Raw genomic sequence first — 114403 nt, forward strand, 5'->3', positions numbered from 1 at the left:
ACTGATCAAACAAATCAGTCCGCAAGGCCAAGGATGGGATGGAACCTACAACGGAAGTTTATTACCTTCTACTGATTATTGGTTCACTGTAGATTATACCGAAGCAGCAGCTTACAAACAATTTAAAGCGCATTTTACATTAAAAAGATAACATTCAATGAAGATTAAACATTTAATTTTAGTACTAGTTGCGTTAGTTACTAAACAAGCATTTTCGCAAGAAATATTACCAGTATATTCAGATTATTTATCTGATAATTATTTCTTACTACATCCTTCTATGGCTGGAGCTGCAAATTGCGGTAAAGTTCGATTAACTGGAAGACAACAATGGTTTGGTCAGCAAGATGCTCCTGCATTACAAACATTAAGTTTTAATACAAGTGTATCAGATAAAGATGGATTGGGAATTATATTAATTAATGACAAAAATGGATACCATTCTCAAAAAGGTTTTCGATTGGCCTATGCACACCATATTATGTTTTCGAGAGATAATGTGGATTTAAATCAATTATCATTTGGTATTAATGTTGGATTTGCCCAAAGTCAACTTGACGAAAGCACTTTTTACACGAATGACCCATCTTATGACCCAATTGTTTTTGGTCAAATTCAAAACACTACTTATTTTAATACGGATATTGGAGCTTCCTATAATTTCTTAGATTTTTATGCTCATTTTACAGTTAAAAATGCATTGGCTTCACAAAGAAAATTATACACGGATAAAGAACCAGTTGATTTAAAAAGATTAGTTTACAATATGGGTTATACATTTGGAGATTCTGAAGGGCTTTTATTTGAACCTTCGATGATGTATCAATATGTATTTCAAACAAAAGAATCTTTTGTTGATTTCAACTTAAAAGCCTACAAACAAATGGAATTTGGAAAATTATGGGCTGTAGCTTCTTATAGAAGAAGTTTGGATGGCGCTCAATATATTGAAGGAAATGCAGTTGCAACTCAAAATCTTCAATATATCACACCTATTTTAGGAATAAATTATAAAAATTATATGTTTTCTTATACCTATTCAGCAATCTTAGGAAATGTAAAATTTGACAATGCCGGGTTTCATCAATTTACTTTAGGGGTTAATCTTTTCTGTAAACCAGAAAAATACCACTGTAATTGTCCTGCAGTTAATTAAAATAAAACACTATCCCGGTATGAAAATATCGGGATAATTTTTACCTACTAATTATGATTATTAAAACTATTCAAGGAAAGTCACCTAAAATCCCAAAGGATTGTTACATAGCTGAAAATGCAACAATTATTGGAGAGGTAGAGTTTGGATCAGAATGCAGTATTTGGTTCAATGCAGTCGTTCGAGGTGATGTAAACTACATTAAAATTGGCAACAAAGTCAATATACAAGATGGCGCTATAGTGCATGCTACTTATCAAAAACATCCAACAAATATTGGCAATAATGTTTCTATAGGGCATAATGCAATTGTTCATGGATGTACCTTAGAAGATAACGTATTAATTGGAATGGGAGCTATTGTGATGGACAATTGTATAGTGCAATGTAATGCAATAGTCGCTGCTGGTTCTGTAGTTACTCAAAATACAATTGTAGAATCGGGGACAATATATGCTGGTATTCCAGCTAGGAAAGTAAAAGATATTGATGCATCTGAATTTGCGGGCGAAATACAGCGTATATCAAATAATTATGTGATGTATTCTAGTTGGTATAAGGAAGAAGAATAATTATTTATTTATTTAAAGCTTTATTAAAGATCTCCCGTGAATTAGCACATCAGGATCTATTAACACAATGCAAAATACTCCTGAAACAATAAGTAGCTTTAATATTACATGAAGTTGAATGTATTGTATTTTAGAATTTGATTTCCATAAAAAGTATAGAAAAAAGATTAATACCATTAAGCTTAAATAAAAATAAATGTCCATGTAGCCAACATCATATTTATCTACCAAAAGATAAATCGGTAAAATGGTAATAATAGTGAGAGTTGTAATGATTTTTTTTGCTGTAATTTCTCCAAATAATACAGGGATTGTTCTATAATCATTTGCAATATCTCCTTTAATATTTTCTAAATCTTTGATGATTTCTCGAATTAAAATCAGCAAAAACAAGAAAGTTGCATGTGCAAAAATTTGAGGATACAAATTTTTATAATACAGTAATATGGCAAAAAATGGCAAAATCGCAAGAAGTGCAGCGGTTAAATTTCCAATTATTGGATGCTTTTTTAGTTTGTGTGAATAAAACCAAATCAGAAAAATATAAACTGAAAAATATACTGCGGCTCTAAACGAAACTAAATAAGCTAATAACGCAACAACTGAATTTATGGTAAAGTAAACTTGAAGCTTGGTTCGTTGACTTACTAATCGATCTATTTTTGATTTATTAGGGCGATTAATTAAGTCTTTCTTGCTGTCATAAAAGTTATTAATAATATAACCTGAAGCTATCGTTAAACCTGAAGCTAGCACAATAATAAATAGATTAAAATCTAATAATACACTTAAAGCTCTTTTTTCGGGAGCCAAAATAAATATTGCTGAAAGATATTGCGCAAGTGCAATAATCGGAATGTTATAGCCACGAACCACAGAAAACATACTCAATATTTTCTTAATAGTATGTTTGGTTTTTCTGCTTAACATTGTATTTAGTTTGTTAAAATTGGTAAACCACTTCTAACGGATAGTCTTTTAATGATTCTTTTGCTTTTTCTATGTCCTTTGTGAACCCAAGAATGTATCCGCCGCCGCCCGAACCACAAAGTTTTAAGTAGTAATCGTTGGTGTCAATTCCTTTTTGCCATACTCCGTGAAATTCTTCAGGAATCATTGGTTTAAAGTTATCTAAAACCACAGCAGATAGTTTTTTTGTATTTGAAAACAGCGATTTTTGGTCGCCGCCAAGAAAATTCTCAACACACAAATCGGTGTATTTTACAAATTGATTTTTCAACATAGTACGGAAACCTTGGTCTTTAAGGTTTTCCATAAAAATATTCACCATTGGAGCAGTTTCTCCAACTATTCCAGAATCAATTAAAAATACCGCTCCTTTTCCTTCTGTACTTTGAGAAGGGATTCCGGTAGCTTCAATATTGTCTTTTGAATTAATTAATATCGGAATGCTTAAATAGCTATTAAGTGGATCTAAACCTGAACTTTTACCATGGAAGAAAGACTCCATTTCGGCAAAAATTGTTTTTAATTGAAGTAATTTTTCTCGAGTTAAATTTTCAAGAACCGTGATTTTAGCGTTAGCATATTTATCATAAATTGCGGCAACTAAGGCACCACTACTTCCAACTCCGTATCCTTGTGGAATACTTGAATCAAAGAACATTCCTCTTGCTAAATCAGCATTTAATAATTCTAAATTGAAACTTACTAATGAAGGTTTTTCTTGCTGTAATTGATTAAGATAATCAGCAAATTTCAGTAAACTTTGATTAGATTTTAGCGCTTCAGCCGATTGATTTTCTGATACTTTTAAAGCACCGTTGTAGAAATTATAAGGGATAGATAAACCTTTAGAATCTTTGATAATTCCGTATTCTCCGAAGAGCAATATTTTGGAGTAAAATAAGGGTCCTTTCATATCTTAATTTTCAAGTATTAATTGACTTCCAAAACCAATTTCATCACAAATATACTGACCATTTTGACAATAGCCAACTAATTCGTCTTTAATAAATTGCAAAGTCTCTATTTTATTATTTTCTGGATATAATACATGCACATTTGCACCCGCATCTAGAGTAAAACAAACCGGAATTTTAGTTTCATTTCTAAAACTCCAAATTCTATTAATAATCTCCAATGTATTTGGTTTCATCAATATGAAATAAGGCATTGAGGTCATCATCATGGCGTGTAATGTCAAGGCTTCACTTTCTACAATTTTAATGAATTCTTCAAGGTTTCCATTTTCTAAAATCGATTTTAATTTGGATAGATTTTCTGGTGCTTGTAAAAAGCGTTGCGTTGCAAATGGATGATTGTGCATTAAATCATGTCCAACGGTGCTGGATACTTGTTTTTCTCCTTTGTCAACCAATAAAATGGTGTCTTGATAATTATTAAAATTTGAATGAATTTCTGATGAAAATGCAACTCCATATAAATCTGAACTCTCTTCTATTTCTTGATGTTTACCCCATACCACAATGCTCCCTCTTATACTTCTGCAAGCACTACCTGAACCAAGTCTAGCTAAAAATGAAGCTTTTTTGTAAAAGTATTCTTCCGTCATTGAAGGATTTAATTCCTTTTCCAAACTCATAATATTCATTGCTAAAGCCGCAATTCCAGATGCAGAAGAGGCAATACCAGAGCTATGTGGAAACGTATTTTGTGTATCAATTGTAAAATGATAGTTTTTCAAATAAGGACAATACTTTTCAATTCGTTCCAAAAACTTTTGAATTTTAGGCTTGAAATCTTCTTTTGGTTGTCCTTCAAATAGTAAATCAAAAGAGAAAGTTGAATTTGTCTCACTGGGCTTGTCGAAGTGTTTTTTTTCAAACCCTAATTTGGTGATTGTTTTGCATTTATTTAATGTAAAACTTATAGATGGATTTGCCGGAATTTGATCTTGTTTTTTACCCCAATATTTTACAAGCGCAATATTACTAGGAGCACTCCAGATGAAGCTTCCTTGATTTAATTCTGTAGAATATTGCTGGGCAATAAAATCCGTTTCGGATATCATAGTTACTATTTTTCACAAAGATACTTATTTTACAAAAACTAGAACCTTTTGTTTACTATATTTGTATAAAATATAAACAAAAATGCAAAAGATTATTCGAATCGCAGTGGTATTAACAACCTGTTTGTTGGTTGGATATTTGTCCGGTATGGTTACCCGAGATAGCATTTCAACTTGGTATCGAACATTAGTGAAGCCTTCTTTCAATCCACCAAACTGGGTTTTTGCTCCCGTATGGACTATTCTTTACATCATGATGGGAGTTGCTGGTGGTATGGTTTGGAACCGATTAGAAAAAGACCCTGAAAATGTGAAGAAGGCCTTCACCTTTTTTATTATTCAATTGGCTTTAAATGCTGCTTGGTCTGTAATTTTCTTTTATTTACATAATCCTTTTTTAGCATTACTTGAAATAATTCTTTTTTGGCTTATTATTTTTGAAACCTACACCCAATTCAAGAAAATTGATAAAACTGCTGGTTTATTGCTAATCCCCTATTTAGCATGGGTTAGTTTTGCTACAGTATTAAATGCTAGTATTTGGTGGTTGAATAGATAATTATATCGCCTCAGCCACAATATATCCACCTGTCCAAGCATTCTGAAAATTGAAACCACCGGTTATGGCATCAATGTTTACAATTTCTCCCGAAAAATAAAGGTTGGTGTGAATTTTACTTTCCATGGTTTTGAAATTAACTTCTTTTAAATCGATACCTCCAGCAGTTACAAACTCTTCTTTAAAAGTACTTTTTCCATTTACTTGAAATTCACCTTGTGTTAATTGCTGTGCTAAATTTTGAAGTTGTTTTTTTGTTAAATCTGCCCATTTTATTTCTTCCGATATTTCGGTAGCAATAACCAAGCTTTCCCAAAGTCGGTTAGGGAAGTCAAAAGGTGATTTCTTGCAAACAACTTTCTTCGAATGTTCTAGTTTAAGTTCTTTAAGTTTTTCTTCAGCTTCTTCAAGAGTTAAATCGTTCAACCAATTTACCTGAATGGCAAATAGATATTTTTTTTCTGCTAATTCTCTTGCTCCCCATGCAGAAAGTCTTAATATTCCGGGGCCACTCATTCCCCAATGGGTAATTAGCAAAGGTCCGGAAGCTTCCAATTTGGAATTTTTAACTTTTACAGACGCTACAGCCGAAACGCCCATTAAATCTTTAATTCGTTTGTCTTTAATATTAAAAGTGAATAGGGAAGGAACCGGCGGAATAATAGCATGTCCAATTTCAGTAAGTAAATCCCATATTTTTGGATTACTTCCCGTTGCCATCACTAATTTTTGACAAGAAAAAGTCTCCTGATTGGTTTCTACTTTCCAATACTCGGTAGCTTTAAAAATTGACTGCACACTCTGGCCTGTAAGAATATCAATGCCCAGTTTTTTGGTTGCTTGAGTAAAACAATCTATAATGGTTTGTGAGGAATTCGAAACAGGAAACATTCTGCCGTCCTCTTCAATTTTTAATTCTACTCCATGTTTTTCAAACCATTCAATAGTATCTCCAGAACAAAATTGATGAAATGGACCGCGAAGTTCTTTTTCGCCACGCGGATAATATTTGACTAAATCATTAGGAACAAAACAAGCATGGGTAACATTGCATCTCCCGCCACCAGAAACTTTTACTTTGGTCAACACTTCTTTTCCTCGCTCTAAAATGGCAACTTTATAACTCGGATTTTTTTCCACAATATTAATTGCAGTAAAAAACCCTGCAGCACCACCACCAACAATTACTATGTCGTATTTAGAATTCATATTCGATCCGGAAAATCAGAAATTATGCCATCAACAGGCAATGATTTTACAAATATAAGGTCTTCTGGAGTATTTACTGTCCAAGTATAGATTTTAAATCCGCTGTTTTTTATGATTTCGCAGCTCTCTTGATATATTAATTTATGATACGGATTTATAGAAAAAGCTTTTATTTTTTTGGCGAAAGCCAAAGCATTTTCAATGGAATCTTCGGTTAATACACCAAGTAATATAGTTGAATTTATTTTCGAAATGGTTTCTAAGGTTTCCCAAATAAAACTTGAAATTTGAAATTGGGCATAAGTCCAATTATGCTCATTAACAAATTCTTCAATGATTTCAATTACTTTTTCAGTTGCAGCAGTCTCTTTAATTTCAATATTGAGGATGCATTTTTTTGCAACCAATTGAATAATCTCGCGCAAAGTAGGAACTCCTAATTGTTTTAATTCGAACGCTGTAAATTCCGTTACCAATCCCGTTTTGTTTGTCGTTCGATCTATTGTTTCATCATGGATCACGACTACTTCGCCATCCCGACTTAAATGTACATCCAATTCAATTGCATCCACATTAAGTTCCAATGCTTTTGCAAATGAGGCCAAAGTATTTTCGGCAACATGACCTTTAGCACCGCGATGTCCAATTTTTAGCATGGGGTGGTTTTACATTTTTTCTAATAATAGAATTGAAAATGGGGTTTTAAATGTTACTTTTCCCTCTTTAACTGTAGTAGTTGAACCTGAATATGCATCTTTAATAGGGTCCCCATTAGAAAAAATAGTTCCAACAGAAATACTTTTTTCTCCAACTGGCAAGTCTAATCCAACTACAACATTATCAGAATTTTTGCCTTTAGTATACGTTCTGCTAAAAACATACGGTTTACTAGATATTTGGTTATGAATTCCGGCGCCAATTGCAAAATGATTTTTTCTGAAGGTACTTAGTTTCTGCCAATGTAAAGCAATTTCTTTAGTTTTTGAATTTGATTGTAAGTCTTCCCAATTCATAAAAGAACGCAATGTTGCATCACCTTTTGTACCTTCAATAACTAATGAACGCGCACTTTCGTCACCATAATAAGTTTGTGAAATACCAGGAGCTAAAAGCAGTTTTGTTGCGCTTTCAAAAGTTAGCTCTCTTTTTTTATCAAACGGATTTCCATCATCGTGTGAAGAAACATAATTCATCACAGTATTCTCTTTTAAATCAGAATTCAAAATAGTAGCATATCTAGAAAACAATTCTTCGTAACTCATTTTGGCATCATAAGGAAATCCAAAATTGATTAAACCGGTAAATCCATTTTCAAAATAATTGACTTTTTTGTCACCAAAATCATATATTTTTTTCCCGCTAATGTTGTATCCATAAACTTCTCCAATCATAAAAAATGGGTTGGCATCCAAAATCTTATTTGGATTACTAGCTTTGAATTCGGCGAAAGCCATATCACATACTTTTTTAAAATCTGCCCAAACATCTTCTTTTGTATGCTTTGCCGTATCTACTCGATAGCCATCAATTCCGAAGTAAGTTATGTAATCGGAAAGCCATTTCATGATGTAATATTTTGGCGCTCTTGGATAGCCCGTTTTCTCAAAAAACGCATTTAATTGCGTCACCTCTTGATCGTAACGTCCTTCTTTTTTCCATTTTTCAATTAAGAAAGGAGGCAATTCCACATTTTCATTACTTTCAGTTTTTACATCGGGAAGGTTTTCTACAAGCGTGCAATTGATGTAAGTATCATAAGATTGATACGTACATTTTGGCGAAGTTCGCACCCAGTCACTTGGATAAACCGAGTCTTCATCTGTAACAGGGCCAGTATGATTGATTACCGCATCCAGCATAATTCGGATTCCTTTAGCATGTGCTTTTTCAACTAATTCTGCCAAATCTTTTTTGGTTCCAAAACTTGGATCGATAGCACTCCAATCACGTGTCCAATAACCGTGAAATCCATAAGAATATCCAGTTCCTTCATCTACACCTTCATGAATTTGCTCCACAATTGGAGTCATCCAAATTACGGTGGTTCCTAATTTATCAAAATAACCTTCGTCTAGTTTTTGAATCACTCCACGAAGATCACCACCTTCAAATCCTCTTAATTTTCCTGTTTCTTTAGTTCTGTTAAAAGTATGGTCGTTGGTTTTATCTCCATTATTAAAACGATCCGTTAATAGGAAATATACATTTGCATTTTCCCAAATAAAAGGTGTTTTTGAAACTGTCTGATTCGTTTCTTGGGCACCAATTGAATTACAAATAAATAATGCAACGAGAAGTGAGGCAATTGTGTTTTTTGTCATGATTTAGTATTCTATTTTTATTTCTGGTTTCGTTCCTTTTTCCCAAGAAATCGAAATTTCAGCCTGATTTTTGTTTGTTGTGAAGTTAGTTTCTTTTCCGTTGATAAAAACTTTTTTCAGGTTGATGTTATGTAATATAAGCGTAACATTTTTACCTTTTGAATTAAAGTTCTTGCCAATTTCTGCTGTACAATTGATTTTTAAAACGTTGTTAGATAAATTACTGCCAAATTTTAAAATCTCGTAATTCCCTTTTTCAAATGCATTAGGAGTTACTCCGTCATCATTGTATAAACTTCCCGTTGAAGTAGTTGCTTTTTCATCAAAATAATAATGCAAATCAAAATTATCTAATGAATAATCACTGGTATTTGTAATTGTTTTAATTCTCGGTATAAAGCTTCCACCAGCTACAAAAACCGGAATATGGTCTTCAGAAACTGTAATTTTACTTGTTGTATTGCTAGCATATTCTTTATCGGAATAAAAATCAAACCAGTTGAAAACCGTATTTGGAAATTGCACTTCTGTTTCGGTGGTATTTGCCTTTGTTATTGGTTTGATTAACAAATTAGCACCCCAATAATATTGATCCGATTTAATGTCGGAAGAATTACTTTCCATATAAAATGGACGCATCAGCGGCGCTCCTTTTTGATTATTTTCAAATGCCAAAGTGTAATTGTAAGGCAGTAATTGGTAGCGTAATTCAACTTGTTTTTTTGCTTTTTCTTTGGTTACGATATCTTTGTAAGCCACTTCAGAAGCCACTTGCTCTTGAGCGTGTGGACGAAATATTGGTGTGAAAACACCATATTGCAACCAGCGTAAATACAATTCGTTATCAAAATAATCGCCAGCAAATCCACCTAAATCCGAATGCATATAAGCCATTCCTTGCATGCCCATTTGAACCGCAATTCCAACTTGACTTTGCAATCCGCCCCAACTTCTACTAACATCACCACTCCACGGAATCATTCCAAATCTTTGGCTTCCCGAATAACCAGCACGCATTAAAATGAAAGGACGCTGATTTGGGAAGTCTTTTTGATAGCCTTCAGAAATTAATTTTGCCCAATTGTGTCCGTAAACGTTATGAATCACATCTGCTTTTCCACCTGCAGTGATTGCAGAACTTGGAAAAACTTCGGGTTCACCCAAATCGCCCCAAAATCCGCCGACACCTTGATTGATTAATCTTTTGTAAACATTCCAAAACCATTCTTTTCCTTGCGGGTTGAAAACATCTACAATTCCGGTATTTCCAAAATAAAAATCCCAGGTAGCTGGCGTTCCATCGGCATTGGTAGCCAAAATTTTGTTAGCTGCAGCCTCTTTCCATTTGGAAGAAGTGGTAAGAATAAACGGCTCGGTAATAAGTATCGTTTTGATATTCTTTTTATTCAAATCGGCTATCATTTTCTCCGGATTTGGAAAATTATCTTTATCCCAATCAAGATTTCCCATGGTGCCTTTGATCTCTTTTCCAAACCAATATAAGTCTAAAATTATGGCATCAACTGGAATCTTGTTTTCTTCAAATTTTTGGATTGTTCTTTCAACTTCTTCTTGCGTGTGGTAGCCAAATCGGCTCGAGAAATTACCAAATGCCCATCTTGGAGGTAACGGTTGTTTTCCGGTAAGGGAAGTATAATTGGATGTAATTTCATCCCAAGTATCCCCAACAATTACCTGATATGTTTTTCTACCCGAAATAGTTTCATAAACTAAAGTATTGTCTTTTTTGCTGTCTAAATCTAAATAACCTATAGCTGCATTATCAAAATGAACGGCATACATTTTTGATGATAAAACCATCGGAATGCAAAAATTCATCAAATCGGCATGGGTTTCATAGCCATAACTAGCGCGATTGTATAACTGCAATCTTTTGCCACGACGATTCATGGTTTCAAAGGCTCTCGCACCGCCACCATATAATTTTTCTTCTGTAGTAATGTTAAATTCAAGTGTTTCTGCCTCCTCTTTTTTTACATAACCGTTTTTTTCAGATAAAATAAACCCACCATTTTTCAAATACGAAATTTTAAAAGGAGCTTTATCAATTAAAATTGTAAGGTCCTTAGAATACAACATTAATGCATTAACACCATCCGTTAATTTCACTTTGCTTTTTTGATTAGTATTAATAACCGCCTCAGAAATTGGATTGAATATTTCTCCGTTTGGGATAAATGAAGTTTCTACAATTTTATCCGACAGGTATTTTATTTGGTACGAACCATCATTAGTTTTTATCTCTAAACTATTCTTTTTCCAAGTATGCGAAAGGTAACTTCTATTTGCATTTTGGGCAAATGAAAGGGCTGTAACTAAAAGTAAGCAAAGTATTTTTTTCATTGCAGGATTGTTATTTTAATTCCAAAATCAGGGCTGATTTACTTTCAATTTGTATATCTTCTTTTAGATTGATTTGTTTTTCAGAAAACACTTCGGTTGCAGACAGATGTGCCTTAATATTTTCTTTAAATCGATCTAAATTTAAGGTTTGTTTTTCTGCATTATTATTGATGACTACCATTACAGTTTCTGTATCAGTATATCTAAAATACACATATACATTATTTTCTGGAGCATAGTGGGTTGTTTTTCCTGTATGAATTACCGCTTTGTTTTTTCTCCAATTGAATAATTTGGCTGAGAAATCATGAAATTTTTCTTGCTCTTGGTTTCTACCAGATGCTGTAAATGCATTTTTAGCATCGCCATTCCAACCACCAGGAAAATCTCTTCTTAGGTCGCCGTCACCAACTGATTTACTTCCGGACATTCCAATTTCTGAACCATAATAAATTTGTGGAATTCCACGAATAGTCGAAATTAAAGTCATGGCCATTTTGTATTTCTCAAAATCATTTTTATACACTTCATTGAATCGATCGGTATCATGATTTTCAACAAAAACCAACAAATTATTAATGTCGGGATACATAAAATCACTAGTAAAATTGGAATAGACTTTAACCATTCCTTTGTCCCAAATGTTTTCGTTTTCATTGAAAACGCCACCATTAATAATTTCTTGTAAAGTGAAATCCATTACGCTTGGTAGATAAGAATTAAAACTTTCAATAGCGCCTATCTTACTGTCTTTTTGCCAATATGCATTCTGTGCAGGGTTGTGGTACCAAACTTCGCCAACAATATTAAAATTAGGATATTCATCCATCACAGCTTTAGTCCATTTTGCAACTCCATTTTTATCTCCATACGGATAGGTGTCTACTCTAAACCCATCTAAATCGGCATATTCTACCCACCAAATGGCGTTTTGAATTAGATAATTTAAAACTAATGGATTGGATTGATTTAAATCGGGCATCGATTTTACAAACCAACCGTCAGCATATAATTTTGTATCACCTTCAGAAGCATTTGTATCAAATTGCGTATTCATTCGGTAATTGGTTTGTTTGAAACCTGGAAATTGATGAATCCAATTATACGTTGGCAGGTCGTTAATCATCCAATGTTGATAACCCCAGTGGTTGGTTACATAATCCATGATATTTTTCATTCCTCGTTTATGCAATTCCGAACTCATTCGAAGATAGTCTTCGTTAGTTCCAAATCGAGAGTCAATTTTATACACATCCGATTGTCCATAACCGTGGTATGAACCCCTTTCATCGTTGTCTTCACAAAGCGGAGTTGGCCATACTGCGGTTACACCAAGATTTTTAATGTAATCTAAATTAGAAATGATCCCTTCAATATCACCTCCATGGCGTCCATCAATTTTAGATCGGTTTAATTTATCATTTGTTTCTTTCGTGTTGTCATTGTTTGGATTGCCATTTGCAAAACGATCCGGCATGATTAAATAAATTAAATCAGAACTGTCAAAGCCTTTGCGGAAGCGCGAATTTTCTTTTCTCGCTTTAAGCGAATAGTTTTGAGTGAAAGATTTATTTTTGTTTTTGAAAGTAAAAACCAATTCTTGAGCAGCAACATTTTTGGTTTCAATAGTTACAAAAACATAATTTGGATTTTCTGTTTTTTGAATGGTTTTAATTCCAATTCCACCCGAAACAGAAACTTCATTTTGGGCAATATTTTTTCCGTAGAACATAATTTCTACTTCAGATAGGTTCATATCGCTCCACCAAAAAGGCGGTTCAACTCGGTCTATTTGAGCAAAAGATATTGATGTAATAAACAATAAAAAAAAGACTTTTTTCATGACATGAACTTTAAAATGAAATACTAATTAAAAAACAAAGTCGCAAAGAATTCTTTGCGACTTAAAATATCGGATAAAATTAAACTTTGACTAAGCTGTTTGGCTCTACAAGAATTTCTTTTCCTTTTACATAGACCTTAATATTTTGAGATCCATCTAATGAAAAAGAAGTTTCTTTATGATTAACAACAACTTTTAAAATTTGATTTCTGAAATTTATTTTAAACGAATAGCCTTCCCATTCTTTAGGGATTTTTGGCTCAAAATGTAATGCATTATTTTTAACACGCATTCCACCAAAACCTTCTACAATACTCATCCAAGTTCCGGCCATTGAGGTAATGTGACATCCTTCTTCAACTTCTTTATTGTAATCATCTAGATCCAATCGCGAAGTTCTTAAATAGAAGGTATACGCCATTTCCATTTTATCTAATAAAGCAGCTTGAATAGAGTGAACGCAAGGCGAAAGTGAACTTTCGTGAACGGTAAACGGCTCATAAAAATCAAAATGCTTTTCTAATTGTTCTTTGCTGAAATGATCTTCAAAGAAGTAAAAACCTTGTAAAGTATCTGCTTGTTTGATATATGGTGAGCGTAAAATTCGATCCCAAGACCATTTTTGGTTAATTGGTCGTTGAGTTCGATCTAAATCATGCACTTTTACTAACTCTTTGTCTAAGAAACCATCTTGTTGTAAATACACTCCAAGTTCTTCTGAATACGGGAAATACATATTGTCTGCAACAGCTTTCCAATGTGCAATTTCGGCAGCATCTAAATTCACTTTACTCATAATTCGAGTAAAATCAGAAGTGTATTCTTTTTCTACTTTATTAATTTGTTCAACAGCATAATCAATACACCATTTCGCTAAATAATTGGTATAGAAATTGTTATTTACGTTGTTTTCATATTCGTTTGGACCAGTTACTCCAAGAATCACATATTGATTTCTGAAATTAGAGTAGGTAGCTCTTTGCTGCCAAAAACGAGCAATAGCAATAAGTACTTCCAATCCTTTTTCAGGAATGTAAGAATAGTCTCCTGTGTATCTGTAGTAATTGAAAATTGCAAAAGCAATAGCGCCGTTTCTATGAATTTCCTCAAATGTAATTTCCCATTCGTTATGACATTCTTCTCCATTCATGGTAACCATTGGATACAATGCAGCGCCGTTTGAAAAACCTAATTTGGCTGCGTTTTCAATGGCTTTATCCAATTGATTGTAACGGTAAGTCAACAAGTTTCTTGCCACCTGTTGGTCTTTGGTAGCCATGTAAAACGGAATGCAATATGCTTCAGTATCCCAATAAGTAGATCCACCATATTTTTCTCCAGTAAAACCTTTTGGACCAATATTTAATCGAGAATCTTTTCCTAAATAAGTTTGATTCAATTGGAAAATATTAAAGCGAATTCCTTGTTGTGCTTTTACATCACCATCAATGGTAATGTCACTCATTTCCCAAATTTTTGCCCAAGCAAGTTTTTGGTCTTCCGCCAATTTTGAATAACCAATTTCAAGACCCTTAGCTATTACTTTTTTAGCAGCAGCGTTAGTATCTTGGTGGTTTAGCGAAACGGTATATCCACCTAGTTTTTGAATTGCACTAGTTTGTCCTTTAGCAACCGCAACTTCATAAGTAAATTCAATGCGATCGTTAGTTTTTACCACATTTGATGGAGCGCAATTTAGATTATTGCTTTCTAACAAAATGGTATTGTGCATATAGGTTGTAGCCGTAAAATGCGTTTTAAATGTCCTAGCCGAAACAAAAGCTTCGTTCCCAGTATGAGAAACTTCTAGAGGCTCCCAAAATTTTTCTTCCCAGTTGGCATCTTCATTTTGAACTCCAGCATCAACATAGGGTTTATATACAATTTTTGCATCACCATTTAATGGAGTAATTTCAAAATTAATAACTCCCAATTCGTCAATATCTAAAGAAAGAAAACGAGTAATTTTTGCTGCAATTTGAGTTCCGTTTTGCAAAGTAGCTTCGAAAGAACGGTAGTAAATACCTTCTTTCATATTTAATTCTCTACGAAAATTTGCTACGGATTTGCATTTGGCCAAATCCAAACTTTCGCCATTGATTTCGATATTGATACCGATCCAATTTGGAGCATTCAACACTTTTGCAAAATATTCTGGATAGCCATTTTTCCACCAACCCACTTTAGTTTTGTCAGGATAGTAAATTCCGGCAATATAGCTTCCTTGAAAAGTTTCACCTGTATAAGTTTCTTCAAAATTGGCGCGTTGTCCCATAGCACCATTACCAATACTGAATAAACTCTCTGAAGATTTTACTCTTTCTTTATCAAAACTTTCTTCAATTATTGACCAATTATCTGGTTTTATATAATCTTGATTCATTATTTATTATTTTATAAAAAGGTTTTCAAACTTAATTTAGTTTGAAAATTGAACTAATTTTAATTTATTAAAGTATCTAAAAAGGCTTCATCAATAAATGTGAAGTCTTTAAAAAGATATTTCGCTTCGTGTAAAGTTGCTGCATCTCCAATACCGATACTAATCATATGGGCTGTATTTGCAGCTTGAACACCCGCAACAGAATCTTCAAAAACGATTGAATTTTCGTTAGTTGCATTCAATTTTTTTGCGGCTTGAAGAAATACTTCTGGATCTGGTTTTGCATTGGATACATCATTACCATCAACAATAGCATCAAAAAGAGGCATTACCCCAGTTTTTTCTAATATTGGTCTAGCATTTTTACTTGCCGAACCTAAAGCTATAAGTTGGTTTTTGTTTTTTAAATAATGCAAAACAGGTAATACCCCAGGAAGAATTTCACTCTCATCAATATTTACTAAATACGACAAGTACTCTTCATTTTTTTGAATAAGCCATTTGTCTTTTTCTTCTTGAGAAGCTTTTACACCCCCAAGTTCTAAGATAATATCTAAAGAACGAACTCGGCTCACGCCTTTAAGTTGTTCATTATGTTCATGTGTAAATTCGATCCCGAGTTCTTGCGCTAATTTTTGCCAAGCTAAAAAATGATATCTAGCCGTGTCAACAATTACTCCATCTAAATCGAATATAAATGCTTTAATGTTTGTCATTTTAATCTAATTATTCTGCTTTTTCTTTTACAGAAAATACAGCTAAACCAGCAATTGCCATAGAAATTCCAGCAATTACTATAATCATTATTGGAGACCCTCCAAAAAGGGCAATTAAGGTGCTACCTAATAATCCGGCAGCAATTTGAGGAATGGTAATGGTGGCGTTAAATAGCCCCATGTATACTCCCATTTTTTCTGCAGGTAAAGAGCTTGATAACATTGCGTAAGGGATTGCTAATATAGCAGCCCATGCAAATCCAACTCCAATCATAGAAAGTAATAACAGGTTTTTATCATGGATTAAGATCATCGAAATTAATCCGATTCCACCTAAAATAAGAGAAAAACTGTAGGTTTTTTTTCTGCCTATTGCTTTTGCAATACTTGGAATTAGTAATGCAAATATTGCTGCTATTGCACTGTAAAATGCAAACATTACTCCGGTCCAATCTCCAGCTTCATTAAAGCCAAGTGATTTTGCATCTACTGCATCAGGACCCCAAACTTGATTTGCAATAGCTCTTGTTGTGTAAACCCACATTAAGAAAAGAGAAAACCAAGAAAAGAATTGCACTACACCCAATTGCCAAAATATTTTTGGCGCATTTGAAATTAGTGTAAACATATTTGATTTTACTTTATTTTCTGGAGCATCAAGATCGATATTGTTGTATTCGGCATGTTCTTTTGGGGCATATTCTTTGGTTCTGAAAACAGTCCAAAGTACGCTTAGTAATAAAATACCTCCACCGATATAAAAAGACCAAATTACAGAATCGGCAACTTTTTGACCTTCAGCTGGAACATTAGCAACATTGGCTTTAGTTAAAATCCAAGGCAGTAAAGAACCAAAAACCGCACCAAAATTAATTAGCGCGCTTTGAAGTGAATAGCCTAGATTTTTTTGCTCATCATTTACCATATCTCCAACCAAAGCTCTGAAGGGTTGCATGGTAATATTGAAAGAAGTATCCATCAATAATAACATAACAGCACCAAAAACTAAAGGAGGCAATAGGTTGGTAAAGTTTCCTGCATTTGGCATAAAAAACATAGCCAAAGCGGAGATTATTGCGCCAACTAAAATAAAGGGAATTCTTCGGCCTAATCGAGTCCAAGTTTTATCACTTGATAGACCAATAATTGGTTGTACAATTAAACCTGCCAATGGAGCAGCAAGCCAAAAGTAACCGATGCTATGTACATCAGCTCCTAATGCTTCTAAAATTCTACTTGTATTACCGTTTTGTAGAGAATAGCCTATTTGTACTCCTAGGAATCCAAAGCTTAAATTCAAAATTTGCCAAAAACTTAATTTGGGTTTTTTCATTATCGTAAATTTTTAAAAATTACGATAAGCAAAATGCTTATCAAAACTCATTTTTTATTTTCGAAGTAAAAAGTATAAGTTTTGATTTGGTAAAGATATTAAAAGATTTTAGATTTAAAAATTTAGGACAAAAAAAATAAAGAAATAGCTATCGAAAACGTTTTTTGTTGATAAAATAGTTATTTTAAATGGTAGATTCTCTTTCAATCAACTCTGTTTCAATAACTTCAGTCTTGTATTGTTCTTCGTAATCTTCTTCTTCAATTTCTAATTTTTCAATTAACATTACAGCTGCTTTTTCTCCCATTTTCACACCGTTTTGCCCAACAGTTGTAATTGATGGTGACGAATATTTAGAGATAATTCCGTCTGTAAATCCAATTATTGATAGGTCATTTGGCACTTTTTTTCCTAGTCGAGTTGCGGTTTTAATCGCTGTAACAGCAAAAATTTCGTTTACTGCAAAAATGGCGTCTATTTCATTATTTAAAATTAATGCTTCGATGTGAGATTCAAAATTATCGGTATCCTCGATTTTTAAAATTAAATTTTCATCAACAGCAATATCATTATTTTTTAGGGCTTTACTATATCCTTCGGTTCTTAATTTTCCTACGCTAACATAATCAACTGTGGTGATTAGGGCAATTTTTTTATGCCCTTTGTCGATAAGAAATTGAGTAGCATTAAAAGCGGCTAAGTTGTCGTCTATGATAACTTTATCGCAAAGAATGTCGTTTGTAACTCGATCAAACATAACTACGGGCATCCCTTGATTGATGACTTCGGTAATATGGTGAAAATCTCTTTTTTGTTGGGTTTCTTTGGATAATGACATGATGAAACCATCAATACTTCCGTTTGCAAGCATTTCCATGTTAATTACTTCTTTGTCGAATGATTCATCAGAAAGACAGACGATTACGTTATACCCTTTTTTATTTGCTACATGTTCTACTCCGCTGATGACAGTGGCAAAAAAATGGTGAATGATTTCTGGTATAATTATGCAAATTGTTTTTGATTTTCTATTTTTTAAACTAAGTGCAATGTTGTTGGGTTTGTAGTTATATAATTTCGCAAAAGCTTGCACTTTTTGGCGGGTATCTTCGCTAATTTCTGAACTGTCTCTAAGGGATTTTGAAACGGTAGAAATGGAGACGTCTAATTCTTTTGCAATTTGCTTTAAAGTTACTTTTCTTTTCATGTTGCGAAAATGATAAATATTAAAAAAAAAATAAAGATATATTTATTTTCGTAATCATTGAATTTTTAAGCATAAAACTTGTAAAATTCGGAAAGTTTTCAACACGAAAACGATTTCGCTACACATATATTAAGGAGTAATTTTTTTATACCATTTATTTACATAATTTTAATCCTTCGAAGTATAAGTATAAGTTAAATAAACAATTAATTAATCTAAAAATAATTTATGAAAACAATTTATAAAAAATTGTTGTTTTTATTTCTACTACTGCCTTGCAGTATTCTTGCACAGAATGTTGTAAATGGAGTTGTTGTAGATAAAAAAACTAATCAACCAATATCAGGAGTAAATGTATCTTTAAAAGGATCAAATCAAAGCACTTCAAGTGATTTTGATGGTAAATTTAAGTTGTCCAAAGTGAAAAAAGGAGATAAAATCGCAATTTCATATGTTGGATACAAAAATGAAACTATAACTTATGAAGATCAAAAAACACTAGTAGTTTCTTTAATTGAAGAGGCCAATGTATTACAAGATGTTGTGGTCCAAATTGGTTATGGATCTGTTAAGAAAAAAGACGCAACAGGATCAGTAGAGGTTTTAACAACCAAAGAAATGAACAAAGGTTATGTTTCTACAGTTGAAGGCCTGTTAAACGGTAGAGCTGCTGGTGTTGTAGTAACACAAGGTGGTCGTCCGGGAGATGGAGCTGCAATTAGAATTCGTGGTGAATCGTCTCTATATGGTAAAAATGATCCATTAGTAGTAATTGATGGTGTTCCAATTGAAAATGGATTAAACTCAATTAACCCAAATGATATTGAGACAATATCTGTATTAAAAGACGCTTCTTCTACTGCGATTTATGGTAACCGAGCTTCAGCTGGGGTTATTATGATTACTACTAAGAAGGGCACAAAAGGAGATGTAAAAGTTAGTTTCAATAGTAACTTTACAATAAATACTCTAGCTAAAAAATTAGATGTTACTTCTGCTGATGATTTCAGAGCATTTCTTACAAATCCTGCAAATATTTCGTTTTATAATATTAATCAATCTAGAATTGATAGAATGGGAACTGCATCCACTGATTGGCAAAATGAGATTTTTTCAAATTCAGTTACCATGGATAATTTTATTTCAATGAGGGGATCATTATTCAATAAAATTCCATCATCTCTATCTATTGGAAACTCTTATATTCCAGGTATATTGAAAACGTCAAATTATGATAGAACTACAACAGCACTTAGATTAAATCCATCTTTATTTAAAGATCATTTAAAAATTGCTATTAATAGCAATATTACTATTACAAAAAACCGATTTGCTGATGAAGGTGCTATTAGAAATGCAATTACATTTGATCCAACTCAATCTGTTTATAATTCTACCGGACAAAATGGAGGTTTTTTTGAGTGGTATGATGCCTCAGGTAATCCTATCTTTTTAGGTACAGATAACCCAGTAGCTTCATTAATGCAAACTAACAATACAAATCAATCGTATCGCTATTTAGCAAATATTCAAGCAGACTATAAATTGCATTTTTTTCCAGCTATAAAATTTACGGCGATTGCTGCAATTGATCATTCTACAGGAACCAGCGCATTCGAATTAAGTAATCAAAGTATTAGTGGATTATATAACAATGGAGTAGGTTTAGGTAATAAATCTGAAGGATGGGGTACTAGTTCACAAAAATCATTAGAGGTATATTTTAATTATAGTAAAAAATTCGGTAAATTAAATATAGATATTACTGGAGGTCATAGTTACCAAAACACAAAACAAGATTCATTTAATACTGGAAATCTTAACAACCCACAAAATGTAATTAATTCTAATAATTATTACTTAAATCCAATTGTTAAATTAGAGTCTTATTTTGGTAGAGCTAATGTTGGTTTTGATAGTAAGTATTTATTAACTCTTAACTTAAGAAGAGATACTTCTAACCGATTTGATCCATCAAACCAAACTGCAATTTTCCCAGGAGCTGCATTTGCATGGGTTGCTTCAAATGAAGGCTTTTTAAAAGATAGTAAATCAATCACTAGCTTAAAATTAAGAGCTGGATGGGGACAAACTGGTCAGCAAGACATGAATTATAATTATTTTCCTTATTTGCCAACCTATTTAGGCTCAAATGTTGGGTCGTCTTATTATTTTGGTAATACTGCATATAGTCCAGTTAGTCCATTATTTTATACTACTTTATTAAAATGGGAAACCGTTACTTCAACAAACTTTGGAGTTGATTTTGAATTATTTAAAAAAGTTAAAGGAAGTTTAGATATTTTTCAAAAAGAAACACAAGAGTTGTTAGCAAAAGGAGTACCATATCCTGATGGAGCAAACCTTTCTAATAATGGTCCAAGAAACTTTGGTAATCTTATAATACAAGGTGTAGAGTTTAATTTAAATGCAGACATTATTAATACTAATAACTTCAATTGGAATCTTAACTTTAATACAAATTTTCAAAGAAGAGAAATCACAGCTACTGCAGTTGATGGAACCGATTCTCCTGGAATTCCATGGGGAGGTATTGCAGGTGGTATAGGTAATAATATACAAATGCAATCTACAGGATTTGCTCCAAGTTCATTTTATGTTTATGAGCAAGTATATGGAACAGATGGAAAACCAATTGAAGGTGCTTTTGTAGATAGAAATGAAGATGGAATTATAAATTCTAAAGATATGTATCACCATAAAAAACCATATGCTGATTTTAATTTTGGTTTAATGTCTAACATGACTTATAAAAAATGGGATTTTTCTATGGCTTGGAGAGCCAGTTTAGGAAACTATAACTATAATAATACAGATTCTTCAAGAGGATATTTAGCTCAATCAATTAGCCAAATTACTCCATTAAACAATATTAGCCCTAGTTTCTTTGATACAGGTTTTGTAAATGAAGGAAACAACAGATATTTTTCTGATTATTATATTCAAGATGCTTCATTTATTAGGTTAGATAATATTTCTTTAGGATATAATATTATAGAACCTTTTGGAAAAGATACTAATGTAAAATTATCTTTTGGGGTTCAAAATGCATTAATTATTACTAAATATAAAGGTCTAGATCCTGAAGTTTTTGGAGGGATTGATAATGTAATCTACCCTAGAGCAAGAATGTATGTTGTAGGTTGTAATGTAAACTTTTAATAAAAAATATTATGAAAAATAAAATATTAATTCTTTTGTCTATAGTTGTAACTTCAACTTTATTCACGCTATCTTGTTCGAGTGATATTGAAAAAGCCGAACAAGATTCAGATTATTTAACATCGGAAACTTTTTACCAAAACGAAGGGGCTTACAAACAATTTTTGGCAAAATTATATATGGGACTAGCTACTTCTGGCCAAGGCGGGCCAAGTGGAGCTCCAGATATTGCTGGTATTGATGGAGGTTTCGGACAATATTTAAGAGCCTATTGGCAATTAAATGAAATTACAACTGATGAAGCGATTATTGGTTGGGCAGATGGAAACTTACCTTCTTTAAATAATCATACATGGGGATCAAACAATGAATTTATTTATGCTATGTTTTCTCGAGGTATGTACCAAGTATCATTATGTAATGAGTTTTTACGTCAAACCGCTGATGATAAATTAGATAGCAGAAATGTTTCTGCTGCTACTCGTGCAGACATTGTTAATTTTAGAGCTGAAGCTCGTTTTTTAAGAGCATTTTCTTATTGGAATTTAATGGACTTTTTTGGAAATATTCCTTTCGTAACTGAAAATGATCCTGTTGGATATTTTTTGCCTCCACAAAAAGATAGAGCTTTTGTCTTTGATTATTTAGTTAGTGAATTAAATGCTATTGATGGAGATTTAAAGGCTTCTGGAGCTAATGAATATGGCAGAATAGATAGAATTGCTGCCAAAATGTTATTAGCTAAGATTTATTTAAACGCTCAAGTTTATATAAATCAATCTAAATTTACTGAAGCATCTAGTGCATTAGCATCTGTATTAAATTCAACATATTCAATTAATACTAGTTCAAGTTATGAAAAAGTATTTTTGGCCGATAATGATGTTAATGGATCACAAACAGAAATTATTTTTCCAATTCGTTTTGATGGCCTTGCCACTCAAACTTGGGGAGGTACAACTTATCTTACACATGCTTCTATTGGAGGGTCAATGAGTCCATCTGCTTCAGGGGTTGATAGCGGTTGGGCAGGATTAAGAACAAGACCTGAACTTGTTGCAAAATTTTCGGGAGATCCTAGAGGTATGTTTTATACTGATGGGCAAAGCTTATCAATTAGTAATATTGGAAATTTTACTGATGGATATGCTGTTATGAAATATAAAAACATTAAGTCTACTGGAGGTCAAGGTTCAGATGCGGCGGGACAATTTGTAGACATCGATTTTCCTTTGTTTAGATTATCAGACGCTTATTTAATGTATGCTGAGTTAGCAGCAAGAGGACAAGGAAGTATTTCTCAAGCTGTATCTTATGTAAATACCTTAAGAACTAGAGCTGGAGCTTCTTCAATAAGTTCATCAGATATTACACTAGATTTTGTATTAGATGAAAGAGCTCGCGAATTATACTGGGAGGGACACAGAAGACAAGACTTAATTCGTTTTGGAAAATATACTGGAAGCTCTTATTTATGGCAGTGGAAAGGTAATTCTCAATCTGGAACCGGAATTGATGATAAATTAAAATTATTTCCAATACCTGCTCAAGCTATAGGTTCTAATCCTACATTACAACAAAACTCTGGTTATTAATTTAATAAAATTAAAAATGAAAAATATAATTAAAATAATAGTAACGCTGTTTGTGTTTGCAAACTTCTCTTGTGAAAACTCTGAGGATTTAGTAGTTGAAGCAAATGGGTTTGAACTAAGAAAGGATGTTTCTGTAACATCACCTTTAGTATTAACTGAGGCTACAGCTGCAAATGTTTATGGAAAATTTGAGTGGGATATAGCAAATAATGGTCCTGCGACAGTATCAACTTATACTTTGCAGGTTTTTGATCATAATGATGTTTCATTGTCTAACCCTGTTACCTATACAGGTAGTGGTTTGGTAGTAAGTCCAACTTCAAGAAAAGCTACATTAACCGTAGCTGAATTCAATAAGCTTATTAATGGATTGCCAAATTATAAATGTAGTGAAATGGATATCGACATTAGAATAAAATCAACACTAGGAGGCAATGCTGTCAATGCGTTTAGCCAATATTCTAATCCAGTAAATGTAAAAGTTACAGGTTATTCTTTAAAACTCCCTGTAATGGCATTTGTTAAATCAGGAAATACACCCTCAACAGAGCCAAGAGTTGCTGCTTCAGCTCCAGCTTCAAATTCAGATTATGTTGGATATATGTATCTTGACGCGGGAAGTTATAAATTTTATCAAGGAGATGCATGTCAAGATTTTACAACATCAACTGTTTATGGTTTAGGAAGTTCAGCAGGTACCTTAATTTCAGGTGCTAGTGCACCAAGTATTTCTGTTACAACTGCAGGACATTATATTGTTAAAGCTAATTTATCAAATAATACCTATACATTAACACCTTTTACAACTTTCGGAATATTTGGAACTGCTACTAGATCTGGTCTTGGCACAGGATTGCAAGTACCTTTTAATTATGATGCAACAACTAAAACATGGATTTTAGAAATGGATTTAATTAAAGGAAGAAAATTTAAATTTAAATCAAATCTTTGGACTGGTACAATTGTTGTTCCTGCATTACCAAATCCGCCTTATGCTCCAAACACTGCTACCACTTTTGTAAGTGTTTTGGGTAAAACTGCAACACCATCTGTGTTAGTTGAAAATAGTACTGCTGGGCAAGGAGATATAACAGTTCCTGGAACAGATGATGGATCTAGAAACAGATATAGAATTGAACTTGATGTAAGTAAGGCAAGAAATTACACTTACAAAATGACAAAAATTTAGATTTCACATTATTTAAAATATTTATTAAAAGCAACAAAATAATTTAGTTGCTTTTAACTTAAAAATAACAACTATGAAAAGAATTGCCATACTATTTTGTTTTATCAACGCTATTGTATATTCACAACAAGTTACTATTTCTCCCGCCATATTTAACGTAACCGATCAAATTACAATTACCGTTTCATTTGCAAGTGCTACTTGTAATACAATGGGTACTAATCCTGCAAAGGTTTATATTCATTCGGGTATCGGTACAACTGCTAATCCTTGGTCATCAGTAGTTGGAAATTGGGGTGCAGATGATGGAGTTGGATTGATGACAAACAATGGCAATGGTACTTGGAGTATTACAATGACTCCTAGCACCTATTATAATCTTAATACTACCCAACAATCTAGTGCTGCAAGAATGGGGATGGTTTTTAGAAATGCTAATGGTTTACAAACTTTAAAATTGGCGGCTGCTTTTGGGACGCCAAGTTGTGGAGATTTCTTTTTTAATGTTGGATATTTTCAAACTACCCTATTAGTTCCTAATGAAAATAGCACTACAATAATTGCCTCTGGAGGCAGTAGAACTATTTCAGCTTCAAACACTAATGGGAATGCTAATTATAGTTTAAAGGCTAATGGAGTTGTAATTGACGCTGTTTCTAATCAAAGTAGTTATAGCTTTAATCATACTAATATTACTACAAATCAAAATTATGATTTAGTTATTTCACAAGGCACCTCAATTCAAACAAAAAAGTTTTCAGTAATTGTAACTCCTCCAGTAATTTCTCAAGCTATTCCTGCAGGTAAATTGGATGGAATAAACTATGATCCTTCTGATCCAACCAAAGCCATATTAGTTTTAGATGCACCAGGTAAAGACTTTGTATATGTTGCGGGTAGTTTTAATAATTGGCAACCAGACAATAGTTATGCAATGAAAAAGGACAATGCATCCACTAAGTTTTGGATTGAATTAACAGGTTTAAATCCCGGAATAGACTATACTTATCAATATTGGATAGTAGATCAAACCCCTGCCGCTAATTCACCGGTATTAGTAAAAACTGCAGATCCTTATTCAACATTGGTTTTGTCTTCTTATGATGATCCTAATATTCCATCATCAAAATATCCTAACCTACCTCCATTCCCTTCAAACACAGGACAAGATAGAGAAGTTACAGTTTTAAAAACAGGACAAACACCTTATGCTTGGAGTAATGCAACACTTAATTTTGTAAAACCAGAAAAAGAAAAATTAGTAGTTTACGAATTGTTAGTTCGAGATTTCGATGCAAACAGGAGTTATCAAAATTTGATAGACAGGATTGATTATTTTAAAAATCTAAAAATAAATGCTATTCAATTAATGCCAATCATGGAATATGAAGGAAATGAAAGTTGGGGATATAATACTGCTTTTCATTTAGCCAATGATAAATTTTATGGACCAGCAAATAAATTAAGAGAGTTCATCGATGTTTGTCATCAAAATGGTATCGCAGTAATATTAGATATAGCATTGAATCATGCTTATGGAAGGAATCCATTGGTAAGAATGTGGATGTCTGATTCTGATGGTGACGGATGGGGATCACCTTCTTCTGACAGTCCCTATTTTAATACTGCTGCAATGCATAGTTATAATGTAGGTAGTGATTTTAATCACCAACAAGCAAGAACAAAGACCTATGTAAAAAGAGTTGTAAAACATTGGATCGAAGAATATAAAATTGACGGTTTCCGTTGGGATTTGACTAAAGGATTTACTCAGGCATGCCCTTCAAATGTTGCCGGAGGTCAAGATGCATGTACCAATGGCTATCAACAAGACAGGGTGGATGTGCTTAAAGAATATGCAGATTACTCATGGGCTTTAGACCCTACACATTATGTGATTTTTGAACATTTAGGTACAGATAGTGAAGAACAACAATGGGCAAATTATAAAATTAATGAAATTCCAAGTAAAGGAGTGATGTTGTGGGGTAAAATGACCGACCAATACAATCAACTATCTATGGGTTTCAATTCAAATAATAATATTTCAAGAATGGGTCATTTTGATCATGGGTTTGCTGCTAAAAGAGTAATTGGATATCCAGAAAGTCATGACGAAGAGCGTTTGATGTATAAAAATGTAACATTTGGAAACAATACAAATACTTCGCATAATGTGAGAACATTAAATGTGGCACTTTCAAGAATGTCAGCTATTGCTGCAGTATCTATACTAATTCCAGGACCAAAAATGATTTGGCATTTTGCAGAGTTAGGTTATAACGATTCTATTTTTACTTGTAACAACGGAACTGTTAATACAACATCAGATGCCATAGCTGGAGATTGTAAACTAGACACAAAACCACAATTACAATGGACAAATAATTGGTTAGGAGATACAAATAGAAGTGCGATTTATAATAATTATGCAAAAATTATAGATTTAAAAAAGAATAACCCTGTATTTAGTAAAGATTACTCAATTAATTCGGGAACAACATTGCAGCCAAAAATATACATATATGATAATGCTGCATCCTTAACTACATTAAAAAATGTGGTGGTTTTATCAAATTTTAATGTTACTACAATTAATGTTACACCAAACTTCCCTTTTACAGGAACTTGGTATAACTTGATGGATAATACTCCGATTACAGTAAATAACACCACTGATACAATTAGTATTGAGGCAGGAGGATTTAGAGTTTATGGAAACCAACCTGCAAATTTAAGTACCGAAAATATAAATTCGTTATCTTCAATTACTTTATCTCCCAATCCATCAACCGATTTCTTTTCAATTAATTATGATCTAGCTAAAGTGAATATTTACTCAATTACAGGTCAATTAATGAAATCTTTTCAAAATAAATCAAAAACGGATCTTTATGAAATTTCAGATTTGAATAATGGATTGTATTTGGTAAAAGTATTTGACATCAACAATAATGAAAAAACTTTTAAATTAATAAAACAATAATACGAGTTGAAAAAAGAATTCAATTTATTAATTATTCATTATGAAGGTATTAAATGATGTATTTATTAACACTACATCGTTTTCGCAAACCTTTTTTTTTAACTTTAATTAATTTATTGCAAATAAATTTTAAATTTGCTTAACTATTTATAAACTTTAATTAAATAATAACTTATGAAAACAAAATTACTTTTACTAATTGCATTTGTTTTTACTGCAATTAACATTAACGCTCAGGTGTCTTTAATTGGACCTGGTGCTACAGGAAGTTGGGGAACTGACTATAATTTAAGTGATGCTGATAATGACGGTATCTGGACAGGTACTGCTGTTCCTATGCAAGGAGGATTTTTTAAATTTAGATTAAACGCATTATGGGATACAGCTTGGGGTAATGGAAATGGAGCAGCAACTTGGCCAACAGGTATTGCAGATACAACTCCAGGTACAGACAATAATATTACTGCTGTTGCTGGTGTTTATGATGTAACTTTTAATGCAACTACGGGTGCATTCTCATTTACCGGTGGAGCTCCAATTCCTGTTGTTAAGTTAGTAGGTTCGGCTGTTACAGCAGCAGATGGTTTATTATTTAGCACTTCGGATTTAGCTAATTTTACTATTTCAAATGCTACATTAGTTTCTGGTACAGCTCAATTCTCTATTGATGGTGTTTTATATGGTGGATTAGGTTTCCCTACAGGAAGTGCTTTAAGTACTACTGAGTTAATACCTTCAACTGCTGGTTCATATACAACCATCACTATTAATATTACTTCGGGTGAGTATGTTTTTACTCCTGCTCCTTTGATTCCGGCGGTAAGTGTTATTGGCGATGGAGTTGGTGGATGGCCACAAGATGGTGTTACTGATGTAAATCAGATGACTTCTACTGATGGTGTTGCATACAAATTAGATAAATTAGCTTGTACAGTTGGTTCTGCTAAATTCCGTCAAAGTAATGGATGGTCTGTAAACTGGGGTGATTCTGCATTCCCTTCAGGAATTGGTACTCAAGATGGAAGTAACATTGCAATTTCCGCTGCTGGTACTTATGATGTAACATTTAACAGATTAACAGGTGCTTACAATTTTTCATTTCCAACTATTGCACTTGTTGGAGATGCAGCTGGTGGATGGCCACAAGACGGGGTGAATGATGTAAATGTACTAACAACTACTGATGGTGTAACATATACAGCTTCAAATATCGCATTAACTGCTGGTGCATGTAAGTTTAGAGCTAACAATGGGTGGTCTGTAAACTGGGGTAATCCTGCATTCCCTTCGGGAACAGCAACTCAAGATGGTTCTAATATGCTAGTATCTGCTGCTGATGCGGGTACTTATGATGTAACTTTAAATAGAATAACTGGAGCTTATAACTTTACTACTACAATGTCAGTTAATCAATTTGGTGAAACTTCTTTCTCTTTAGTTCCAAACCCTACTAAAGGAATGTTCGCTATTAATGCTGATGTTGCAAAAGCTGAAATCTTTAATTTAACAGGTCAATTAGTTAAAACTTTCAATAATGCAGCTGCAAACGAAAGCTTATCTATTTCTGAGTTAAATCAAGGTATTTACTTTGTAAAAGTTACAGATTTAAATCTTAACGAAAAAACTATCAAATTAATTAAAGAATAATTATTCTTTAAACATGATAAATGAAACCTCTCCTTGTGAGAGGTTTTTTTTATGGCTAAAAGTCTTTAAATTGAAAGTAGTTCTTACAACAATAGAGAATTGTAATTAGAATTTTTCACAATGATAATTAAAACTTATAGCGTAATAATTAATAACATTAGGCTTGATGTATTTTAAATGAATATAAATTACAATTTTGAAATATCTAATCTTTAATTATTTGTAATATGAAAAAAGTTATTTTATTAACATGCATGTTTGTAGCAACTTTCAGCATTGCTCAAGAAGCTACTTGTCCTGTGACGGGTAAAACGGCTAAGGAAGGTTCGATGGGAACTAAATTACATGGCACACCTGCAGAAAAAGGAAGTGCACAAACAAACAAAAATAAAGAATGGTGGCCAAACCAATTAAATTTGGATTTATTGCGTCAAAATTCGAATATGTCTAATCCAATGGGAGCAGACTTTAATTATGCTAAAGAATTTAAAAAATTAGACTATGCTGCCTTAAAAAAGGATTTGCGTAATTTGATGACCGATTCACAAGATTGGTGGCCAGCCGATTTTGGTAATTATGGCGGGTTGTTTATTCGTATGGCATGGCACAGTGCAGGAACATATCGTTCTGGCGATGGGCGAGGAGGATCTCGTGCGGGGCAAGAACGATTTGCACCATTGAACAGTTGGCCAGATAATGGTAATTTGGATAAAGCGCGCAGGTTATTATGGCCAATCAAGCAAAAATATGGTAATAAAATCTCATGGGCCGACTTGATGATTTTAACAGGAAATGTAGCTTTAGAGTCAATGGGCTTCAAAACTTTCGGTTTTGCTGGAGGTAGAGCTGATGTTTGGGAACCAGAAACAAATGTTTATTGGGGTTCTGAAACAAAATGGTTGGATGACCAGCGTTATTCTGAAGGAAGAAAATTAGAATCGCCATTAGCTGCTGTACAAATGGGATTGATTTATGTCAATCCAGAAGGTCCAAATGGAAACCCTGATCCATTATTAGCAGCACAAGATATTAGAGAAACATTTGGAAGAATGGGAATGAATGATGAAGAAACGGTTGCTTTAATTGCAGGTGGTCACACTTTAGGTAAGACACACGGTGCTGGCGATGCTAAGCATGTTGGTAATGCTCCAGAGGCTGCCGGAATAGAAGAACAGGGCTTTGGTTGGAAAAGTGATTATAAATCAGGTAAAGGTACCGATGCAATTACATCCGGTTTAGAAGTTACTTGGACCTCTACTCCAACAAAATGGAGTCATGATTATTTAACATTCTTGTTTAAGTATGATTGGGAGTTGACAACAAGTCCTGCAGGAGCTAAGCAATGGGTTGCTAAAACAGAAGACAGGATTATTCCAGATGCATTTGATAAAAATAAAATGCAAAAACCGTACATGTTAACAACGGATTTATCTTTGCGTTTTGATCCAATTTATGAAAAAATTTCGAGACGATTTTTAGAAAATCAGGCGGCTTTTAATGATGCTTTTGCTCGCGCTTGGTTTAAATTGACACACCGTGATATGGGTCCAAAAACTACTTATTTGGGACCTGAAGCACCTACTGAAGATTTAATCTGGCAAGATCCAATTCCGGCTTTGAATCACCAAGTTGTAAATGCTACAGATATTATTGCACTAAAAGCAGAGATTGCTAAATCTGGGTTATCAATTAGTGAATTAATCTCAACTGCATGGGCTTCTGCTTCTACTTTCCGTGGGTCTGATAGAAGAGGCGGTGCAAATGGAGCAAGAATTCGTTTAGAGCCACAAAAAAATTGGGTGGCAAATAATCCAACCCAATTGAATAAAGTGTTGCTTGTTCTTGAAAAAATTCAGAAAAATTTCAATACTAAAAGCGCTACTAGAAAAATTTCAATGGCTGATTTAATTGTACTTTCTGGAGTGTATGCTGTAGAAACGGCTTCTAAAAATGCTGGATATTCAGTAAAGGTTCCTTTTACTGCAGGAAGAATGGATGCTACTCAAGAACAAACAGATGTTAAAGGGATGGCAGTTTTAGAGCCTACTGCTGATGGCTTCCGTAATTACTTGAAAACAAAATACACAGTTGCAACAGAAGCGTTATTAATTGATAAAGCGCAATTATTAACTTTAACAGCTCCAGAAATGACCGTATTAGTTGGTGGTTTACGTGTCTTAAATGCTAATTATGATGGTTCAAAACACGGAATTTTCACTAAAGAGAAAGATAAGTTAACAAATGACTTTTTTACTAATCTTTTGGATATAAATACGGTTTGGACCGCAATTAATGATGATAAGGAAGTTTTTGAAGGAAAAGACAGAGCTACCGGTGCAGTAAAATGGACAGCAACTCGCGCCGATCTAATTTTCGGTTCTAACTCTGAGCTTAGAGCTTTAGCTGAAGTATACGGAAGTAATGATGCAAAAGGTAAATTTGTAAATGATTTCGTTGCAGCATGGAATAAAGTAATGATGCTAGACTTTTTTACAGCAAAAAAATAAGATTACTATAGATTATTTAAAACCTCTCCTTGCGAGAGGTTTTTTTTATCTAATAAATATTTTTTAAAATGGAATTGATTGAATTCTTGAGCTAAAATAATTAGCATCACCATTACTGCCTCCCTGATTATTGCCTGATAATAATCTATAAAAAGAACAATTTCCCCAGGGAGCTGGAACATCGTTCAATATCATATCTTCTCCAGTGTCATTAGAAATATAAGGTGCAATTCTTGCCTGCCAAGCATTAATTCTATTCATACTATTGGTGGTATAAAAAAGATCATTTTGGCTACTAATTAGTTCGCTGATATACGATTTGTATTTTATTTGAAATTCTGGAATTGCAAGTATTTTTGAAATCAATGGTCTCTCGCCTGAATTTGTACCCCAATTTAATGGATTTTGTGTTCCACTATTGGCCATCAATAAAGAGGTTCCAAGTGTATTGTCATAATCATATGGAATAAAGTAGGCTTTACCATTAGGTGCAAAATAAAAATAAAAATTATTTGCATTTACCCAATAATCATCCCACATCCCTACAAGTACATTAACCGCATAAGTTTTTAGAAAAAGATCAATATCCATTTTTTGGGAAATCCAATTTTTAAACTCCGTTCCAGTTTTTGTATTTAAATCAATTATAAATGAGGTTAGTTCTGCAGAACCTGCACCTAATTCCAAATCCCGTGTTTTTAGATCATAGGCATAATAAACAGATGTGGCAGGGTTTAAGGTTACATTTTCAATTCCTATGCTTTGAGTCGAAACAAAATTTGCATTATTACTTCCAGCCCATCCGCATTTCCATAAAAAACCAATGCTGTTACCCCATTCACTACTTCTGTCTGCAATATAATCTTCATCTACACTTTCAATCATTGCATAAACTCCGTAATTTGCGGGTAAATTATCTCCATCTACTTTTATATTTATTCGGCAATAAGAAGCTCTTGGAGCGGTCCAAACATTGTATTTTCTAAACAAATTGTAACAATAAATCTCTCGGGCATAGGCAGCATCGTCTTTGAACCATTTCAGCACCATTTTATTTAAACCCTTAAACTTTTGAGTTGGTTTGTATTTAGAAAAGTCTAATCCAAAATGACAATGATGCCAATCCGGATTATTTGGATTGTGTAATTCGCCATATGCACCTTCGGGCCTTCTTCTGCTAGTATTTCCTCGTAATTTAAGTCCGATACTATCTAATACTATTGTTTCGCTGTTGATTTCATATGAGAATTTACTAACTACTTTTTTCTCATTCTTACTATTCAAATCATAATTTAAAAGTAATTTATTCCAATCTGCTAATTTAAATTCTAAGGTGATTTTAGGAATTTTTTCTAAGTCATATACATCATTTGGCCCTTGAAAGTTGTTATCTGTATTTTCATTATCTGATAGGGTATCGTCAAAGTCATTATTACAAGACGTAAATGCAATAATTAGAAATAAATATTTATAAACTGTTTTCATTGTTTTTGAGTAAAAGATTTTTTGCAATTTAATAAAAAAATAAATGAAAAAATTTAATTGAAAGATGTTGTTATGACTTTTCAGAGTTATGGGTTGTTTTTCCAAATATTTAGCGCCCTACAAACAAAAAACCCGAATATTGCTATTCGGGTTTCGTGGTACCTCCAGGGATCGAACCAGGGACACACGGATTTTCAGTCCGTTGCTCTACCATCTGAGCTAAGGTACCTTGCTGACGCGGGTGCAAATATAGAACGATTTTTTAATTAATACAAAACAATTATTAAAAAAATCTATTTGTAACTTTGCGTTTCTAAATATCCAATTATGCTTCTAGCTATCGATGTAGGAAATACTCAAATCAAATTAGCTGTATTTGAACAAAATAACATCAAAATCAAAAAAATAGTATCTCTTTCTAGTTGGAAAATCGAGGTGCAAAACATTTTAGATTTTAATGATTTAATTGACAATATAGTAGTTTCTTCGGTAGGTCATCTTGATGAGAATGAATTTAATAACATTACATCTAAAGCGAAATTAAATTTTATTACCGCTAATAGTAAATTTCCATTTATTAATTCCTACACAACTCCAAGTACTCTTGGTGCAGATAGAATGGTGCTTGCTGCCGGAGCAACGCTTTTGTTTCCAAATAAAAATCGATTGGTTATTGATGCAGGTACTTGTGTCACTTATGATTTTGTAGATAGTGACAATGTGTACCATGGAGGCGCCATTTCCCCTGGAATAAAATTGCGATACGAATCCTTACACAATTACACGGCCAAACTGCCGTTATTGTCTCCAGAATATCCAGACGAAATAATTGGAATTTCTACTCTTCAATCGATACATTCTGGAATTATTAATGGAATCATTTTTGAAATAGACGGTTTTATTTCTTCTATTATGAATAATAATGATAACTTTATCATAATTTTAACGGGTGGAGACGCAGAATTTTTGGCTAAACGATTAAAAAATACCATATTTGCCAATCCAAATTTTCTTTTAGAGAGTTTGAATCAAACTTTTCAATACAATCAAAATGATTAAAAAAATTATAGTAAGTTTTAGTTTACTTTTTTCTCTAATTTCTCTCGCTCAAGAAGGAACTTCTTCTCCTTATTCTTTTTACGGTATTGGCGATGTTCGTTTTAAAGGGACAGTTGAAAATAGCTCAATGGCAGGATTGTCAATTGTGCCAGATAGTATTCACCTTAATATTGTAAATCCAGCAATGTATTCTAGTTTAAAACTAACTTCATTCGCAATTGGAGGTACATTTAATGTAAATAAATTAACCACAGATTCTCAAAGTGAAAAGGCACAAAGAACAGCCCTAAATTATTTAGCAGTTGGAATTCCTATTAATAAATTAGGAATCGGATTTGGATTAATACCTTATTCATCTGTTGGATATAATTTAAAAAGCAATACGACCGATGCTAATTCAATTAGAACAGAAAGTTTTGATAAAGGTAACGGTGGTTTAAACAAAGTGTTTCTAGGGTTTGGGTATCAAATCACAAAAAAATTAAGCTTTGGTGCAGATGCGCAATACAATTTTGGAAATATTAACGCACAAAACATATCTATAAGATATGATGCATTAGGATTTCCTATTCAATATGCTTCAATGGAAGTTAATAGGTCTATAGCAAATGGAGTTAATTTTAATATTGGCTTGTCCTTTCATTCGAAATTGAATAATAAAATAAATTTATTTTCAAGCGCTACCTTTACTCCCTCGTCAGAAATTAATTTGACTAATTCAAGATTCATTTCATTAGTACAATCAAATAATGGGGTAAATTTTGGACAAGTTGGAGAAGCTATTGAAGTTACAGTTCCTAGCACAAAACTTACACTACCATCTAAATTAACTTTCGGAATTGGAATTGGTGATTCAAAAAAATGGATAATTGGAACTGAATTAGCTTTTCAATCTTCTAGTAATTTTGGAAACCGATTTAATGATATTTCTAATGTAAGCTATCAAAACGCTACTAAATTCACATTAGGTGGATATTATATTCCAAATTATAAATCATTTACTAATTATTTAAGTCGAATAGTTTATAGAGGTGGATTTAGATTTGAAAATACAGGTTTAGTAATTAATAATAACGAAATTAATGATGCTGCAGTAACTTTAGGTTTGGGAATGCCTTTAAGAGGAGCTTTTTCAAATATTAACTTTGGTTTCGAATATGGTAACAGAGGGACTAAAAGCGGTGGTTTAGTAAATGAAAATTACATGAATTTTAATGTTGGTTTATCTCTTAACGACCGATGGTTTGTGAAAAGAAAATACGATTAATATAATTATATTAATATGAAATCTAACTTGTTATTTTTATTGGTAATTCTTACTTCTTTTGCAAACGCTCAAGAAAATAGTTGTGCAAATAAAGAACAACAATTAGTTCAATATCTTACCGATAATGAAAATACCAAAGCATTGGAATTATGGAAAGATGTAAAAGTAACTTGTCCCAAGCATAGTGAAAATTTATATGCATTAGGTAATAGAATTTTACAATTTGAAATTGAAATTGCAGACGAAAAAGATAAAGTAAGTAAGGTAAACGATCTGCTGCAATTTTTCAATCAATATGACAAGTATTTTCCAGCAAACAAAAATGGAAATTTTGAAAAAAGAGCTATTGCTCAATTCACCTATAATGTTGGAACTCCACAAGAAGTTTTCGCTAATTTAGACAGGGCTTTTGAAAAGGAAAAAGAAACCTTTGCCAACTCACAAGCTATATACAATTATTTCGACTTGTACTTTGCCCATTACAAAGAAAATAAGGCTGTCATTTCTCAAAATGAATTACTAGATAAATATTGTGCTGTGAGTTCTTTACTTGCTGAAAAAAGCAACTTGTATCCTTCAAAAAAAGAGGAATACCACCGCGTTGAATTAGGTATTGATTTGTTAATGAAGGACTTTCTAACTAAAGAAAATATAGTGTCTTATGCACAAAAAAAATTAGACACTAATTCATCGGATTGGTCATGGCTTGAGCCTGCAGCAAGAGTTTTATTGGTTAAATGTAAAAACCAACCAATATTTGAAAAGGTGGCATCTAAGTTGGATCAAATAAATCCGAGTTCGATTTCTGCTTATTATTTAGCAACCTATTATCTAAACACGGGGAATCAAGAAAAGGCAATTGAGTGGTTTAGTAAGTCGGCAGAATTGGCGCCTACTAAGTTGGAAAAAGCTACTACTTATTATTCTATTGCAAGTATTTTGTCTAATTCAGATAAAGCAACTTCTCAAAAAATGGTTTTAAATGCCCTAGAAAACAATCCATCCAATGGTAGATATTATATCTTTTTAGCAAATTTATATGCAAATAGTATAGAGGAATGTGGAACTAATGCTATTGAAAAAAATGCTATTTATAAATTAGCTTCAATTACTGCACTAAAGGCTATGGATGTTGAACCAAGATTAAAACCAACCGCAGAAGCCATGTCTTCGGATTATTTGAATAAAATTTCTTTTGATAAAAAATCCAAAGTTAAATCGGCAACTATTGGTTGTTGGATTCAGCAAAAGGTTGAATTTTAATTATGTATTCTCCATTAAGAAATAGCATCTATTTTTCGATAATTGCCCTAGCAGTTTTCTTTCTGTTTTCATGTGAAGGCAATTTTAAAGAAGTACAAAAGTCCAATTTTGCTGATTTTGTTCCTAGTGGCGAAGCCGATTCAATTAATATCAAATACACCGATTCAGGAAGAATAAAATCGGTATTAGTGAGTCCAAAAATGTTGGATTTTGCGACAGTAGAATTTCCATACACTGAATTTCCTAATGGGGTTAAGGTTACGATGTATGATGATATGGGTAAAAAAACTTTTGTTGTTTCCAAATATGCTATTTCATATAAAAATACAAGCCTAATCGATTTGCGAGGTGCCGTTAAAATTAGTAATGAATCTGGACAGCTTTTTGAAACAGAACAATTGTATTTCGATCAAAAAAATGAATGGTTTTATACCGAAAAATCATATAAATTTACAGATCCAAAAGGAATTTCCTACGGTGAAGGGGTAGATTTTAGTAAAGACTTTAAAATAATTAATTCTCAAGTAGTATCGGGAGAAGTAGATAAACAATAACATTATGAATTATTTAAAAATTACAAAATACATTTATTTAGGAGTTGGATTTATTATGGTTTACGATTTCGTGACCAGATGGAATGAAGATCCAAAACCATGGTTAAGTGCTATAATTGCCGGTTTGGCTTTTTTTACTTATTTCTTCAGAACCAAATTTGCTAAAAAATTTGAGGACAGAAATCGTCACAACAATTCAAACTAATTAGTAATGAATATAGTTGTAATCGTTTTATGTTTACTTCTTTGCGCTTTCTTTTCGGGAATGGAGATAGCTTTTGTCTCTTCAAATAAAATTTATTTAGAAATAGAAAAAAAGCAAGAAAATTTTCTTTCTAAAATTCTAGCTAAAATCACCGAAAAACCATCTAAATTTATTGCTACCATGCTAGTAGGAAATAATATTTCTATGGTAGTTTATGGTTTTTTTATGGGAGATTTAGTAATGCAATGGATTGAAAAATTACCATTTCATTTATTAGAGTTTCCAAACTTAATTCTGCAAACCGTTATTTCTACTTTAATTGTATTAATAACTTCTGAGTTTTTGCCAAAAGTTTTTTTTCAAGTGTATGCCAATACATTCATGAAATTATTTGCGGTACCGAGCTACTTTTTTTATGTAATCTTTAATTATATTTCAACTTTTATTATTTGGATTTCAGATTATATTTTAAAGAAATTCTTTAAAACAGAAGGTGATTATGTGCCTTCCTATTTTAGTAAAGTAGAATTAGGGAACTATATTAACGAGCAAATGAGTACCGTTGAAGATCATGAAGAGGTAGATTCTGAAATACAAATTTTTCAAAATGCTTTAGAATTTTCTAGCGTAAAAGCTAGAGATATAATGACGCCAAGAACCGAAATTGTAGCGGTAGATCTATTTGATTCGTTAGACGAACTTAAAGAAACATTTATTAAAACTGGATATTCTAAAATTGTTGTCTATCAAAATTCAATGGACGATATTATAGGTTATGTACATTCATTTGAATTATTCAAAAAACCAAAAAGCATCAAATCAATTATGATTCCGGTTGAGTTTATTCCGGAAACTATTTTTGTAAAAGAAGCTTTAAATGTACTTACCAAAAAAAGAAAAAGTATTGCAGTGGTTTTGGATGAATACGGCGGAACTTCCGGAATTATTACTGTTGAAGACATCATTGAAGAGTTGTTTGGTGAAATTGAAGACGAACACGATAACGACGAAGAACTTATTGAAAAACAACTCAATGAAAATACATATATTTTTTCAGCTCGTTTGGATGTAGAATACCTTAATCAAGAATATAAACTGAACATTCCCGAAGATGATTCCTATGGAACATTGGGCGGATTTATAGTAAATACCTCAAAAGAAATACCTCAAAAGGGGGATGAAATTCGTGTGGATAACTTCCATTTTATTATCGAAGAAGCCACAAATACGAAAATCGACCTGGTTAAAATGAGTATTTTTGATCAAGAATAAAAAAAATTAACTTTTTAATGCAATTTATAAGCGAACAATTATTATTATTTCGCAGATAATTGTATTTTCGCAAACTGAATTAAAAATAACATAGATAAAAATGGCAGTTTTACAAACAATTAGAAAACGTTCCGGATTACTTTTACTTGCTATAGGTTTTGCACTTTTAGCTTTTGTAGTTCAAGATTTGTTCACTAAAGGGTTCAAAAGTCAATCAAAAGACGTAGGAAGTATTAATGGAAAAGATATTTCTTTTGATGAATTTAGAATTAAAGTAGCCAATGCAGAAAAAAATGGTCAAAACGGGCAAGCGATTACGCAAACTCAAGCCGCTAATCAAATGTGGGACCAAGAAATTGCAATTGCTTTAATTTCTGATCAATTTGAAAAAGCAGGTATTCGTACTAGTGAAAATAATATCATTGAAATTTTCAAAAAAGATCCAAATATTGGTCAAAATCCTACCTTTTTAAACCAATTAGGTAAATTTGACATTGCAAAATTTAAAGAATATTTCAAAAACAATCCAGAACAAGCTAAAGCTTTTGAGGATCGTCAAACAGATGCTGAAATCAATGCTAAATATCAAATTTATAGCAGTATGATCAAAGCTGGTTTATATGCTACAAATGCAGATGGTAAATTCAAATATAAGTTAGAAGCAGACAAAATCAACTTTGATTATGTTTCTGTTTTATATTCTACAGTAAAAGATAGCGATGTTAAAGTAACAGATGCAGACATCTTAGACTACATGAAGAAAAATGAGAAAAAATTCAAAGCTGAGGAAACTCGCGAAATTGAATATGTATTAATTGAAGATAAACCATCAGCAACTGATGAAGCTGAAATGAAATCTAAAATTAATGGCTTATTAACTGGAAGTGTTGTTTACAATAAAGAAACTGGAGTAAATGATACGTTACCTAGTTTTAAATCGGCTCCTAATGTTGCTGACTTTATTGCTGAAAACTCAGACAAAGCATACGATTCTACTTTTGTAACTAAACAAGATTTACCAGCTGAACACGCAGATAAATTATTTGCATTGCCTGCTGGAGAAATTTATGGTCCATACATTAATGCTAACTACTACTGTCTTTCTAAAGCAATGGGAAGAAAAGTAGGTGCAAAAGCTAAAGCAAGTCATATCTTAATTAGCTGGGAAGGAACAAAATTACCTAACAAAAAAGAGAAAAGAACTAAAGAGCAAGCTAAAGCAAAAGCAGATATTTTATTGGCTCAAGCAATTGCTAATCCAGGAAATTTCATGATGTTGGCTTTAACTAACTCTGATGATTCTTCTGCTCAACAAGGTGGAGATTTAGGATATTTTGGACCTGGACAAATGGTTAAACCATTTAATGATTATGTATTTGGTAATCCGGTTGGAAAAATTGGATTAGTTGAAACTGAATTTGGATACCATATTATTAATGTTACTGATAAACAAGATGCAATTCGTTTAGCTACTGTGGCTCAAAAAATTGAACCATCAGAAGTAACAACAAACGAAATCTATACTAAAGCAACCAAATTTGAAATGGATGCAACAAGTAATAAAGATTTTGCTGCTGTAGCAAAAGCTGCTAAACTCACAGTTAATCCTGCAGTTAAAGCAAAAGCTATGGATGAAGCATTTGGAGTTGCAGGAAGTCAAAGACAAATTATCAAATGGGCTTATACCGGCGGTACTAGTGTTGGTGATGTTAAGCGTTTTGAAATAGTAAATGTTGGAAACATTATTGCTCGTTTGAAAAAAATTAATGAAAAAGGTTTAATGACTGTTGAAGATGCTAAACCATCTGTTGAAGGAATCATTAAAAACAAAAAGAAAGCAGAAAAAATTATTGCTAAAATGAAAGGTGGTTCACTTGAAGCTATTGCTAAAGCAAATGCTACAACTGTTCAAAATGCACCAGCTGCATCTGTTGAAAATTCAGTTTTAGCAAATGTAGGTCCAGAGCCAAAAGTAATTGGTGCTGCATTTGGAACTCCTTCTAATAAAGTTTCTGCTCCAGTTGAAGGAAATTCAGGAGTATATGTAGTGAAAACTAAAGCAATTACTAAAGCACCTAAATTGCCTAAATACGATGAGTATGTTGCTAAAATAAAAGCAGCTAATGGACAAGCAGTAGGAAGAATTTTCCCTGCATTGAAAAATGATGCGGAAATTGAAGATAATAGATTAGAATTTTATTAGTATATAAAGGTTAATTAGAACTAAACGATTCTTTTAGATACCCCAAAAAAGTACTGCTTTTTTTGGGGTATTTTTATTAGCTACTCTTTATTAATCCCACTGCGTTTGTCAAATTTTCTTACCTTAGCTGAAAAATTGTCAGTTTTGTGCTCTTGGCATAATTTCTGAATATTTGAAATCAAACTTAATAATTGTAATAAAAAATAAATAGTAATTATGGCACTAAACATTAAACCACTTTCAGATCGTGTAATTGTGGAACCAGCGGCAGCCGAAACACAAACTGCTTCCGGAATTATTATTCCTGATACTGCAAAAGAAAAACCTCAAAAAGGAACTGTTCTTGCAGTAGGAAATGGTAAAAAAGATGAGCCAATGACCGTTAAGGTAGGCGATGTTGTTCTTTATGGTAAATATGCTGGAACCGAATTAAAATTAGATGGTAAAGATTATCTTATTATGAGAGAAGATGATATACTTGCAATAGTTTAAAAATTAAATGAAATAAGTATTACAATTTTTTAATAATAAAAATATAAAACAAAATGGCAAAAGATATAAAATTTGATATAGAAGCTCGCGATGGTTTAAAACGTGGAGTAGATGCATTGGCAAACGCAGTAAAAGTGACTTTAGGTCCAAAAGGAAGAAATGTTATTATTGGTAAATCTTTTGGAGGTCCGAATGTAACTAAAGACGGAGTTACCGTTGCTAAAGAAATTGAATTAAACGACCCATTAGAAAATATGGGTGCTCAAATGGTAAAAGAAGTTGCGTCTAAAACTAACGATTTAGCTGGAGATGGAACTACAACTGCAACTGTTTTAGCACAAGCAATCGTTAAAGAAGGATTGAAAAATGTCGCAGCAGGTGCAAATCCAATGGATTTAAAACGTGGAATCGATAAAGCGGTAGAAACTATTGTTGCTGATCTTGGTAAACAAGCGCAAGTTGTAGGTAGTGATTCTGAAAAAATAAAACAAATTGCTTCTATTTCTGCAAATAATGATGAAGTTATTGGAGAATTAATTGCAACTGCTTTTGGTAAAGTAGGTAAAGAGGGAGTAATCACTGTAGAAGAAGCAAAAGGTACCGATACCTATGTTGATGTGGTAGAAGGAATGCAATTTGACAGAGGTTATTTATCTCCTTATTTTGTGACAAATCCAGAGAAAATGAATGTAGAATTAGACAATCCTTACATTCTTTTATACGACAAAAAAGTATCTTCTCTTAAAGAATTATTACCGGTATTAGAGCCTGTGGCTCAATCGGGGAAACCCTTATTAATAATTGCTGAAGATGTAGATGGAGAAGCATTGTCTACTTTAGTTGTAAATAAATTACGTGGTGCCCTTAAAATTGCTGCTGTAAAAGCACCTGGTTTTGGTGACAGAAGAAAAGCAATGTTAGAAGATATTGCTATCTTAACAGGTGGAACTGTAATTTCTGAAGAAAGTGGATATACATTAGAAAATGCTACTTTAGAAATGTTAGGTACAGCAGAAAAAATTACAATCGATAAAGACAATTCTACTATAGTTAATGGTGCAGGTAATGCCGATTTGATTAAAAATAGAGTTAATCAAATTAAAGGTCAAATGGAAACTACGACCTCCGATTATGATAAAGAAAAATTGCAAGAGCGTTTGGCTAAATTAGCTGGAGGTGTTGCAGTTCTTTATGTTGGAGCAGCATCTGAAGTGGAAATGAAAGAGAAAAAAGACCGTGTTGATGATGCGTTACATGCTACTCGTGCAGCCGTTGAAGAAGGAATTGTTGCAGGAGGTGGTGTTGCCTTATTAAGAGCTAAATCTTCATTAACTTCTATAAAAGCCGATAACGCTGATGAGGCTACTGGAATCCAAATTGTGTTCCGCGCTGTTGAAGCACCATTAAGAACTATTGTTGAAAATGCAGGTTTAGAAGGATCTGTTGTTGTAGCTAAAGTTTCTGAAGGAAAAGGAAATTTTGGGTATAATGCAAAATCAGATGAGTATGTTGATATGCTTAAAGCTGGAATCATCGACCCAAAAAAAGTAACTCGTGTGGCTCTAGAAAATGCGGCTTCTGTTGCAGGAATGATTCTTACAACCGAATGTGCTTTAGTTGAAATAAAAGAAGAAAGTGCTGGTAGCGGAATGCCAATGGGCGGAGGAATGCCAGGAATGATGTAATAATCACTTGACTTAATAAAAAAACCACTTCATATGAAGTGGTTTTTTTATTTATTCTATGTGGGCTCTTTTTTTGAAAATTTTCCAAAGTACTGGAAGTGTTGTAACCGCAATAATTCCGATGACTATAAATTCAATGTAGTGTTTTAAATCAATACCTAAATTATTTTTAAAGAATTCGTATAAATAATGCCCAGAAAAAACCATTGTAAATGACCATAATATAGAACCAACTATATTATAAAACATAAATCGTTTTTTGTCCATTTCTACAATTCCAGCAACAACTGGTGCAAATGTTCTTACTATAGGTAAAAACCTTGCAAACACTATAGCTTTACTTCCGTATTTGTCAAAAAACTCTTTAGATTGATATAAATATTTCTTTTTAAAGAAGAAATTATCTTCTTTCTTAAATAAATAATTTCCCGATTTAGCTCCAAACCAATATCCGGTAATATTTCCTGAAATTCCCATTAATGAAATAAACGCAGCCAATAGAGTAACATTTAAAAATTCGCTACCTAAAGAGATTCTTTCCATTAACAATTCACTGTAGATTCCGCATAAAAACAATAAACTATCTCCAGGCAAGAAAAATCCAACAAGTAACCCAGTTTCGGCAAAAACTATTGCTAATACAACATACAATCCAATAGCTATTCCGCTTACTTCAAGTTTGATGTAAAATTCGGGGTTAAATAGTTGTTTCCAATCAAAATCAGTCATAAAGCGTAATAAATAAGTTGGTTTAGTTTGAGCAAGTGAAAGTAACGATTATTTATTTATGTGGCAATCTTATTCACTTTTTTGAATAAAATATAACATAATTATCATTCTTTGTAAAGAATTAAATTTTGAAGTAATGTTAGAGATATAGTATGACTCATAATGTCATTATTAATATTTGCATTTATAAAATGATTCATATATGACACTTCAAATTGAATACTCTTTTTATAATTTATCCCAAATCCTATATGAAATCTATTTTGATCTATAAATTGATTATTTACTTTATTAGTTCCAAGATTGATAAAAACTTCATCTTGAAGCACTAAATAAAGTTCTTCATTACCCGATTTAAAGTTCATGATATGAAATATATTTCTATTTAAATATCGTAATCTATTTTGATAGTTAGTTTCCGAATTTATAACAGAACCATTTTCAAGAGCCAACCTGTCTACAAAACGCTGTTCCAGTCGAAAACGATTGGTATTAATGTTTTGCTTCCATTTGTAACTATACTGAAATTGCTCCCATATTCTATCTTCATTGAAATAATCATTTAAATTTGGATTTAAAGTATTGATCAATCCATAACCTATAGAAAATTTTATTTTTTCATTTAGATTGTAAAAACCACCTAAACGAAATAGATTTTGATTACTTCTATTTAACTTATCATCCAATCTAAATTGTGCCTCAATATGATAACCCCATTTTTTCGAAACATTATACTGTCCAATATAAGCAAACCAATTAGATTGATTGTGTTTCAACTCTTGAGCATAAAAGACAGTTGAAAAAACAAATAGTAAAATAACACTTAATTTTATTCTGTAATTTTTCATTGCATAAAAATACAAAATAAAAACGCTCTAATTTCTTTGTGAGTTTTTATTATTTATTTCTTTCATACTTGCAGCATCCATGTAAATTATCATATTCTTCATCAGTTGCTTTTACTTCGTCGGTATCATGACCTACTTTAGCTACAGCCTTTTTAACATCCAATAAACTTGCTTTTTCTTCGTTTAAAATCAAATTTAGTTGGTGGGTTTCAATATTCCAAACCGCCCATTTTATACCCGATACAGAAAAGGCCGCCTTTTCAATTCTTTTCTTACATAATTCACAATTGCCATTTACTTCGATATCGATTTTGGCATTTTTATTTTTTTTGTCTTGCGCTTGCGCGGAAAATGTTACAGCAAGTAACAAGAATCCAAAGAGAATATTTTTCATTTTAAAATTGATTATTAAATTGTTATTATATTATTATTTCAAAGACTTATTTAATTTTAAATCGTAATCCGGCATAATACATTTGACCAAAAACAGGAGCATATATTATCGAGGTGTCAAAAGTCGAGCCAAAAGGATTATTTGATCCCAATATGGCTTTTTCTTGGCGGTAATTACCAATATTTTCTCCACCTATATACACTTCAAAAACACTTGAAAAGGTTCTAGTTATTTGTGTATTCATTACTGTAAACGAAGGTGATAAATTTGGTAATTGTTCAGAAATCGTATTGGTAGCAGTATTTGGCAATTGTTGTGATCCTAACCAATTTAGAGTGTAATCAAATTTCCATTGCTTCCCTTTTTCTTTAATATGAGTTGCAAATTCAATATTTGCAAAGAAACGGTGTTTGGCTTGAAGCGGTCTTTGAAAACTTCCAGATAGGTAATCAGTTGAAATATCATAATATTTATAGGCTGTCCTAATATTTAGATGTTTTTTTAATTCAATATTAAAATCCAGCTGTAAACTATTAGCAAATGATTTTCCTTTTAAATTATAAAACAAAACTTGCTGCGCACTTTGCATGATATCTACAACAGCTTGATTTTGAAAATCGGTACGATAAAAATCAAAAGTTACATCTGCAGGTTTTCCAAAAAGCATAAAATTTTGTGTAAAACTAAAGCCATAATTCCATGCAATTTCTGGATTCAATCCATATATTTTTCCATTGGTATCCAATACCGAAAAAGTTCTTGAGCTTGCAAATAAATTTTGATTTTCTGCAAAAATGTTAGCGGCACGTTTCCCTCTTCCTACAGAAAATCGAAATACACTTTTATCCCACGGATTATATCTAACATGTAATCTCGGAGTAAAAAATACACCTAACCGATTATGATAATCCAATCTTCCGCCAAGTATATAACTGAATTTATCATTGTTGTCGTATGTGTATTCAAAGAAACCTCCAACTGAATTGTCGGTCCTCCCCACGTCAATTAGGTTCACAAATTCGGCATATTTATCGTAAGTAAAATTTAATCCGGTGGCAAACTTGTGCATGGTGTTGTTGATTATCGAATTAAAAATTAAGTTCGAATAATAACTTTGCTGCTGAATTGCATATTGGTTCAAACCAAAATAAGAATCTTGATTGTGGTTGCTGTAGGCATTTTGAAATCCAATACTTTGAAAAGGCATATCCTTAAAGACATAACCCACTTTTGAAGTAAAATCAAAACGATTGGAATTTATTTCGGAACCCCAATAGTTGGTAGTGAATTTGTCTCTGTTTTTATCAAATTCCAATTGGCCAGTTTGTTTTTCGTCTTTCATAAATTTGAAATTAATAAACGAAACCCAGCCCGTTTCTGGATTGGAATATTGCCAACGATTAACCATATTGATTTGTTTCCCTAAAGGATTGTCTAAAAATCCGTCGTTATTCATATCGTTTTTTGCAATACGAGTATTTCCATGAAGGTAAAAACTAGTGGCCCAATTATTGGAAACTATTTTATTAAAATGGGTATTCAATTCAAATCTAGAATCGGAGGCACCATAAGCGTTCAAAAAAAACGGAATGTCTTCCGCAGGTTTAATTATTTCGGTGTTGATTTGACCTGAAATACTTTCATAACCATTCACAACACTGCCAGCACCCTTTGTGATTTGAATGCTTTCTACCCAAGTTCCGGGAGTGAATGACAACCCAAAGGCTTGAGAAGCGCCACGAACCGAAGGAATATTCTCTTCGGTAATCATAAGATAGGGAGAAGTTAAACCAAGCATTTTTATTTGCTTAGTTCCCGTTAATGCATCCGAAAAATTAACGTCTATTGACGGATTGGTTTCGAAACTTTCGGCTAGATTGCAACAAGCAGCTTTGAGTAATTCTTTGCTACTTACCAAAGATGTATTTGTAGTTGTGGTAAGCGATTTTCGTATTCCTTTTTTTACAGTTTCAACCTTAACATCTTCCAATTTAGTTTGGGAGAAATTTAAAGTATAAACCAATAACATCAGGAATAATGTTATTTTTTTCATGGATTTAGATTATACAATTATTAAATGTTTGAAACAAATTAACTAGGTATAATCAGGAGTAAAAGGTATATTGGCTATACAAGAGGTAGCGAGGCGGTGCATTGGCATCGCAATAATAGGTGGTAGTTTCTTTTGACTGGAAATTAAAATGATCGTGATAATTTCCAGGTTGCCATTCGTTAAAAACCAAATCATATTCGGCGTCAAGAGAAATAGTTTTTACTTGAACTTGTGCCGACTTTTCCGTGGGTTTAATTATTTTGTTTTTGCAACATTTTGATTGTCTCTCCACTTCACCACAACAATCTTCTTCAATTTGGTATGAGTTAGAAGCAGTATTTAGTGTAATAGAGGCAATTTCATCTTCACAATAATGCACATTGAAAGACATTCCCATATTGGAAGCCAAAAGGAAAAGCGCAATTAGAACATTAATGTATTTTCTGAAATTCATGATGCAAAGTTAATGAAATTGAATTACTTAAAAAATTACAATTCAAATTCTTGTCCCATTAAAGGAATGGTGCAGTCCCAACCGTATCTTTCGTTGATTTTAATTCGGAGTTCGTCTGCCGGAGCATTTTCGCCATGAACAAGGAATACTTTTTTGGGTTTATTTTCAATTTCTGATAACCAATTTAATAAATCATTTTGATCGCCATGTGCAGAAAGTCCTTCAATTTCAACAACATTTGCTTTTACATCATAGTATTTTCCTCTAATTTTTAGGTCTTTGGCGCCTTCCAATAATTTTCTGCCTCTAGTTCCTTCTGCTTGGTAGCCAACTATAATTATGGTAGTTTCGGGCAAACTTATATAACGTTCCAAATAACTTAAAACTCTACCGCCGTTTATCATTCCGCTTGCTGCAATTACCACTTTTGGATTTTTATTATAAATGAAATTAATAGTTTCTTGGTAATTGGAAACCATATCAAACATTGCGCACATTTTCTCACATTCAGATACGGAGATTTTGTGCCATTTTTTATTATTTCGGAATATCTCCAAAACGCTAATTCCCATAGGGGTATCAATTATGTAGGGGATATTTGGAATGCGGCCTTCTTCTTTTAATTGCCAAAGCATATACATTAAGGTTTGTGCTCGTTCTACTGCAAAGCTCGGAATGATAATCGTTCCACCTCTTGAATAGGCATTGTTTACATAGGTTTCTAATAGTAATTTCACTTCTTCTTTTGGATGTATTCTATTGCCATAGGTACTTTCAATAAATACATAATCGGCTTTTTTGGGTTTGGTTGGCGGATACATTAACACATCATTATCTCTTCCTAAGTCGCCTGAAAAGACTAAAGTTTTACTTTCTAAATTTAAAGTTAAGGTGCAAGCGCCAAGAATGTGTCCTGCATTTGTAAAAACAGCAGAAATTTCTGCATCAAGAGCAACCACTTCGTTTTCTTCAACAACTCTAAAATGCGAAAAAACGGCTTCGGCTTGCGCAACGGTATATAAAGGTTCTGCAATTTGATGTTTTGAATAATTTCCTTCGTTTGCTCGGTTTGCTTCTTCCTCTTGAATTTTCGCACTGTCTAAAAGTATTAATTTTGCAATGTCTTTCGTTGGACTAGTGCAAAATATTTTTCCGGAAAATCCTTGATTCACCAATCTGGGTAGCCAGCCACAATGATCTAAATGGCCGTGTGTTAACAAAACATAATCTATTGAAGATGGTAAAACAGGTAATGGTTCCCAGTTTAGTTCGCGCAAGGGTTTTATACCTTGAAATTGCCCGCAGTCAATTAAAATTTGTACTCCGTTACTTTCAATTATTGTTTTGGATCCGGTTACGGTTCCTGCCCCTCCAAAAAATTTAGCTTTCATGATTTAAATATTTACATAGTTCAGTAACCTCTTTTAAGACATTTTTTATTCTGTTTTGGGATAATCCAATGCGCTCTAAACTTTGGATATTATGAATTAATTCACCAGCTAAAATGATATCTAAAACCAATAATTTGTCTTTTTCTGCAAGGGTTAAAGTGGTAAGACAAGTAACGGGATAAAGTTTGCTTGAATCAATCTTATGTCTTAAGTTATCTTTTTTTGGATAATCCCAACTGAGCATATTCATATTGGAACAATTTCCAAAGGCAATAGCATCAGAGCTAAACCTATTATTGGTGACAATCCAACAGCTGGAAATCTTATCGCTATTTGTGAAAATAGTTTGTTTTCGATCTTTTAAATCGTTGAAGCGAGATAGAATATACATCGGAATTTTCACATCAGATACCACATCTCTGCTCGCGTGAAATTTACATTCCACAATTGCCAGTTCTTCGTCTTTTTTTAGCACAACATCCACCTCGTGACTAACACATTTTCCTTCTAAGGTTAGGTTGGTGATGGTTTTATATCCTTCAGAATTAAAAAGGCGGGCAATGTATTTTTCGAAATAGAACCCCGCAGGGCCGAGCATTTGTATTGCAGCACGAAGATTATATTGAGCCGCATGTGAATTAGATTCTTTTTTTAATAATCCAAAGGCCATTTTGTAAATTTGCTTTGTCGTAATGCCATTGTAAATTTGGTTCTGAATGGAAACCAATATACGATCTACAGCTAACAGGGAAGCGCCTGATTTTAATAACGATTTTTTGAGTTTCTCGGGATCAAATTCAACGATATCTCCAGAAAATTTTACTACTTTCATGTGGTGCGTATTTTTCTCTATTAAAGATACGCATTAAATCAGTTAGTTATTTTTTTTTGGTAATAAAATGCAGGAATAAATAGAATTAATAAAAGGGGTTGGATAATGAACCTTCTAATGTAAAATAGATTCATTTTGTTGGTTTCGCCAAATTTTAATATAATGAAAAAGAAGGTAACCATAAATAGAATTCCGAATACTGAATATAGAAAAATAGAGAATTTTACCACTTTAGAATCATCAAAAAGTACTTTCAATAATCCGATAGAAATAATGGAATTTAAATAAAATCGGAATCCCATGCTAAAAAACAATTTCACTACATTTAGCTCAGGCAGTGGTGTTTGCATGTAATTTTTCTTGAAATAGGCTAGCAACGGATCATAAAAAATGGTGTTTTCATATGCTCTTATTACAACTAGAAACGAAAATAGAAGCAGAATATAAAATACTTTGGTTTTATTTTGTAGTAGGTTTTTCAGCATAATAAGAGTATTTATTTACCCAAAGTATCCAGAGCATAAAAACAACTCCGTATATTACTATAGGAAAAATGATATCATGAAAAATAGATTTGTTATTTGGAAAATTATATAAAGCTATACAGAGCAAAGCTATACGTATTACATTCATAGTATGAATAAGTAGGCTACCACAAATAATGAACAACAGGCTAGGTTTTAGTTTGCCTTTAAATGCAATAATAAAACTGATAAATAAAATAATTATACTTAATGCGTTGCATCCTTCAATAACTCGTACGGTCCATTTGCCTTTGTAATAAAGGTTAACGCTGGTTTCTTTGGTATTGCTTTCGGTGAAGGAATTGTTGTCAATAAGAGAAAGCACTTTTTCTGATTGATTGGCTACCAATTGAGTAAAATCATCTACTTCCAACTTTTTCGTGTCAAATTGATTCAAATAACTTTGATAAATAAAAGTCAAAATTAAATAGCTTGCTCCAAATTTGGCAAGAAATAATAAAAAGGGTTTATATTGAATGAAATAATCTTTCAAAATTGAATTTTAACAATTATAATGTAAATGTAAGAAATTGCAATTGTTACTTTTGTAAAAAAAATAGTAAAAAATGAATTTTGACGAATTAAAACCTAAAGTTGCTGAATTGTTGTCACAAAATGACTTAAATAGAGATGATAAATTAAAAAATTTATGTCAGTTTTTATCGGATTCGGTTTCGTATTATAACTGGGTTGGGTTTTATTTTGCCAATCATGAAGCCAGAACACTACATTTAGGTCCGTATGTTGGTGCCGAGACAGATCATACGGTTATTCCTTTCGGAAAAGGGATTTGTGGGCAAGTTGCCGAATCTAACTCAAATTTTGTGGTGCCCGATGTTTCTGCACAAGACAATTATATAGCTTGTAGCTTCACGGTTAAATCGGAAATCGTGGTTCCGTTGTTTGTAAATGGAGTGAATATTGGTCAAATAGATATCGATTCTCATGTTATTGATCCGTTTACCGAAAAAGACGAATGCTTTTTAGAATATGTAAATCAGGAAGTTGCAAAATTGTTTTGATCCTATTATGAGGTTAGAATTATGAGGTAGAAAGTAGAAAATTATTCAATAAACTCTTTAATTTCCTTGTGAATTTAAAAATAAAGTGTAGTTTTGCACCCGAATAGAGAAAATCTTTATTCATACATAATAATCATTTAAATAATATTGGAATGTATTTAACTAAAGAAACAAAAGCTGAAATCTTCGCTAAACACGGAGGAAAAGCAGAGAACACAGGTTCAACAGAAGGGCAAATTGCACTTTTTACATTTAGAATTTCACACTTAACAGAGCACTTGAAAAAAAATCGTCATGATTACAATACTGAGCGTTCGTTAGTACTTTTAGTAGGTAAAAGAAGAAGTCTTTTAGATTACTTGAAGAAAAAAGATATCAATAGATATCGTGAGATTATTAAAGAATTAGGTATTAGAAAATAATACATATATAAGAGGTGCTTGCGCGCCTCTTTTTGTTTTTAAAATAAATAAGAAAGTTTCGGTTTTTCATTGGGTTAACACAACTACTACAACAACACAACTAACCTAATTGTATTAACGAATTAAATTTTATGATTCCAAAAGTAACCCAAGAAACAATCGATTTAGGTGATGGAAGATCTATCACAATCGAAACAGGTAAATTAGCAAAACAAGCAGATGGTTCTGTTGTTGTAAGATGCGGAGATTGTATGCTTTTAGCTACAGCAGTATCTGCAAGAACATCAAATCCAGCTGTTGACTTTTTACCATTAACGGTAGATTACCGTGAAAAATTTGCAGCTGCTGGTAGATTTCCAGGAGGATTTTTCAAAAGAGAAGCACGTCCTAGCGACAGTGAAGTTTTAACCATGCGTCTTGTTGATCGTGTGTTACGCCCGCTTTTCCCTGATGATTATCATGCAGAAACACAAGTGATGATTCAGTTAATGTCGCACGACGAAAATGTAATGCCCGATGCATTAGCAGGTCTTGCAGCTTCAGCAGCATTAGCAGTATCTGATATTCCTTTTTACAACTTAATTTCTGAAGTTCGTGTTGCACGTATTGACGGAAAATTTGTAATTAACCCAAGCAGAACTGAGTTAGAAAAGTCTGATATCGACATGATGATTGGAGCTTCTTTAGATTCAGTTGCAATGGTAGAAGGAGAAATGAAAGAAATTTCGGAAGCAGAAATGGTAGAAGCTATCAAATTTGCTCATGAAGCTATCAAAACTCAAATTTTAGCACAACAACGTCTTCGTGAGTCAGTTGGTTCTCCAGCTTACAGAACTTATGAAGGTGAAGTTGAAGATGAAGCAGTTTACAAAAAAGTAAAAGCAGCTGCTTACGATAAATGTTACGCGATTGCACAAGAGGCTTCAGGAAAAAGTGAAAGAAGCGAAAAATTTGCTGCAGTTAAAGACGAATGCAAAGCTTTATTTTCTGAAGAAGAATATGCTGAAAATGCAGATTTATCTGGTTTAGTTGGTAAATATTTTTATAAAACCAACAAAGAAGCAGTTCGTAATGTAATTCTTGAGAAAGGACAACGTTTAGACGGAAGAAAAACTACTGAAATCAGACCAATTTGGTGTGAAACAGATTACCTTCCATCGGTTCACGGATCGTCTTTATTTACACGTGGAGAAACTCAAGCTTTAGCTACAGTTACTTTAGGAACTTCAAGAGAAGCAAATCAAATTGATTCACCATCAGAACAAGGTGAAGAAAAATTCTATTTACATTATAACTTCCCTCCATTTTCTACTGGAGAAGCTAAACCTCTAAGAGGAACTTCAAGAAGAGAAGTTGGACACGGAAACTTAGCACAACGTGCTTTAAAAAATATGATTCCTGCAGATTGTCCTTACACAATTCGTATCGTTTCTGAAGTTTTAGAATCTAATGGTTCTTCTTCTATGGCAACGGTTTGTGCTGGAACAATGGCGTTAATGGATGCTGGAGTTCAAATGGTAAAACCAGTTTCTGGTATTGCTATGGGATTAATTACAGACGGAGAAAAATTTGCTGTATTATCTGATATCTTAGGAGATGAAGATCACTTAGGAGATATGGACTTTAAAGTAACCGGAACAAAAGACGGAATTACAGCTTGCCAAATGGATATCAAAATCGAAGGATTGCGTTATGACATTATGGAACAAGCATTAGGACAAGCGCGTGATGGAAGATTGCATATATTAAGTAAACTTACCGAAACTATTGCTACTCCAAGAGCAGATGTTAAAAAACATGCTCCAAAAATCATCATGAGAACTATTCCTGGAAACTTTATCGGAGCCTTAATTGGTCCTGGTGGAAAAGTAATTCAAGAATTACAAAAAGCTACGGGTTGTACTATCGTTATTAACGAAGTAGACGAGCAAGGAGTTGTAGAAATTCTAGGAACTGATCCAGATGGAATAGCAACTGTATTAGCTAAAATAGATTCAATCATATTCAAACCAGCAATGGGTGAGGCATATGAAGTGAAAGTAATTAAAATGCTTGACTTTGGTGCTGTAGTAGAATATACTGCTGCTCCAGGAAATGAAGTATTATTACACGTGTCTGAATTGGCTTGGGAAAGAACTGAAAATGTTGCCGATGTAGTAAACATGGGTGATGTGTTTATGGTGAAATACTTAGGTGTAGATCCTAAAACAAGAAAAGAAAAAGTGTCTAAAAAAGCACTTTTACCAAGACCTCCAAGAGAAGAAAACAAAACCGCTCCAAAAGCAGAGTAGTTTATTCTTATATAATAAAAAAGCCCCAACGAATGTTGGGGCTTTTTTTATGGAATAATAGGATTATGATTTAATCCCTTTTGCTTTTTTCAATTTGGTATTTAATTCTTTTTTTGCAGCTGTTGGTTGCAAATCATCTAATACATGAATGGCTTCTTCAATGTAAATATCTTTAGATAAACTTTCGTGCCATCTGTTTCTTTTTTCTTTTAAAGTTACGTCAGTTGCTATTTGAACCTCTTCATAAGGCAACGATTTGAATTTTAATTTGTTGTTGTAATCTTCAATAGATTTGTATTTTTTGTTGCTTTCTTCCAATTGCTTTTGCTCTTGTTTGAATTTATCAATTTGCAAGCTGTACACATCTTCTTTACTTCGCTCTTCACGCCATTTTGCATTTTCATCAATAAGTTGCATTTGCGGATTAGCCGCTAATCGTTTTTTGCTATTTGCAATGGCTAAGTCTAAATTCAGTTGTTTGTTCCATAATGAATAATCAGCTGCGTCAATTTTATCCCAAGGCATCGCATTATCTACATCGCGTTCTCCCATTTTTAAATACGCATAAGCATCTGGCATTACGATGTCGCTTTTAACTCCTTCTAATTGAGTTGAACCTCCATTAATTCTATAGAATTTTTGAGTAGTAGTTTTTAGCGCACCTAAATCTCCATAAGTGCTTCCTCTAACAAATTGATTTAAGTCGATTACATTTTGAACGGTACCTTTGCCATAGGTTTGTTTGCTTCCAATAACTACTGCGCGTTTATAATCTTGCATTGCAGCTGCTAATATCTCTGATGCTGAAGCAGAGAATTCATTAGTCATAATAACTAAAGGACCATCCCATTCCACTTTTGGATCATTATCATAAAGCACTTCTTTTTTACCTGCAGCCGATTTAATTTGAACAATCGGACCTTTTTCAATGAATAATCCACCAATGTCCACCACAGTTTTTAACGATCCACCACCATTATCTCTAACATCCATCACAATTCCTTGAACGCCTTCATTTTTCAAACGTTTTACTTCAATTGCAATATCTTTTCCTGCGTCGCGACTGTCTTTGTCAACAAAATCAATATAGAATTTTGGTAAATAAATAATTCCGTATTTAACTCCGTTTTTTTCTACAATACTTGATTTAGCATAAGTTTCTTCAATTTCTACTTCGTCTCTAATAATAGTGATTACCTTGATCGATCCGTCTTGTTTTTTTACAGTTAATCGAACTTCGGTGCCTTTTGGTCCTTTAATCTTTTTAACTACATCATCAATTCGCATCCCAACAACATCCACAGGCTCATTGTCACCTTGTGCCACTTTCAAAACTAAATCTCCTGCTTCAAGTTCTTTTTGTTTCCAAGCAGGCCCACCAGAAATTAATTCGGTAATTTCAGTGTAATCGTTTTTCTTTTGTAAACGAGCACCAATACCTTCTAATTTTCCACTCATGCTCACATCAAATTTTTCTTTTTCATCAGCAGGAAAATAAGAAGTGTGAGGGTCAAAACGAGTTGCAATTATATTTAGGAAGATTCCAAACCAATCCTCTTTATTTAAATCTTTAATAAAAGTAAAGGTGTCATCAAGAGATTTTTCAGCAGTTATTCTGGTTTGTTTTTCCATTTCTGCAAATGTTTTTGTAGAAATGGTATCTTTTTTTGAAAGACCTTCAATGAATTTTGCCTCTGCTTCTTTGTTTAAATTAGCACCTTGTTTTTTTCTGTATTCTGCTAATTTTTCTTCCGGAGTTTTATTTTTATTTTTAATTAATTCTTCTTGAATCTTTTGTTTTTCAACCAATGAAGCTAGCGTAGTAAGTTTTATTTGTTTTCTCCAACGCTCTTTTAATTCTTCTTCAGAATTGCAATAAGGCGCTTTTTCATAATCGGTGTTTATGTTTTCGTTAACCGAATAATCGATTGGATTTTTTAAAGCAGATTTATAATATTCTTTGCCTTCTTCCATTCGTTTTATTAAACGAGTATAGGTTAAATTAAAGAATGAAAGATCTTTGTTTTTTATTTGATCATCAATTTCCAATTCATATTTTGAAAATTCATCCATATCCGATTGCAAAAAGAATCTTTTTGAAGGGTCAATTGCTTCAAAATAGTCTTTATAAACCCCTTTAGAAAAATTATCATCTATAGCAGCCGGACTGTAATGTCCTTTTTCAATTACATAAGTTAATAGTTCTAATAAAAGTTTGTCTTTTTCGGGATCGGAACTTGTTTTTGGGACAAAACTCCAAAGGCCAAGCGAAATCGCTAGTACAAGTACTATTATTTTATAATATCTTTTCATAAATTGAATAATTGTATTCATTAATTATTTTTTGCACTAATTTACACAAAAAAATAGGCCATAAAAGTAGTGGTGCGCATAATTTTTTGTTAAAACCAAGGTTTGACTTCAAAGTTATTAAAATTGTAACAGAATAAGACTCAAATTAATTACTTTTGTTACACTAAAAAGCACCAATAATGCCAAAAAAACCTTTAATATTAGTCACCAACGACGACGGAATTTCTGCTCCTGGAATAAGAGCCTTAATAGCTGTAATGCAAGAACTTGGCGATGTAGTGGTGGTTGCTCCCGACAGTCCACAAAGTGCAATGGGGCATGCCATAACTATAAACAGTACCTTACATTTGAATAAAATTTCAAATAATGAAGCTTCGGTAACCGAATACAGTTGCTCTGGAACTCCAGCCGATTGTGTGAAAATGGCAGTGAACGAAATATTAAAACAAAAACCCGACTTGTGTGTTTCAGGAGTAAATCATGGTTCGAATTCTTCAATAAATGTGATTTATTCAGGCACAATGAGTGCTGCTGTTGAGGCAGGTATTGAGGGGATTCCTGCAATTGGATTTTCATTATTGGATTATAACTGGGATGCTGATTTTGAATCGGCTAAGCCTTTTATTAAAAATATAGCAGCCCAAGTTCTTAAAAATGGTTTGCCAGACGGAACGGTATTGAATGTTAATTTGCCTAAATTGAAAACCCATGAAATAAAGGGAATTAAAATTTGCCGCCAGGCGAAAGCCAATTGGGAAGAAAAATTTGACAAACGTGTTACTCCATTTGGAAAAGAATATTATTGGTTAACAGGTGAATTTATTAATTTGGATAAAGGAACCGATACAGATGAATGGGCGTTAGCAAATAATTATATTTCTATAGTTCCAGTACAGTTTGATTTAACGGCTTACCATGCTATTCAGACATTAAACACTTGGAATTTTTAATTTTATTTAAATGAAAAAATCAGATTTATTTATTGGATTTATAATTGGTATACTTGCTGCAAGTGCGGGTGCGTTCCTATTCTTATTGACTTTTACCAAATTTCAATATTTAAAATTTGTAATTCATGAACCAGGAATAATGGGTAAAGTAATTACGCTTGGCGCCATAATTAATATTTTGATTTTTTTCTATTTACTAAAAAAAGACAAAGAATTAATGGCACGCGGAATTGTCCTAGCCACTATAATTTTAGCTTTAGCAACAGTGCTTTTTAAATAATTTCAGCAATATGAAATATTACATCATAGCAGGAGAAGCATCAGGAGATTTACACGGTTCCAATTTAATGAAGGCTCTTTATAAGGAAGATCCAACTGCCGATATTCGTTTTTGGGGCGGAGATTTAATGCAGCAAGTGGGCGGAACATTAGTAAAACACTACCGTGAATTGGCATTTATGGGATTTGCTGAGGTGGTTCTGAATCTCAAAACTATTTTCAGAAATATTAAGCTTTGTAAAACCGATATTGAACAATTTCAACCCGATGTTTTAATATTTATTGACTACCCCGGATTCAATATGCGCATTGCAAAATGGGCGAAACTGAAAGGCATTCCAACTCATTATTATATTTCTCCACAAATTTGGGCTTGGAAAGAAAGCAGAATAAAAGACATCAAAAGAGATTTTGATAAATTGTATGTAATTCTGCCTTTTGAAAAAGATTTTTACGAAAAGAAACACCACTTTCCTGTTGAATTTGTAGGACATCCACTTATTGATGCCATTCATAACAGAGAAACAATTGATGCGGTTACTTTTAGAAAACAAAATAACCTAGACGAAAGACCTATAATTGCTATATTACCGGGTAGTAGAAAACAAGAAATTTCTAAAATGCTGACTTTAATGTTGAGCGTTGGAAATGATTTTCCTGATTACCAATTTGTAATAGCCGGTGCGCCAAGTCAGGAGTATTCATTTTATGAACCTTTTTTGAAAGGGAAAAACATTAAGTTTATTTCTAATGAAACCTATAATTTGCTAAGTCATGCCCATGCTGCTCTAGTAACTTCGGGTACTGCAACTCTTGAGACCGCTCTTTTTAAAGTTCCTGAAGTGGTTTGTTATAAAGGAAGTTGGCTGTCGTATCAAATAGCCAAACGAATAATTACACTTAAATACATTTCGCTCGTAAATCTTATTATGGATGAAGAAGTGGTAACCGAATTAATTCAGGAAGACTGTAATACGGCACGGATTAAATCAGAATTGACTAAAATATTAGACCCTAATTATCGTATAAAACTTTTAGAAAAATACGATCAACTAGAGCAAAAACTAGGAGGAGTAGGAGCAAGTGCAACCACAGCCAAGTTAATTGTAAAATCAATTTCATAATTTTCAAGTTGTAACCTAAGTTACATTCAATGAATTATTTACAGATACATTTGAGTAAATTATTAACTTTAATTTACTAACAGATGAAAAAAAACATGGGTGGCGTTGATAAAATTCTTCGCTTTATTGTAGCAGCAATCATTGTCGTATTGTATTTATTAGGAAAAATCTCAGGAACTTTAGGAATTGTATTATTGGCAGTCGCAGCTGTTTTGTCATTGGTTAGTTTGATTGGCTCTTGTCCGTTATATCTTCCCTTTGGAATTGATACCAGATCTAAAGAAAAGAAATAATTTTCTTTAACAACTTAATTTTTTGTGGTACCTTTTAGTTATGAGGGTATTACAATTTCCATTAATTAAAATTACAGCCAGTTTTGTACTTGGGTTATTAATTGCCCATTATACAAAACCGGCTTTTTTATTCTCTTTAATTGCAGTACTTTTAAGTTTACTTACTTTATTTAGTGTTTATTTTTATGCTAAATCAAAATTAGTAATTACTAATCTTTTTGGAATTACAGCATTGAGTACTGCTTTATTTATAGGAATTTTCACCACAGTCACTCAAGATCCTACCCGCAATAAAACACATTACATTCACTTCATTTCTAATCAAAATAAGAATTGTGCTGTTGTATTAATTATAAAAGAAAAACTTAAAACCACTGCAGTTTCCAATCGGTATGTTGCCCAAATAATTTCATTAGACGGAAAAGCTACTTGCGGTAAAGTACTTTTAAATTTAAAGAAATCAACGCCTCTTAAAATAGATATTGGGTCTAAACTTCAAGCTGTTGGAACGATTAGAAAAACCAAGCCCCCAATGAATCCGAATCAATTTGATTATGGAAAATATCTTGAGAATCAACATATTTATTGTCAAATGTATGTTAATACAACCTCAATAAAGAGCAGTCGAATAAAAGAAAAAAACGTGTTTTATTATGCCAGTTTATTGCGTAATAAAATCATACAAAACTTAGAAAAAAATCATTTTCATAAATCAGAATTGAGTGTTGTGGTGGCTCTAATCCTAGGACAGCAACAAGATATTTCTCCCGAAATTGTTCGCGATTATCAATACGCCGGTGCCGTTCATGTTTTGTCGGTTTCGGGTCTACATGTTGGATTTATTTTACTTTTCATTACCTTTTTATTAAAACCATTTCCAAACAGCAGGAGCGGAGCATTGGTAAAATTAATTATTGTAATTACATTTTTATGGGCCTTTGGATTGTTAGCTGGTTTTGCGCCTTCGGTAGTTCGTTCGGTTACTATGTTTTCATTTGTAGCCGTTGGAATGTTTCTTCGACGGAGCGTTAATATTTATAATACGATAGCCATTTCAGCCTTGCTTATTTTGTTATTTCAGCCTTCTTTTTTAATGGATGTTGGTTTTCAGTTGAGTTATGTTGCGCTATATTTTATTGTTTGGCTACAGCCATTATTGGCTTCACTTTGGACACCCAAATATAAATTGACCAGTTATTTGTGGGATATAATCACGGTTTCATTTGCAGCTCAAATAGGCACATTCCCTATGAGTATTTATTATTTTCATCAATTTCCTGGGTTGTTTTTTGTAACCAATTTGGTTATCCTTCCTGGGATGTCTTTGATTTTAGGTCTTGGAGCAATTGTGATGTTTCTTGCAGCGTTTGATTGGATTTGGTTGCCCTTGTTAAAAGCTTTGGAATGGAGTATTTGGCTTTTAAATAAAGTTATCGCGTGGGTTGCTTCTTTTGAAGGGTTTGTGTTTAAAGACATTCCACTTTCAATATATATAATGTGGGGATTGTATGTTTTAATTTTCTGTGTTATAATTTGGTTTAAGAAACCAACTTTCAAAAAATTATTGGTTGTATTATTTGTGACTATAAGTTTGCAATAATTAGCAATTTCAATAAAATATTTTAATCAAAAAGTGGAGGAATTACTTGTTTTCAATTGTAAAGCGGCAAGTGTAATAACCAAGCGTTATGGAGATCAGGTTTCGGTTTATTCTTCAAATATTTTACCAAATAACAACTATGCAAATTTAGCTTTGAATTCCTATTTGGTTGGTAATTCTTGTGATTTAAAAGCTAAAGATTCCCTTGCTAATTTAATTTATTTTAAACGAAAAAAAATACTGGTAATTGATCGTGAAGGTAAATATTTGTCAACTGTAGCTCCGGACATTTTATTATTGGTAAACAATCCAAAAACAAATATGGAAAAGGCATTGCAAATCATTAAGCCGAAGTTAGTGGTAGCAGACGGTTCCAATTATAAATATTATTGCAAACTATGGAAAGCGACTTGTAAAAAACAAAAAATCCCTTTTCACAATACTGCCGAAAAGGGATTTTATAAGTTATGATTTTTTTGCTTTTGCAGGTTTTGGATCTGCGACAAAGTTTTTAAGAATTTCATTGGCACTTTTAATCCAAACGGTTGGCCCTCCAGCTAGATATCCGGAACTTCCTAATTGTTCTAAATTAATTTTTCCTTCCTCTTTAATTTGCGGTTTTACAAACCAAACTGTTGGAAATCCTTGCACCTTAAACATTTGTTGCAATTGATTATTTTGAGATTTTAGAGCATCTGATTGCGGCGTTCTTCTTGGAAAATCTAAATCTACTAAAACCACATGTTCTTTTGCCCAAGAAATAAATTCGGGAGTTTTGAAAACTTCATTTTGTAATCTTACACACCATCCGCACCAATCACTTCCTGTAAAAAATAAAAATAATGGTTTTTGTTCTTGTCTAGAAACTTCAATTGCTTGATTGATATCACTATACCATTTAAGACCTTCTTGCGCTTTAACCGAAATAGTCGCAGCAAAAAATAGTGCTATTAATAATATTTTTCTCATATAAATTCATTGTTTTTTACAATGCCGAAAGTACAAAATTATTTTACTTCCTGCATTAATTTTTTTATTAATGGTGAAATTGCAATTAAAACTATCCCCGCTATAAGCGCATAAAGACCTAATTGTTTATAGCCATCTGCATATACAATAAGTTTGGCTGCATTAGAAGATTTTTCTGAAGCTTCTGCAATATTAGCTCCCAATAATCCGGCAAAATACTGACCATAAGAACTAGCTAAAAACCACATTCCCATAATTACGGCTTGGGTTTTCTTGGGAGAAAGTTTTGTCATTGCTGACATTCCAATTGGGGATAAACATAATTCTCCAAAAGTGATTATGAACCATCCAAATGTGAATAATCCTAAAGATGTTTTTCCATCGGCACCAGCAAAAAATTTGGAATAATAAAATATCCAAAAACCTCCGGCAAGGAATAAGAAGGAAATCCCGAATTTGATAACCGTGTTGGGCTCAATTTTTCGTTTGCCCATCCACAACCAAACTAATCCAACCAATGCAGCAAATCCAATAACAAAAAAGGAGTTGGCTGAGTTGTTTACTCCATTCGGACTCAATTCTACTCCGGCTATTGTATTGTTTAAGTTATTAGCAGCAAATAGACTTAGGGATCCACCGCTTTGTTCGAAAAACGCCCAAAAGACGATTGAGAACAACATAAATACTACCGCAGCAACTAATTTTTTATTTTCTGAAATACTAAAATTCCGCATTTCGTAGATCAAATAAAGAATAGAAATCGGTCCAATGAAAATCATAAACCATTTGGTGTATTCTGTGTTTTCAACCATTAATATAATTATCGGAATAATTAGAAGCGAACCAATGAAAGTGGCAATTTCTAAGGTTTTTCTTTTTGATTTTTCAATATTTTCTAATGGTGAAAGTCCGATTGGCCCTAAACTTTTTTGTGTTTGTGTAAAAGTTAGTAGACTAATAATCATCACTAATGCTGCAAATCCAAATCCTACATTCCATCTTAAATGTTCTGGAACTAATGATTGCCACAAGGATCCTTCTGCAACAGCAATACAAATGTAACCTCCAATTAAGGCTCCAAGATTTACTCCCATGTAAAAGAAAGAAAAGCCTGCATCGGTTCGATTATCTCCTTCTTTATATAATTGCCCAACCATAGAAGATATATTTGGCTTAAAAAAACCAGTTCCAACAATTGTAAAACCAATTCCAATAAAAAAGTAATTTATCGGATCAATCGCTAAAATGATACTTCCAATAATCATTAACAGCCCACCCCAAAAAAGGGATTTTCTTAACCCAAGAATTTTATCTGCAAATAAACCTCCAATAAATGTAAAGGCATAAACCCAAGCTTGTGTAGCACCATATTGAAGATTAGCAACTGTTTCATCCATGCCCAAATGGCTTACCATAAATACCACAAGCATGCCACGCATTCCATAGAAACAAAAACGTTCCCACATTTCACTAAAAAATAAATACCAAAGCTGTTTTGGATATTTCCCTTTAAAGTTTTGAATTTCTTCTAATGTTTGAATTTCTTTCATAATATTAATTGATTCCGTGGTCTTTCATTACTTTGTTTAAATTTCTCACTAAGGCAAACATTAATACCGTTGCAAAAAGCAATAAACCGAAGTTCACCCAAAAGAAATTTGCTTTGTCATCATATTGATCCCACATACTTGCTAATACTCCGGATAATTTATTTCCAATTGAAGTTGAAAGGAACCATCCACCCATCATTAAAGCAGTTATGTTTTTTGGAGATAATTTTGAAACGATTGATAATCCCATCGGACTTAGAAATAATTCACCAATTGTTATGATTCCGTAATTAGCTACCAACCACCAAACGGATACTTTTTCCATTCCGTTGTTGCCAATATGAACTGCTGCAATCATTACTAAAACGGATAATGCAGAAATTAATAAACCGAACGCAATTTTTGTTGGTGTGGAAGGTTCTTTTTTTCTACTTCTTAAATAAGTGAAAAAGGCAACTACAAGCGGCGTTAATAATATTACCCAACCCGGATTGATGGATTGACTTAAGTTGGTTGCCCAAATACTTATTTTGCTTCCTTCTGCAGGTGTTTTTTCTTTGTGAACATTTCTAAAATAAACAGGATAATCTACAACTTTTTTCACTTCTCCATTTTCTTTTTGAAGTCTAAAACTTGCGTCGTATAATTCAGTTGAATCTTTTTTGTATTCAATGTCTTTAGCTAATTTTAAATTGCTAAATACTGTTTGAGTAGTTCCGGTTATTTCTCTATCGGTATATCTGTCCGCCCAAGTTGTTAATGCTGATCCATTTAATTTGAAAACTGCCCAAAATAAAATTACAACTGCAAAGATTGAAAGCAAAGCTCCAATTGGTCTTTTTTCTTCTGGTTTTGCTTTAAAAAACAAACTTCCATAAAAGTAAATAACAGGAATACATGCAAAAATAAAAGCATCGGTACTGTCTGATCCAAAAATCGAACTATCAAGATTAAGATCGGATTGAACTCCTTTTATTAGCCAACCAATTACTCCAAAAACTACTGATGGAACTAGGATGTACATTACGATTTTTGAAAATGGCATATCGCCTTCTTGAATCCCTTTCTTTTCAGTTTTATCACCGTAGTGTTTTGTACCCAAAAGGAACACGATTACTCCAATGAACATTCCAAGACCTGCTGCCATAAATGCGTATTGCCAACCTAATAAAATTTGCAATGCTGCACCAAAGAAATTACAAATAAAAGCACCAACATTAATTCCCATATAGAAAATATTATAGCCTTCATCTTTCTTTTCTTTGTATTGGTCTTCGTTGTAGAAATTACCTAATAGTGTAGAGATATTTGGTTTGAAAAATCCATTACCAACAATTACTAATGTCATGGCTAAATAAAGCATTGGAAGACTATGAATTCCCATCATAAAATAACCGGCACCCATCATTATTCCACCTATTACAATTGATTTTTTATACCCCAAATACCTGTCTGCAACCAATCCGCCAATGAAAGGAGTTAAAAATACTAAGGCAATAAAAGTTCCATATAAATCGGCAGCTTCTTTTTCTGTCATTGCAAATCCTGCTTCGACATCTTTAAGATATAAAGTAAAAATTCCAATCATTAAATAATAACCGAAACGCTCCCACATTTCAGATAAAAACAAGTAAGGCAATGCTTTAGGATGACTTTTCCACATAATAAATTGATTTAAAAAAACAAACCTACAAGGATTCTTGTAGGTTTGAAAGATATAAAAAATATTTAATATTTATTAGGTCATCCCGTTCATCATTTTCTTTAAACGAGGAGACAAAATAGCAAGTATTACAGCAGCAATTCCACAAAGAATAACGAAAACCATAAAGAACTCGTATAAATTATGAATTTCAAAACCAGCAAATGAAGTATTTGCAATTGGCAATTGCTCTTTTTCGAAAAGCGCAACTTGATCAGGAGTTAAAGTGATTTTTTTATCCAAAACATCTTGTAAATTAATTCCTAATTTTTCAGCTTTAACAAATTTATCTCCAGTCGCCGGAATAATCGCTCCAAGTGACCCAGCTAATGCATATCCAGCCGCATTAGAGATGAAGAAAACTCCATATAAAAGCGAAGCAAAACGCTTAGGAGCTAATTTCCCCACTAATGATAAACCAATAGGAGATAAACAAAGTTCACCCATAGTTTGAATTAAATACAACAACATTAACCATTTGATTGCAAGTAACCCAGAATTTCCTAGATCTTTTACATTGTGTGCAATAATAAAATAACTAACAGCAATTAAAGCCAATCCCATTGCTTGTTTCAATGGTGAAACAGGTTCTTTACCTTTTGCTCTTAATTTATCCCAAAGTAAACTGAATGGAAGTGCTAACATCACTACAAAAAGGCCATTGAAAATTTGAACCATTGAAGGCGGCATGTTCCATCCAAAAATATTTCTATCGGTTTGATTGTCTGCTATAAAGGTTAATGAAGATCCCGCTTGTTCAAATGCAGCCCAAAAGAATATAATGAAGAAAGATACAATGTAAATAACCCAAATTCTTTGTCTCTCTACTTTGTTTTCAGCAGAACTCATAATTAAATAAGCTAATGAAATTCCAGCAGAATAAATAAATGGATAAATAATTCCTTTTATTAATTGCCCCATTTCTACAGCTGAAAATCCAAATTCACCAACTAAAATATATCTAAATATAAAAAATAAAACTACAAATAAACCAAATGCAATTCCAATTGCTTTACTTGTAAATTTAGCAGTTTGAGTTTCTCCCTCTTCAAAATCTCCAGCATCATTATTTTTTGGTAAGCCACCAATAGGTTTTCCTTCTGGTGTTACAACATATTTATCTTTTAGCATAAAGAATGTAATTGTACCAATTACCATTGCAATAGAAGCTGCCAAGAACCCCCATTTAAAGGCAAAAATATCTCTAATTCCAGTATCAGCATCTTTAACATCACCCACCCAAGGGCAAATAAATTGGCCTAAAAAAGCACCAATGTTTATTCCCATGTAAAAAATGGTGAATGCTGAATCCAATTTGCTTTTTTCTTGTTTTGGATATAAACTTCCAACCATCGAAGAAATATTTGGTTTAAAAAATCCATTTCCAAAAATGATTATAAACAATGCAATCCACATAAACATTTTTGCACTACCAATATTGGTATCAAAAGTAGAAGCACTAATAAATAATAAAAATTGCCCAATTGCCATAAGTGTACCACCAAACATAATGCTGTATCTATTTCCAATGTATTTATCAGAAATAAATCCTCCCATAAGTGGCGTTAAATAACATAAAGCCAAAAATCCTCCATATATAATTGCAGCATCTGCTTCTTTAATTAATAAAGAATTAACCATAAATAAGGTCAAAATTGCTCTCATTCCGTAGAAGTTGAACCTTTCCCACATTTCGGTTCCAAATAATACCCAAAGTCCTTTTGGATGTCCTGTTTTTACTTGTTCACTCATAATTCTTGTTTTAGTTTTTATTTAGTTAGTTTATAGTTTCTCTTTTATAAAATTCGTCATTTTGTTATACAACTGAATTCTTGTTTTTCCACCGTAAATTCCGTGGTTTTTATCTGGATAAACCGCCCAATCAAATTGTTTGTTTGCCTGTACTAATGCTTCTACAAATTGCATTGAATTTTGAAAATGCACATTATCATCGGCAGTTCCATGAATTAAAAGAAAATTACCTTTTAGTTTATCGGCAAAATTTATAGGTGAATTCGTGTCATATCCACTTGCGTTTTCTTGCGGCGTTTGCATGTAGCGCTCGGTATAAATGCTGTCATAAAAACGCCAGTTGGTAACCGGAGCTACGGCAATGGCCATTTTAAATACATCGGCCCCTTTTAATAAGCAATTACTTGCCATAAATCCTCCATAAGACCAACCAAATATTCCAATTCTAGATTTATCTACATAAGTATAACTTCCAAGAACTTTTGCAGCATCTATTTGATCTTCCACTTCGTATTTACCCAATTCTTTTTGAGTAACTTTTTTGAAGGCAGCCCCTTTAAATCCGGTTCCTCTTCCATCTACACAAACAGTAATGTATCCTTGTTGAGACAACATCATAAACCACATATCGTTGGTGTCTAACCAATGATTGGCTACTTGTTGTGATCCAGGTCCAGAGTACTGATACATAAAAACAGGATACTTTTTGTTCGCATCAAAATCTTTAGGTTTGATCATCCAAGCGTTTAATTTATGTCCTTTTTCGGTTGTTAATTCAAAATATTCTTTACCGGGAAGGTTGTATTTTTTCAATTTTTCAAGTAACGAACCATTGTCTAAAATTCCTTTCACTAGTTTACCGTCTATTGAACTATTCAAAGTATAAGTTGGCGGAGTTGTTGCCGAAGAATAGGTGTTAATGAAGAAATCAAAATTTGGACTAAAAGTTGCATTGTTGGTTCCAACTTGTTGAGATAACTTCACTTTATTTTTTCCGTTAAGTGAAATTTTATAAATGTCTCTAACGGTAGATCCGTTTTCAGTTGATTGAAAATAAACAGTTTTAGTTTTTTCGTCAAAACCATAATAAGAAGTAACTTCCCATGAACCTTTAGTTACTTGATTTTTCAACTTTCCGTTTTTGTCAAATAAATAAATGTGGTTGTAACCATCTTTTTCGGAAGTCCAAATAAAACTGTTGTCTTTCAAGAAAGTTAAGTTATCGGTTACATCAACATAAGCAGCATCTTTTTCATTCATAACCACTCTGGCAGCTCCTGAATTTCCGTCAATAAATAGCAAATCTAAATTGTCCTGATGTCTGTTCAATACCTGAGCACATAACGTATTAGCATCGTTTGTCCATTTCATTCTTGCAATATAAATATCAGAATAGTTGCCTAATGCAATATTTTTTGAAGCACCAGCCTCCATGTTGTATATATGCAGCGAAACAGTTGCGTTTTTTTCTCCAGCTTTTGGATATTTGAAAGTTTCTACTGTAGGATATAAATTCTTTTGATATATATTCATTGTAAATTCGGGAACTTCACTTTCGTCAAAACGAATGTACGCCAGTTTTTTGCTATCAGCGCTCCAGTCAAATGCTCTAACAAAAGCAAATTCTTCTTCATAAACCCAATCCGTAATTCCGTTAATGATGGAATTTTTCTTTCCATCAGTAGTTACTTGAGTAGTTTCTTTTGTAGCTATATCATATACAAAAAGATTATTTTCTCTGGCAAAAGCAATCTTTTTTCCATCAGGTGAAAAAGTAGGCTCTTGAACTCTTTCCAAAACTTTAGTTAACTCTTTGGATGTAAGGTTATAAAGATAATAATCGGCAGTAAAAGAATGACGAAAAATTGGAGTTGTAGCATTCGCAATAAGCATTTGCTTCTCATCTGAGCTAAAAGTGTAACTGTCAATTCCGTCGGCTAAACTTTTGAAGTTTTTTGTGTCAATTAGCGTACTTACTTTTTGCAAAGTAGCGTAGTCGTATAATTCAATTTGCTGACTTCTAGTAGAACGATCTGTATTAAGAACTGTGTATTGATTGCTGTTTTTTAGAGCTTGAAGTTCATCCATAGCTTTTGCACGAAAGGCACCCGTATAGATTTCTTCAATTGATATTTTTTGCTGTGCTAGTAACGAAAAACTTGTTAGAAGTAATAAAGAAAATATTTTAATTTTTTTCATAAATAAATGTATAAATAAACGACTTCAATTTTAGTGAAAATTTTTAATTAAAACTATTTTTTTACAGAAAATGCGCTATTATTTGTTTTAATATTTGTTAAAACCCATAAGTACAATAAAATGGAAACCGTATATTTGTATCCTATTGAAATTAAACCGTATTTAAATGAATAACGCCGTTTCGGGATTTTCTAAATTATCCAAAGAAGATAAAATTAACTGGATTGCAAGCACTTATTTTTCCAATCCAGATCATGCAGTCGCTACGATCAAACAATATTGGAATTCGGACAGTAAATTGCAACAACTTCACGATGAATTTATCGAAAATACCATCACTAATTTTTATTTACCCATGGGTATCGCACCTAATTTTTTAGTAAATGAAAAGTATTTTTCTATTCCAATGGTTATTGAAGAAAGTTCGGTGGTTGCTGCTGCTGCAAAATCGGCAAAATATTGGAGTTCCAGAGGTGGATTTAAAGCTTCGGTTTTAAGTTCTGAAAAAATAGGTCAGGTGCATTTTATCTATAAAGGAGATGTGAAAAAATTAGAAGATTTCTTCCAAAAAATCAAACCTAAATTTTTTGATGCAACCGAAAGCATTACCAAAAACATGCAAAAACGCGGTGGCGGAATTTTAGATATCACACTTCAAAATAAAACCCAAGAATTAGCAAATTACTTTCAACTGCATGTCACTTTTGAAACTAAAGACAGCATGGGGGCTAATTTTATTAATTCTTGTCTGGAGCAATTGGCTAAAACTTTAAAAGCTGAAGCTCAAGAAAATAGTTTTTTTACCGAAGAAGAAAAGAATCTTCAGGTGGTAATGAGCATTCTTTCTAATTATGTTCCGAATTGTATTGTTCGCGCTGAGGTTTCTTGTAAAGTAGAAGAATTAGCAGAAAAAAATATTGAAAATCCACAGGAATTTGCTGAAAAATTTGTTCAAGCCGTTGCTATTGCTGAAGTAGAGCCATATAGAGCGGTGACTCACAATAAAGGAATCATGAATGGGGTAGATGCTGTAGTGCTTGCAACAGGTAATGATTTTCGAGCTGTAGAAGCTGGAGTTCACGCTTATGCCTCTAGAAACGGAAAATATTCAAGTCTTTCTCATGCTAAAATAGAAAACGGAATCTTTACTTTTTGGATGGAAATTCCATTGGCATTGGGAACTGTTGGCGGATTGACTTCACTACACCCATTGGTAAAAATGGCATTGGAAATTTTAGGAAAACCTTCCTCTCATGAATTGATGCAATTGGTTGCGGTTACAGGATTGGCTCAAAATTTTGCTGCGTTGCGCTCCCTTACAACTACTGGAATTCAAGAAGGGCATATGAAAATGCATTTGAATAATATTTTGAATCAATTTCAAGCTACCAAAGAAGAACGAATTGCCATTACAAAACATTTTGAAAATAATACTGTTTCTCACGCATCTGTGGTGGAACTAATTGAAAATTTAAGAAAATAAAATGGCAATAAGCACTTTCTATAGCAACGGAAAATTACTAATTACAGGAGAATATGTTGTATTAGATGGAGCTAAATCATTGGCTTTGCCTACCAAATTTGGTCAAAATCTTTCCATAGAAGAAGTAGATTCCAATAAGCTTATACACTGGGTAAGTTATGATCATAATGGCAGTATTTGGTTTGAAGCGACCATTCCTTTTTCTTCAATTATTGAAAAAAAGGGTATCGATGAGGTGCATAATATTAAAAAAACTTTAATTGAAATCTTGCACGAAGCCTATAAGTTGAATTCTAATTTTATAACCGAATCTAATGGGTATAAAGTGAAAACCGAATTAACTTTTCCTAAATTTTGGGGACTAGGAACTTCCTCAACGTTAATTAATAATATCGCGCAATGGCTTAACATTGATGCGTATGAGTTACTTAAAAATAGTTTTGGTGGAAGTGGATATGATTTGGCTTGCGCCCAAAATAATTCAGCCATTATTTATCAATTAGTTGATGAGAAACCGGTTGTAGAAACTATTGCTTTTCATCCGGATTTTTCTTCCAAAATACATTTTGTTTATCTCAATAAAAAGCAAAGTAGTAAAGAGGCCATTGCCTTATACCTTGAAAAACGAGGTGAAATTGAGGATTCAATAGAAGCGATTAATCAGATTACTCAAACCGTTGCATGTACACTTGAAGTGGATGAATTTGCTAAGGCAATTCAAACGCATGAAATTGAAATGAGTATGGTTTTAGAATTGCCAACTGTGAAAGAAACATTGTTTAGCGATTTTGACGGAATTGTAAAAAGTCTTGGCGCTTGGGGAGGTGATTTCGTAATGGTTATTTCTAAAGATGATCCAACACATTATTTTAATCAGCGGGGCTATACTATTGTGGTTCCTTACGAAGAGATGATTTTATAAATAAAAAAGAGGCGGTTTCATTGAAACCGCCTCTTTGCTTTTAGTTTAAAAAAACTTATTTTTTTACAGGAGCTGCAGCAGGTTTTGGTGCAGCAGGTGTAGTTTTTTCTGTTGTTTTTGGTGCAGCAGATTGTGATGCATCAATTATTTTATTATTGTCGCTTAATGATCCAGTGAAACTTAAACTAGAAAGTAATACTAAAACAATTAAAGCTCCAGCTAATACCCAAGTACTTTTATCTAAAAAGTCGGTTGTTTTTTGTACACCACCCAATTGAGTAGAACCACCAATTGAAGAAGAAAGACCTCCACCTTTTGGGTTTTGTACCATGATAACGATGATTAGTAAAAAACAAACGATTGTTATTAATACTAAAAAGATTGAAAATGTGCTCATTACTTAATTATTATTTTGTTGTAAATTTTTAATATCTAAAATTCGGTCTGCAAAGAAACTACTTTTTTCTGGATATTTCAAAATTAATATTTCATAAGCTTGAATTGCTTTGGTATATTTTTTTTGTTCCAGGTATACTTTAGCTAAGGTTTCGGTCATTAAATAGGATTTATCCTCTTCAACCGGAATGTAATTAGATACCGGAATATCTTTATTTACTGGCGAAATTTTCGGATTGGTAGCGATAAAAGTATCAATAATTTCTGACTGTTTCTTTTTATCTAAACTTTCCTCTTTGACAGGAATTTCTTTTCTTTCTATTGGTTTAAACCTTGAAATTTGTAACCATTCTTGAAAAGAGTGTTTTTCATTAACTGTAAATTCTATTGGTTTTCCAATTTCTAATTTTTCTTCCAATTCCTCTTGAATAGGGTTCGATTGCGCAATTGAAGAAAGGATTGATTGTTCTAATGTATTGGTGTTTTCTGGTGGGTGGGTAACTTGTATAACTTCGCTTTCCACTACATCCATGTTCATTAACTCGGCTACTTTTTGATCGTAAAGTCCATTTTGAACCGTTACAAAAGAGTCCGAAGTAATGAAATCAAACAACACACTTCTATCAGTTGTAAACGCCGCGGCAACTTTTAATGCGTAATTATATTTAAAGCTATCTTGATTGTACAAATATTTCAATCGCAAAACACGAGCACTTTGAAAATAAGGAAATTCTTCCATTATTTTTTCCAAAGCCCCATTGTGACGCTCGTTTATAGCATCTGGTTTATTGATTAAATAAGTAAAATCGGTTGCGTTCAATTAATAAGAAATTTAATTTACAAATATAATCATTTACCAATTACCACTTTGCAAGTGATTCATTAAAAACATCTTGGGTGATTCTTTCAAAAATCACATCTAAAGCACTGGTTAGCGACGAACCAATTAATTGTTGGTCACCAGGATAATCATAAAAAAATGAAAATGATTTTTCAAAATTGTCAGTTTCCTTATTCTTGTTTGTAAATCGAACATTAATAGTAATCGATAATCTGTTTTCAGCTGCTTTTAAATCGGCCGTTGCAGCCATTGGAGTTATAGTGTAATTGGTAATTTCCCCATCATATGTTAAATCCCCATCAGTTCGAACCAAATTTAAATTGGTTTGATTTTGAATTAAATCTTGAAGTTTTAAAGTAAAGGTTCTATCTATTCCGGGTTGAAATAACGGCGCATTATTTTGAAAATAATTCACTTGAAATGTTTTAGCATCAATTTTTCCTGTTCCTGTAAAATTATAAATACCACAACTTGAAAAAGTTAGAGTTACTAATAGTATTGCTAAATATTTTGTTACTTTCATTTTATGAATTAAAAAGTCAAAGATATTATTTTCTAAATATCTATTAGGTTTAAATTACAAATCGTATTGTTTTATTTTTCGATATAAAGTTCTTTCAGAAATTCCAAGTTCTTCTGCAGCCAATTTTCGCTTGCCCTTATTTCGTTCTAACGATTTTTTAATCAGTTCAATTTCTTTTGCTTCCAAGCTCAAGGTTTCCTCTTCTTCAACAGTTTCTGCAAGTAAGTAATTGGTTTCATCTTCTTCATCATCAAATTCTTCTTGCAATTCGGGTTCTTTGACTAATTCAGGAGTTCTTGGTGTTTCTTCAAAAAATGTATCTTCATCTTGTTTGCCGTAAACTTTCTGAACTAAATTTGGATTAATATCTTGCACTTTAGTTCCATTTTTCATTAATTCTAAAGTCAGTTTTTTCAAATCGTTCAAATCACTTTTCATATCAAAAAGAACTTTATAAAGAATATCTCTTTCAGTAGAAAAATCACTTTCACTTTTCTTATTTCTAATAACCGTTGGTAAATGGCTGCCATCTTGAGGTAAATAGGACATTAGTGATTCCATAGAAATATCTCGTTTGGTTTCCAATACTGAAATTTGTTCAGCTACATTTCGAAGTTGTCTAATATTCCCGCTCCATCGGTAGCCAAGAAGATATTTTATAGCGGGTTCTTCAAGTTTAATTGCTGGCATTTTATATTTATGAGCAAAATCAGCCGAAAATTTTCTGAACAATAAATGAATATCATCTTTTCGATCGCGCAATGGCGGTAGAACAATGTCAACCGTGCTTAATCTGTAATATAAATCTTCTCTAAATTTCCCTTTTTCGATGGCGTCAAATAAATTAACATTCGTTGCCGCTACAATTCGAACATTAGTTTTTTGCACTAAAGAAGAACCTACTTTTATAAATTCTCCGTTTTCTAAAATACGAAGTAAACGAACTTGGGTAGTAAGCGGAAGTTCACCAACTTCATCTAAGAAAATGGTACCGCCATTGGCTACTTCAAAATAACCCTCTCTAGTTGAAGTCGCACCAGTAAAGGAGCCTTTTTCATGACCAAATAATTCGCTATCAATAGTTCCTTCTGGAATGGCACCGCAGTTTACGGCAATATATTTTCCATGCTTTCTATGAGATAGTGAATGAATAATTTTTGGAATACTTTCTTTTCCAACACCACTTTCACCAACCACCAAAACCGAAATGTCTGTAGGAGCAACTTGAATTGCTTTTTCTACAGCACGATTGAGCTTTGGATCATTTCCTATAATTTCGAATCGTTGTTTTATGTTTTGAACTGTTTCCATAAATTTAATTCATTTCTGATAGTCCAACTGCTTTACCAATTAAAGTTCCGCTGGTACAATTAGTAATAAGTACATTTACAAATTCTCCAATTTTATAATTTTCTCTAGGGAAAACTACGGTAATATTTTGTGAGTTTCTTCCAGATAAATCCGTATCCGATTTTTTAGAAGTTTTTTCTACTAATACTTCCACAGTTTGTCCAACAAATTCTTGCGTCCGCATGCCACTATGCATTCTTTGAAGATCTACTATTTCTTGTAATCGTCTAAATTTAGTTTCTTCCGGAACATCATCTTCCATTTTTCTTCCGGCTAATGTTCCCGGTCTTTCAGAATAGGCATACATATAGCCAAAACTATATTTCACATATTCCATTAAAGATAAGGTATCTTGATGATCTTGTTCAGTTTCGGTTGGAAAACCTGCAATCATATCTTGAGTGACTGAACAATTTGGAATTATACTGTGAATTTTAGCAATTAATTGTTTGTATTCTTCTCGGGTATGCAAGCGGTTCATTTCTGCTAATATTCTATTGCTTCCTGATTGAACAGGTAAATGGATGTGTTTACAAATATTAGGATATTTAGCAATTACATGCAGCACTGGCTCGTGCATATCTTGCGGATTGGAAGTTGAGAATCGAATACGCATTTTAGGGAATCCTTTGGCAACCATTTCTAATAGGTCTTCAAATTTTACCGAAGTTGCTTTTTGCATTTCAGTAGCTTTGTCGAAATCTTTTTTCAATCCGCCTCCATACCAAAGGTAACTGTCTACGTTTTGTCCTAAAAGTGTGATTTCTTTATAGCCTTTATCCCATAAATCTTGTACTTCTTGAATTATACTTTGTGGTTCTCGGCTTCTTTCTCGGCCACGAGTAAAAGGAACCACACAAAAAGTACACATATTATCACAACCTCTTGTAATAGACACAAACGCAGAAACACCATTGGTTCCTAATCTAACAGGAGCAATATCTCCATAGGTTTCTTCTCTAGATAATAATACATTTATTGCTTCACGACCTTCTTCTACTTCTGCTAGTAAATTAGGTAAATCTTTGTAAGCATCAGGGCCTACAACAAGGTCTACTATTTTTTCTTCTTCTAAAAATTTTTCTTTCAGTCGTTCTGCCATACAACCTAAAACTCCTACCTTCATTTTCGGGTTGATTCTTTTTACAGCATTATATTTTTCTAATCTTTTTCTTACAGTTTGTTCTGCCTTATCTCTTATAGAACAAGTATTAACAAGAACTAAGTCAGCATCTTCTAGTTTTTCAGTTGTATTATAACCTTCATTTAAAAGAATAGATGCTACAATTTCGCTATCAGAAAAATTCATAGCACAGCCATAACTTTCAATGTAAAGTTTTTTTGTGTTTTCTTTTTTTGTTTCTAAAAGCAAACTTTGCCCTTGTATTTTTTCATTAATTTCTTTTTCCATAAAAAATCTTCGAATTCATCGAAATGCAAAGATAATACTAAAATAGAAAATATGACAATATGACATGTAATGTTTAACATACTTTTAATTGTGTTTTATTTTGAAATAAAAAAACATTAGTCTTTCTCAAAATTCATTTTTGATTTAAAAATTTATTCAAAAACTCAAAATCTAAAAAAAACTTCTACTTTTGCCGAACAAAAAAAATATAATGGCAAAGAATTTAGTTATCGTTGAGTCCCCAGCAAAAGCAAAAACCATAGAAAAATTTCTAGGACCTGACTTTCAGGTAGAATCTAGTTTTGGTCACATTGCCGATTTGCCTTCTAAAGAAATTGGGGTGGATGTCACCAACGGATTTTTGCCTAAATATGAAGTCTCTGCCGATAAAAAAGCATTGGTAACCAAATTAAAAGGATTAGCAAAAAATGCCGAAATGGTTTGGCTGGCTTCCGATGAGGACCGTGAAGGAGAAGCAATTTCTTGGCATTTATCAGAAGAATTAAAATTAGATAAAAACAAAACCAAACGAATTGTATTTCATGAAATTACTAAGAATGCAATTCTTAAAGCAATAGATAATCCTAGAGAAATTGATTACAATTTAGTTAACGCACAACAAGCACGCCGTGTATTAGATCGATTGGTAGGATATGAATTATCACCGGTATTGTGGAGAAAAATAAAAGGCGGACTTTCGGCAGGAAGAGTACAATCAGTATCCGTTCGATTAATTGTTGAGCGCGAAAGAGAAATTCAAAATTTTATTGCAACACCTTCTTATTCGGTTGTTGCTGAATTCACAAATGAAGCGGGAAGATCATTTAAGGCTAAACTGCCAAAGAATTTTAACACCAAAAAAGAAGCCGAAGATTTTTTAAATAAAAATATTGGTTCTACCTATAAAGTTGGAGATTTAGAAACAAAACCAACTAAAAAATCACCTACAGGACCATTTACAACATCTACTTTACAACAAGAAGCTGCGCGAAAATTATATTTTCCGGTTGGAATTACAATGCAAATAGCTCAACGCCTTTATGAAGCGGGTTTAATTACCTACATGAGAACTGATAGTGTAAATCTTTCTAAAGAAGCTATGGATGCGGCTCAAGCCGAAATCATTAAGTCGTACGGAAAGGAATATTCAAACCCAAGAACTTTTGCCAACAAAAGTAAAGGGGCACAAGAAGCGCACGAAGCAATTCGCCCCACAGACATGTCAAGACACACTGTGAATATTGATAGAGATCAAGCGCGTTTGTATGATTTGATTTGGAAAAGAACTTTGGCTTCGCAAATGAGTGACGCTCAATTGGAGCGCACTAATGTTAAGATTGAAGCCAATAATCATTCGGAAGTTTTTACAGCTTCTGGAGAAGTAATAAAATTTGAAGGTTTCCTAAAAGTGTATTTAGAAGGGAATGATGAGGATGACGAAGAGCAAGAAGGCATGTTGCCAGCAATGCGAGTGAATGAAAAATTAGCAAATAATTACATCACTGCAACTGAAAGATATTCAAGACCCGCTGCTCGATTTACTGAAGCCGCGTTGGTAAAAAAATTAGAAGAATTAGGAATTGGAAGACCATCAACTTATGCGCCAACTATTTCAACAATTATCAATAGAAATTATGTTGAAAAAGGAAATCTAGATGGGCAAGAGCGAAAATACACACAATTGACTTTGCAATCCAATTCTGTTTCTGAAAAAATATTAAAAGAAAACACTGGGTCTGATAAAGGGAAGTTAGTTCCAACCGATATTGGATTTATTGTAACCGACTTTTTGGTTAAAAATTTTGAAGCAATTTTAGATTATAATTTCACGGCAAAAGTGGAACAAGATTTTGACGAAATTGCCGAAGGAAATATCAATTGGACTAAAATGATGCAGGAGTTTTATGATAAATTCCACCCAAATGTAAAAGATGTTGAGGCCAATGCCGATAGAGAAAGTGGGGAAAGAATCTTAGGAAAACATCCAGAATCGGGTAAAACGGTTTTAGTAAGATTAGGAAAATTCGGTGCAATGGCACAGATTGGAGATAGTGACGATAAAGATAAGAAATTTGCTAGTTTACGAGCGGAACAAAATATAGGAACCATTACCTTGGAGGAGGCATTGAATTTATTTTTATTGCCAAAAGCTTTAGGAACTTATAAAGGGGAAGAAGTTGAGGTAAGTTTAGGTCGATTTGGTCCTTTTGTTCGATTTGGAAAAGCTTTTATTTCGTTACCAAAAGGCGAAGAGCCATTAGATGTAACTCTAGAAAGAGCCCAAGAATTAATTGACGAAAAAGCACAAGCTGATGCTCCAATAGCGGTATATAAAGGAGAAGGCGTTCAAAAAGGAACTGGAAGATTTGGTCCATTTATTAAATGGAATGGCATCTTTATTAATGTTTCTAGAAAATATAATTTTGATAATCTTTCTCAAAGCGATATTGAAGAGTTAATTGAAGATAAAATTCAAAAAAACATCGACAAAGTTATCCATGATTGGAAAGAAGAAGGCATCGTTGTAGAAAAAGCGCGATGGGGACGTTCGGTAATTTTGAAGGGAAAAATCAAAATTGAATTAAATAAAGATGTTGATGCATCCAAATTAACTTTGGAACAAGTTCAAGAAATGATTGCTAAAAAAACTCCTGCTAAAAAGCCGGCAGCAAAAAAAGCAGCTTCAAAAAAGAAATAAAAACACCTTATTTACTTTAATTAGTTAGTAAGGAAAAATCAAGAATAGTATGGAATTCGATTTTCTTTCCCCAGTAGAAACTAATTTGATAATCGATATAAAACGATTGTCGTCTCAGCATTTGTCTAATAAAGTGGTTTTTCATACTCAAGAGGATTTCCCCGACATTTCTAAAATTAAAATAGCAATTATTGGCGTGCCTGATCATAGAGGAGCTTCCTCGTTAAATAACGAATGCGATCTTTCTTTAGTTCGTTTAAATTTATATAGTCTTTTCCCTGGAAATTGGAGTAGAACAATTGCAGATCTAGGAGATATTTTACCTGGAAATTCTCCTGAAGACACTTATTTTGCATTGCAAAAAGTAGTTTCTAAATTATTAAAAAATGGTGTTATTCCAATAATTATTGGTGGCTCACAAGATTTGACTTACGCTTTATATAGATGTTATGATGAATTAGAACAAATGGTAAACTTAGTTTCTATTGATTCGAAATTTGATTTAGGAAAGCAGGATGAGTCAGTGCTAGCCGAATCTTATTTGTCTAAAATAATAATTGAAGAGCCAAATAATCTATTTAATTATAGTAATATAGGTTTTCAAACCTATTATAATTCGCAAGAAGAAATAGATTTAATTGAGAAACTATTTTTTGATGCCTATCGACTGGGAGAAATATGCAATTCAATAGCAATAGCGGAACCTGTATTTAGAGATGCAGATTTAGTAAGTTTGGATTTGACTTGTGTTAAATCTTCTGATTCTGGAAATTTTACAAATTTTCAACCAAATGGATTTAATGGTAAAGAGATTTGTGCACTTGCTAGATATGCTGGTATTAGCGATAGGGTTTCTTGTTTTGGGGTGTTTAATCATCAAGCAAGCAAGCAAGAAATGGCTCTAATCGCACAAATTATTTGGTATTTTATAGAAGGTGTTCATTACCGTTCTAACGAATATCCTTTTGGAAGTAAAGATAACTATACCAAGTATACTGTGCCTACGAAAGAAGAAGATGTAGTGTTTTATAAAAGTGATAAAACAGATAGATGGTGGATTGAAATTCCATTTTTTGCAAATGTTAACAATAAACTAAAAAAGAATTCGTTATTACCATGTTCACACGATGATTATTTGGCTGCTTGCAACGAAGAATTACCTGAAAGATGGTGGAAAGCTCAAAGAAAAAGCATAATTTAATTTGATTATTTGAAATAATTTCAATTAAAATTAAAAGTGTTGATTTTCTATACATTAGATTAAAATTTAGAATGATAATTTTGTTTATTAACTTATTTTTGATAAAAAATTGAAATTTTAAGAAACAAATAATTGTTTTTTTGAAAAAAAATAGATAGGTTTACGGCCTTTAAATAAGAATACATATTTAACCAAATTTATATGAAGAAGTTCATTGCACTTGCATCAGTTATTACCCTATTAGTAAGCTGTGGAAAGTCTAACGACAAAGGAGAATTAGTTGGAGTAAAAGGAAAAAAATGGCATCCAGAAAAACCTTTTGGCATGGCATTAGTTCCTGGTGGTGCTTATATTATGGGTAAATCAGATGATGATTTAGCTAATGTACAAGATGCGCCTGCTAAAACTGTTACAGTTAGATCCTTTTATATGGATGAAACAGAAATAACTAACAGTGAATACCGTCAATTCGTAGAATGGGTAAAGGATTCTATTATTAGAGTTCGTTTGGCTATTCTAGCTGATGAAACAGGTGCTAAGCCAGGAAGCGGAAAAGGTGGAGGTAAAAGTGGAAAATCAAATGGAAGTATTGGAGATTTTGCTTTTAATGATCAAGATCCAGCAAAAATGACACCCTACGATAAATACATGTATGAAAATTATTATAGCGTTGGAACTGCTGATGATCCTTACGCTGGAAGAAAATTAAACCGTAAGATTAAATTAATTAAAGAAACAAAACAATATCCAGATGAGTTCTACACAGAAGTTATGGATACAATGTATCTTCCTGTTTCAGAATCTTTCAATGGATTAAGAACTATTGATGTAAATAAATTACAGTTTCACTATTCTTGGATGGATATTCAAGCGGCTGCTAAAGCTAAAGTAGGTAAAAGAAGTAAATTTATCAAAACAGAAAATACTAAAATTTATCCGGATACAACAGTATGGATTAAAGATTTTGCTTATTCATACAACGAGCCAATGCACAATGATTATTTTTGGCACCAAGCCTATGGAGATTACCCTGTAGTAGGTGTTAGTTGGAAACAAGCAAAAGCATTTTGTGCATGGAGAACTTTAAACAAAAATATTTATATCAAGCAAAAGAAAGGTAGAGATAAAGTAAATACTTTCCGTTTGCCTACTGAAGCTGAGTGGGAATATGCGGCTCGTGGTGGCCTTCAATCTGGTAATTACCCATGGGGAGGACCTTACACCAAAAATGATAGAGGTTGTTATTTAGCAAACTTTAAACCAAGTAGAGGAGATTATGCAGCAGATAATGCTTTGTATACTTTAGAAGCAAAATCGTTTCAGCCAAATGGATATAACTTATATAATATGGCAGGAAATGTGTCAGAATGGACAGAGTCATCTTACGATTCTAACGCATATGAATTCGTTTCAACAATGAATCCAAATGTTTCGGACGCAACTAACAAACGTAAAGTAGTTCGTGGTGGATCTTGGAAAGATGTTTCTTATTTCCTTCAAGTAGGAACAAGAGATTTTGAATACCAAGATACTGCAAGAAGCTATATTGGTTTCAGAACTGTTCAAGATTACATGGGAACACAAACCACAGGAAAAAAATAACCTAAATAAATTTGTATATCAAATAACTTAAATAAATTAAACTTAACTAACTAAAAATTATTATTACTATGGGATTATTACCAAAAAGAGTTATGGAATTCACCTACGGAATGGGTGCGGCAGTCGTTATTGTTGGAGCATTATTTAAAATTCAACACTGGCCAGGTGCAAGTGAATTTCTTATTGTAGGATTATTAACAGAAGCTGCAATTTTTGCTTTATCAGCTTTTGAAACATCCGCAGATGATATAGATTGGTCATTAGTATATCCTGAATTAGCTGGTGGGCAAGCAAAAGAAAAAACAAAAAAAGAAGATGCTGATGGATTGCTTTCAAAAAAATTAGATGCAATGCTTAAAGAAGCTAAAATTGATGGTGAATTAATGTCTAGCTTAGGTAATAGCATAAAAAACTTTGAAGGTGCGGCAAAATCTATTTCTCCTTCTGTTGATGCAATGGCAGGTCAAAAGAAATATGCCGAAGAAATGAGTAAAGCTGCTGCTCAAATGGAAGCATTAAATGGTTTATACCAAATGCAAATGCAAAGTGCTGAAAGAAATGCTCAAATCAACAACGAAGTTGCTGAAAATAACATGAAATTAAAAGATCAAATGCAATCGTTAACTTCTAACTTATCTACATTAAATAATGTATATGGTGGAATGCTTTCTGCAATGAACTCTAAAGGATAATTAGTTTAAAAACTAAATTTATTATTAAACAAAATTTTAAACAAACTAATTAGAAAAAATGGCAGGAGGAAAACTAACCCCTAGACAGAAGATGATTAACCTGATGTATCTGGTTTTCATCGCTATGTTGGCATTAAACATGTCAAAAGAAGTATTATCGGCGTTTGGATTAATGAATGAAAAATTTGACACCGCTAATATCGCTTCCAAAGCAAACAATGAAAAATTATTGTCTTTAATAGACCAAAAAGGTGCTGAAAATCCAGGTCTTTATGGTCCAGCAAAAAATGCTGCAGATAAAATCAGATCAGTTTCTAAAGACTTTTATGAGTATATTGAAACTTTAAAAGCAGATGCCAAATTTGGTGTTGAATTAGATGAAGAAACTGGAAAACTTCCATACGAAGCTATGGATAAAGGACCTCATATAGATGAAACTTGGTTTGAAGGTGATGGATATTCTGCTAAAGGAAATGAAATTATTTCAAAAATTAACAAGTATGTAGCTGATATGAAAGTTGCTGCTTCTAGTGAACCTAGTTTAGCTAAAAAATTAATCCCTATTGTTAAAGATGTAGAATCTAAATTTAACACTCTAGATGTTAAAGATGGTGAAGGTGTAACTAAAAAATATCTTTCTTATCACTTTGAGCATTTCCCAGCAATTGCTTCTTTAGCAAAATTAACTGCTTGGCAAAATGACATAAAAAAAGCGGAGTTTGATAGTTATAGCAGTTTACTTGGAGGTGCTGCTGTTGAAGCTGCTTCTATGAAAAATTATACTGCATTAGTAGTATTAGAAAAAAGCGCTTATTTTCAGGGTGAAGCGGTTAAAGGAAAAGTGGTTTTAGGAAGATATGATGAAAATACAAAACCAACTTCTTTCCAAGGTCCTGGTAAAATTGAAAACGGTCAAGCTGTAATTTCAATGACTGCAGGTTCTATTGGAGAGCAAAACATTAACGGTCAATTTACCTTTATGGAAGATGGAAAATCAGTTCCATTGAAATTTGAAGGAAAATATGTTGTAATTCCTCGTCCAAATTCAGCTAATATATCGGCTGATAAAATGAACGTAGTTTACAGAGGTTTACCTAACCCAATGACAATCTCATTTGCAGGTATTGGTGACAACAACGTTACTGCTTCGGCTCCCGGTTTAACTAAAGCAGGTGCAAACGGAAAATATAACCTAAACCCTGGTGCTGGAGAAGAAGTAACTGTATCTGTAACTGGAAAAATGTCTGACGGTAAAAGTGTAGCAGATAAAAAAACATTCAGAATCAAAGGTATTCCTGCTCCTCAAGCTGCAATTGGAGGAACCACTGGTAGCCAAAAAGGTGCTAAAACTCGTTTACAATCTTCGCAAATTACGGCTGTTCTTCCTGATTTCTTATACGATTTGAAATTCCAAGTAACTCAATTTGTATTGAAAGTTCCTGGACAAGCTTCTATTGTTGTAAATGGAGACAGAGTAAATGCTCAGTGTGTTGCTGCTTTAGCTAGAGCAACTAAAGGAGATCAAATTACAATTTCTGATGTTAAAACTAAGATTATTGGTGATGGCGCAGGAATTCAGACAAAAACTGCAGCTCCTGCAATTTTTGAAATACAATAAAAATTTAAGTAGGTCGTTATAAACCTAACTTAGAGTAATTAGAATAATTATTATGAAATTGAAAAACTTAATACTAGCGGTAGTTGTTGTAGCTGGAAGCTTTGCTTCAAATGCACAATCTAACTTATTAAATGCAAAAACTCCAGCAGAGATTGGCAAAAAAACTGCTGCTCAATTGGAGTCAGAAAATGATAAGCCACTTCCATATGGATATGTGCATGACAGAGATGTATTAATGGGTAAAACTACTTGGGAGTATGTTGATCTTGATGAAAGAATTAATTTTCCTATGTACTATCCTGTAGATACTGCATTTGTTGGTAAAGATCGTAGATCACTATTTCAAGTTTTATTAAACAACATCAAATCTGGTAAAATTACCGAGGTTTATGGGGATGATTATTTTAATTCAAAAAAAACATTAAAAGATATGGAGTCGGTTTTTAAATATACTGACACTGTTCCTGCTGGTATTGATGAATATAATACAGATATTGAAGGTTATAAATCTGGAAAAAAAGTATTAGATAAACAATATATCAATGTTACAGAACTAGCCGCTTCAGATGTAAATGGATACAGAATAAAAGGGTTTTGGTATTTTGACAAGCGTCAAAGTGAATTAAAATATAGATTACTTGCTATTTGTCCTGTAGCTGTTGAAGCGCGTGATAAAGCAAAAGGTAACACAGAAACAATTGATTTATTTTGGGTATATTATCCATCAGTTCGAGATGTACTTCATGATTCCAAAGCTTTTAATAATCGAAATTCTGCAATGCCAATTACTTTTGATCAATTGTTAAATTCTCGCCATTTCAATGGGGTGATTTACAAAGAAGAAAATGTATATGGTGATAGAGAAATTCAAGATTACATGAAAGATAATGCTCAAATGCAATTATTAGAGTCAGAAAGAGTGAAAGATAAAATTCGCGATTTCGAGCAAGATATGTGGACTTATTAATATAATTTCATAGCTTATTAAAAACTCTTACCTTTGGTAAGAGTTTTTTTATACTCTAAATTTTCTAAAATTATTTTAATGCTTGACTATATTATTGTTGGATCTGGATTGGCAGGTATTGCTTTTTCTGAAGTGGCTTTGCAACAGGGCAAATCTATTTTAGTCCTTAATAATGATTCTCAAAATTCAACTAAAATTGCTGGAGGGCTTTATAATCCTGTAATATTAAAGCGCTTTAGTGAAGTTTGGCAAGCAGGTAAGCAGTTGGATTTATTATATGAATTTTATGCATCTTTAGAATCCAAACTAAATGTCAAGTTAGATTATAATTTACCCTTGCTAAGAAAATTTCATTCTGTAGAAGAGCAAAATAATTGGTTCACCGCATCAGACAAACCCAATCTTTCCCGCTTTCTTTCAACTAAATTAATTACAATCAAATACAATTCTATTGTTTCTCCCTATAATTTTGGTGAGGTTTTAGATTCCGGTTATGTAGATACCGCTTTGTTGCAAGAAGCCTATCAAGACTATTTAATTTCGATGAAGTTATTTCGAAATGAAACATTTGACCATTCATTATTAGAAGTGCAAAAGGACTTTATTATCTATAAAGATCTTAAAGCTAAAAACATTGTCTTTTCTGAAGGATTTGGAATGCTTTCTAATCCATTTTTTTCTATGTTGCCACTAGATGGAACAAAAGGCGAATTATTACTTATTAAAGCGCCAAATTTAAATTTGGATGTAATTGTAAAGTCGTCCATATTTATTATCCCCGCTGGGGGAGATTTATATAAAGTTGGAGCAACCTACAATTGGGAAGATAAAACCAATATACCTACTGAAGCTGCCAAACAAGAATTGGTTTCAGAATTGAAAGAATTAATAGATTGCGATTTTGAAATTATAGAGCATTATGCAGGAGTTCGGCCTACCGTTAAAGACCGAAGACCTTTAGTAGGAACGCATCCCTTATATAATAATGTACATGTTTTGAATGGCTTAGGAACACGCGGAGTAATGCTTGCACCAGCAATGGCTAAAAGCTTATTCAATCATATTGAAAACAACATTCCTTTAGATAAGAATATCGATATTCGCAGAATTAAGAATTTTGTTTCCAGTTTTTATCAAAGCTAATAAACATATTAATGTAAATGTTACGAGCTAATCTTGCTGTAACAGGCATTAATGCAATTAATCCAACTCCAATTCCAATAAAGGTTGTTTTTATAGGCAAGCCTAAGATCACATTTAAGGTAACAAAAATCGCTACTCCAATTGCCACGGTAACTCCATAACTCACATACATAGCCCCATAAAAAAAGGAAGGTTCAATCATGTATTTAGTTTCGCAATGGCTACACGTGTCGTGCATTTTATAAATACTGCTCAATTTGTATGGATTTTTTTCACAATACATACTTTCTTCATGACATTTAGGACAAGTTCCTGTTAAAATGCTATATAATTTGGATCCTTTTTTTAACATTTGCAAAAATTTTCTACAAAGGTACTCTTTGCAAGAGTTTTTAATGTAACAATTGTAACAAATATTATGCTAAATATCCATAATTTATCGGTTTCCTTTGGGGGCTCTTTTTTATTTGAAGAAGTAACTTTTCGATTAGGATCGGGAGATCGAGTTGGTCTTGTAGGGAAAAATGGTGCAGGAAAATCTACCATGCTTAAAATATTGGCAGGTGATTTTAAATCCGATTCAGGTCAAATTGCAACCGAAAAAGAAGTTAAAATTGGATTTTTAAGACAGGATATTGATTTTGAACACGGAAGAACCGTTTTAGAAGAAGCCTACGAAGCATTCACCGAAATTAAATTGGTAGAGAAAAAACTCGAAGAAGTAAACCATTTACTGGTAACACGAACCGATTATGAAAGTGAAGAATACGGACAAATAATAGAAGATTTATCCGATTATACGCACCGTTTTGAATTATTAGGAGGTTACAATTATGTTGGAGAAACCGAAAAAATACTTTTAGGATTAGGATTCAAACGGGAAGTTTTTAATGATCAAACAGACACTTTTTCGGGAGGGTGGCGCATGCGTATTGAATTAGCTAAATTGTTGCTTCAGTCAAACGACATATTGCTTCTTGATGAGCCTACCAACCACTTGGACATCGAAAGTATAATTTGGTTGGAGAGTTTCCTTAGAAATTTTCCAGGTGTGGTGGTAATTGTATCGCACGATAAAATGTTTTTGGATAATGTTACCAATAGAACCATTGAAATTTCGCTAGGAAAAGCATACGATTTTAATAAACCGTATTCAGAATATTTAGAATTAAGACACGAAATTAGAGAGAAGCAATTGGCTACTCAAAAAAATCAAGCGAAAAAAATTGAGGAAACCGAAAAGTTAATTGAAAAATTTAGAGCCAAAGCTTCTAAAGCTTCAATGGCACAATCCCTGATCAAAAAATTAGATAAGGTGGAACGTATTGAAGTGGATGAAGACGATAATTCGGTGATGAATATCTCTTTTCCGGTTTCTAAAGTTCCAGGAAAAGTGGTTATTGAAGCCGAAAATGTAACCAAAGCTTACAGTGAAAAAGTAATTCTTAAAGATATTTCTTTACTGGTGGAACGCGGAAGTAAGATTGCATTTGTTGGACAAAACGGCCAAGGTAAATCTACTTTTATTAAAGCCATTGTAAACGAATTCGAATTTGGCGGAACTATAAAAATGGGGCATAACGTTCAAGTTGGTTATTTTGCTCAAAATCAAGCCGAATATTTAGATGGAGAAATTACCCTTTTGGAAACCATGGAAAATGCAGCTACAGATACCAATCGATCTAAAGTTAGAGACATGTTGGGTTCTTTCTTATTTCGTGGAGACGATGTAGAAAAGAAGGTAAAAGTATTATCGGGTGGGGAACGAAATCGTTTGGCTTTGTGTAAATTATTGTTGCAACCCATTAACGTTTTAGTGATGGATGAGCCTACAAATCACTTGGATATTAAGTCTAAAAATGTATTGAAAGCCGCACTTCAAAAATACGAAGGAACACTTTTATTGGTTTCTCACGATAGGGATTTTCTTCAAGGCATGTCGAATATTGTTTATGAATTTAAGGATCAAAAAATAAAAGAATATTTAGGAGATATTAATTTTTTCTTGGAGCAGCGTAATTTGGAAAACATGCGTGAAGTAGAGAAAAAAGATACCATTAAAAAAGAAATACCTAAAGAAACTAATAAGATTTCCTACGAAGACCAAAAGAAAAGTAAGTCACTTCATAATAGATTAAGCAAGATTGAAAGTCAAATCAAGCAATTAGAAATTAACATTCAAAACGACGATAAAGCTTTAGAATCTAATTACGATAAGCATATTGAAGACGCTTCTTTCTTCACAGCTTACAATAAAAAGAAATCAGATTTGGATAAACTTTTAGATGATTGGGAGGAAGTGCAAGGGGAGCTTGACGCTATGAATTCCTAAATTTATTTAAACGGATTTCGTTCTTGCCATTCGGTTTTCGGTTCCAAATAATTGAAAATTGTTTTAGTACATCGATCAATTAATTTGGTTTCATGCTTAATGAAACCAAATACTTCAACCGGTTTTGCACCCACAGAACTTTTTATTTCAAGCGCTGTTCTTGCAAAAACAATTTCATGAAATCCTTTGTTTATCGAATAAGCTATCATATCATACAGCATATTTAAATAAAGCAATTTTTCTTTTTGAATAGATTCATCATAGCCTAAAAAATAGGTGTCCATTGCAGCACCATTTTTTATTAAAGTGTTAAAACCAATTAGTTTGTTATCAATAAAGTAACCATAAAAAAGAAATTTATCCTTTAGGATTTCCTTAAATACTCTGAAGTGATTTTTGGCTAGGAAAAAAGTGTTGAACGGGGCGTTTTGTGCTACATGAAAATACAATTCATATATTTCATCTTCAAGTGCAATAATTTCCTGAAGATTTAATTTTCTCTTTTCGATTCCTTCTGCCTTTTTTCGTGCTCTTTTGTATTGATCTCTATATTTTTTTGACAAGGCATCAATGTAATCTTGTTCTGTTTTCCAATTTTCTAATATTGTGAAAACCATATTTGGTTGGGTAGAAAATTGAAAATATTCTTTATTTAGTTCTTTTTCAAATGCTACTATATCAGTATTTTCATAGTCTTTTAATGAGGTGATATGTACTTTTTTTCCTGAAGATTGTATATTAGCTTTCAACTCATTCATGGCATTTAATAAACCTAAAGCTATGTCTTTCTTATCTATCCCTTCAGAAAAAGCAAAAGCATTTTGTCCAGTTAGCATGTTGTTTCCAATAAGTAATACATGAGAACAAAAGTTTTTAAAAATAAAATTTCGAACACTTGATTTTACGCATTTATCGCGATCTCCAAAAGATTTTAATAGATTAAGATTTAAAAATTGAGAAAGTGCAATTCCAACTAAATTATCTTCAATATAAAAACCAATAAAAAAACAACTCATATTGTTAGGAGCTGATTTTTCTAAAACTGCTAAATATTCTTTTGATAAAAAAATATTATTTACAGCCAATGAGTTCCAGTTTTCTGGAAGTTTGCTAACTTTGGAATAAAAAGTAAATTGTATTTTAGAATTCAAAGGTTCAATATATTTTCCAAATTTAGTTTATTTGGAACAGATATAGTAAAATAGTATTTTAGTTTTTTAACTTAATTTTCTTATTATGAAAAAAAATTCCAATATAGAAATTCAAGAAGCTATGAAAACCCTTAATAACTGGATTTTATATGAAGACAAAATTAAAAAACAATTCCAATTTAAGGATTTCAGTGAAGCTATAGCTTTTATTGTTCGAATTGGAATTTTAGCTGAAAAACAAAATCACCATCCCGAATTACATAATGTTTATAATAAAGTAACAATTGAATTAACCACTCATGATGCAGGTGGTTTATCGGATAAAGATTTTTTGCTTGCAAGATCAATTGATGCCATTTCATAAAAAATCGCTCTACAAAAATAGAACGATTCTAGTATTTTGGTTAATTAATAATTACATCCATTGGCAGATAATTCCGCCCATAAGCATACAAGTGATAGCCCAATAACCACCAGCGATAAGAGTATATTTAAAACTTCTTCTTTCAAATAATGCTCCAACTCCAATTACAGGTAAACAGAAAAATAAACCAGTCATAAATCCGTGTAAAGCACCGTGTTTAAAAGTTCTGAAGTTAGTACCATAATCAGCCATAAAAGCGCTGTAAGATGGAAGTGCTTTTGCTTCATCACCACCAATCATTCCTAGTGCTCCACTTTGATGAATTACCAAAAATTGCATTACAAATGAAATTAAGAAAGCATAAATGTAGGCTGCCAACATGGTTTTAACAATTGTAGCTGTGTTTGGTTTTTCTTCTGAAACTCCAGCTTCTTTCATCCAAATGGTTCCAAATACTTTAGGATTATACCAAATAAAACCAACAAATAATGATGAAAATGCAGATAGCAATAAAACAGAAAGTGTGTGCATGATTTAATAGTTTAAAGTTAGTAATTCAAATATAGAATATTTCAAATAAATTTATTGAATCCGATATCGATTATTTAGTAAACTGAATCGCCTTATCAAGAGCTTCCTTAATTCCGGCACTATTTTTTCCTTTACCAGAAGCAAAAAAGGGCTGGCCTCCACCGTTTCCGTCAATATATTTCCCTAATTCTTTAATTACCACATTGGCATTAAGATTATTTGATACTACTAATTCTTTAGCGATATAACAGTGAATATTTGGCGCATTATTTTCGATAGAAGCAAGAACTACAAATGAATTTGGCATCGAACTTCCAATAGCCTGAGCTAAATCTTTAGTTGCTCCCATGCTCAAATCTACTTGTTTTGCCAAATAATTAATGCCGTTAATTGCTGTAAATTCAGAGGTAAGAATATTCTTTAATCCGTCTAATTTTTCTTTCATTAACTGCTCCAGTTGTTTCTTTAATTTTGCATTTTCATCTTGTAAAGAAACCACTGCTTTTATAGTGTCTTGTGGATTTTTCAATGCACTAGAAATGTCTGATAATGCAGTTTCTTGAGCCGTATAATAATTACGAACTGCATTTCCAGTTATCGCTTCAATTCTTCTGATTCCAGCAGCAACAGCGCCTTCAGAAACAATTTTAAAATGCCAAATTTCTGCGGTGTTTTTCACATGAATTCCACCACAAAGTTCCATGCTTTGTCCAAATTTAATCGCACGAACCGTATCGCCATATTTTTCTCCAAATAAAGCCATTGCTCCTTCATCTAAAGCTTGTTGAATAGGAATACTTCTTCTTTCTATTAATGGTAATTGCTCTTCGATTCTAGCATTTACAAAATCCTCTACTTTTTTTATTTCTTCATCGGTCACTTTGCTAAAATGAGAAAAGTCAAAACGCAAACGATCTGAATTTACCAAAGATCCTTTTTGCTCCACATGAGTTCCTAATATTTCGCGCAATGCTTGGTGCATCAAGTGGGTTGCCGAGTGATTTTTAGAAGTAGCAGTTCTTAAATCGGAATTTACTTTAGCTACAAAACGAGCAGAAATATTCTCTGGCAGTTGTTTCGTGAAATGTAGAATTAAATTATTTTCTTTTTTGGTGTCAATAATTTGGATGGTTTCGTTAGAAGATGTCAAAGTTCCTTTGTCACCTACTTGTCCTCCACCTTCTGGATAGAATGGGGTAGTATCTAAAACAATTTGATATAAAACGCCGTCTTTTTTCGAATCAACTTTTCTAATTCGAGTGATTTTAACTTCGCTTTCTGTTTGGTCATAACCCACAAAGGTTTCTACATTTCCTGGAATTAAAATTGACCAATCTTCTGTAGAAACTTCTGATGCGGCACGAGAACGGTTTTTTTGCTCTTGCATTGCTGCATTAAAACCTGCTTCATCTAATTCGAATTCTTTTTCTCTTAATATTAATGCCGTCAAATCAATTGGAAATCCAAAAGTATCATACAATTCAAATGCTTTATCTCCAGAAACTGTTTTTCCGTTGGTTTCTGCAATTACTTTATCTAATAATTGTAGCCCTTGATCTAAAGTTCGTAAGAAAGAAGCCTCTTCTTCACGAATTACATTGGTAACAAATTGTTGTTGCGCTTTAATCTCTGGGAAAAATTCTCCCATTTGATTAGCTAATACTTCAACCAAACTATGTATAAAAGGCTCTTTGGTATTTAAAAAAGTAAATCCATAACGAATAGCACGGCGCAATATTCTGCGAATTACATAACCTGCTCCATTGTTAGATGGTAATTGACCATCTGCAATTGCAAAGGCTACTGCTCTAACGTGATCGGCAACTACACGAATTGCAATATTGGTTTTATTTTGCTTCTGAGATTCTTCACTTTCGTTCAGAATGATCTCATTTGGGGTGTATTTTAATCCGGTTATTTTTTCAATTTTTTCAATAAGCGGTGTGAAAACATCGGTGTCATAATTGGATGTTTTTCCTTGTAAAGCCATACACAAACGCTCAAATCCCATTCCAGTATCAACATGTTGTGCTGGAAGTTTTTCTAAAGTTCCAGCAGCTTTACGGTTGAATTCCATGAATACATTATTCCAAATTTCAACTACTTGTGGGTGGTCGTTATTCACTAAACTTTTTCCAGAAACTGCTGCTTTTTCTTCTGCAGAACGTAAATCAACATGTATTTCAGAACAAGGGCCACACGGACCTTGATCTCCCATTTCCCAAAAATTATCTTTTTTATTTCCTAAGATGATTCGATTTTCATCAATTAGTTCTTTCCAAATATCCCAGGCTTCTTGATCAAAAGGTACATTTTCTTCTGGGTTTCCTTCAAAAACAGAAACATATAAATTCTCTTTAGGAATTTTATAAACCTCGGTCAATAATTCCCATGCCCAATTGATTGCTTCTTTCTTAAAATAATCTCCAAAAGACCAGTTTCCAAGCATTTCAAACATGGTGTGGTGGTAGGTGTCAAAACCTACATCTTCCAAATCATTGTGTTTTCCAGAAACACGAAGGCATTTTTGAGTATCGGCTATTCGCTTGCTTTTTGGAGTTCCGTTTCCTAAAAAGTATTCTTTGAATTGCGCCATCCCCGAGTTGTTGAACATTAGGGTTGGGTCGTCTTTTAAAACGATAGGTGCAGAAGGAACAATTAAATGGCCTTTGCTTTCAAAGAATTGAAGAAATTGCTTGCGAATGTCTTGTGATTTCATTTTTGATTATTAGTGCTATAGATACTTATATTTTATTCAAATAGTTTACTCATTAGCCCTGATTGAAGTGTAAATCCTTTTTTGAAAAAAAAGATTGTAACGAAAAGCAGGAACAAGGATTACAAAGATGCCAAAAGTTTCGCTTCTAAAAAATAAAAAATAGATTTAGAAAGAAACATTTCTTAAATTTGTTCGTATAACTATTGTTAGTTTTAAAACTAGCACAAAAATAGTATAATTTAAGAAATGTCGAAGAAAGTTAAGTATTATTACGATCCAGAAAGTTTAGCTTATCGAATAATAGGGCCTCAAAAGCGAAAAAAGTACGGTTATCCTGCACTTTTTTTATTGGCCTCGGCTTTATTTGGTTTTTTATGCTTCGTGATTTTGATGAATACCCCTTACTTTGAAACGCCAAAAGACAAGGTTCAAGCGCGAGAAATTGAAAATTTGAAACTTAATTATGCGATTTTATATAAAAAAATTGATGCATTAGATCAAGTGGCCTCGGAGATGGCAGATCGAGATAATAATTTATATCGTGTATATTTTAATTTATCGCCTATTTCTACCGAAAAAAGACAAGGCATAATTAATAGAAAACGATACCAAGAACTCGAGGGTTTTGATAATTCGGAATTGGTAATTAATACTTCTGAGAAAGTAGATAGAATAGCAAATGCTTTGGTAGCACAGTCAAAATCATTAGATGGAATTTTGAAATTAGCGAAGGCAAAAGACAAGTTTTTAAGTGCTATTCCGGCAATTCAACCGGTAAAAAATGAAGATTTGAAACACATGGCTTCTGGTTTTGGATATCGAAGTGATCCTTTTACCAAAGCGCGAAAAATGCATGAAGGGATGGATTTCACTGCACGAACCGGAACTCCAATTTTTGCAACTGGAGATGGGGTGGTTAAAAATGCAGACAATTCAAAATCGGGATATGGAAATCATATTGAAATCAATCACGGTTATGGTTATTTAACTTTGTATGGGCATTTAAGCAAATATAAAGTTCGCGCTGGTCAACGTGTGAAACGAGGGGATATCATTGGATTCGTTGGCAGTACTGGCAGAAGTCAAGCGCCACATTGTCATTATGAGGTGCATAAAGATGGGAAGGCCGTAAACCCAATTAATTTTTATTACGGAAATATTTCAGCTGCAGAATATGTGGCTATTTCAAAAATTGCTAATTTAGAGAACCAGTCGTTAGACTAGGTTTGATTTAATATAAACAGGAAACTATGCAGATAAATTTATCAAAAGACAAGTTGTATTTTAGTATTGGTGAAGTTGCTGAAGCCTTTGGGGTAAACGCATCTCTTATTCGTTTTTGGGATAAAGAATTTGATATTTTGAAACCTAAGAAAAACGCAAAAGGAAACCGCATGTTCACTCAAGAAGATGTGAAAAATTTGCAATTGATTTATCATTTGGTTAAGGAAAGAGGCTTTACGCTTGATGGTGCTAAAACCCATTTAAAAGAAGGACAGAAAAAAACCTTAGATAAATTTGATATAATTGCCAAATTGGAAGGAATTAAAGCAGAACTATCAAATATAAAAAACAGTCTTTAAATGCAAAAAATTCAGATATTATATATTTTTTTCACACTATCAATTGTGGTTGTAACTCTTGGGGCACTCTTTAAAATCATGCATTATCCCTATTCACAAATAGTAATGATAATTGGACTTTTATCTATGCTGGTTTTTTGGTTTTTAACCCTATCTGAAATTATATCCTCAACTCGAATAACTGGTTCTGAAAAATTTATGTGGATCATCGGATTAATTTTTTGTGGCAGTATTGCAGGTTTGGTATACCTTTTGTCAGGTAGAAGTAGAATAATAATAAATAACAATCAATAAATAACAATCAATAAATAACTTTTAAATTAAAAAAAAATGGATTTTAAAAAATTCTTACCTTGGATTATTGGAATTGGAGTTGTATTAGTAATTGCTTTTTGGATAATGGGAGTAAAAAATAGCGGATTGCGTTACAGCCAAGCTACTGAAAAAGCATGGGGTGATGTACAAACTTCCTATCAAAGAAGAAATGACCTTATTGGAAATTTAGTAAACACCGTTAAAGGTGCTGCCGATTTTGAAAAAAGCACGTTAACAGCAGTTATTGAAGCACGTGCAAAAGCAACTGCAATTACTATTGATCCTAGAAATATTTCTCCTGAGCAATTGGCACAATTTAATTCGGCTCAAAGTGGAGTTAGTAGCTCTTTGTCTAAACTTTTAGTATCGGTTGAACAATATCCTGAGTTAAAAGCGAACCAAAATTTCTTGAAATTACAAGATGAATTGGCAAGTACCGAAAATCAAATTCTTACTGCAAGAACTCGTTTTAATGAGAGTATCCAAGCTTATAATGGTTATATTTTAGCAATGCCACAAAGTTGGTTTTTAGGAAACTATAAAGAAAAAGCATACTTCAAAGCAGTTGAAGGTGCTGATAAACCAGTAGAAGTTAAGTTTTAATAATGTCTACAAAAGATATCTTTTTAACTAAAGAAGAAGAGGCAGAAGTGGTGGATGCTATTCGTATAGCCGAGCAAAATACTTCTGGTGAAATTCGAGTACATATAGAAAAAGAAACTTCCATTGCTCCCATGGAGCGAGCAGTGGAAGTTTTCCATTTATTGCAAATGGAAAACACACAAGAACGAAATGGTGTATTAATTTATGTGGCTACCCAAAGCAAGCAATTTGCTATTTGCGGGGATCAAGGCATTCATGAAAAGGTAACCAATTCGTTTTGGGACTCTACTAAAGAAGTGATGTTAAACCATTTTAAAATGGGAAATAACAAGCAAGCATTAGTAGATGGAATTCTTAAAGCGGGGGATCAATTAAAAAAATATTTTCCATTTCAAGAGGACGATACTGATGAATTATCAAACGAACTTTCAAAAGGAGAATTATGAAAAATAGATTAAATTTCTCAAAAACCTTTTGGATAGTCCTAGTTTGTATGTTTACACAAATAGGATTAGCACAATTTACTATTCCTGAAAAGCCTAGTTTTCAAACTTCGGTTTATGATTATGCCAAAGTATTAAGCGATTCGGAGAAACAGCAATTAGAAGAAAAATTAGTTCGCTATTCCGATTCAACGAGTACTCAAATAGTTGTTGTGACTATTGATAATTTGAAAGGCGAAGACATCGGAATATTAGCTCCTAAATGGGGTCATGAATGGGGAGTAGGTCAAGCTAAAGAAGATAATGGTGTTTTTATTTTATTATCTAAAGAAGATCGAAAAATTTGGATTGCACCTGGATATGGTGTAGAAGACAAATTAATAGCGGGTACTACTGGAGAAATAGTTAGAAATGTTATCGTTCCCGAATTTAAAGCAGGAAGTTATTACAATGGATTAGATAAAGGGGCAGATGCTATTTTTGATGTTCTAAAAGGAAAGTACAAAGGTTCCAGAAAAAGTGGTTTGAAAAATGGAGTATCTCCTTTTGTAATTCTGTTAGTGCTTTTTGTGATTGTATTAATTATTGTCTCTAGCGTTAAAGGAAATGGCAAAGGCAATGGGCGAGGTGGCGGAATGATGCGTCCTCCAAGTTTATTGGATATTATCGTTTTAAGCAGTTTAGGAAGAAGCAGCGGTGGCGGCTTTGGAGGTGGTTTCGGCGGTTCTTCTGGCGGTGGAGGTTTCGGTGGCGGCTTTGGCGGCGGCGGATTCTCTGGCGGTGGTGCAGGAGGAAGCTGGTAAGAATAAATAAAAAAACTCGTTTAAAGTTAAACGAGTTTTTTTATTACCAATTGAATCTGTTTTTTGACTTTTTCTCTTTACCACCAAATTTTTCTAGTTTATAAGTTAAAGAAAACATTACATACCTTTTTAACACCATATTTTCTTCATCTCTAATGGTCGTTGGAGTGATGGTTCGAGTAGCACTTTGATTTTGATTTAACAAATCGTACACTTTTATCTTAGCCATTAATTTCTTTTCTAAGAATCCATAGGATAAACTCGTATTCCATAAAAAGAAATCTTTTTTAAATCCATCTGCAATATTTGAATTGTAGGTGTAGCCAAAATCGTTTCCGAATATCCAATTTTTAGGATAGTAATTGGTTACTTGCAAATTAAATTTGTGCGTGAAATTGGAAGCCGAACTAATAATGTAATTGTTATATTTAGTGTTGTTGTAAGAATAATTGTAAGACGGATTTATGGTTAATAATTCTCCATAATCATAAGTTAAATTAATTCTTGGAGAAAAAGTATGGGTTTTTGCTTCATACATTATGCCATCTGTAAAACCTTTTGAAAGTCCGAAATTATTATTCATTCTTAATTCTATACGGTATTTATTGCCGTCTTTTTTTATTGTTTTATTCCAATACACAGTAATCCAAGAGTTGTATGCTCCAGAAATATTGGTGTAAGTTGTAGTTCTTTTTCTGTTGGCGTCATAAGTAACCGAAGAAACTATTTGGCTTTCGCTAATGTTTGCTCCAACATAAGATCCATAACCTGATTTAGTTGTGTAATCATAATTTCTATAATTGAAATTCAAATTGTGAGATTTATTCAAATCTAAATCTGGGTTTCCAATAAAGGTGTTTAATGGGTTTGCTAAATCTTCTATTGGAAGGATTTGCCTTGCAGATGGAAGGCTGTAGTTATAGTTATAATTTACCCATAAGTTTTTAGTTTTAGTAAATTTATAATTTCCATATACATTAACATAGGGTAATACAAATTGTTTATTGAGTGTTGAATTTACATTTAAATATTCAGCTTGATTATCAAAATTAATTAGGTTAGTACCTAAATTAAAAGAGAAATTTATTTTACTTTTTTTAATTACTAACCCGGCATTTGGAGTTAATGTGCTTTCGATAGAATTATATTCGTTTGATAACAAGCTATTTATAATCGAGTATGACTGATTAGCAGCATCGAAATTAAAAGAAGATCTGCTGTCACTATTTTTTTCTAATTTATGATCTAAACCAAATTTTATTTGAAGCGAATCGGTAATTGGATGCGTGTATTCTAACTCAGTAAAGTAATTTGCATTATTATTTTTTGATTTATTAAACTGATTTCTATTGTCTTGCGGGACTGTACCCTGGTAGAAAATTGTGTTTGATTGAATAAAATCGTTATCAGTTGTAGTGCCATTTTCATTTTCAAAAACCAAACTCAGGTATTTATCTTTTTTTCTGAATGATTTTGTAAATGATAAGGTATTTTTAAAAGTATTGGTGTCGTTTTCGTTATTTGTATCTGAAGTACTCGAGTTTAACATTGCATTTGTAGCATCAAAAGAATTTTGAGTTGCTAAATTCCTATTTTTAGTATTCGATTTAGTAAAATTGGGCTCAATTACAATAGATGTTAGAGAATCTAATTTATATTCAAATACAGAGCTTATATTGTGCGTGTAGCGATCTTGATTGGAGCTTGAAGTTGAATTTGTACTAAAATTACCAGATGGCAAGAAATTAATTTGATTTGTTTTATTCTCGTTTATTGAATTGGCGCCCGAATAAAAATAACTCAATGATGATTCACTGTTTTTAGTCCATTCATCCGAATAATTAATACCAACTAAGTTCGATTGTGTAATTCCGTTTCCACCACCATAGCGTCTTCCATTAATTCCAAAGGAACCATTATCGTTAATCCATACACTACTGTTTCTCCCGCCACCCATGTTGTCAAAAACTTCATCCATTGAAAACCCAATAGAATTTATATTGTTGGAAGATGCTAATACACTAATTTTTCTTTTGTTTTTAAAATAGTTAATCAAGAAACTACTTTCATACCTTCCATCGGATCCTTTTCCTCCCATTATTTTTCCGAAGAAACCTTTGTTTTTATCTTCATCAATTGAAAGATTAATACTAGCGGAGTTGGAGCTTGAAGCTGCACGAGTTTTTTCTTCTTTTTTAGTTTTGGTATCGGTAATTTGTACTTTATTTACAATATCAGATGGTAGATTTTGCAAAGCTACTTTTCCATCTTTATCAAAAAATGGTTTACCGTTAACCAATATTTGATTAACTTCTTTTCCGTTAACGGTAATTTTACCTTCGGTGTCAATTTCTACTCCGGGTAATTGCTTTAATAGGGTTTCTACATTGGCATCTGGCCTTACTTTAAAAGAAGATACATTGAATTCAAGTGTATCTTTCTTAATTCGAATTGGTGGCGCCATTCCTTTTATAACTACATCGTTAAGTGATTTTGCAGCTTCTTTTAAGGTGATTATTCCAATATCTTTATCTTGATCAATAGAATTTAAAGCCAACTTGAAATCTTCAAATGAAACAAAAGAAACTTTAAGAAATACAGGGGTGTTTATTTTTTTTATTTTGAATTCAAATTTTCCATTTTTGTCAGAGATTGTATAATCAATCACGGTAGAGTCTTTGGCATTTGAAAGATATACTGTTGCCGACTGAATTGCTGATTTATTGGATTCTTCAATTACTTTTCCGTTTAGGGTAACTACTTTTTGAGAAAATGCATTAGAATAAATAAAAAGTACAATTATACAGGCATAAATTTTTGACATAAAAATGTATTGAATTAGGAGAACGACTTCTTTTACTATTTATTGCTAATTTCTTAACTGATAAATACCAAACGAAAAAAAACTCGTTTAAAGCTAAACGAGTTTTTTTATAAGTATGTTTTTAATTATTTTAATTTTTTCAAAGATTCAGTAGCGTATTCATTAGTTGCATCTAAAGCTAATGTTTTAGCGAAATACTCTTTCGCTTTAACTTTATCAGTATTAGCATAAAAGGCAGCAATACTGTTGTAAGCTTCCGTTATTTTTGCTTTGTTCTTAGTGATTTCTGCTTCGCCTTTTGCAATAATTAATTCAACATATTTTTCATAAGTTGCTGCCATAACATCGTCTTTCTCCATTGTGCTATTAATTCTAGCTTTATATAAGTAAGCCTCTTGATAGTTAGGAGTTGCGGTAATAACGGCATCCATAGCTTTATCAGCATTTTGAAGCGCAACCATATTTACATCTTTTAATTCTTTACCTCTGTTTTCAGTTAATACTGAAAGTCCAAAATACACATTGTCTTCAAGGAAATTTCTAGAATCAGGATTTGTAATTGCTAATTCAAATAAGGCACTTGCAACTGGATATAATTTTTGAGTAAAGTATTTTTTAGCCACTTCATTCATTCCATTTGCAATGGCTAAATCAATTTCTAATGATTTTTTTATATCTAAAGCTCCTAATGCTAATGCTGCGCCATCAACTGTTTTACCATCGGCTGCAATCGATTTGGCTATTTTTGCTAATCCTAAATTATAATAATCTGCAGCAATAACTTTGTTTGTTCCTTTTGTAATGTACTCTGTCAAGGCACTAATAGCCGAGTCATAATTTCCGTTTTGATATGCAGAATATCCTAAATATCTTAAGATACGCGGATTAACCTTATCTAATTTTTTCATTTCATTAGCTTCTGCCTCTAAAGCTTTAAAATCTTTAGCTAAGATTAAGAAATCGGCATGACGCATACGCGACGGCAAAGAATAATCGGTTAAGCTCATGTATTTTTCATAGTTACTTAAAGCTTTATCAATGTTCTCTTTGTAAGTAGATGGTTTATTGTTAGCCCATAAATAATAGGTTTCTGCCAATTCTCTAAAAACTGGACCATAACTTGGGTTCAATGCCAATACTTCGTCATAGGCTTTTACAGCTTCTGTATAAGCTTTTGCACCTTTTAACAAGACACCTAATTGCATTTTAGCTCTAATCATGGTGTTGTCAATTGCATAAGCATCTCTGTAAGATACATATGCATCGTTTTGACTTTTATCCCCATAATAAGCATCTCCTAAAAACAATTTTACACTGGCATCATTAGGATTTGCAGTTTGAGCTTTTAAAAGTAAATTAATTGCTGCTTTATAATCGGGTTTTGAATTACTCATATAGGCTTGCGCGATATATAAATATTCTTCAATATCTCTCTTTTTTAATTCTTTCACTACTTGATCAAATTTTGCTTGAGCAGCAGCGGTATTTCCATTTTCTAAATCAATTTGACCTAAACCAATAGTGCTTAAACGAGCGCCATCTGAAGTGGAAAGTCCTCTTTGAAAATAAATTTTAGCTGAATCTTCAATGTTTTGTTTTAGGTAGATGTTACCAAGTAAAAAAGCAGCTTTACCATTATCTGGTTTTGCTAGTAGGTTGTTTTTAAGCACTGCTTTTGCTTTTTCATATTGCTCTGCATCAATTGCTTTTTTTGCTTGATCAACATCTTGGGCAACACCCGAAGCAATTGATGTTAAAAAAACTAGGCTTAAAATTTTGAATTTTTTCATCTTATTTAATTTTCTATTTACTTTCAATTTTATTTCTAATACTTATATTTCGGCTTGGCTCGCGCATTGGTGCAAGCCCTGATTTTAATATTATTCTTTGTCCGGTTTCACCCGCAATGAATGAAGCAAAACCAATTCCTAATCCATCATAACCTTGACAATTGATGATGTACAAAACGCGTGCCAAAGGATATTTTCTATTTCCTAGGTTTTCCTGACTAGGATACACATATTCATTTGATCCTTTGTCTTTAACACTTAATACAGTAATGTTTTCTAATGCTTTTTTAATTTTCTCTGTAGGTTGAAAAATCCAATTCATTCCTACAACTCCAATCATACCTTCATTTTGAGATACATAATCAATTACTTCATTATTGGTTTTAAAAGAAAAAACGCCCTTTTCGGGTATGTTTTTTAATCCTGCTAATTCTAATAAATATCTAGTTGAACTAGAATTGGCATTATCAAAAACTAAACCTTTTATTTGGGTTGGTTTTCCATTTAAAAAATCTGTAATTTCTGAAATATCTTGAATTGTATCTTTTGATTTGTTGTTTTTAATTAAGGCAATTCCATCAATTGCAAAAGGTGTTTCTAAAGGTTTAATCTTTTTGTTTTTAAAATATTTATTTTCTTTAGTATTTAACTTTCTTGTCAAAATTATGGTTTGCGCTTTATTCGATACAAACGAAAGCACACTTTCTTTTTCTGATTGCGGAATTAATTTAATTTTTGCATCGTATTGACTTTCAAAAACAGTCATTTGATCTTCTGCAATTGGAAATATAGATTCATCAACAAGAATAGATGTGGAACCTGTTAAAATAGTTTCTTCGCTTTTATCTTTTTTACAAGATAATAGCGCAACAAAAACAAATGCTGTTGCAAAAACTGTAAAAACTATTTTATTTGAAATTTTAATCATCAGAATCGGTTTTCAATAATCTCCAAAATCTAAACATTCCATATACAATTAACAAGCTACCTAAAGCTATTCGGTATTTAGTTTCCATTCTAATTGGAAATGTAGTCCAAAAGATTAGTATAGTTCCAAGTGTTAAATAAATCATAAGAAACAAAACGCCTATAAATAGAAGAAATCGCTCTTTAAGCGATTTCTTCTTATAGTTTGTAAGTATATGCTTAATCATTTATTCGTCTGGGTTTTCAATAGAGAAAGTTTGAATAAAAGCACAACGAACTTTTCTTCCGTTTTGTTCTGCTGGAGTCCATTTTGGACTTTTTCGCATTACTCTTTCTGCTTCTCTTCCTGATCCGTAACCAATATCTTTTAATACTTTAATATCTGTTAAAGAACCATCTTTTTCTACAACAAACGATACTGTTACTTTACCTTTTAAACCAGGTTCATCTGGTGGCGTAAAGTTATTGCTTAAGAACTTATACCATTTAGACATACCACCAACAAATCCTGGTTGTACCTCAATACCTGCAGAGTTATAAATAGTATTATCATCTACAACATCTTGAGGAGGTCCATTTCCTGGGGGGTCAATTGTTAAAGGAGCATCTTTATCTCCTTCGATATTTTCTTTACCAAGATTTTTATCTTTGATGTCTTCTACTTTTGGGGGTTCTTCAGTAACATCCTCTTTTTTGGCAACAACAGGCTTAACAAACTTCACCACATCTTCTTTTGGTTTTGGTGGTGGAGGTGGTTTTAAATCTTCTTTAGGTTTTTCTTCTTTAGGAGGAAGTTTCACTGTTGTAATTCGGTCATGCAGTCCCTCATCATTTGAAGCAGTAACACTACTGATAAACTCAAGAATAATAGGTGAAGCTACTGCTAACGCAAAAACAATCGCTCCTATAGCTAATGCTCTAAGATTAGTTTTACTGTTTTCCTTACGCAATAGATAAGCACCATAGCTTTTGTTACGCCCTTCAAAAACGATGTCCATCCACTGTTTCCCTAATAGGTCTATTTTCATCTTTTTGTAATTTTATTTAATACCAAAAGGCATATTATTTGTTTAATTCCTCAGCTAATTTATTTTCCTCTGGGGTAAAATCATTAACTATTGCATAGGTAGGCACTTTACAAATTGCCATTTCATCTAAAATATCAACTAAGTTCTTGTAGGTTGATTTTTTTGTAGGTTTGATAATTACAATCATTCCTTTTTCTTTATTACCCATAACTACAGGGATAGATGCCACGCGATCTAGTAAGATCTTGCGAATACCATTTTTACCGTAGTCTGTAGTTTTTGGAGTTCCATTAGGTTCTGGGGTTGCTAGCAATCCGTGAAACCATTTTATTTGATCTCCATCACCTAATATAATTGTAACAGTTCGTCTTTGATCTGTTTTTACAGGTGGTATTTTAGTTTCTTTATCGTCTTTGGCAGGCAAGCCTAAAGGCATAGATTGCGGTTTTGATAAAGATGTTGTAAGCATAAAGAAGGTAATTAGCAAGAAAGCCAAATCTACCATTGCAGTTAAATCTACTTTAGAGTTTTGCTTTTTACTTCTTACTTTGCCGCCTTTGCCACCACCACCATCGCCAGTATTTAATTCAGCCATTTTATAGTTTTTGTATAAAAATTTATAATTATTTCAAAAAATAATATTAATCTAATTTTGGTTTAGCTCTTAAACCCGTAACTAAACTAAAATTGTTTATTTTTTGATCTTGTAACATATCCATGATTTTTTTGATTTGTGGATATTGTTGTTTAGCATCGCCTTTAATTGCGAAGTCCAATTCTTTGTCTTTACCTAAATCAATATTAGCTTTACGAGCATACATGATCCAATCTTTCAATTCATTGTTTAATGAATCAGCAGGGATGCCAGGTTGTACTCCATTTTTATTTCTATCTGTACTAGACATAGAAATTAATTGTTTCAAACCAGATACTGGAACACCAAATTCTTCAATTAATGAAAACTGAGCAATTTCTTTCTCAGTGAATTTAACTCCACGGCTTGCACCCATTAACTCAAGAGCTGCGCCACGAATGTCTCTGTCTTTCATTCCAAAGAAAACACTAACTCCAGAATTATTTTTTCCTACTGTTAAGGTAACTAATCCAGTTTCTGGAAGTTTAGTTTGAACCGTAGAAGCTGGAGTTTGAACTGGCAATGGCTCTGGTTGTTTTGCTGTAGCGGTCAAAATGAAGAACGTAAGCAAAAGGAAAGCCACATCACACATTGCGGTCATGTCAATAGATGCTGCTTTTTTGGACATTTTTATTTTAGCCATTTTTTATTTTGTTGTTAATTTTTTGAAATTAAATATTTCAAAAAAATTAATTATTATTTATTACTCCCTTTCATTCTTCTGTAAGAATTAACAATTGCATTACCTGCTTCGTCAATAGAGTAGGTTAATGTGTCAATTTTAGAAGTAAAAAGATTGTATGTTACAATTGCTAAAGCAGAAGTAGAGATACCTGTTGCAGTGTTAATTAGCGCTTCAGAGATACCATTTGCAAGCATAGCTTGGTCTGGAGTTCCAGAAGAAGCTAACGCACCAAACGCTTTAATCATCCCTGTTACTGTTCCTAATAATCCTGCAAGAGTTCCTAAAGAAACTAATGTAGAAAGAATTGTCATGTGTTTTTCTAACATTGGCATTTCTAATGAAGTAGCTTCTTCGATTTCTTTGTGAATCATTTCAGCAGCTTCTTCGCTGTTAAATCCTTCTTTTTTAACTTCTTGATATTTAACTAGAGCTGATTTTATAGCATTTGCAACAGATCCTTGTTGTTTGTCACAAGCAGCAATAGCGCTATCAATATTTCCTTTAGCGATATCACCTTGAATTGAAGACATGAATTTATCTAAATTTCCAGTTCCTGAAGCTTTAGAAATTACAAAATATCTTTCAAAAGAAAATACAATTACCATTAATAAACATCCTAATAAAACAGGAACGATTGCTCCTCCTTTGTATACCATTGCTAAATAGTTTCCTGCTTTTGGGTGACCAGCTTCAGCACCAGCCTCAATCATTGCTTTTTCATTTTCGAAATTTCCTGGAGCTCCCATAATGAATTTCCATACAATAATACCTACAAGAATACAAGATGCGATGATAATTCCTGTCATCATACCTCCGCCATTAGTTCCGTTTTCTTTTTTTGCGTTTGCCATTTTTTTTTAATTTTAATAGTTTTTAATAATTAATAAGTTTTTAGTTGTAATAAACTTGAATTAGAAGCAAATTTAAATTTTTAGTTGTAATAAAAAAATTTTTTTTACAATAATAACTCCACATCAAAAGTTAAATTAAAATATGGTAACATTAACTTAACATTGAACATAAAAAATACTAATTTTCATTAATTTTATAACGAAAAAAACACATATTATTGTATTCGATTTTCTAACATAAAGTTAATAAACGTATATTCCAAGATGATAAAAAAATACCTTATCCAAAATAATCCTTTTGTAGTTCCAACTACTGACGGTAAATTAATAGAAGAACACCACGGAATTCCTACAACTGGTAATAGTGACTTGTCTATAGCACATATGATTGCTCCACCAAATTGGAGTGAGCCGTTTCAAACTCCAGAATTTGAGGAATACACCTATATTATATCCGGAAAAAAGCAATTTATTATTGAAGGCGAAACAATTGTTTTGGAGAAAGGGCAATCAATAAAAATAGATAAAAATACACGGGTTCAATATTCAAATCCTTTTGAAGAACCTTGCGAATACATTTCCGTGTGCCGGCCGGCATTTGATTTTAATAAAGTACATCGAGAGGAAAACTAAACCGTAGTTTTCAGTTTTTCTAATACGAAGTTTTCTATTTCTGCGCTATTCCATTTGGTTTCAATATTCGGAATTTGCATTACCTCTTCCATGATTTTATTTTGCAAATCGCCAATGGCTAATGCTTCTGAATAGGGCTGCAAACTGAAAGTAACCCTGCTATATAGAGGCATCCATTTAGTTGGATGTTTATCTGAAAACCATTTTTCGATTTTCTTTTGAAGTAGAAATTTTTTATCTGCTGTCTTCGAACTCATTTCTACAAAATTCCTTCTAGAAAGTTCGGCAATAGCATCGGCATTTGGTTTGCGTGATTTTTCATATTCAGAAAAAATCATTTTCCAATCGTCGCCATAGTTGTTAATCATTTCGTTTAATACAGAAATATCTTCAAATCCTGCATTCATTCCGTGCCCATAAAAAGGAACAATGGCATGAGCCGAATCACCTATAAGCGCTACTTTATCTTCAAAAGTCCACGGATAACATTTCATAATAGCCAAATAACTGGTTGGATTTTTGAAAAAATCTTTAACCAAATCTGGAATTACTTCTTTAGTATCTGGGAAATACTTTGCAAAGAAATTTACTAAAGTGGCTTCGTCTTTTAGTTCTGCAAAAGAGTTTTCTCCTTCAAAAGGCATGAATAGGGTGCAGGTAAAGGTACCGTCTAAATTGGATAATGCCATTAACATGAAATTCCCTCGAGGCCAAATATGCAATGAGTTTTTATCTATTTTATGAGTGCCATCTGCATTCGCAGGAATGTGCAATTCTTTGTAGCCAATTTTCATGAATTCTTGCGAATAATCAAACATACTTTGACGTTGCATTCGGTGTCGAATTCTAGAAAAAGCACCATCGGCTCCAAAAATCTTATCGTATTTTAAGTCTTCCCATTCACCTCTTTCCGTTTCGCCAACATGAAGTGTTGCAGTTGCTAGTGTGACATCCCAAATTTTATGATCAAAGTAGAATTCTACTCCAGCTTCTTCAGCTAAATCAATCATTCTGCGATTTAATATGCCTCGCGACAATGAAAAAATAGCTTCCCCTTCTTTACCATAATATTGGTATTGCAAATCTTCTTCAAGAGTGTGGATAGCACGTTTATCGACAGGTATTCCAATTTTTCGAATCTCTTCTTCTAGACCAATATCTTGCATAGCTTTCCAGCCTCTGTTAGACATCACCAAGTTAATGGATCGTCCTGAAAAAGCAACGGTTCTTATATCAGCACTTCGATCGTAAACATGAACTGTATGCCCCTGTTTTTTGAGGTAGATTGCTAATAATGTTCCAACCAAGCCAGAACCTATGATTGCAATTTTTTGTGGAGTTTGCATTTTAATTTATAAGCGGTTTGGCAAATTTATGGAATTATTTTTTTGGAAAAAAAACAAGTTTGGTGGAAGTTTTAATTATTTCCTTTTTGTTTAGTTTCATTTTTCGAAATTGTCCCTTATTGTACATTTCAGCTTGATCACTATAATGCTTACTCATTGGGTTGCCCGATTGCCCTGTTGGCAATACACTCAAACTGTTTTCAATATCAGAGAAATCAATTATTCTTCTTGTTGAAGGTCCAGCTTTTACATCATAAAGCCCTTCGTCATTATAAAAAAACATTAAGTTATTGATTACTTCATTCGATCCACTTGCTTCAAAAGGACCAACATTAAATAAACCTCTTAGCGCAGCTACTTTTCCCATTGGATGTTGGTGTTCTAAAGTATGAACTTTGTTCCAGGTCCATTGTGATGGAATGTTTCCTAATTGTTTTTCAAGTGCCACAATTGCCTCCTTAAATGATTGCGTTAAGATTTCTTTTTTAGATTCTTTTTTGTTTTTTGTGGCCAAATTATCCCACCAAACCGATGTTTCATTTTTGCTTTGCGATTCAATTATTTGTTTCATGATATGGGTGCCCAGAAAAGATTTGAAATTTTCTTCTCCCAGTTCATCTTTAAAAGTGTTTGATAAATAGCAAGAAATCCATTTGTTGTATAGGGTAGGAGCGGTCTCTTGAATATTATTTGATCCCTGCCATTTTTTTAATGTTTCTAATGCTTGCTTTTCATTAGCATTCCAATTATTTCCTTCAATGTAAGTGATCCAGTTTTCAACTAATGAAGATGCGGTTGCCGAAGTATTATCGAAGATCATTTTTTGCACATCTGATTTAGTCCAATTATTTTTCGGCTCTAATAAATTATTAATTCGAGTGGCACGATCTTTTGGCAAATAATATCCCGGATACAAATAACCATCTACGGCTTCAGGTTGGTTGTTGGCAGAATACACATAATTCCAACTTGGATTGATAGCTTTTGGATTTTTTGAAAAGTCTAAAAATTCTCTTTTATCATCTATTCCATTGGCACCATTCATAATGAAATTTCCATTCACCGATGGATCCAATTTGTACAATTTTCCAGATGTGATCCAAGCAATATTATTTTTAGCATCACCATACATAATATTTAATCCCGGTGCAGCAATTAAAGAAATTCCTTGGTGAAATTCTTTTATATTTTTAGAATGGGATAACGAATGGACTGCTTCCAGAATTTGATTTTTTTGTTGGGTGTAAATCCAAGACATGGCCACCGGTTTTTTGGTCTTTAAGGTATTTAGTAAACCATTCATTATTGGACCATGAATAGATTCTTTGATGTTAACCGTTACAGAAGTACTGTCTTTAACTTTAATTGTTTTTTGACGAAGGGTATAATTTACATAACCTTTTGGAGTTTTGTATTGATTACTGTTCTTCGGATTTTCTTCCTCTTGAAATAAATCCAAATCATCATTTTCAAACATGGTTAATCCGTAGGCATAATCTTTATTATGTCCAAGTAAAGGGAACGGAGCTCCAGCCAAATAGTAGCCGTACATTTCATAACCCGGTGTTGCAATATGTGCTTCATACCAAGTACACGGTTGCGAAAACATAATGTGTGTATCGTTAGCTAGAATTACTTTGTTGTTTTTGGTTTTTTGAGCACCAATTACCCAACTGTTACTGCCAATAAATGCAGGAACCGGTGAAGTTTCTAATAGACTTGAAATCGATTTTGAAATTTCGGCATAATCGTTTACTTCTCCTTTATAGTTTTTTAATTGCATGGTTCCCAAAGAGCCATCAACTCCAAAATCTTTCAGGTATTCCATTCCAAATTGATCTCGAATATCGGTGAGCAACGGATCTGTTTTTTGTGCCATAGCAAAACTAAAAGACATATAACCAAAGATATTGTAAACATCTTTAAGGGTAAATTTCTCTTTTTGAATACCTAATAAATTAAATTCGATTGGGGTATTTCCTTCAGCGATGTATTGATTAATTCCATCAACATAGGCCATAGACAATTTATAAGTTTCCGAATTTTTATCAATTTCAGCTACTGCTTTTTCTGAATTTTCATCAATGCCAATTCCGGCAAAAAACTGGTCGTTTTTTAAAGCTTTGGTTCCAAATAATTCCGATAATCTTCCTGGTGCAATTCTTCTTAGAAGTTCCATTTGCCACAATCTGTCTTGCGCATGCACATATCCTAAAGCGATCATGGCATCTTGTTGGTTGCTCGCATAAATATGCGGCACACCATAATCATCAAAGTAAACGGTGGTTTCTTTCGAAATATTTTTTAAAGTAATCTCTCCATCGTAGTTTGGCTTGGTATAGATTAAATAACCGTAGCTCGAAACTGCAATTAGCACAAGAAATAAGGCAAAATAAAGAAGGACTTTTTTGAATGTTTTCATCTGAAAATTATTGAATACCAAATGTAGAAAATAAAGCATTGCAAAAATGATTTACTTCCTAATTGAAATTAATTAAAAAAAAGCAGGTTTATTTTTTTGGGAAAATGATTTTGTTTCCGGTATTCATACCGTTGTTTTTTGCTAAAACACCACACATGTGGAACAGCATTCTGGCGCCAACATTTCCATCCCAGTCGTCGTTTTCTCCCGGAGCCACTTCAACCAAATCAAATCCGATAATTTCTTTATTGCTTTGTGCTAAAAGGTTGAAAAGATAAGTGGCTTGCTCAAATGAAAATCCACCTGGAACTGGAGTTCCTGTGTTTGGGCAATACCAAGGGTACATCCCGTCAATGTCAAAGCTGATACACACTTTTTGTGGCAACGAAGCTATAATTGCCTCACATTGTTGCTGCCAAGTATGTCCTTCAAAGGTTTCTTTTTTCAAATCAGAATCGCTATGAACTAAAACTCGACCGTTAGATTGTTGTACTACATCCACTTCTTGCTCGCAAAAATCTCTAATTCCGACTTGTATAATTTTTGAAATTTGAGGAATTTGCAAGGCATTATACATTATGGATGCATGCGAATAGGTAAACCCTTCGTAGGCAATTCTCAAATCCATGTGGGCATCTAAATGCAGAATACCAAAATTATCGTGTTTACTTGCTAAAGCTTCATAATATCCAAGTGGAGTAGAGTGATCACCACCAAGTAAAACTACTTTTTTGCCTTTGGCCATCCAATACAATACTTTTTCTTTTACTTCGGTATGCAAGTCACGGCAAGCTATGTTTATTTTTTCTAAATCTGATTGTAAATGAGGGATGTCAGCAATTACTTCACCATTTTCTAATGCTTCAATAATAGGCTGTGCAAGTGCTTTGTATTTATCTGAATTGGATTTCCATGAATCAGGAATTTCTGAATAGTACATTCCGAGTTTCCATAATTCTGGAAAATCTTGATGATTTAAATCTACCTGAAATGAAGCGTCTAAAACCGCTTCGGGACCTTCTGATGCTCCTGCGCCATAACTTACAGTTACTTCCCAAGGCACCGGAATGATTATGATTTCCGATTGTTCGGTTGTAAAGGGTAATCCAAATATCGTAGCATCCGATAAACCGGGTTGCGAAGGGTCAAAGCTATTGATAAGTTGTTCTTTTGTCATTTTTTAGATGGCAATAAATTAGTTGTTTTCTAAAATTCCTCTTTTTAAAATTTGTCCAAATTCATACATGTCTTCATAATAAGTGTATAATGGAACTGGCGCAAGTCGAATTACATTGGGTTCTCTCCAATCGGTGATTACTCCATTTGACATTAAATAATCAAATAAACTTCGTCCTTCTCCATGTAAAAATACCGATAACTGACACGCTCTTTCCTCTTGATTAGAAGGTGTGATTATTTCAAATCTGCTCGTTACTTCTGTAGCTATTTCGTTTAAAATAAATTCTAAATAAGAAGTGATTTGATTTCTTTTTTGGATTAATTTTTCCATTCCTATTTCGGCAAACATATCAACAGAAGCCAAATAGGGCGCCAGGGATAAAATAGGAAGGTTGCTTATTTGCCAACCGTCTGCTCCATGAACGGGATCAAAAGTAGGTTCCATTTTAAAACGGCGTTCTTTATTGTGTCCCCACCAACCTGCAAATCGTGGTAAATTACTTTGGTGGTGTCTTTCATGAACAAAGCACCCAGATGCATTTCCTGGTCCTGAGTTCATATATTTATAAGAGCACCAAGCGGCAAAATCTACATTCCAATCATGCAAATCTAATTTAATATTTCCGGCTGCGTGTGCTAAATCAAAACCTACGTTAGCACCCACTTTGTGTCCGGCATCGGTTATGGCCTTCATGTCGAATACTTGCCCGGTGTAATAATTCACGCCGCCAAATAATACCAAAGCCAATTCGTCTCCCACTTCTTCAATTTTGGATAGAATATCTTCCAATCTTATGTTGTGTTCGCCTTCGCGGCGTTTGATTTCAATAATAGCTTCATTCGGGTTGTATCCGTGATGACTCACTTGCGATTGAAACATATATTGATCAGACGGGAATGCTTTTTCTTCGCAAATGATTTTGTAACGAGATTTTGTTGGGCGATAAAACGAAACCATTAATAGGTGCAAGTTTACCGTTAAGGTATTCATTACCGCAACTTCTGATGGTTTTGCGCCAACAAGTTTGCTTAATGGTTCTGCAAATCGTTCTTGGTAATCCCACCAAGGTTTCTCTGCATAAAAATGTCCTTCAACAGCCAAATTAGCCCAATCGTTCATGACATCATCTACATATTTCTTGGTTCTTTTTGGCTGAAGCCCTAACGAATTTCCCGTGAAATAAATCACATCTTTCCCATTGTGTTGAGGAAAAATAAATTCGTTTCTGTACGATTTTAATTCGTCTTGTGCATCAAGTTGCTGAGCAAATTCGCGGGTATTTTGAAAAGTCATTTGGGAATTATTTAGAAACTAATAATACAATTAATTCGTTCGTGTAAAGGTGTAAAAGTAAAGAAAAAAAATAAAGTTGCAAGTAGCCTTTTTGAGCAAAATCAATTTTGAAATGGTTGCTTTTTAATAGGTTTTATTTTTGGTTGTAACCAAAACGACGCAGTTGGTATTGATTACTTCTCCAGTCTTTATTTACTTTTACAAACAGTTCAATATGGATTTGTTTGCCAAAAAATTTCTCTAAATCTTCACGCGATTGCATGCCCACTTTTTTTAGTGCAGCCCCTTTGTGTCCGATAATGATTCCTTTTTGGGTATCGCGTTCTACCATAATCACCGATCGAATTCGGATGATTTTTTCGTCTTCCAAAAACTCTTCGGTTTCAATTTCCACTGAATACGGAATTTCTTTATCGTAATTCAATAAGATTTTCTCGCGTATGGTTTCGTTCACAAAAAAGCGTTCTGGCTTATCAGTTAAAGCATCTTTAGGGTAATACGCGGGAGATTCCGGTAATAATGCTAAAATTCTGGCAAATACCTCTTGAACATTAAAATTTTCCAAGGCCGAGATGGCATATATTTCTGCATTGGGCACTTTCTCTTTCCAAAGATCCATTTGAACTTCTAGTTCTTCTTGGTTGGATTTATCAATTTTATTTAAAAGCAATAAAACTGGAATTTTCGCTTTTATAATTTTCGCAAAAAAGTCCTCGTCTTTAAGTTCTTTTTCACCAATTTCTACCATATAAATTAAAACATCGGCATCTTCAAAAGCAGATTTAACAAAATCCATCATGGATTTTTGCATTTCATAGGCAGGCTTAATAATTCCGGGTGTGTCTGATAAAATTACTTGAAAATCATCTCCGTTTACAATTCCTAAAATTCGGTGGCGGGTGGTTTGTGCTTTGGAAGTGATAATTGACAATCGTTCTCCAACAAAAGCATTCATTAAGGTTGATTTTCCAACATTTGGATTTCCTATGATGTTTACAAAACCGGCTTTATGCGACATTTACTATAATTTAATTTCCGCAAAGGTAAACATATCAGAGCAATAGAGGAAATAAAACATTTTTTAAAATTTTTGTTGTGAATCCCGATTTTGGTTGTATATTTGCACTCTAAGATCGCGGGATAGAGCAGTAGGCAGCTCGTCGGGCTCATAACCCGAAGGTCACAGGTTCGAGTCCTGTTCCCGCTACTAAAAAAAGCTTCAGATTTATCTGAAGCTTTTTGTTTTTAACAAGTTAAAAAGGAATTATATTTTTTTATTTCTTGCTAAATCTAACTAACTAATTATTTTGTTACATTTTTATAAACTTGATTGAGTTATTATCATTTACCTTTATAAAATAAACTCCTTTTGATAATTGTTCAACATTAATTGCAGTATTGTTTTCATTAAGTAATCCTTGATCAATTATTTTACCTTCAATATTACTTATTGTGTATGTATTAATTTCTATATTATTTTCTAATTTTAGATTTAATACATTGGTCACTGGATTAGGAAATAAAGAAACTAAATTATTATTGGATGTTTCTTCTAACCCAAGAAAGCTGGAAAGTTTAACTATCCATATATCACTACCTCCTTGATTTCCAGAAGCGTCACCATCATTTGAAGTTGTATTACCAGCTATAATATAACCTCCATCTGTAGTTTGCTGTATAGTTTTACTATTATCATTAATTGTTCCTCCTAAACATTTTTGCCATTGTATTACACCTATATTAGTTAGTTTAACCACCCAAACATCATCTGCCCCATGCCAACCAGAAACATCACCATCAAAGGAGGAAGTATCGCCACATAGAATATAACCTCCATCTGTACTTTGTTGTATTGATGCTGCAGTATCAGACTGAATACCTCCTAAACATTTCTGCCATTCAATTCCACCTAAATTAGTTAGTTTAGCTACCCAAATATCAGAACCTCCGTGATTTCCAGAAACATCACCGTTACTTGAACTAGTACTACCCATGAGGATATAGCCACCATCTATAGTTTGCTTTATTGAACTCCCATAATCATTGGCAACTCCTCCTAAGCATTTCTGCCATAGAATACCCGTGTTATTTAATTTAACCACCCAAATATCATATCCACCGTGATTTCCAGAAACATCACCATTATTTGATTCTGTGG

The 114403-nt window shown here is 32.8% G+C and carries 97 protein-coding genes and 2 tRNA genes; 47 read left to right on the plus strand and 52 right to left on the minus strand.

Features of this window, described 5'->3' with window-relative positions; translation table 11 throughout:
- The 3 genes from ABWO08_RS03530 to ABWO08_RS03540 all read left to right on the plus strand — a co-directional run.
- Nucleotides 1–151, plus strand: a 151-nt coding sequence (locus tag ABWO08_RS03530) for a T9SS type B sorting domain-containing protein (RefSeq protein ID WP_502902953.1), incomplete at its 5' end; no start/stop codon positions are given.
- Nucleotides 152–157: 6 nt separating this feature from the next.
- The gene (locus ABWO08_RS03535) at nucleotides 158–1156 is read left to right on the plus strand and encodes a PorP/SprF family type IX secretion system membrane protein (protein WP_353083675.1); all 999 of its coding nucleotides are present in this window, start codon (nucleotides 158–160) and stop codon (nucleotides 1154–1156) included.
- A gap of 53 nt (nucleotides 1157–1209) precedes the next feature.
- Entirely contained in the window at nucleotides 1210–1728 is a 519-nt protein-coding gene (locus tag ABWO08_RS03540) for a gamma carbonic anhydrase family protein (RefSeq protein ID WP_353083676.1), read from the plus strand.
- 12 nt (nucleotides 1729–1740) lie between these two features.
- On the opposite strand, the gene ABWO08_RS03545 is transcribed toward ABWO08_RS03540, so the two are convergent.
- The 3 genes from ABWO08_RS03545 to ABWO08_RS03555 are packed head-to-tail and all read right to left on the minus strand — an operon-like array spanning nucleotide 1741 to nucleotide 4723.
- Nucleotides 1741–2658 (minus strand): geranylgeranylglycerol-phosphate geranylgeranyltransferase, encoded by a 918-nt coding sequence (locus ABWO08_RS03545; RefSeq protein ID WP_353083677.1) that lies wholly within the window; start codon nucleotides 2656–2658, stop codon nucleotides 1741–1743.
- 13 nt (nucleotides 2659–2671) lie between these two features.
- Nucleotides 2672–3610, minus strand: coding sequence for a mevalonate kinase family protein (locus ABWO08_RS03550; RefSeq protein ID WP_353083678.1), 939 nt, complete (start codon nucleotides 3608–3610; stop codon nucleotides 2672–2674).
- A gap of 3 nt (nucleotides 3611–3613) precedes the next feature.
- The gene (locus tag ABWO08_RS03555; protein WP_353083679.1) at nucleotides 3614–4723 is read right to left on the minus strand and encodes a diphosphomevalonate decarboxylase; all 1110 of its coding nucleotides are present in this window, start codon (nucleotides 4721–4723) and stop codon (nucleotides 3614–3616) included.
- A gap of 82 nt (nucleotides 4724–4805) precedes the next feature.
- Here ABWO08_RS03555 and ABWO08_RS03560 point away from each other — a divergent pair, with 82 nt between their 5' ends.
- Complete coding sequence (locus ABWO08_RS03560) at nucleotides 4806–5282, plus strand: TspO/MBR family protein (protein WP_353083680.1); 477 nt, start codon at nucleotides 4806–4808, stop codon at nucleotides 5280–5282.
- On the opposite strand, the gene ABWO08_RS03565 is transcribed toward ABWO08_RS03560, so the two are convergent.
- The 9 genes from ABWO08_RS03565 to ABWO08_RS03605 form a co-directional block, all read right to left on the minus strand.
- Nucleotides 5283–6491 carry a BaiN/RdsA family NAD(P)/FAD-dependent oxidoreductase gene (locus ABWO08_RS03565; protein ID WP_353083681.1) on the minus strand — a complete coding sequence of 403 codons (1209 nt, stop codon included), beginning with the start codon at nucleotides 6489–6491 and terminating at the stop codon, nucleotides 5283–5285.
- Nucleotides 6488–7147: a glycerophosphodiester phosphodiesterase gene (locus ABWO08_RS03570; protein WP_353083682.1), complete on the minus strand. Its 660-nt coding sequence runs from the start codon at nucleotides 7145–7147 to the stop codon at nucleotides 6488–6490. The genes ABWO08_RS03565 and ABWO08_RS03570 overlap by 4 nt, the downstream gene beginning before the upstream one ends.
- A 9-nt stretch (nucleotides 7148–7156) precedes the next feature.
- Nucleotides 7157–8812: an alpha-amylase family glycosyl hydrolase gene (locus ABWO08_RS03575; protein WP_353083683.1), complete on the minus strand. Its 1656-nt coding sequence runs from the start codon at nucleotides 8810–8812 to the stop codon at nucleotides 7157–7159.
- 3 nt (nucleotides 8813–8815) lie between these two features.
- Nucleotides 8816–11176 (minus strand): glycoside hydrolase family 31 protein, encoded by a 2361-nt coding sequence (locus tag ABWO08_RS03580; protein ID WP_353083684.1) that lies wholly within the window; start codon nucleotides 11174–11176, stop codon nucleotides 8816–8818.
- Between the two features lie 10 nt (nucleotides 11177–11186).
- Nucleotides 11187–13019 carry a glycoside hydrolase family 13 protein gene (locus ABWO08_RS03585; RefSeq protein WP_353083685.1) on the minus strand — a complete coding sequence of 611 codons (1833 nt, stop codon included), beginning with the start codon at nucleotides 13017–13019 and terminating at the stop codon, nucleotides 11187–11189.
- 79 nt (nucleotides 13020–13098) lie between these two features.
- The gene (gene mdxK / locus ABWO08_RS03590; RefSeq protein WP_353083686.1) at nucleotides 13099–15402 is read right to left on the minus strand and encodes a maltose phosphorylase MdxK; all 2304 of its coding nucleotides are present in this window, start codon (nucleotides 15400–15402) and stop codon (nucleotides 13099–13101) included.
- A 59-nt stretch (nucleotides 15403–15461) separates the two neighbouring features.
- Nucleotides 15462–16118: a beta-phosphoglucomutase gene (gene pgmB / locus ABWO08_RS03595; protein ID WP_353083687.1), complete on the minus strand. Its 657-nt coding sequence runs from the start codon at nucleotides 16116–16118 to the stop codon at nucleotides 15462–15464.
- 10 nt (nucleotides 16119–16128) lie between these two features.
- Nucleotides 16129–17451, minus strand: coding sequence for an MFS transporter (locus ABWO08_RS03600; protein WP_353083688.1), 1323 nt, complete (start codon nucleotides 17449–17451; stop codon nucleotides 16129–16131).
- 184 nt (nucleotides 17452–17635) lie between these two features.
- Nucleotides 17636–18658, minus strand: coding sequence for a LacI family DNA-binding transcriptional regulator (locus ABWO08_RS03605; protein WP_353083689.1), 1023 nt, complete (start codon nucleotides 18656–18658; stop codon nucleotides 17636–17638).
- Nucleotides 18659–18886: 228 nt separating this feature from the next.
- On the opposite strand from ABWO08_RS03605, the gene ABWO08_RS03610 reads away from it, so the two are divergent.
- The 6 genes from ABWO08_RS03610 to katG all read left to right on the plus strand — a co-directional run bounded on the left by ABWO08_RS03610 (nucleotide 18887) and on the right by katG (nucleotide 31765).
- Nucleotides 18887–21841, plus strand: coding sequence for a SusC/RagA family TonB-linked outer membrane protein (locus tag ABWO08_RS03610; protein WP_353083690.1), 2955 nt, complete (start codon nucleotides 18887–18889; stop codon nucleotides 21839–21841).
- Nucleotides 21842–21852: 11 nt separating this feature from the next.
- Complete coding sequence (locus ABWO08_RS03615) at nucleotides 21853–23436, plus strand: RagB/SusD family nutrient uptake outer membrane protein (protein ID WP_353083691.1); 1584 nt, start codon at nucleotides 21853–21855, stop codon at nucleotides 23434–23436.
- Nucleotides 23437–23452: 16 nt separating this feature from the next.
- Nucleotides 23453–24625 carry a SusE domain-containing protein gene (locus tag ABWO08_RS03620; RefSeq protein WP_353083692.1) on the plus strand — a complete coding sequence of 391 codons (1173 nt, stop codon included), beginning with the start codon at nucleotides 23453–23455 and terminating at the stop codon, nucleotides 24623–24625.
- A 73-nt stretch (nucleotides 24626–24698) separates the two neighbouring features.
- Nucleotides 24699–27611 (plus strand): alpha-amylase family glycosyl hydrolase, encoded by a 2913-nt coding sequence (locus tag ABWO08_RS03625; RefSeq protein ID WP_353083693.1) that lies wholly within the window; start codon nucleotides 24699–24701, stop codon nucleotides 27609–27611.
- A gap of 174 nt (nucleotides 27612–27785) precedes the next feature.
- Nucleotides 27786–29258, plus strand: coding sequence for a T9SS type A sorting domain-containing protein (locus tag ABWO08_RS03630; protein WP_353083694.1), 1473 nt, complete (start codon nucleotides 27786–27788; stop codon nucleotides 29256–29258).
- 227 nt (nucleotides 29259–29485) lie between these two features.
- A complete protein-coding gene (gene katG, locus ABWO08_RS03635) occupies nucleotides 29486–31765 on the plus strand; it encodes a catalase/peroxidase HPI (protein ID WP_353083695.1) in 2280 nt (759 codons plus the stop codon).
- 63 nt (nucleotides 31766–31828) lie between these two features.
- Here the strand turns inward: katG and ABWO08_RS03640 are convergent, their stop codons facing one another.
- Nucleotides 31829–33250, minus strand: coding sequence for a CotH kinase family protein (locus tag ABWO08_RS03640; protein WP_353083696.1), 1422 nt, complete (start codon nucleotides 33248–33250; stop codon nucleotides 31829–31831).
- 156 nt (nucleotides 33251–33406) lie between these two features.
- A tRNA-Phe gene (locus tag ABWO08_RS03645) sits at nucleotides 33407–33479 on the minus strand.
- A gap of 98 nt (nucleotides 33480–33577) precedes the next feature.
- Here ABWO08_RS03645 and ABWO08_RS03650 point away from each other — a divergent pair.
- The 9 genes from ABWO08_RS03650 (at nucleotide 33578) to groL (ending at nucleotide 43250) form a co-directional block, all read left to right on the plus strand.
- Nucleotides 33578–34309, plus strand: a complete 732-nt coding sequence (locus ABWO08_RS03650) for a type III pantothenate kinase (protein WP_353083697.1) — start codon at nucleotides 33578–33580, stop codon at nucleotides 34307–34309.
- Complete coding sequence (gene bamG, locus ABWO08_RS03655; RefSeq protein WP_353083698.1) at nucleotides 34302–35576, plus strand: BamG family beta-barrel-assembly machinery protein; 1275 nt, start codon at nucleotides 34302–34304, stop codon at nucleotides 35574–35576. Before ABWO08_RS03650 ends, bamG begins: the two co-directional genes overlap by 8 nt.
- A gap of 15 nt (nucleotides 35577–35591) precedes the next feature.
- Nucleotides 35592–36839, plus strand: a complete 1248-nt coding sequence (locus ABWO08_RS03660; protein WP_353083699.1) for a tetratricopeptide repeat protein — start codon at nucleotides 35592–35594, stop codon at nucleotides 36837–36839.
- 2 nt (nucleotides 36840–36841) lie between these two features.
- Nucleotides 36842–37393, plus strand: coding sequence for an LPS export ABC transporter periplasmic protein LptC (lptC, locus tag ABWO08_RS03665; RefSeq protein WP_353083700.1), 552 nt, complete (start codon nucleotides 36842–36844; stop codon nucleotides 37391–37393).
- Between the two features lie 4 nt (nucleotides 37394–37397).
- Entirely contained in the window at nucleotides 37398–37598 is a 201-nt protein-coding gene (locus tag ABWO08_RS03670) for a hypothetical protein (RefSeq protein WP_353083701.1), read from the plus strand.
- 6 nt (nucleotides 37599–37604) lie between these two features.
- Nucleotides 37605–38870, plus strand: coding sequence for a hemolysin family protein (locus tag ABWO08_RS03675; protein ID WP_353083702.1), 1266 nt, complete (start codon nucleotides 37605–37607; stop codon nucleotides 38868–38870).
- A 100-nt stretch (nucleotides 38871–38970) separates the two neighbouring features.
- Nucleotides 38971–41073 carry a peptidylprolyl isomerase gene (locus ABWO08_RS03680; RefSeq protein ID WP_353083703.1) on the plus strand — a complete coding sequence of 701 codons (2103 nt, stop codon included), beginning with the start codon at nucleotides 38971–38973 and terminating at the stop codon, nucleotides 41071–41073.
- 216 nt (nucleotides 41074–41289) lie between these two features.
- Nucleotides 41290–41565, plus strand: a complete 276-nt coding sequence (locus ABWO08_RS03685) for a co-chaperone GroES (protein WP_353083704.1) — start codon at nucleotides 41290–41292, stop codon at nucleotides 41563–41565.
- A 53-nt stretch (nucleotides 41566–41618) separates the two neighbouring features.
- Nucleotides 41619–43250, plus strand: coding sequence for a chaperonin GroEL (groL, locus tag ABWO08_RS03690; RefSeq protein ID WP_353083705.1), 1632 nt, complete (start codon nucleotides 41619–41621; stop codon nucleotides 43248–43250).
- 51 nt (nucleotides 43251–43301) lie between these two features.
- Here the strand turns inward: groL and ABWO08_RS03695 are convergent, their stop codons facing one another.
- The 9 genes from ABWO08_RS03695 to xrtF all read right to left on the minus strand — a co-directional run bounded on the left by ABWO08_RS03695 (nucleotide 43302) and on the right by xrtF (nucleotide 50968).
- The gene (locus ABWO08_RS03695; RefSeq protein WP_353083706.1) at nucleotides 43302–43979 is read right to left on the minus strand and encodes a DedA family protein; all 678 of its coding nucleotides are present in this window, start codon (nucleotides 43977–43979) and stop codon (nucleotides 43302–43304) included.
- Nucleotides 43980–44083: 104 nt separating this feature from the next.
- On the minus strand, nucleotides 44084–44827 hold the full coding sequence (locus ABWO08_RS03700) for a DUF2490 domain-containing protein (protein WP_353083707.1): 744 nt from the start codon (nucleotides 44825–44827) through the stop codon (nucleotides 44084–44086).
- 49 nt (nucleotides 44828–44876) lie between these two features.
- Nucleotides 44877–45221, minus strand: coding sequence for a heavy-metal-associated domain-containing protein (locus ABWO08_RS03705; protein WP_353083708.1), 345 nt, complete (start codon nucleotides 45219–45221; stop codon nucleotides 44877–44879).
- Nucleotides 45222–45267: 46 nt separating this feature from the next.
- Complete coding sequence (locus ABWO08_RS03710; RefSeq protein ID WP_353083709.1) at nucleotides 45268–47274, minus strand: TonB-dependent receptor plug domain-containing protein; 2007 nt, start codon at nucleotides 47272–47274, stop codon at nucleotides 45268–45270.
- Between the two features lie 52 nt (nucleotides 47275–47326).
- The gene (locus ABWO08_RS03715) at nucleotides 47327–47728 is read right to left on the minus strand and encodes an HYC_CC_PP family protein (RefSeq protein WP_353083710.1); all 402 of its coding nucleotides are present in this window, start codon (nucleotides 47726–47728) and stop codon (nucleotides 47327–47329) included.
- 35 nt (nucleotides 47729–47763) lie between these two features.
- Nucleotides 47764–49119, minus strand: a complete 1356-nt coding sequence (locus tag ABWO08_RS03720; RefSeq protein WP_353083711.1) for an MBL fold metallo-hydrolase RNA specificity domain-containing protein — start codon at nucleotides 49117–49119, stop codon at nucleotides 47764–47766.
- Nucleotides 49109–49951 (minus strand): restriction endonuclease, encoded by an 843-nt coding sequence (locus ABWO08_RS03725; RefSeq protein WP_353083712.1) that lies wholly within the window; start codon nucleotides 49949–49951, stop codon nucleotides 49109–49111. The genes ABWO08_RS03720 and ABWO08_RS03725 overlap by 11 nt, the downstream gene beginning before the upstream one ends.
- Before the next feature lie 38 nt (nucleotides 49952–49989).
- Entirely contained in the window at nucleotides 49990–50436 is a 447-nt protein-coding gene (locus ABWO08_RS03730; RefSeq protein ID WP_353083714.1) for an exosortase F system-associated membrane protein, read from the minus strand.
- Nucleotides 50411–50968, minus strand: coding sequence for an exosortase family protein XrtF (gene xrtF, locus ABWO08_RS03735; protein WP_353083715.1), 558 nt, complete (start codon nucleotides 50966–50968; stop codon nucleotides 50411–50413). The genes ABWO08_RS03730 and xrtF overlap by 26 nt, the downstream gene beginning before the upstream one ends.
- A gap of 73 nt (nucleotides 50969–51041) precedes the next feature.
- Here xrtF and ABWO08_RS03740 point away from each other — a divergent pair, with 73 nt between their 5' ends.
- The 3 genes from ABWO08_RS03740 to ABWO08_RS03750 all read left to right on the plus strand — a co-directional run bounded on the left by ABWO08_RS03740 (nucleotide 51042) and on the right by ABWO08_RS03750 (nucleotide 54210).
- Nucleotides 51042–51497 (plus strand): XrtF-associated fRMsr-like GAF protein, encoded by a 456-nt coding sequence (locus tag ABWO08_RS03740; RefSeq protein ID WP_353083716.1) that lies wholly within the window; start codon nucleotides 51042–51044, stop codon nucleotides 51495–51497.
- A 152-nt stretch (nucleotides 51498–51649) separates the two neighbouring features.
- On the plus strand, nucleotides 51650–51919 hold the full coding sequence (gene rpsO, locus ABWO08_RS03745) for a 30S ribosomal protein S15 (RefSeq protein WP_353083717.1): 270 nt from the start codon (nucleotides 51650–51652) through the stop codon (nucleotides 51917–51919).
- A 131-nt stretch (nucleotides 51920–52050) separates the two neighbouring features.
- Entirely contained in the window at nucleotides 52051–54210 is a 2160-nt protein-coding gene (locus tag ABWO08_RS03750) for a polyribonucleotide nucleotidyltransferase (RefSeq protein WP_353083718.1), read from the plus strand.
- A 63-nt stretch (nucleotides 54211–54273) separates the two neighbouring features.
- On the opposite strand, the gene ABWO08_RS03755 is transcribed toward ABWO08_RS03750, so the two are convergent.
- The gene (locus tag ABWO08_RS03755) at nucleotides 54274–56544 is read right to left on the minus strand and encodes a carboxy terminal-processing peptidase (RefSeq protein WP_353083719.1); all 2271 of its coding nucleotides are present in this window, start codon (nucleotides 56542–56544) and stop codon (nucleotides 54274–54276) included.
- 158 nt (nucleotides 56545–56702) lie between these two features.
- Between ABWO08_RS03755 and surE the strand changes: the two genes are divergently transcribed.
- The 6 genes from surE (at nucleotide 56703) to ABWO08_RS03785 (ending at nucleotide 61240) form a co-directional block, all read left to right on the plus strand.
- A complete protein-coding gene (gene surE, locus ABWO08_RS03760) occupies nucleotides 56703–57473 on the plus strand; it encodes a 5'/3'-nucleotidase SurE (protein ID WP_353083720.1) in 771 nt (256 codons plus the stop codon).
- Between the two features lie 10 nt (nucleotides 57474–57483).
- Nucleotides 57484–57753, plus strand: a complete 270-nt coding sequence (locus ABWO08_RS03765) for a hypothetical protein (protein ID WP_353083721.1) — start codon at nucleotides 57484–57486, stop codon at nucleotides 57751–57753.
- 10 nt (nucleotides 57754–57763) lie between these two features.
- Nucleotides 57764–58876 carry a lipid-A-disaccharide synthase gene (gene lpxB / locus ABWO08_RS03770; protein WP_353083722.1) on the plus strand — a complete coding sequence of 371 codons (1113 nt, stop codon included), beginning with the start codon at nucleotides 57764–57766 and terminating at the stop codon, nucleotides 58874–58876.
- An 83-nt stretch (nucleotides 58877–58959) separates the two neighbouring features.
- The gene (locus ABWO08_RS03775; RefSeq protein ID WP_353083723.1) at nucleotides 58960–59169 is read left to right on the plus strand and encodes a YgaP family membrane protein; all 210 of its coding nucleotides are present in this window, start codon (nucleotides 58960–58962) and stop codon (nucleotides 59167–59169) included.
- 40 nt (nucleotides 59170–59209) lie between these two features.
- On the plus strand, nucleotides 59210–60769 hold the full coding sequence (locus ABWO08_RS03780; protein WP_353083724.1) for a ComEC/Rec2 family competence protein: 1560 nt from the start codon (nucleotides 59210–59212) through the stop codon (nucleotides 60767–60769).
- A 33-nt stretch (nucleotides 60770–60802) separates the two neighbouring features.
- Entirely contained in the window at nucleotides 60803–61240 is a 438-nt protein-coding gene (locus ABWO08_RS03785) for a hypothetical protein (RefSeq protein ID WP_353083725.1), read from the plus strand.
- On the opposite strand, the gene ABWO08_RS03790 is transcribed toward ABWO08_RS03785, so the two are convergent.
- From ABWO08_RS03790 to ABWO08_RS03810, 5 genes are all read right to left on the minus strand, one after another.
- Nucleotides 61235–61738, minus strand: coding sequence for a thioredoxin family protein (locus ABWO08_RS03790; RefSeq protein ID WP_353083726.1), 504 nt, complete (start codon nucleotides 61736–61738; stop codon nucleotides 61235–61237). The two genes, ABWO08_RS03785 and ABWO08_RS03790, sit on opposite strands and share 6 nt — an antisense overlap.
- A gap of 38 nt (nucleotides 61739–61776) precedes the next feature.
- Nucleotides 61777–63288, minus strand: a complete 1512-nt coding sequence (locus ABWO08_RS03795; protein WP_353083727.1) for a peptide MFS transporter — start codon at nucleotides 63286–63288, stop codon at nucleotides 61777–61779.
- A gap of 4 nt (nucleotides 63289–63292) precedes the next feature.
- Nucleotides 63293–64951, minus strand: a complete 1659-nt coding sequence (locus ABWO08_RS03800; RefSeq protein ID WP_353083728.1) for a peptide MFS transporter — start codon at nucleotides 64949–64951, stop codon at nucleotides 63293–63295.
- Nucleotides 64952–65026: 75 nt separating this feature from the next.
- Entirely contained in the window at nucleotides 65027–66742 is a 1716-nt protein-coding gene (locus tag ABWO08_RS03805; protein WP_353083729.1) for a peptide MFS transporter, read from the minus strand.
- 30 nt (nucleotides 66743–66772) lie between these two features.
- Nucleotides 66773–68941, minus strand: a complete 2169-nt coding sequence (locus ABWO08_RS03810; RefSeq protein ID WP_353083730.1) for a S9 family peptidase — start codon at nucleotides 68939–68941, stop codon at nucleotides 66773–66775.
- A gap of 166 nt (nucleotides 68942–69107) precedes the next feature.
- Between ABWO08_RS03810 and ABWO08_RS03815 the strand changes: the two genes are divergently transcribed.
- Nucleotides 69108–70424 carry a hydroxymethylglutaryl-CoA reductase, degradative gene (locus ABWO08_RS03815; protein WP_353083731.1) on the plus strand — a complete coding sequence of 439 codons (1317 nt, stop codon included), beginning with the start codon at nucleotides 69108–69110 and terminating at the stop codon, nucleotides 70422–70424.
- Nucleotide 70425: 1 nt separating this feature from the next.
- Nucleotides 70426–71346, plus strand: a complete 921-nt coding sequence (locus tag ABWO08_RS03820) for a GYDIA family GHMP kinase (RefSeq protein ID WP_353083732.1) — start codon at nucleotides 70426–70428, stop codon at nucleotides 71344–71346.
- 55 nt (nucleotides 71347–71401) lie between these two features.
- Here ABWO08_RS03820 and secG read toward each other — a convergent pair whose 3' ends face one another.
- From secG to miaB, 5 genes are read right to left on the minus strand one after another with little or no spacing between them, the layout of a single operon-like run.
- A complete protein-coding gene (secG, locus tag ABWO08_RS03825) occupies nucleotides 71402–71743 on the minus strand; it encodes a preprotein translocase subunit SecG (RefSeq protein ID WP_353083733.1) in 342 nt (113 codons plus the stop codon).
- A gap of 3 nt (nucleotides 71744–71746) precedes the next feature.
- The gene (locus tag ABWO08_RS03830) at nucleotides 71747–72562 is read right to left on the minus strand and encodes a tetratricopeptide repeat protein (protein ID WP_353083734.1); all 816 of its coding nucleotides are present in this window, start codon (nucleotides 72560–72562) and stop codon (nucleotides 71747–71749) included.
- A 40-nt stretch (nucleotides 72563–72602) separates the two neighbouring features.
- Nucleotides 72603–73106, minus strand: a complete 504-nt coding sequence (locus tag ABWO08_RS03835) for an LptE family protein (RefSeq protein ID WP_353083735.1) — start codon at nucleotides 73104–73106, stop codon at nucleotides 72603–72605.
- Between the two features lie 54 nt (nucleotides 73107–73160).
- Nucleotides 73161–74417 (minus strand): sigma-54 interaction domain-containing protein, encoded by a 1257-nt coding sequence (locus ABWO08_RS03840; protein WP_353083736.1) that lies wholly within the window; start codon nucleotides 74415–74417, stop codon nucleotides 73161–73163.
- Between the two features lie 4 nt (nucleotides 74418–74421).
- Nucleotides 74422–75867, minus strand: coding sequence for a tRNA (N6-isopentenyl adenosine(37)-C2)-methylthiotransferase MiaB (miaB, locus tag ABWO08_RS03845; RefSeq protein ID WP_353083737.1), 1446 nt, complete (start codon nucleotides 75865–75867; stop codon nucleotides 74422–74424).
- Nucleotides 75868–76078: 211 nt separating this feature from the next.
- Here miaB and topA point away from each other — a divergent pair, with 211 nt between their 5' ends.
- From topA to ABWO08_RS03880, 7 genes are all read left to right on the plus strand, one after another.
- Nucleotides 76079–78565, plus strand: a complete 2487-nt coding sequence (gene topA / locus ABWO08_RS03850; RefSeq protein ID WP_353083738.1) for a type I DNA topoisomerase — start codon at nucleotides 76079–76081, stop codon at nucleotides 78563–78565.
- Between the two features lie 49 nt (nucleotides 78566–78614).
- Nucleotides 78615–79766 carry a formimidoylglutamase gene (locus tag ABWO08_RS03855; protein WP_353083739.1) on the plus strand — a complete coding sequence of 384 codons (1152 nt, stop codon included), beginning with the start codon at nucleotides 78615–78617 and terminating at the stop codon, nucleotides 79764–79766.
- A 201-nt stretch (nucleotides 79767–79967) separates the two neighbouring features.
- Nucleotides 79968–81368 carry a T9SS ring complex lipoprotein PorK/GldK gene (porK, locus tag ABWO08_RS03860; protein WP_353083740.1) on the plus strand — a complete coding sequence of 467 codons (1401 nt, stop codon included), beginning with the start codon at nucleotides 79968–79970 and terminating at the stop codon, nucleotides 81366–81368.
- Between the two features lie 68 nt (nucleotides 81369–81436).
- Nucleotides 81437–82060, plus strand: a complete 624-nt coding sequence (gene porL, locus ABWO08_RS03865; RefSeq protein ID WP_353083741.1) for a type IX secretion system motor protein PorL/GldL — start codon at nucleotides 81437–81439, stop codon at nucleotides 82058–82060.
- 58 nt (nucleotides 82061–82118) lie between these two features.
- Nucleotides 82119–83678 carry a type IX secretion system motor protein PorM/GldM gene (gene porM, locus ABWO08_RS03870; protein ID WP_353083742.1) on the plus strand — a complete coding sequence of 520 codons (1560 nt, stop codon included), beginning with the start codon at nucleotides 82119–82121 and terminating at the stop codon, nucleotides 83676–83678.
- Between the two features lie 52 nt (nucleotides 83679–83730).
- On the plus strand, nucleotides 83731–84645 hold the full coding sequence (gene porN, locus ABWO08_RS03875) for a type IX secretion system ring subunit PorN/GldN (RefSeq protein ID WP_353083743.1): 915 nt from the start codon (nucleotides 83731–83733) through the stop codon (nucleotides 84643–84645).
- 78 nt (nucleotides 84646–84723) lie between these two features.
- A complete protein-coding gene (locus ABWO08_RS03880) occupies nucleotides 84724–85788 on the plus strand; it encodes an NAD(P)/FAD-dependent oxidoreductase (protein WP_353083744.1) in 1065 nt (354 codons plus the stop codon).
- Here the strand turns inward: ABWO08_RS03880 and ABWO08_RS03885 are convergent.
- Nucleotides 85754–86140, minus strand: coding sequence for a DUF983 domain-containing protein (locus tag ABWO08_RS03885; RefSeq protein ID WP_353083745.1), 387 nt, complete (start codon nucleotides 86138–86140; stop codon nucleotides 85754–85756). The genes ABWO08_RS03880 and ABWO08_RS03885 overlap by 35 nt on opposite strands.
- Nucleotides 86141–86206: 66 nt before the next feature.
- On the opposite strand from ABWO08_RS03885, the gene ABWO08_RS03890 reads away from it, so the two are divergent.
- Nucleotides 86207–88120 (plus strand): ABC-F family ATP-binding cassette domain-containing protein, encoded by a 1914-nt coding sequence (locus tag ABWO08_RS03890; RefSeq protein ID WP_353083746.1) that lies wholly within the window; start codon nucleotides 86207–86209, stop codon nucleotides 88118–88120.
- A gap of 2 nt (nucleotides 88121–88122) precedes the next feature.
- On the opposite strand, the gene ABWO08_RS03895 is transcribed toward ABWO08_RS03890, so the two are convergent.
- Complete coding sequence (locus ABWO08_RS03895; protein ID WP_353083747.1) at nucleotides 88123–89271, minus strand: GNAT family N-acetyltransferase; 1149 nt, start codon at nucleotides 89269–89271, stop codon at nucleotides 88123–88125.
- An 85-nt stretch (nucleotides 89272–89356) separates the two neighbouring features.
- Between ABWO08_RS03895 and ABWO08_RS03900 the strand changes: the two genes are divergently transcribed.
- Nucleotides 89357–89635 carry a 4a-hydroxytetrahydrobiopterin dehydratase gene (locus ABWO08_RS03900; protein WP_353083748.1) on the plus strand — a complete coding sequence of 93 codons (279 nt, stop codon included), beginning with the start codon at nucleotides 89357–89359 and terminating at the stop codon, nucleotides 89633–89635.
- 51 nt (nucleotides 89636–89686) lie between these two features.
- On the opposite strand, the gene ABWO08_RS03905 is transcribed toward ABWO08_RS03900, so the two are convergent.
- Both ABWO08_RS03905 and alaS read right to left on the minus strand, forming a co-directional pair.
- Nucleotides 89687–90166: a DUF1761 domain-containing protein gene (locus ABWO08_RS03905; protein ID WP_353083749.1), complete on the minus strand. Its 480-nt coding sequence runs from the start codon at nucleotides 90164–90166 to the stop codon at nucleotides 89687–89689.
- Between the two features lie 70 nt (nucleotides 90167–90236).
- The gene (gene alaS / locus ABWO08_RS03910) at nucleotides 90237–92885 is read right to left on the minus strand and encodes an alanine--tRNA ligase (RefSeq protein WP_353083750.1); all 2649 of its coding nucleotides are present in this window, start codon (nucleotides 92883–92885) and stop codon (nucleotides 90237–90239) included.
- 246 nt (nucleotides 92886–93131) lie between these two features.
- On the opposite strand from alaS, the gene ABWO08_RS03915 reads away from it, so the two are divergent.
- The 6 genes from ABWO08_RS03915 to ABWO08_RS03940 are packed head-to-tail and all read left to right on the plus strand — an operon-like array spanning nucleotide 93132 to nucleotide 96632.
- Entirely contained in the window at nucleotides 93132–94109 is a 978-nt protein-coding gene (locus ABWO08_RS03915; RefSeq protein ID WP_353083751.1) for a M23 family metallopeptidase, read from the plus strand.
- 26 nt (nucleotides 94110–94135) lie between these two features.
- A complete protein-coding gene (locus ABWO08_RS03920; protein WP_353083752.1) occupies nucleotides 94136–94468 on the plus strand; it encodes a MerR family transcriptional regulator in 333 nt (110 codons plus the stop codon).
- The gene (locus ABWO08_RS03925; protein ID WP_353083753.1) at nucleotides 94469–94762 is read left to right on the plus strand and encodes a GldL-related protein; all 294 of its coding nucleotides are present in this window, start codon (nucleotides 94469–94471) and stop codon (nucleotides 94760–94762) included.
- A 36-nt stretch (nucleotides 94763–94798) separates the two neighbouring features.
- On the plus strand, nucleotides 94799–95386 hold the full coding sequence (locus tag ABWO08_RS03930; protein ID WP_353083754.1) for a LemA family protein: 588 nt from the start codon (nucleotides 94799–94801) through the stop codon (nucleotides 95384–95386).
- A 2-nt stretch (nucleotides 95387–95388) separates the two neighbouring features.
- Nucleotides 95389–95832 carry a TPM domain-containing protein gene (locus tag ABWO08_RS03935; protein WP_353083755.1) on the plus strand — a complete coding sequence of 148 codons (444 nt, stop codon included), beginning with the start codon at nucleotides 95389–95391 and terminating at the stop codon, nucleotides 95830–95832.
- Complete coding sequence (locus ABWO08_RS03940; RefSeq protein ID WP_502902952.1) at nucleotides 95829–96632, plus strand: TPM domain-containing protein; 804 nt, start codon at nucleotides 95829–95831, stop codon at nucleotides 96630–96632. Before ABWO08_RS03935 ends, ABWO08_RS03940 begins: the two co-directional genes overlap by 4 nt.
- A gap of 43 nt (nucleotides 96633–96675) precedes the next feature.
- Here ABWO08_RS03940 and ABWO08_RS03945 read toward each other — a convergent pair whose 3' ends face one another.
- The 8 genes from ABWO08_RS03945 to ABWO08_RS03980 form a co-directional block, all read right to left on the minus strand.
- On the minus strand, nucleotides 96676–99456 hold the full coding sequence (locus tag ABWO08_RS03945; RefSeq protein ID WP_353083756.1) for an outer membrane beta-barrel protein: 2781 nt from the start codon (nucleotides 99454–99456) through the stop codon (nucleotides 96676–96678).
- A 125-nt stretch (nucleotides 99457–99581) separates the two neighbouring features.
- The gene (locus ABWO08_RS03950) at nucleotides 99582–101246 is read right to left on the minus strand and encodes a tetratricopeptide repeat protein (protein WP_353083757.1); all 1665 of its coding nucleotides are present in this window, start codon (nucleotides 101244–101246) and stop codon (nucleotides 99582–99584) included.
- Between the two features lie 13 nt (nucleotides 101247–101259).
- Nucleotides 101260–102174, minus strand: coding sequence for a PstS family phosphate ABC transporter substrate-binding protein (locus ABWO08_RS03955; protein WP_353083758.1), 915 nt, complete (start codon nucleotides 102172–102174; stop codon nucleotides 101260–101262).
- The gene (locus tag ABWO08_RS03960; RefSeq protein WP_353083759.1) at nucleotides 102167–102400 is read right to left on the minus strand and encodes a hypothetical protein; all 234 of its coding nucleotides are present in this window, start codon (nucleotides 102398–102400) and stop codon (nucleotides 102167–102169) included. The genes ABWO08_RS03955 and ABWO08_RS03960 overlap by 8 nt, the downstream gene beginning before the upstream one ends.
- On the minus strand, nucleotides 102401–103201 hold the full coding sequence (locus tag ABWO08_RS03965) for an energy transducer TonB (RefSeq protein ID WP_353083760.1): 801 nt from the start codon (nucleotides 103199–103201) through the stop codon (nucleotides 102401–102403).
- A 34-nt stretch (nucleotides 103202–103235) separates the two neighbouring features.
- Nucleotides 103236–103796: an ExbD/TolR family protein gene (locus ABWO08_RS03970; protein WP_353083761.1), complete on the minus strand. Its 561-nt coding sequence runs from the start codon at nucleotides 103794–103796 to the stop codon at nucleotides 103236–103238.
- A 46-nt stretch (nucleotides 103797–103842) separates the two neighbouring features.
- Nucleotides 103843–104478: an ExbD/TolR family protein gene (locus ABWO08_RS03975; protein ID WP_353083762.1), complete on the minus strand. Its 636-nt coding sequence runs from the start codon at nucleotides 104476–104478 to the stop codon at nucleotides 103843–103845.
- Nucleotides 104479–104531: 53 nt separating this feature from the next.
- Entirely contained in the window at nucleotides 104532–105371 is an 840-nt protein-coding gene (locus ABWO08_RS03980; RefSeq protein WP_353083763.1) for a MotA/TolQ/ExbB proton channel family protein, read from the minus strand.
- Nucleotides 105372–105635: 264 nt separating this feature from the next.
- Here ABWO08_RS03980 and ABWO08_RS03985 point away from each other — a divergent pair, with 264 nt between their 5' ends.
- Entirely contained in the window at nucleotides 105636–106004 is a 369-nt protein-coding gene (locus tag ABWO08_RS03985) for a cupin domain-containing protein (protein WP_353083764.1), read from the plus strand.
- Here ABWO08_RS03985 and ABWO08_RS03990 read toward each other — a convergent pair.
- The 5 genes from ABWO08_RS03990 to era all read right to left on the minus strand — a co-directional run bounded on the left by ABWO08_RS03990 (nucleotide 106001) and on the right by era (nucleotide 113263).
- Complete coding sequence (locus tag ABWO08_RS03990) at nucleotides 106001–107350, minus strand: FAD-dependent oxidoreductase (protein ID WP_353083765.1); 1350 nt, start codon at nucleotides 107348–107350, stop codon at nucleotides 106001–106003. The two genes, ABWO08_RS03985 and ABWO08_RS03990, sit on opposite strands and share 4 nt — an antisense overlap.
- A 34-nt stretch (nucleotides 107351–107384) precedes the next feature.
- On the minus strand, nucleotides 107385–109772 hold the full coding sequence (locus tag ABWO08_RS03995; RefSeq protein WP_353083766.1) for a penicillin acylase family protein: 2388 nt from the start codon (nucleotides 109770–109772) through the stop codon (nucleotides 107385–107387).
- An 88-nt stretch (nucleotides 109773–109860) separates the two neighbouring features.
- Nucleotides 109861–110949 carry an agmatinase family protein gene (locus tag ABWO08_RS04000; protein ID WP_353083767.1) on the minus strand — a complete coding sequence of 363 codons (1089 nt, stop codon included), beginning with the start codon at nucleotides 110947–110949 and terminating at the stop codon, nucleotides 109861–109863.
- A gap of 18 nt (nucleotides 110950–110967) precedes the next feature.
- A complete protein-coding gene (gene kynU, locus ABWO08_RS04005) occupies nucleotides 110968–112245 on the minus strand; it encodes a kynureninase (RefSeq protein ID WP_353083768.1) in 1278 nt (425 codons plus the stop codon).
- 133 nt (nucleotides 112246–112378) lie between these two features.
- Complete coding sequence (gene era, locus ABWO08_RS04010) at nucleotides 112379–113263, minus strand: GTPase Era (protein ID WP_353083769.1); 885 nt, start codon at nucleotides 113261–113263, stop codon at nucleotides 112379–112381.
- A 116-nt stretch (nucleotides 113264–113379) separates the two neighbouring features.
- On the opposite strand from era, the gene ABWO08_RS04015 reads away from it, so the two are divergent.
- Nucleotides 113380–113452 (plus strand) — tRNA-Met (locus tag ABWO08_RS04015).
- 103 nt (nucleotides 113453–113555) lie between these two features.
- Here the strand turns inward: ABWO08_RS04015 and ABWO08_RS04020 are convergent.
- On the minus strand, nucleotides 113556–114403 hold an 848-nt coding region (locus tag ABWO08_RS04020), incomplete at its 5' end, for a T9SS type A sorting domain-containing protein (protein ID WP_353083770.1).

Origin of the sequence: Flavobacterium sp. (genome assembly GCF_040383245.1) — a bacterium.
Classification (GTDB): domain Bacteria; phylum Bacteroidota; class Bacteroidia; order Flavobacteriales; family Flavobacteriaceae; genus Flavobacterium.

Bases quoted from the DNA above. Each gene is read 5' to 3' on its own strand.
- ABWO08_RS03955 (WP_353083758.1), bottom strand. From the start codon at position 102,174: ATGATTAAAATTTCAAATAAAATAGTTTTTACAGTTTTTGCAACAGCA.
- surE (WP_353083720.1), top strand. From the start codon at position 56,703: ATGCCAAAAAAACCTTTAATATTAGTCACCAACGACGACGGAATTTCT.
- ABWO08_RS03555 (WP_353083679.1), bottom strand. From the start codon at position 4,723: ATGATATCCGAAACGGATTTTATTGCCCAGCAATATTCTACAGAATTA.
- ABWO08_RS03625 (WP_353083693.1), top strand. From the start codon at position 24,699: ATGAAAAGAATTGCCATACTATTTTGTTTTATCAACGCTATTGTATAT.
- porL (WP_353083741.1), top strand. From the start codon at position 81,437: ATGGGATTATTACCAAAAAGAGTTATGGAATTCACCTACGGAATGGGT.
- ABWO08_RS03905 (WP_353083749.1), bottom strand. From the start codon at position 90,166: ATGCACACACTTTCTGTTTTATTGCTATCTGCATTTTCATCATTATTT.
- ABWO08_RS03890 (WP_353083746.1), top strand. From the start codon at position 86,207: ATGCTAAATATCCATAATTTATCGGTTTCCTTTGGGGGCTCTTTTTTA.
- ABWO08_RS03600 (WP_353083688.1), bottom strand. From the start codon at position 17,451: ATGAAAAAACCCAAATTAAGTTTTTGGCAAATTTTGAATTTAAGCTTT.
- ABWO08_RS03660 (WP_353083699.1), top strand. From the start codon at position 35,592: ATGAAATCTAACTTGTTATTTTTATTGGTAATTCTTACTTCTTTTGCA.
- rpsO (WP_353083717.1), top strand. From the start codon at position 51,650: ATGTATTTAACTAAAGAAACAAAAGCTGAAATCTTCGCTAAACACGGA.
- porK (WP_353083740.1), top strand. From the start codon at position 79,968: ATGAAGAAGTTCATTGCACTTGCATCAGTTATTACCCTATTAGTAAGC.
- ABWO08_RS03720 (WP_353083711.1), bottom strand. From the start codon at position 49,119: ATGAAAGCTAAATTTTTTGGAGGGGCAGGAACCGTAACCGGATCCAAA.
- alaS (WP_353083750.1), bottom strand. From the start codon at position 92,885: ATGAAATCACAAGACATTCGCAAGCAATTTCTTCAATTCTTTGAAAGC.
- ABWO08_RS03840 (WP_353083736.1), bottom strand. From the start codon at position 74,417: ATGGAAACAGTTCAAAACATAAAACAACGATTCGAAATTATAGGAAAT.
- ABWO08_RS03640 (WP_353083696.1), bottom strand. From the start codon at position 33,250: ATGAAAACAGTTTATAAATATTTATTTCTAATTATTGCATTTACGTCT.
- era (WP_353083769.1), bottom strand. From the start codon at position 113,263: ATGTCGCATAAAGCCGGTTTTGTAAACATCATAGGAAATCCAAATGTT.
- ABWO08_RS03610 (WP_353083690.1), top strand. From the start codon at position 18,887: ATGAAAACAATTTATAAAAAATTGTTGTTTTTATTTCTACTACTGCCT.
- ABWO08_RS03780 (WP_353083724.1), top strand. From the start codon at position 59,210: ATGAGGGTATTACAATTTCCATTAATTAAAATTACAGCCAGTTTTGTA.
- ABWO08_RS03960 (WP_353083759.1), bottom strand. From the start codon at position 102,400: ATGATTAAGCATATACTTACAAACTATAAGAAGAAATCGCTTAAAGAG.
- ABWO08_RS03880 (WP_353083744.1), top strand. From the start codon at position 84,724: ATGCTTGACTATATTATTGTTGGATCTGGATTGGCAGGTATTGCTTTT.
- porM (WP_353083742.1), top strand. From the start codon at position 82,119: ATGGCAGGAGGAAAACTAACCCCTAGACAGAAGATGATTAACCTGATG.
- ABWO08_RS03620 (WP_353083692.1), top strand. From the start codon at position 23,453: ATGAAAAATATAATTAAAATAATAGTAACGCTGTTTGTGTTTGCAAAC.
- ABWO08_RS03985 (WP_353083764.1), top strand. From the start codon at position 105,636: ATGATAAAAAAATACCTTATCCAAAATAATCCTTTTGTAGTTCCAACT.
- ABWO08_RS03815 (WP_353083731.1), top strand. From the start codon at position 69,108: ATGAATAACGCCGTTTCGGGATTTTCTAAATTATCCAAAGAAGATAAA.
- ABWO08_RS03705 (WP_353083708.1), bottom strand. From the start codon at position 45,221: ATGAAAAATATTCTCTTTGGATTCTTGTTACTTGCTGTAACATTTTCC.
- ABWO08_RS03970 (WP_353083761.1), bottom strand. From the start codon at position 103,796: ATGGCTGAATTAAATACTGGCGATGGTGGTGGTGGCAAAGGCGGCAAA.
- ABWO08_RS03945 (WP_353083756.1), bottom strand. From the start codon at position 99,456: ATGTCAAAAATTTATGCCTGTATAATTGTACTTTTTATTTATTCTAAT.
- ABWO08_RS03740 (WP_353083716.1), top strand. From the start codon at position 51,042: ATGAATTTTGACGAATTAAAACCTAAAGTTGCTGAATTGTTGTCACAA.
- ABWO08_RS03935 (WP_353083755.1), top strand. From the start codon at position 95,389: ATGTCTACAAAAGATATCTTTTTAACTAAAGAAGAAGAGGCAGAAGTG.
- ABWO08_RS04000 (WP_353083767.1), bottom strand. From the start codon at position 110,949: ATGACAAAAGAACAACTTATCAATAGCTTTGACCCTTCGCAACCCGGT.
- lptC (WP_353083700.1), top strand. From the start codon at position 36,842: ATGTATTCTCCATTAAGAAATAGCATCTATTTTTCGATAATTGCCCTA.
- ABWO08_RS03675 (WP_353083702.1), top strand. From the start codon at position 37,605: ATGAATATAGTTGTAATCGTTTTATGTTTACTTCTTTGCGCTTTCTTT.
- ABWO08_RS03700 (WP_353083707.1), bottom strand. From the start codon at position 44,827: ATGAAAAATTACAGAATAAAATTAAGTGTTATTTTACTATTTGTTTTT.
- ABWO08_RS03775 (WP_353083723.1), top strand. From the start codon at position 58,960: ATGAAAAAAAACATGGGTGGCGTTGATAAAATTCTTCGCTTTATTGTA.
- ABWO08_RS03560 (WP_353083680.1), top strand. From the start codon at position 4,806: ATGCAAAAGATTATTCGAATCGCAGTGGTATTAACAACCTGTTTGTTG.
- ABWO08_RS03805 (WP_353083729.1), bottom strand. From the start codon at position 66,742: ATGAGTGAACAAGTAAAAACAGGACATCCAAAAGGACTTTGGGTATTA.
- ABWO08_RS03710 (WP_353083709.1), bottom strand. From the start codon at position 47,274: ATGAAAAAAATAACATTATTCCTGATGTTATTGGTTTATACTTTAAAT.
- ABWO08_RS03565 (WP_353083681.1), bottom strand. From the start codon at position 6,491: ATGAATTCTAAATACGACATAGTAATTGTTGGTGGTGGTGCTGCAGGG.
- katG (WP_353083695.1), top strand. From the start codon at position 29,486: ATGAAAAAAGTTATTTTATTAACATGCATGTTTGTAGCAACTTTCAGC.
- topA (WP_353083738.1), top strand. From the start codon at position 76,079: ATGGCAAAGAATTTAGTTATCGTTGAGTCCCCAGCAAAAGCAAAAACC.
- ABWO08_RS03930 (WP_353083754.1), top strand. From the start codon at position 94,799: ATGGATTTTAAAAAATTCTTACCTTGGATTATTGGAATTGGAGTTGTA.
- ABWO08_RS03540 (WP_353083676.1), top strand. From the start codon at position 1,210: ATGATTATTAAAACTATTCAAGGAAAGTCACCTAAAATCCCAAAGGAT.
- ABWO08_RS03630 (WP_353083694.1), top strand. From the start codon at position 27,786: ATGAAAACAAAATTACTTTTACTAATTGCATTTGTTTTTACTGCAATT.
- ABWO08_RS03580 (WP_353083684.1), bottom strand. From the start codon at position 11,176: ATGAAAAAAATACTTTGCTTACTTTTAGTTACAGCCCTTTCATTTGCC.
- miaB (WP_353083737.1), bottom strand. From the start codon at position 75,867: ATGGAAAAAGAAATTAATGAAAAAATACAAGGGCAAAGTTTGCTTTTA.
- secG (WP_353083733.1), bottom strand. From the start codon at position 71,743: ATGAGCACATTTTCAATCTTTTTAGTATTAATAACAATCGTTTGTTTT.
- ABWO08_RS03615 (WP_353083691.1), top strand. From the start codon at position 21,853: ATGAAAAATAAAATATTAATTCTTTTGTCTATAGTTGTAACTTCAACT.
- kynU (WP_353083768.1), bottom strand. From the start codon at position 112,245: ATGACTTTTCAAAATACCCGCGAATTTGCTCAGCAACTTGATGCACAA.
- ABWO08_RS03885 (WP_353083745.1), bottom strand. From the start codon at position 86,140: ATGTTAAAAAAAGGATCCAAATTATATAGCATTTTAACAGGAACTTGT.
- ABWO08_RS03695 (WP_353083706.1), bottom strand. From the start codon at position 43,979: ATGACTGATTTTGATTGGAAACAACTATTTAACCCCGAATTTTACATC.
- porN (WP_353083743.1), top strand. From the start codon at position 83,731: ATGAAATTGAAAAACTTAATACTAGCGGTAGTTGTTGTAGCTGGAAGC.
- bamG (WP_353083698.1), top strand. From the start codon at position 34,302: ATGATTAAAAAAATTATAGTAAGTTTTAGTTTACTTTTTTCTCTAATT.
- ABWO08_RS03940 (WP_502902952.1), top strand. From the start codon at position 95,829: ATGAAAAATAGATTAAATTTCTCAAAAACCTTTTGGATAGTCCTAGTT.
- ABWO08_RS03900 (WP_353083748.1), top strand. From the start codon at position 89,357: ATGAAAAAAAATTCCAATATAGAAATTCAAGAAGCTATGAAAACCCTT.
- ABWO08_RS03965 (WP_353083760.1), bottom strand. From the start codon at position 103,201: ATGAAAATAGACCTATTAGGGAAACAGTGGATGGACATCGTTTTTGAA.
- ABWO08_RS03545 (WP_353083677.1), bottom strand. From the start codon at position 2,658: ATGTTAAGCAGAAAAACCAAACATACTATTAAGAAAATATTGAGTATG.
- lpxB (WP_353083722.1), top strand. From the start codon at position 57,764: ATGAAATATTACATCATAGCAGGAGAAGCATCAGGAGATTTACACGGT.
- ABWO08_RS03835 (WP_353083735.1), bottom strand. From the start codon at position 73,106: ATGAAAGTAACAAAATATTTAGCAATACTATTAGTAACTCTAACTTTT.
- ABWO08_RS03765 (WP_353083721.1), top strand. From the start codon at position 57,484: ATGAAAAAATCAGATTTATTTATTGGATTTATAATTGGTATACTTGCT.
- ABWO08_RS03990 (WP_353083765.1), bottom strand. From the start codon at position 107,350: ATGCAAACTCCACAAAAAATTGCAATCATAGGTTCTGGCTTGGTTGGA.
- ABWO08_RS03790 (WP_353083726.1), bottom strand. From the start codon at position 61,738: ATGAGAAAAATATTATTAATAGCACTATTTTTTGCTGCGACTATTTCG.
- ABWO08_RS03915 (WP_353083751.1), top strand. From the start codon at position 93,132: ATGTCGAAGAAAGTTAAGTATTATTACGATCCAGAAAGTTTAGCTTAT.
- ABWO08_RS03570 (WP_353083682.1), bottom strand. From the start codon at position 7,147: ATGCTAAAAATTGGACATCGCGGTGCTAAAGGTCATGTTGCCGAAAAT.
- ABWO08_RS03855 (WP_353083739.1), top strand. From the start codon at position 78,615: ATGGAATTCGATTTTCTTTCCCCAGTAGAAACTAATTTGATAATCGAT.
- ABWO08_RS03800 (WP_353083728.1), bottom strand. From the start codon at position 64,951: ATGTGGAAAAGTCATCCTAAAGCATTGCCTTACTTGTTTTTATCTGAA.
- ABWO08_RS03920 (WP_353083752.1), top strand. From the start codon at position 94,136: ATGCAGATAAATTTATCAAAAGACAAGTTGTATTTTAGTATTGGTGAA.
- ABWO08_RS03725 (WP_353083712.1), bottom strand. From the start codon at position 49,951: ATGAAAGTAGTAAAATTTTCTGGAGATATCGTTGAATTTGATCCCGAG.
- ABWO08_RS03795 (WP_353083727.1), bottom strand. From the start codon at position 63,288: ATGAAAGAAATTCAAACATTAGAAGAAATTCAAAACTTTAAAGGGAAA.
- ABWO08_RS03995 (WP_353083766.1), bottom strand. From the start codon at position 109,772: ATGAAAACATTCAAAAAAGTCCTTCTTTATTTTGCCTTATTTCTTGTG.
- ABWO08_RS03715 (WP_353083710.1), bottom strand. From the start codon at position 47,728: ATGAATTTCAGAAAATACATTAATGTTCTAATTGCGCTTTTCCTTTTG.
- ABWO08_RS03535 (WP_353083675.1), top strand. From the start codon at position 158: ATGAAGATTAAACATTTAATTTTAGTACTAGTTGCGTTAGTTACTAAA.
- groL (WP_353083705.1), top strand. From the start codon at position 41,619: ATGGCAAAAGATATAAAATTTGATATAGAAGCTCGCGATGGTTTAAAA.
- ABWO08_RS03670 (WP_353083701.1), top strand. From the start codon at position 37,398: ATGAATTATTTAAAAATTACAAAATACATTTATTTAGGAGTTGGATTT.
- ABWO08_RS03750 (WP_353083718.1), top strand. From the start codon at position 52,051: ATGATTCCAAAAGTAACCCAAGAAACAATCGATTTAGGTGATGGAAGA.
- ABWO08_RS03810 (WP_353083730.1), bottom strand. From the start codon at position 68,941: ATGAAAAAAATTAAAATATTTTCTTTATTACTTCTAACAAGTTTTTCG.
- ABWO08_RS03680 (WP_353083703.1), top strand. From the start codon at position 38,971: ATGGCAGTTTTACAAACAATTAGAAAACGTTCCGGATTACTTTTACTT.
- ABWO08_RS03650 (WP_353083697.1), top strand. From the start codon at position 33,578: ATGCTTCTAGCTATCGATGTAGGAAATACTCAAATCAAATTAGCTGTA.
- ABWO08_RS03685 (WP_353083704.1), top strand. From the start codon at position 41,290: ATGGCACTAAACATTAAACCACTTTCAGATCGTGTAATTGTGGAACCA.
- ABWO08_RS03585 (WP_353083685.1), bottom strand. From the start codon at position 13,019: ATGAAAAAAGTCTTTTTTTTATTGTTTATTACATCAATATCTTTTGCT.
- ABWO08_RS03755 (WP_353083719.1), bottom strand. From the start codon at position 56,544: ATGAATACAATTATTCAATTTATGAAAAGATATTATAAAATAATAGTA.
- ABWO08_RS03980 (WP_353083763.1), bottom strand. From the start codon at position 105,371: ATGGCAAACGCAAAAAAAGAAAACGGAACTAATGGCGGAGGTATGATG.
- ABWO08_RS03975 (WP_353083762.1), bottom strand. From the start codon at position 104,478: ATGGCTAAAATAAAAATGTCCAAAAAAGCAGCATCTATTGACATGACC.
- ABWO08_RS03925 (WP_353083753.1), top strand. From the start codon at position 94,469: ATGCAAAAAATTCAGATATTATATATTTTTTTCACACTATCAATTGTG.
- ABWO08_RS03950 (WP_353083757.1), bottom strand. From the start codon at position 101,246: ATGAAAAAATTCAAAATTTTAAGCCTAGTTTTTTTAACATCAATTGCT.
- ABWO08_RS03550 (WP_353083678.1), bottom strand. From the start codon at position 3,610: ATGAAAGGACCCTTATTTTACTCCAAAATATTGCTCTTCGGAGAATAC.
- ABWO08_RS03575 (WP_353083683.1), bottom strand. From the start codon at position 8,812: ATGACAAAAAACACAATTGCCTCACTTCTCGTTGCATTATTTATTTGT.
- pgmB (WP_353083687.1), bottom strand. From the start codon at position 16,118: ATGACAAACATTAAAGCATTTATATTCGATTTAGATGGAGTAATTGTT.
- ABWO08_RS03820 (WP_353083732.1), top strand. From the start codon at position 70,426: ATGGCAATAAGCACTTTCTATAGCAACGGAAAATTACTAATTACAGGA.
- ABWO08_RS03605 (WP_353083689.1), bottom strand. From the start codon at position 18,658: ATGAAAAGAAAAGTAACTTTAAAGCAAATTGCAAAAGAATTAGACGTC.
- mdxK (WP_353083686.1), bottom strand. From the start codon at position 15,402: ATGAATCAAGATTATATAAAACCAGATAATTGGTCAATAATTGAAGAA.
- ABWO08_RS03730 (WP_353083714.1), bottom strand. From the start codon at position 50,436: ATGCTGAAAAACCTACTACAAAATAAAACCAAAGTATTTTATATTCTG.